91 protein-coding genes, 6 tRNA genes and 1 rRNA gene are annotated in these 95,691 nt (G+C 54.1%); 22 read left to right on the forward strand and 76 right to left on the reverse strand.

Annotated elements, in window-relative coordinates; all coding sequences use genetic code 11:
- Nucleotides 1-146 precede the first annotated feature (146 nt).
- From hemG to pepQ, 4 genes are read right to left on the reverse strand one after another with little or no spacing between them, the layout of a single operon-like run.
- Nucleotides 147-692 (reverse strand): menaquinone-dependent protoporphyrinogen IX dehydrogenase, encoded by a 546-nt coding sequence (gene hemG / locus QQZ17_RS10600; protein WP_152401018.1) that lies wholly within the window; start codon nucleotides 690-692, stop codon nucleotides 147-149.
- A gap of 11 nt (nucleotides 693-703) precedes the next feature.
- On the reverse strand, nucleotides 704-2,155 hold the full coding sequence (gene trkH / locus QQZ17_RS10605) for a Trk system potassium transporter TrkH (protein WP_152401016.1): 1,452 nt from the start codon (nucleotides 2,153-2,155) through the stop codon (nucleotides 704-706).
- Between the two features lie 38 nt (nucleotides 2,156-2,193).
- Nucleotides 2,194-2,808, reverse strand: a complete 615-nt coding sequence (locus tag QQZ17_RS10610; protein WP_152401004.1) for an IMPACT family protein — start codon at nucleotides 2,806-2,808, stop codon at nucleotides 2,194-2,196.
- Nucleotides 2,808-4,139 (reverse strand): Xaa-Pro dipeptidase, encoded by a 1,332-nt coding sequence (gene pepQ / locus QQZ17_RS10615; RefSeq protein WP_152401002.1) that lies wholly within the window; start codon nucleotides 4,137-4,139, stop codon nucleotides 2,808-2,810. Before pepQ ends, QQZ17_RS10610 begins: the two co-directional genes overlap by 1 nt.
- Before the next feature lie 188 nt (nucleotides 4,140-4,327).
- On the opposite strand from pepQ, the gene fadB reads away from it, so the two are divergent.
- Together fadB and fadA are read left to right on the forward strand one after the other, a co-directional pair.
- Complete coding sequence (gene fadB, locus QQZ17_RS10620) at nucleotides 4,328-6,517, forward strand: fatty acid oxidation complex subunit alpha FadB (protein WP_152401000.1); 2,190 nt, start codon at nucleotides 4,328-4,330, stop codon at nucleotides 6,515-6,517.
- Between the two features lie 9 nt (nucleotides 6,518-6,526).
- A complete protein-coding gene (gene fadA / locus QQZ17_RS10625; protein ID WP_152400998.1) occupies nucleotides 6,527-7,690 on the forward strand; it encodes an acetyl-CoA C-acyltransferase FadA in 1,164 nt (387 codons plus the stop codon).
- A gap of 169 nt (nucleotides 7,691-7,859) precedes the next feature.
- Here the strand turns inward: fadA and fre are convergent, their stop codons facing one another.
- Together fre and ubiD are read right to left on the reverse strand one after the other, a co-directional pair.
- Nucleotides 7,860-8,561 (reverse strand): NAD(P)H-flavin reductase, encoded by a 702-nt coding sequence (gene fre, locus QQZ17_RS10630; protein ID WP_152400996.1) that lies wholly within the window; start codon nucleotides 8,559-8,561, stop codon nucleotides 7,860-7,862.
- Between the two features lie 38 nt (nucleotides 8,562-8,599).
- Nucleotides 8,600-10,093 (reverse strand): 4-hydroxy-3-polyprenylbenzoate decarboxylase, encoded by a 1,494-nt coding sequence (gene ubiD / locus QQZ17_RS10635; RefSeq protein ID WP_152400994.1) that lies wholly within the window; start codon nucleotides 10,091-10,093, stop codon nucleotides 8,600-8,602.
- 168 nt (nucleotides 10,094-10,261) lie between these two features.
- Here ubiD and rfaH point away from each other — a divergent pair, with 168 nt between their 5' ends.
- Nucleotides 10,262-10,750 (forward strand): transcription/translation regulatory transformer protein RfaH, encoded by a 489-nt coding sequence (gene rfaH / locus QQZ17_RS10640; RefSeq protein WP_152400991.1) that lies wholly within the window; start codon nucleotides 10,262-10,264, stop codon nucleotides 10,748-10,750.
- 7 nt (nucleotides 10,751-10,757) lie between these two features.
- Here rfaH and tatD read toward each other — a convergent pair whose 3' ends face one another.
- The 9 genes from tatD to udp all read right to left on the reverse strand — a co-directional run bounded on the left by tatD (nucleotide 10,758) and on the right by udp (nucleotide 18,704).
- The gene (gene tatD / locus QQZ17_RS10645; protein WP_152400989.1) at nucleotides 10,758-11,540 is read right to left on the reverse strand and encodes a 3'-5' ssDNA/RNA exonuclease TatD; all 783 of its coding nucleotides are present in this window, start codon (nucleotides 11,538-11,540) and stop codon (nucleotides 10,758-10,760) included.
- 41 nt (nucleotides 11,541-11,581) lie between these two features.
- The gene (gene tatC / locus QQZ17_RS10650; protein ID WP_152400987.1) at nucleotides 11,582-12,373 is read right to left on the reverse strand and encodes a Sec-independent protein translocase subunit TatC; all 792 of its coding nucleotides are present in this window, start codon (nucleotides 12,371-12,373) and stop codon (nucleotides 11,582-11,584) included.
- 2 nt (nucleotides 12,374-12,375) lie between these two features.
- Nucleotides 12,376-12,906, reverse strand: a complete 531-nt coding sequence (tatB, locus tag QQZ17_RS10655; RefSeq protein ID WP_152400986.1) for a Sec-independent protein translocase protein TatB — start codon at nucleotides 12,904-12,906, stop codon at nucleotides 12,376-12,378.
- Nucleotides 12,907-12,909: 3 nt separating this feature from the next.
- Nucleotides 12,910-13,179, reverse strand: coding sequence for a Sec-independent protein translocase subunit TatA (gene tatA, locus QQZ17_RS10660; RefSeq protein WP_061075744.1), 270 nt, complete (start codon nucleotides 13,177-13,179; stop codon nucleotides 12,910-12,912).
- A gap of 78 nt (nucleotides 13,180-13,257) precedes the next feature.
- Nucleotides 13,258-14,898 carry a ubiquinone biosynthesis regulatory protein kinase UbiB gene (gene ubiB, locus QQZ17_RS10665; RefSeq protein WP_152400984.1) on the reverse strand — a complete coding sequence of 547 codons (1,641 nt, stop codon included), beginning with the start codon at nucleotides 14,896-14,898 and terminating at the stop codon, nucleotides 13,258-13,260.
- Complete coding sequence (gene ubiJ, locus QQZ17_RS10670; protein WP_152400981.1) at nucleotides 14,895-15,500, reverse strand: ubiquinone biosynthesis protein UbiJ; 606 nt, start codon at nucleotides 15,498-15,500, stop codon at nucleotides 14,895-14,897. The genes ubiB and ubiJ overlap by 4 nt, the downstream gene beginning before the upstream one ends.
- 13 nt (nucleotides 15,501-15,513) lie before the next feature.
- Entirely contained in the window at nucleotides 15,514-16,269 is a 756-nt protein-coding gene (gene ubiE / locus QQZ17_RS10675; RefSeq protein WP_046493037.1) for a bifunctional demethylmenaquinone methyltransferase/2-methoxy-6-polyprenyl-1,4-benzoquinol methylase UbiE, read from the reverse strand.
- A gap of 94 nt (nucleotides 16,270-16,363) precedes the next feature.
- Entirely contained in the window at nucleotides 16,364-17,791 is a 1,428-nt protein-coding gene (gene rmuC, locus QQZ17_RS10680; protein ID WP_152400979.1) for a DNA recombination protein RmuC, read from the reverse strand.
- Between the two features lie 151 nt (nucleotides 17,792-17,942).
- Nucleotides 17,943-18,704, reverse strand: a complete 762-nt coding sequence (udp, locus tag QQZ17_RS10685; protein ID WP_042998824.1) for a uridine phosphorylase — start codon at nucleotides 18,702-18,704, stop codon at nucleotides 17,943-17,945.
- Nucleotides 18,705-18,964: 260 nt separating this feature from the next.
- On the opposite strand from udp, the gene QQZ17_RS10690 reads away from it, so the two are divergent.
- Nucleotides 18,965-19,774 carry a dienelactone hydrolase family protein gene (locus QQZ17_RS10690; RefSeq protein WP_152400977.1) on the forward strand — a complete coding sequence of 270 codons (810 nt, stop codon included), beginning with the start codon at nucleotides 18,965-18,967 and terminating at the stop codon, nucleotides 19,772-19,774.
- A 38-nt stretch (nucleotides 19,775-19,812) separates the two neighbouring features.
- On the opposite strand, the gene metE is transcribed toward QQZ17_RS10690, so the two are convergent.
- Nucleotides 19,813-22,074 (reverse strand): 5-methyltetrahydropteroyltriglutamate--homocysteine S-methyltransferase, encoded by a 2,262-nt coding sequence (metE, locus tag QQZ17_RS10695; RefSeq protein WP_152400975.1) that lies wholly within the window; start codon nucleotides 22,072-22,074, stop codon nucleotides 19,813-19,815.
- Between the two features lie 235 nt (nucleotides 22,075-22,309).
- On the opposite strand from metE, the gene metR reads away from it, so the two are divergent.
- On the forward strand, nucleotides 22,310-23,263 hold the full coding sequence (gene metR, locus QQZ17_RS10700; RefSeq protein WP_152400973.1) for an HTH-type transcriptional regulator MetR: 954 nt from the start codon (nucleotides 22,310-22,312) through the stop codon (nucleotides 23,261-23,263).
- On the opposite strand, the gene bioP is transcribed toward metR, so the two are convergent.
- From bioP to pldB, 3 genes are all read right to left on the reverse strand, one after another.
- Nucleotides 23,151-24,050 carry a biotin transporter gene (bioP, locus tag QQZ17_RS10705; protein WP_152400971.1) on the reverse strand — a complete coding sequence of 300 codons (900 nt, stop codon included), beginning with the start codon at nucleotides 24,048-24,050 and terminating at the stop codon, nucleotides 23,151-23,153. The genes metR and bioP overlap by 113 nt on opposite strands.
- Before the next feature lie 80 nt (nucleotides 24,051-24,130).
- Entirely contained in the window at nucleotides 24,131-24,931 is an 801-nt protein-coding gene (yigL, locus tag QQZ17_RS10710; protein ID WP_152400969.1) for a sugar/pyridoxal phosphate phosphatase YigL, read from the reverse strand.
- 8 nt (nucleotides 24,932-24,939) lie between these two features.
- A complete protein-coding gene (gene pldB, locus QQZ17_RS10715) occupies nucleotides 24,940-25,962 on the reverse strand; it encodes a lysophospholipase L2 (RefSeq protein WP_152400967.1) in 1,023 nt (340 codons plus the stop codon).
- Nucleotides 25,963-26,073: 111 nt separating this feature from the next.
- Here pldB and rhtB point away from each other — a divergent pair, with 111 nt between their 5' ends.
- Nucleotides 26,074-26,694, forward strand: a complete 621-nt coding sequence (rhtB, locus tag QQZ17_RS10720; RefSeq protein WP_061075760.1) for a homoserine/homoserine lactone efflux protein — start codon at nucleotides 26,074-26,076, stop codon at nucleotides 26,692-26,694.
- Nucleotides 26,695-26,736: 42 nt separating this feature from the next.
- Here the strand turns inward: rhtB and rhtC are convergent, their stop codons facing one another.
- From rhtC to pldA, 3 genes are all read right to left on the reverse strand, one after another.
- Complete coding sequence (gene rhtC / locus QQZ17_RS10725; protein ID WP_042998816.1) at nucleotides 26,737-27,357, reverse strand: threonine export protein RhtC; 621 nt, start codon at nucleotides 27,355-27,357, stop codon at nucleotides 26,737-26,739.
- A 67-nt stretch (nucleotides 27,358-27,424) separates the two neighbouring features.
- Entirely contained in the window at nucleotides 27,425-29,254 is a 1,830-nt protein-coding gene (recQ, locus tag QQZ17_RS10730) for an ATP-dependent DNA helicase RecQ (RefSeq protein WP_152400965.1), read from the reverse strand.
- A gap of 84 nt (nucleotides 29,255-29,338) precedes the next feature.
- Nucleotides 29,339-30,208: a phospholipase A gene (gene pldA / locus QQZ17_RS10735; RefSeq protein WP_046493012.1), complete on the reverse strand. Its 870-nt coding sequence runs from the start codon at nucleotides 30,206-30,208 to the stop codon at nucleotides 29,339-29,341.
- 164 nt (nucleotides 30,209-30,372) lie between these two features.
- On the opposite strand from pldA, the gene yigI reads away from it, so the two are divergent.
- The 3 genes from yigI (at nucleotide 30,373) to QQZ17_RS10750 (ending at nucleotide 32,366) form a co-directional block, all read left to right on the forward strand.
- Complete coding sequence (gene yigI / locus QQZ17_RS10740) at nucleotides 30,373-30,840, forward strand: acyl-CoA thioesterase YigI (RefSeq protein WP_152400963.1); 468 nt, start codon at nucleotides 30,373-30,375, stop codon at nucleotides 30,838-30,840.
- A 43-nt stretch (nucleotides 30,841-30,883) separates the two neighbouring features.
- Nucleotides 30,884-31,780: an EamA family transporter RarD gene (gene rarD / locus QQZ17_RS10745; RefSeq protein WP_152400961.1), complete on the forward strand. Its 897-nt coding sequence runs from the start codon at nucleotides 30,884-30,886 to the stop codon at nucleotides 31,778-31,780.
- 205 nt (nucleotides 31,781-31,985) lie between these two features.
- Nucleotides 31,986-32,366: a DUF2628 domain-containing protein gene (locus tag QQZ17_RS10750; RefSeq protein WP_152400959.1), complete on the forward strand. Its 381-nt coding sequence runs from the start codon at nucleotides 31,986-31,988 to the stop codon at nucleotides 32,364-32,366.
- A gap of 32 nt (nucleotides 32,367-32,398) precedes the next feature.
- On the opposite strand, the gene corA is transcribed toward QQZ17_RS10750, so the two are convergent.
- The 8 genes from corA to lptM all read right to left on the reverse strand — a co-directional run bounded on the left by corA (nucleotide 32,399) and on the right by lptM (nucleotide 39,394).
- Nucleotides 32,399-33,349 (reverse strand): magnesium/cobalt transporter CorA, encoded by a 951-nt coding sequence (gene corA / locus QQZ17_RS10755; protein WP_046492960.1) that lies wholly within the window; start codon nucleotides 33,347-33,349, stop codon nucleotides 32,399-32,401.
- Nucleotides 33,350-33,502: 153 nt separating this feature from the next.
- Entirely contained in the window at nucleotides 33,503-33,559 is a 57-nt protein-coding gene (ysgD, locus tag QQZ17_RS10760; protein WP_212723238.1) for a YsgD/CorL family protein, read from the reverse strand.
- A gap of 148 nt (nucleotides 33,560-33,707) precedes the next feature.
- Nucleotides 33,708-35,870, reverse strand: a complete 2,163-nt coding sequence (gene uvrD / locus QQZ17_RS10765) for a DNA helicase II (protein WP_152400958.1) — start codon at nucleotides 35,868-35,870, stop codon at nucleotides 33,708-33,710.
- 146 nt (nucleotides 35,871-36,016) lie between these two features.
- Nucleotides 36,017-36,733, reverse strand: coding sequence for a 5-amino-6-(5-phospho-D-ribitylamino)uracil phosphatase YigB (yigB, locus tag QQZ17_RS10770; protein WP_152400956.1), 717 nt, complete (start codon nucleotides 36,731-36,733; stop codon nucleotides 36,017-36,019).
- Nucleotides 36,733-37,629, reverse strand: coding sequence for a tyrosine recombinase XerC (gene xerC / locus QQZ17_RS10775; RefSeq protein ID WP_152400954.1), 897 nt, complete (start codon nucleotides 37,627-37,629; stop codon nucleotides 36,733-36,735). Before xerC ends, yigB begins: the two co-directional genes overlap by 1 nt.
- Nucleotides 37,626-38,333, reverse strand: coding sequence for a DUF484 domain-containing protein (locus QQZ17_RS10780; protein WP_061075765.1), 708 nt, complete (start codon nucleotides 38,331-38,333; stop codon nucleotides 37,626-37,628). The genes xerC and QQZ17_RS10780 overlap by 4 nt, the downstream gene beginning before the upstream one ends.
- Nucleotides 38,330-39,154 (reverse strand): diaminopimelate epimerase, encoded by an 825-nt coding sequence (gene dapF / locus QQZ17_RS10785; RefSeq protein ID WP_042326115.1) that lies wholly within the window; start codon nucleotides 39,152-39,154, stop codon nucleotides 38,330-38,332. Before dapF ends, QQZ17_RS10780 begins: the two co-directional genes overlap by 4 nt.
- 36 nt (nucleotides 39,155-39,190) lie before the next feature.
- Nucleotides 39,191-39,394 (reverse strand): LPS translocon maturation chaperone LptM, encoded by a 204-nt coding sequence (gene lptM, locus QQZ17_RS10790; RefSeq protein WP_152400952.1) that lies wholly within the window; start codon nucleotides 39,392-39,394, stop codon nucleotides 39,191-39,193.
- A gap of 138 nt (nucleotides 39,395-39,532) precedes the next feature.
- Between lptM and cyaY the strand changes: the two genes are divergently transcribed.
- Nucleotides 39,533-39,853 (forward strand): iron donor protein CyaY, encoded by a 321-nt coding sequence (cyaY, locus tag QQZ17_RS10795; protein WP_152400950.1) that lies wholly within the window; start codon nucleotides 39,533-39,535, stop codon nucleotides 39,851-39,853.
- A gap of 33 nt (nucleotides 39,854-39,886) precedes the next feature.
- Here the strand turns inward: cyaY and cyaA are convergent, their stop codons facing one another.
- Nucleotides 39,887-42,433 (reverse strand): class I adenylate cyclase, encoded by a 2,547-nt coding sequence (gene cyaA, locus QQZ17_RS10800; protein WP_152400948.1) that lies wholly within the window; start codon nucleotides 42,431-42,433, stop codon nucleotides 39,887-39,889.
- A gap of 390 nt (nucleotides 42,434-42,823) precedes the next feature.
- Here cyaA and hemC point away from each other — a divergent pair, with 390 nt between their 5' ends.
- From hemC to hemY, 4 genes are read left to right on the forward strand one after another with little or no spacing between them, the layout of a single operon-like run.
- Nucleotides 42,824-43,765, forward strand: a complete 942-nt coding sequence (gene hemC, locus QQZ17_RS10805) for a hydroxymethylbilane synthase (RefSeq protein WP_152400946.1) — start codon at nucleotides 42,824-42,826, stop codon at nucleotides 43,763-43,765.
- Nucleotides 43,762-44,502 (forward strand): uroporphyrinogen-III synthase, encoded by a 741-nt coding sequence (gene hemD, locus QQZ17_RS10810; RefSeq protein ID WP_152400944.1) that lies wholly within the window; start codon nucleotides 43,762-43,764, stop codon nucleotides 44,500-44,502. The genes hemC and hemD overlap by 4 nt, the downstream gene beginning before the upstream one ends.
- Nucleotides 44,503-44,523: 21 nt before the next feature.
- Nucleotides 44,524-45,714 carry a uroporphyrinogen-III C-methyltransferase gene (hemX, locus tag QQZ17_RS10815; RefSeq protein WP_152400942.1) on the forward strand — a complete coding sequence of 397 codons (1,191 nt, stop codon included), beginning with the start codon at nucleotides 44,524-44,526 and terminating at the stop codon, nucleotides 45,712-45,714.
- A 2-nt stretch (nucleotides 45,715-45,716) separates the two neighbouring features.
- Nucleotides 45,717-46,913, forward strand: coding sequence for a protoheme IX biogenesis protein HemY (gene hemY / locus QQZ17_RS10820; protein ID WP_178827873.1), 1,197 nt, complete (start codon nucleotides 45,717-45,719; stop codon nucleotides 46,911-46,913).
- A gap of 575 nt (nucleotides 46,914-47,488) precedes the next feature.
- On the opposite strand, the gene QQZ17_RS10825 is transcribed toward hemY, so the two are convergent.
- The 20 genes from QQZ17_RS10825 to trxA form a co-directional block, all read right to left on the reverse strand.
- Nucleotides 47,489-47,565 (reverse strand) — tRNA-Pro (locus QQZ17_RS10825).
- 42 nt (nucleotides 47,566-47,607) lie between these two features.
- A tRNA-Leu gene (locus tag QQZ17_RS10830) sits at nucleotides 47,608-47,694 on the reverse strand.
- Nucleotides 47,695-47,713: 19 nt separating this feature from the next.
- Nucleotides 47,714-47,789: transfer RNA gene (locus QQZ17_RS10835), tRNA-His, on the reverse strand.
- A 56-nt stretch (nucleotides 47,790-47,845) separates the two neighbouring features.
- A tRNA-Arg gene (locus QQZ17_RS10840) sits at nucleotides 47,846-47,922 on the reverse strand.
- A gap of 102 nt (nucleotides 47,923-48,024) precedes the next feature.
- Complete coding sequence (gene thrP, locus QQZ17_RS10845; RefSeq protein ID WP_152400939.1) at nucleotides 48,025-49,410, reverse strand: bifunctional threonine/serine APC transporter ThrP; 1,386 nt, start codon at nucleotides 49,408-49,410, stop codon at nucleotides 48,025-48,027.
- 203 nt (nucleotides 49,411-49,613) lie between these two features.
- Nucleotides 49,614-50,354, reverse strand: a complete 741-nt coding sequence (gene wecG, locus QQZ17_RS10850; RefSeq protein WP_152400935.1) for a lipopolysaccharide N-acetylmannosaminouronosyltransferase — start codon at nucleotides 50,352-50,354, stop codon at nucleotides 49,614-49,616.
- 2 nt (nucleotides 50,355-50,356) lie between these two features.
- On the reverse strand, nucleotides 50,357-51,709 hold the full coding sequence (gene wzyE / locus QQZ17_RS10855; protein WP_152400933.1) for an ECA oligosaccharide polymerase: 1,353 nt from the start codon (nucleotides 51,707-51,709) through the stop codon (nucleotides 50,357-50,359).
- On the reverse strand, nucleotides 51,706-52,785 hold the full coding sequence (locus tag QQZ17_RS10860) for a TDP-N-acetylfucosamine:lipid II N-acetylfucosaminyltransferase (protein WP_152400931.1): 1,080 nt from the start codon (nucleotides 52,783-52,785) through the stop codon (nucleotides 51,706-51,708). The genes wzyE and QQZ17_RS10860 overlap by 4 nt, the downstream gene beginning before the upstream one ends.
- Nucleotides 52,782-54,032, reverse strand: a complete 1,251-nt coding sequence (gene wzxE / locus QQZ17_RS10865) for a lipid III flippase WzxE (protein ID WP_152400929.1) — start codon at nucleotides 54,030-54,032, stop codon at nucleotides 52,782-52,784. Before wzxE ends, QQZ17_RS10860 begins: the two co-directional genes overlap by 4 nt.
- 1 nt (nucleotide 54,033) lies before the next feature.
- Nucleotides 54,034-55,164 (reverse strand): dTDP-4-amino-4,6-dideoxygalactose transaminase, encoded by a 1,131-nt coding sequence (gene rffA / locus QQZ17_RS10870; RefSeq protein ID WP_152400927.1) that lies wholly within the window; start codon nucleotides 55,162-55,164, stop codon nucleotides 54,034-54,036.
- 4 nt (nucleotides 55,165-55,168) lie between these two features.
- Complete coding sequence (rffC, locus tag QQZ17_RS10875; protein ID WP_152400925.1) at nucleotides 55,169-55,846, reverse strand: dTDP-4-amino-4,6-dideoxy-D-galactose acyltransferase; 678 nt, start codon at nucleotides 55,844-55,846, stop codon at nucleotides 55,169-55,171.
- Nucleotides 55,824-56,705 carry a glucose-1-phosphate thymidylyltransferase RfbA gene (gene rfbA / locus QQZ17_RS10880; protein WP_152400923.1) on the reverse strand — a complete coding sequence of 294 codons (882 nt, stop codon included), beginning with the start codon at nucleotides 56,703-56,705 and terminating at the stop codon, nucleotides 55,824-55,826. Before rfbA ends, rffC begins: the two co-directional genes overlap by 23 nt.
- 19 nt (nucleotides 56,706-56,724) lie before the next feature.
- Entirely contained in the window at nucleotides 56,725-57,792 is a 1,068-nt protein-coding gene (gene rffG, locus QQZ17_RS10885; RefSeq protein ID WP_152400921.1) for a dTDP-glucose 4,6-dehydratase, read from the reverse strand.
- Nucleotides 57,792-59,054, reverse strand: a complete 1,263-nt coding sequence (gene wecC / locus QQZ17_RS10890; protein WP_152400919.1) for a UDP-N-acetyl-D-mannosamine dehydrogenase — start codon at nucleotides 59,052-59,054, stop codon at nucleotides 57,792-57,794. Before wecC ends, rffG begins: the two co-directional genes overlap by 1 nt.
- On the reverse strand, nucleotides 59,051-60,181 hold the full coding sequence (gene wecB / locus QQZ17_RS10895; protein ID WP_152400917.1) for a non-hydrolyzing UDP-N-acetylglucosamine 2-epimerase: 1,131 nt from the start codon (nucleotides 60,179-60,181) through the stop codon (nucleotides 59,051-59,053). Before wecB ends, wecC begins: the two co-directional genes overlap by 4 nt.
- A gap of 55 nt (nucleotides 60,182-60,236) precedes the next feature.
- Nucleotides 60,237-61,283, reverse strand: coding sequence for an ECA polysaccharide chain length modulation protein (gene wzzE / locus QQZ17_RS10900; protein ID WP_152400915.1), 1,047 nt, complete (start codon nucleotides 61,281-61,283; stop codon nucleotides 60,237-60,239).
- An 11-nt stretch (nucleotides 61,284-61,294) separates the two neighbouring features.
- Nucleotides 61,295-62,398, reverse strand: a complete 1,104-nt coding sequence (gene wecA / locus QQZ17_RS10905) for a UDP-N-acetylglucosamine--undecaprenyl-phosphate N-acetylglucosaminephosphotransferase (protein ID WP_152400912.1) — start codon at nucleotides 62,396-62,398, stop codon at nucleotides 61,295-61,297.
- Nucleotides 62,399-62,636: 238 nt separating this feature from the next.
- On the reverse strand, nucleotides 62,637-63,896 hold the full coding sequence (rho, locus tag QQZ17_RS10910) for a transcription termination factor Rho (protein WP_002437993.1): 1,260 nt from the start codon (nucleotides 63,894-63,896) through the stop codon (nucleotides 62,637-62,639).
- Between the two features lie 87 nt (nucleotides 63,897-63,983).
- Complete coding sequence (locus tag QQZ17_RS10915; protein ID WP_071887707.1) at nucleotides 63,984-64,103, reverse strand: rho operon leader peptide; 120 nt, start codon at nucleotides 64,101-64,103, stop codon at nucleotides 63,984-63,986.
- Between the two features lie 134 nt (nucleotides 64,104-64,237).
- On the reverse strand, nucleotides 64,238-64,567 hold the full coding sequence (gene trxA, locus QQZ17_RS10920) for a thioredoxin TrxA (protein ID WP_001280776.1): 330 nt from the start codon (nucleotides 64,565-64,567) through the stop codon (nucleotides 64,238-64,240).
- A 240-nt stretch (nucleotides 64,568-64,807) separates the two neighbouring features.
- Between trxA and rhlB the strand changes: the two genes are divergently transcribed.
- The gene (gene rhlB, locus QQZ17_RS10925; RefSeq protein WP_046492918.1) at nucleotides 64,808-66,076 is read left to right on the forward strand and encodes an ATP-dependent RNA helicase RhlB; all 1,269 of its coding nucleotides are present in this window, start codon (nucleotides 64,808-64,810) and stop codon (nucleotides 66,074-66,076) included.
- Nucleotides 66,077-66,212: 136 nt separating this feature from the next.
- Nucleotides 66,213-67,694, forward strand: a complete 1,482-nt coding sequence (gppA, locus tag QQZ17_RS10930) for a guanosine-5'-triphosphate,3'-diphosphate diphosphatase (protein WP_152400910.1) — start codon at nucleotides 66,213-66,215, stop codon at nucleotides 67,692-67,694.
- A gap of 127 nt (nucleotides 67,695-67,821) precedes the next feature.
- Here gppA and rep read toward each other — a convergent pair whose 3' ends face one another.
- The 4 genes from rep to QQZ17_RS10950 form a co-directional block, all read right to left on the reverse strand.
- On the reverse strand, nucleotides 67,822-69,843 hold the full coding sequence (gene rep / locus QQZ17_RS10935) for a DNA helicase Rep (RefSeq protein WP_152400908.1): 2,022 nt from the start codon (nucleotides 69,841-69,843) through the stop codon (nucleotides 67,822-67,824).
- A gap of 261 nt (nucleotides 69,844-70,104) precedes the next feature.
- Nucleotides 70,105-70,833 (reverse strand): nicotinamide riboside transporter PnuC, encoded by a 729-nt coding sequence (gene pnuC / locus QQZ17_RS10940; RefSeq protein ID WP_152406227.1) that lies wholly within the window; start codon nucleotides 70,831-70,833, stop codon nucleotides 70,105-70,107.
- Nucleotides 70,833-71,576 (reverse strand): nucleoside phosphorylase, encoded by a 744-nt coding sequence (locus QQZ17_RS10945; RefSeq protein WP_152400906.1) that lies wholly within the window; start codon nucleotides 71,574-71,576, stop codon nucleotides 70,833-70,835. The genes pnuC and QQZ17_RS10945 overlap by 1 nt, the downstream gene beginning before the upstream one ends.
- Before the next feature lie 27 nt (nucleotides 71,577-71,603).
- Complete coding sequence (locus QQZ17_RS10950) at nucleotides 71,604-72,305, reverse strand: Crp/Fnr family transcriptional regulator (RefSeq protein WP_152400904.1); 702 nt, start codon at nucleotides 72,303-72,305, stop codon at nucleotides 71,604-71,606.
- A gap of 193 nt (nucleotides 72,306-72,498) precedes the next feature.
- Between QQZ17_RS10950 and ppiC the strand changes: the two genes are divergently transcribed.
- Nucleotides 72,499-72,780 (forward strand): peptidylprolyl isomerase PpiC, encoded by a 282-nt coding sequence (gene ppiC / locus QQZ17_RS10955; protein WP_006812396.1) that lies wholly within the window; start codon nucleotides 72,499-72,501, stop codon nucleotides 72,778-72,780.
- A 134-nt stretch (nucleotides 72,781-72,914) separates the two neighbouring features.
- Here ppiC and ilvC read toward each other — a convergent pair whose 3' ends face one another.
- Nucleotides 72,915-74,390: a ketol-acid reductoisomerase gene (gene ilvC, locus QQZ17_RS10960; RefSeq protein ID WP_152400902.1), complete on the reverse strand. Its 1,476-nt coding sequence runs from the start codon at nucleotides 74,388-74,390 to the stop codon at nucleotides 72,915-72,917.
- 127 nt (nucleotides 74,391-74,517) lie between these two features.
- On the opposite strand from ilvC, the gene ilvY reads away from it, so the two are divergent.
- Complete coding sequence (gene ilvY / locus QQZ17_RS10965; protein WP_152754580.1) at nucleotides 74,518-75,450, forward strand: HTH-type transcriptional activator IlvY; 933 nt, start codon at nucleotides 74,518-74,520, stop codon at nucleotides 75,448-75,450.
- 3 nt (nucleotides 75,451-75,453) lie between these two features.
- On the opposite strand, the gene QQZ17_RS10970 is transcribed toward ilvY, so the two are convergent.
- Nucleotides 75,454-76,155 carry a DUF2461 domain-containing protein gene (locus QQZ17_RS10970; protein ID WP_152400899.1) on the reverse strand — a complete coding sequence of 234 codons (702 nt, stop codon included), beginning with the start codon at nucleotides 76,153-76,155 and terminating at the stop codon, nucleotides 75,454-75,456.
- A 183-nt stretch (nucleotides 76,156-76,338) separates the two neighbouring features.
- Between QQZ17_RS10970 and QQZ17_RS10975 the strand changes: the two genes are divergently transcribed.
- Together QQZ17_RS10975 and dhaL are read left to right on the forward strand one after the other, a co-directional pair.
- Complete coding sequence (locus QQZ17_RS10975; protein ID WP_152400898.1) at nucleotides 76,339-77,343, forward strand: dihydroxyacetone kinase subunit DhaK; 1,005 nt, start codon at nucleotides 76,339-76,341, stop codon at nucleotides 77,341-77,343.
- 1 nt (nucleotide 77,344) lies between these two features.
- The gene (gene dhaL / locus QQZ17_RS10980; protein ID WP_152400895.1) at nucleotides 77,345-77,968 is read left to right on the forward strand and encodes a dihydroxyacetone kinase subunit DhaL; all 624 of its coding nucleotides are present in this window, start codon (nucleotides 77,345-77,347) and stop codon (nucleotides 77,966-77,968) included.
- Nucleotides 77,969-78,034: 66 nt separating this feature from the next.
- On the opposite strand, the gene QQZ17_RS10985 is transcribed toward dhaL, so the two are convergent.
- The 15 genes from QQZ17_RS10985 to ilvL all read right to left on the reverse strand — a co-directional run bounded on the left by QQZ17_RS10985 (nucleotide 78,035) and on the right by ilvL (nucleotide 92,062).
- Nucleotides 78,035-78,301, reverse strand: coding sequence for an HPr family phosphocarrier protein (locus QQZ17_RS10985; protein WP_152400893.1), 267 nt, complete (start codon nucleotides 78,299-78,301; stop codon nucleotides 78,035-78,037).
- 16 nt (nucleotides 78,302-78,317) lie between these two features.
- The gene (locus tag QQZ17_RS10990; RefSeq protein ID WP_152400892.1) at nucleotides 78,318-78,959 is read right to left on the reverse strand and encodes a dihydroxyacetone kinase family protein; all 642 of its coding nucleotides are present in this window, start codon (nucleotides 78,957-78,959) and stop codon (nucleotides 78,318-78,320) included.
- A gap of 9 nt (nucleotides 78,960-78,968) precedes the next feature.
- Nucleotides 78,969-79,982, reverse strand: coding sequence for a dihydroxyacetone kinase subunit DhaK (locus QQZ17_RS10995; RefSeq protein ID WP_152400890.1), 1,014 nt, complete (start codon nucleotides 79,980-79,982; stop codon nucleotides 78,969-78,971).
- Nucleotides 79,983-80,026: 44 nt separating this feature from the next.
- Nucleotides 80,027-80,689, reverse strand: a complete 663-nt coding sequence (locus tag QQZ17_RS11000) for a class II aldolase/adducin family protein (RefSeq protein ID WP_152400888.1) — start codon at nucleotides 80,687-80,689, stop codon at nucleotides 80,027-80,029.
- Between the two features lie 99 nt (nucleotides 80,690-80,788).
- The gene (locus QQZ17_RS11005) at nucleotides 80,789-82,726 is read right to left on the reverse strand and encodes a BglG family transcription antiterminator (RefSeq protein WP_284554134.1); all 1,938 of its coding nucleotides are present in this window, start codon (nucleotides 82,724-82,726) and stop codon (nucleotides 80,789-80,791) included.
- 195 nt (nucleotides 82,727-82,921) lie between these two features.
- A complete protein-coding gene (locus tag QQZ17_RS11010) occupies nucleotides 82,922-84,325 on the reverse strand; it encodes a PTS galactitol transporter subunit IIC (RefSeq protein WP_152400884.1) in 1,404 nt (467 codons plus the stop codon).
- Nucleotides 84,326-84,371: 46 nt separating this feature from the next.
- Nucleotides 84,372-84,650, reverse strand: a complete 279-nt coding sequence (locus QQZ17_RS11015; RefSeq protein WP_152400882.1) for a PTS sugar transporter subunit IIB — start codon at nucleotides 84,648-84,650, stop codon at nucleotides 84,372-84,374.
- 1 nt (nucleotide 84,651) lies between these two features.
- A complete protein-coding gene (locus tag QQZ17_RS11020) occupies nucleotides 84,652-85,158 on the reverse strand; it encodes a PTS sugar transporter subunit IIA (RefSeq protein ID WP_152400880.1) in 507 nt (168 codons plus the stop codon).
- A gap of 253 nt (nucleotides 85,159-85,411) precedes the next feature.
- The gene (gene ilvA, locus QQZ17_RS11025) at nucleotides 85,412-86,956 is read right to left on the reverse strand and encodes a threonine ammonia-lyase, biosynthetic (RefSeq protein WP_052747013.1); all 1,545 of its coding nucleotides are present in this window, start codon (nucleotides 86,954-86,956) and stop codon (nucleotides 85,412-85,414) included.
- Nucleotides 86,957-86,958: 2 nt separating this feature from the next.
- Nucleotides 86,959-88,809: a dihydroxy-acid dehydratase gene (gene ilvD / locus QQZ17_RS11030; protein WP_152400878.1), complete on the reverse strand. Its 1,851-nt coding sequence runs from the start codon at nucleotides 88,807-88,809 to the stop codon at nucleotides 86,959-86,961.
- A gap of 160 nt (nucleotides 88,810-88,969) precedes the next feature.
- Complete coding sequence (gene ilvE / locus QQZ17_RS11035; RefSeq protein ID WP_152400876.1) at nucleotides 88,970-89,899, reverse strand: branched-chain-amino-acid transaminase; 930 nt, start codon at nucleotides 89,897-89,899, stop codon at nucleotides 88,970-88,972.
- Between the two features lie 18 nt (nucleotides 89,900-89,917).
- Entirely contained in the window at nucleotides 89,918-90,181 is a 264-nt protein-coding gene (ilvM, locus tag QQZ17_RS11040; RefSeq protein WP_046492904.1) for an acetolactate synthase 2 small subunit, read from the reverse strand.
- Nucleotides 90,178-91,824: an acetolactate synthase 2 catalytic subunit gene (ilvG, locus tag QQZ17_RS11045; protein WP_152400874.1), complete on the reverse strand. Its 1,647-nt coding sequence runs from the start codon at nucleotides 91,822-91,824 to the stop codon at nucleotides 90,178-90,180. Before ilvG ends, ilvM begins: the two co-directional genes overlap by 4 nt.
- Before the next feature lie 2 nt (nucleotides 91,825-91,826).
- Nucleotides 91,827-91,877: a peptide IlvX gene (gene ilvX, locus QQZ17_RS11050; protein WP_193388322.1), complete on the reverse strand. Its 51-nt coding sequence runs from the start codon at nucleotides 91,875-91,877 to the stop codon at nucleotides 91,827-91,829.
- An 86-nt stretch (nucleotides 91,878-91,963) separates the two neighbouring features.
- Nucleotides 91,964-92,062 carry an ilv operon leader peptide gene (gene ilvL, locus QQZ17_RS11055; RefSeq protein WP_042326053.1) on the reverse strand — a complete coding sequence of 33 codons (99 nt, stop codon included), beginning with the start codon at nucleotides 92,060-92,062 and terminating at the stop codon, nucleotides 91,964-91,966.
- A 353-nt stretch (nucleotides 92,063-92,415) separates the two neighbouring features.
- On the opposite strand from ilvL, the gene QQZ17_RS11060 reads away from it, so the two are divergent.
- On the forward strand, nucleotides 92,416-93,936 hold the full coding sequence (locus QQZ17_RS11060) for a YifB family Mg chelatase-like AAA ATPase (RefSeq protein WP_152400872.1): 1,521 nt from the start codon (nucleotides 92,416-92,418) through the stop codon (nucleotides 93,934-93,936).
- 25 nt (nucleotides 93,937-93,961) lie between these two features.
- On the opposite strand, the gene maoP is transcribed toward QQZ17_RS11060, so the two are convergent.
- A complete protein-coding gene (gene maoP, locus QQZ17_RS11065; protein ID WP_012131115.1) occupies nucleotides 93,962-94,300 on the reverse strand; it encodes a macrodomain Ori organization protein MaoP in 339 nt (112 codons plus the stop codon).
- Between the two features lie 119 nt (nucleotides 94,301-94,419).
- Here maoP and hdfR point away from each other — a divergent pair, with 119 nt between their 5' ends.
- A complete protein-coding gene (hdfR, locus tag QQZ17_RS11070; protein WP_152400871.1) occupies nucleotides 94,420-95,253 on the forward strand; it encodes an HTH-type transcriptional regulator HdfR in 834 nt (277 codons plus the stop codon).
- 104 nt (nucleotides 95,254-95,357) lie between these two features.
- Here hdfR and QQZ17_RS11075 read toward each other — a convergent pair.
- From QQZ17_RS11075 to rrf, 3 genes are all read right to left on the reverse strand, one after another.
- Nucleotides 95,358-95,433: transfer RNA gene (locus tag QQZ17_RS11075), tRNA-Trp, on the reverse strand.
- 8 nt (nucleotides 95,434-95,441) lie between these two features.
- Nucleotides 95,442-95,518, reverse strand: a tRNA-Asp gene (locus tag QQZ17_RS11080).
- Between the two features lie 54 nt (nucleotides 95,519-95,572).
- A 5S ribosomal RNA gene (gene rrf, locus QQZ17_RS11085) occupies nucleotides 95,573-95,688 on the reverse strand.
- Nucleotides 95,689-95,691 lie beyond the last annotated feature (3 nt).

Consider the following 95,691-nt stretch of genomic DNA (forward strand, 5'->3'; position numbering starts at 1 on the left):
TGGGCGTTCATCTCTGAACCCCGCTGACCCGGCGGCTTGCGTGCCGTTGTTCCGTGTCAGTGGAGGCGCATTATAGGGAGTTATTTCAGGCTGACAAGGGGAAATTTAAAATAATTTTCCGAGTGCGCATTTTTTATTCTTTACGTTTATTTAACCAACGAATCGGGGGTTAACTGAGCGATTTCTCGGGCAAAACTCGCGACTTGTTCCCAGTCGGTATAAATAACTTCTTTACGCGTATCCGTTTCGCCGCCCGACATTTTCATAATGAGTTTAATCATCATTCGGTCATACCAGCGATAGCGCGGATAAAGTAGCGCCCCGGCGATAACTGCAGAACGGTCTGGCCGCCACTGCGAGTTCATTAAAAACTTGCGCGCGTAGCTGTTGGTTTGCGGCGTCCGCTTTTCCGGTTTCCGCGCCACCAGGTTGACGGAGTAAAACGCACTTGGCATGTGATTCAAGCGTGTTGCATGTTTCTTCACAAACGCGAGGAAGGCAGAATGATAGTGCCCATAACGAATCGATGCGCCAATGACTACCCGGTCATAGCGTTCCCAGTCAGGTTCATCGGTACGATGCAGATTGACCACATCCGTGCAGATACCAAGTTCTTTGAGTTCTGACGCCAGATAAGCGGCGATTTCCTGGGTCTGCCCGTCACGGGATGAGAAAAGAATCAGTGTTTTCACGTGTTACTCCATTATTCACGCCAGAAAGTCGGGGTAAAAAGTACCAGCAGAGTGAAGACTTCCAGACGACCGAACAGCATGTTGGCAATCAGGATCCATTTCGCCACCGGATTCATACTGGCAAAGTTGTCCGCCACGACGCCCAGCCCAGGCCCAAGGTTGTTCAGCGTCGCCACCACGGAGGCAAAGGCGGAGAAATCGTCCACACCGGTCGCGATAATCGCCAACATACTGATAATGAAGACCAGCGCATACGCCGAGAAAAATCCCCAGACGGCTTCAAGAATACGTTCCGGCAGCGCGCGGTTCCCCAGCTTGATGCTATAGACCGCATTGGGATGCACCAGACGCTTCAGTTCGCGGTTCCCCTGTTTGAACAGCAAGAGGATACGGATAACCTTCAATCCCCCGCCCGTTGAGCCCGCACAGCCACCTATAAACGCGGAACATAGCAGCAGTACCGGCAGGAAAAGCGGCCAGCGCGCAATACTGTCGGTCGTAAATCCGGCCGTGGTGGCCATCGACACTACCTGGAAAAAGGCCTGGTTGAGCGTCGTCAGCGCGGAGCTATAGATGTTATGGAACCAGAGCACTAATGTGCAGATGACCACCAGCGTCAGTTGGACACCAATGAACATACGAAATTCGGGGTCACGCCAGTAAACCTTCAGGCTGCGGCCACTCAGTAACGAGAAGTGCAGACCGTAGTTACAGCCGGAGATTAATAAGAAGATAGCAATAATGGTGTTAATCGTTGGGCTGTCAAAGTAGCCCACGCTGGCATCATGGGTGGAAAACCCGCCGATCGCGATAGTGGCAAAACTGTGTCCGATGGCATCAAACGCCGGCATGCCGGCAAACCATAGCGCCAGTGCACAGGCCACCGTCAGCAGGACATAGATCAACCACAGCGTTTTTGCCGTCTCGGCAATACGCGGGCGCATCTTGTTATCTTTCAGCGGTCCGGGCATTTCAGCGCGATAGAGCTGCATCCCACCGACACCGAGTATTGGCAGAATCGCGACGGCCAGCACAATGATCCCCATCCCGCCAAACCATTGCAGCATCTGGCGATAAAAGAGGATCGCATGTGGTAGCGAATCCAGCCCCACCAGCGTAGTGGCACCGGTCGTGGTCAGTCCGGAGAATGATTCGAAGAACGCATCGGTAATCGTGAGGTTCGGGCTTTCAGAAAAGATGAAGGGCAACGCACCCACGCTGCCCAGCACAGTCCAGAACAGCACGACGATCAAAAACCCTTCGCGAGATTTCAGTTCGCCTTTCTCACGACGGTTCGGCCACCACAACATGGAGCCAATCACCAGCGCGACAAAAAAGGTTTGCGTAAATGCGCGTCCCGCCCCATCACGATAGATAAGCGCTACCAGCCCCGGGAGGATCATCGTGCCCGAAAATAAGATGACCAGTAGTCCTACGATTCGGGTAATGGCGCGAAAATGCATCTCTGCCGCTTCCTTAGTTCTTCAAAATGAGGTGGGGATTATTCTTCAATCGCTAACAATTGCAATGAACCACGACTAAAATCCGCCAGCTTTGCTGAAAATTCATCCACTTTCGCATAAGGAAGCGCCACCCGTAACCGAATGAATGCCTGGTAATCACTGGTGACGATTTTGCCGTCATGTTGACCCAGAAGTGCTTCAACGCCAGCCAACTGCGCGTACTCACACTGCAAAGTATATTCGGTTAATGGCGTCTTGCGCTGCGTCGTTAACTGACGCAATGCCTGGTTTACGCCACCGCCGTAGGCTTTAACCAGTCCGCCGGTGCCGAGCAAGACTCCGCCGTAGTAGCGCACCACAACGGCGGTGATTTCCCCAACGCCGCTGCCCATCAACTGCGCGAGCATCGGCTTACCTGCCGTTCCCGCCGGTTCACCGTCATCAGAAAAGCCCAGCTGCTGTGAATCATCCGGCGCGCCCGCCACCCACGCCACGCAATGGTGGCGGGCGCTCGGGTGCTCCGCTTTCACTGACTCCACAAACGCTTTTGCCGCCTCTACGCCCTCGGTATGCGCCAGCAGCGTAATGAAGCGGCTTTTTTTGATCTCTTCAACAACGGTGACCGGCGCCGCAGGGATTAACCAACTGTCCATTACGCCAGTTTCAGATCCCGCGTCATGTTCTCAACGTTGTTTTCGTGGATCACCACGTTGTCTTCAATACGAATACCGCCAAACGGTTTCAGCGCTTCAATTTTTTGCCAGTTGAAGTGTTTGCTGAACGGCCCTTCACGCCACGGCGCGAGCAGCGATTCGATGAAGTAAAAGCCTGGTTCAATGGTCAGCACCATACCCGGCTGGAGCACACGGGTGCAGCGCAGATACGGATATTTAGACGGCGCGGCGAGATGCGTACCAGAGTCATCCTGCATAAAGCCAGCAACATCATGCACCTGCAAACCCAGAGGATGGCCGATACCGTGCGGCATAAACGGTCCGGTGAGATCGTTTTCGACCATCGCTTCTTCGCTCAGATCGGTGACGATCTGGTGCTTACGCAGCAGTTTCGCAATACGCTGATGGAACTGAACGTGATAGTCCACATAGCTGACGCCCGCTTTCATAGTGGCGATCAGCGCCAGCTGTTCGTCATTCACATCTTTCACTAACTGCGCATACTCATTGTCGCTTTTCGCCGACCAGGTACGGGTCAGGTCTGCGGCATAGCCGTTATACTCCGCACCGGCATCCAGCAGGAAGCTGCGGATTTCAGACGGTGCCTGATGATCCAGTTTCGTGTAATGCAGAACCGACGCATGCTCGTTCAGCGCCACGATATTGCTGTACGGCACATCGGTGTCGCGATGACCGGTTGCGGTCAGATAAGCCAGGTTGATGTCGAACTCGCTCATCCCTGAACGGAAGGCTTCTTCCGCCGCACGGTGCCCATTCACCGCCATTTTCTGCGCTTCACGCATGCAGGCCAGTTCGTAATCCGTTTTGTAGGCACGGTAATAATGCAGATAGTCGATCACCCCTTTCGGGTTGATGTTGCTGGCCGCAATCTCCAGTTGCAGCGCACGCTCCGGAACCGGGCCAATATAACCAATATTGCCAAGAGCGGCAGGCAGTTGACTGCCAATACCATCCGCTTTCGGCAGGGCAATCACCTCAACTTCTTCAGTCCAGAAGGAGGTTGGCAGCGGCTCAACGTTGTGCCAGTAGTCGACCGGCAAGTAGAACCACAGTTTGGGTTTGTTCACCCCATCAACCAGCAGCCAGCAATTTGGCACCTGAGTCACCGGTACCCAGGCTTTAAACTGCGGATTGACCTTAAACGGGTAAGGATGATCGTCGAGGAAAACATTAAACAGCTCGCCGGAGTGAATAAGAAGCGCATCAAGCTTAAAGCGTTCCAGCGCATCACGCGTCCGTTCTTGTAGGGTAACGATATGATTTTTATAGAGTGCGGCCAGTGATTCCATTTTCTATCCTTCTGTTTTTCGACCTCAAGTCTCCGCATCTTAGCACATCGATTCGAGAGAGCGTGATTTCTGCCAGGTGTGATCGGATCGGCATTTCTTTAATCAGTCATTTGCATTTTATTAACATAAAATACACACTTCGCTTCATCTGGTATGACCAGATCACCTTGCGGATTCAGGAGACTGACATGCTTTACAAAGGCGACAACCTGTACCTCGACTGGCTGGAAGATGGCATCGCCGAACTGGTGTTCGATGCCCCAGGCTCAGTGAACAAACTCGACACGGCAACCGTCGCCAGCCTCGGCCAGGCGCTGGACGTACTGGAAAAACAAACAGATTTAAAAGGGCTGCTGCTGCGTTCGAACAAAGCGGCCTTTATCGTCGGTGCGGATATCACCGAATTCCTGTCGCTGTTTCTCGTTCCCGAAGAACAGCTCAGCCAGTGGCTGCATTTCGCCAACAGCGTCTTTAACCGTCTGGAAGATCTACCGGTCCCGACCCTTTCGGCCGTTAACGGCTATGCGCTGGGCGGCGGCTGCGAATGCGTGCTGGCGACTGATTACCGTCTGGCGACACCGGATCTGCGTATCGGTCTGCCAGAAACAAAGCTGGGTATCATGCCAGGCTTTGGCGGCTCCGTACGTATGCCGCGCATGTTAGGCGCGGACAGCGCGCTGGAGATCATTGCAGCCGGTAAAGACGTTGGGGCCGAGCAGGCGCTGAAAATCGGCCTGGTCGATGGCGTTGTGAAAGCAGAAAAGCTGATTGAGGGCGCAAAAGCGGTATTACGTCAGGCCATCAACGGCGATCTGGACTGGAAAGCGAAGCGTCAGCCGAAGTTGGAACCGCTGAAGCTCAGCAAGATTGAAGCCACCATGAGCTTCACCATTGCTAAAGGCATGGTCGCGCAAACGGCAGGTAAACACTACCCGGCTCCGATGACAGCGGTGAAAACCATTGAAGCCGCCGCGCGCTTTGGTCGTGAAGAAGCACTGAATCTGGAAAACAAAAGTTTTGTCCCGCTGGCGCACACCAATGAAGCCCGCGCGCTGGTCGGTATTTTCCTAAACGATCAGTATGTGAAAGGCAAAGCGAAGACGCTGACCAAAAACGTTGAGACGCCGAAGCAGGCTGCAGTGCTGGGCGCGGGCATTATGGGCGGCGGCATCGCGTATCAGTCGGCATGGAAAGGCGTGCCGGTTATCATGAAAGATATCAATGACAAATCCCTGACCCTCGGGATGACCGAGGCCGCGAAACTGCTGAACAAACAGCTTGAGCGCAACAAAATTGACGGTCTGAAGATGGCTGGCGTGATTTCGACCATTCATCCTACGCTGGACTACGCCGGTTTTGAGCGCGTAGACGTCGTCGTCGAAGCGGTCGTTGAAAATCCAAAAGTGAAAAAAGCGGTACTGGCGGAGACGGAAGATAAAGTTCGCCCGGACACCGTGCTGGCATCGAACACTTCCACTATTCCCATCAGCGAGCTGGCAAGCGTGCTGAAGCGCCCGGAAAACTTCTGCGGGATGCACTTCTTTAACCCGGTTCACCGGATGCCGCTGGTTGAGATCATTCGTGGCGAAAAAAGCGCCGATGAAACCATCGCGAAAGTGGTCGCCTGGGCCAGCAAAATGGGTAAAACGCCGATCGTGGTCAACGACTGCCCTGGCTTCTTTGTTAACCGCGTGCTGTTCCCTTACTTCGCCGGATTCAGTCAGTTACTGCGCGACGGTGCGGACTTCCGCAAAGTCGACAAAGTGATGGAAAAACAGTTCGGTTGGCCGATGGGCCCGGCGTACCTGCTTGACGTCGTGGGCATTGATACCGCGCATCACGCACAGGCCGTGATGTCCGCAGGTTTCCCGCAGCGAATGCAAAAAGATTATCGCGACGCGATTGATGCGCTGTTTGACGCCAGTCGTTTTGGTCAGAAGAACGGTCTGGGCTTCTGGCGCTATAAAGAAGACAGCAAAGGTAAGCCGAAGAAAGAAGAGGATGCCACCGTTGACGGCCTGTTGGCTGACGTCAGTAAAGCGAAGCGGGATTTCAGCGACGAAGAGATTATCGCCCGCATGATGATCCCGATGGTCAACGAAGTGGTGCGCTGTCTCGAAGAAGGCATTATCGCCAGTCCGGCAGAGGCCGACATGGCGCTGGTTTACGGTCTGGGCTTCCCTCCGTTCCACGGCGGGGCGTTCCGCTGGCTGGATACGATCGGCAGCGCGAAATATCTCGATATGGCGCAACAGTATCAGCACCTCGGTCCGTTATACGACGTTCCGGAAGGTCTGCGTAATAAAGCGCGTCATAACGAACCGTATTATCCCCCGGTTGAGCCTGCCCGTCCGGTTGGCGACCTGAAAACGGCTTAAGGAGTCACAATGGAACAGGTTGTAATTGTTGATGCGATCCGTACCCCGATGGGCCGTTCGAAAGGGGGCGCATTTCGCCACGTGCGCGCGGAAGATCTCTCCGCGCATTTGATGCGTAGCCTGCTGGCGCGAAATCCGGCGCTGGAAGCGGCAGCGCTTGACGATATCTACTGGGGCTGCGTGCAGCAGACGCTGGAGCAGGGCTTTAACATCGCCCGTAACGCGGCGCTGCTGGCGGAAGTCCCGCATTCCGTTCCGGCGGTGACCGTCAACCGGCTGTGCGGTTCCTCCATGCAGGCATTGCATGACGCGGCGCGGATGATCATGACCGGCGATGCGCAGGCCTGTCTGGTGGGCGGTGTGGAGCATATGGGCCATGTGCCGATGAGCCACGGTGTTGATTTCCACCCGGGCCTGAGCCGCAACGTCGCCAAAGCGGCGGGCATGATGGGGCTGACAGCAGAGATGCTCTCCCGCATGCACGGTATCAGTCGAGAAATGCAGGATGCCTTTGCCGCACGTTCACACGCCCGTGCCTGGGCTGCAACGCAGTCTGGCGCGTTTAAGAATGAAATTATCCCAACCGGCGGGCATGACGCCGATGGCGTGCTGAAGCAGTTTACCTATGACGAAGTGATTCGTCCGGAAACCACGATTGAAACGCTGTCCACCTTGCGTCCGGCGTTTGATCCGGTCAGCGGTACGGTTACGGCAGGTACTTCTTCCGCACTCTCCGATGGCGCGGCCGCCATGCTGGTGATGAGCGAAAGTCGTGCGCGTGAGCTGGGTCTGAAACCGCGCGCCCGCGTGCGCTCAATGGCGGTGGTGGGCTGCGATCCTTCCATCATGGGATACGGTCCGGTTCCGGCATCAAAACTGGCGCTGAAAAAAGCGGGACTTTCCGCCAGCGATATCGGTTTGTTTGAGATGAACGAAGCGTTTGCCGCGCAGATCCTGCCGTGCATTAAAGATCTGGGCTTGATGGAGCAGATCGACGAGAAGATCAACCTTAACGGCGGTGCGATCGCGCTCGGTCACCCGCTGGGCTGCTCCGGTGCGCGTATCAGCACCACGCTGCTGAATCTGATGGAACGCAAAGATGTCCAGTTCGGTCTGGCGACGATGTGTATCGGATTGGGTCAGGGTATCGCGACGGTGTTTGAGCGGGTTTAAAGATATTCACTCATTGTAGGCCGGGTAAGCGAAGCGCCCCCGGCTCGATTGCCGGATGACGACGCTAAAGCATCTTATCCGGCCTACAACGAAAACGTCACTGTATAACAATTTAGTTGCCGTTCTTCCCGCCTGTCAGGGGCGGGTTTTTTCTGCTTCATTTTTCTTCTTAGATAAATGCAAACGCATCGCCAAACAGGCGATCTTCCCGCGCACTGCGCTCATTACAGAACAGGTCACGCGCGATTTTCGCCATCTCAAAGCGGCCCGCAATGTAGATGTCATGCTCAGCCAGCGTTCCGTGATCCTGCATCACCGCCGTTAAGACCGTTCCCGTACGCCCACGCCAGCCGGTTTCAGGCTGTTCCACCACCGCTTCAACGCGCAGGTTAGGATGGTTGACAGAGAGCGCTTCAAGTTCAGAGAGATCGTAGAGGTGCTTCTCTTCACGACCGCCCCAGTAAATCGTGACCTCACGATTGGGATTACGCGCCAGCGCCGTCAGCAGAATGGAACGGGCGTAGGAAAAGCCTGTGCCCCCGGCGATCAGGATCAGCGGACGCTCTTCATCGTCACGCAGCCACGCGTCGCCGTGTGGAATATCCACCGTAATTTCATGGTCCTTCAGGATGCGATCCATCACCGCTTTGGCATAGAGGTTAATTTCTGATGCACCAATGTGGAGCTCAATAAAACCCTGATCATTCGGCGTAGAGGCCATCGAGAACGGACGTTTATCCCGCTCATCCATCACGACCATCAAATATTGACCGGCGCGAAAGGAAAATGCCGCATCGGGTACTAAACGAACACGGTATACGGTATCAGTGATAGCTTCTACCGAGGTCACTTTACAGCTTAAGGTTGTCATGCGCTCCCTCTATGGGTCTGTAGGGCAAAACGAGCGCCTCAGGCGCCTTTACCGTCATTAAAGATGGCCAGTTCATCCCAAATCGCATCGATACGGGCGGTAACGTCAGGATCTTTTTTAATTGGACGTCCCCACTCGCGTTGGGTTTCACCTGGCCATTTGTTCGTGGCATCCAGCCCCATTTTTGAACCCAGGCCGGAAACCGGCGAGGCAAAATCCAGATAATCAATTGGCGTGTTTTCTACCAGCACCGTGTCCCTGGCCGGATCCATTCGGGTGGTAATCGCCCAAATCACATCATTCCAGTCGCGTGCATTGACGTCATCATCACAAACGATAACAAATTTGGTGTACATAAACTGGCGTAAAAATGACCAGACACCCATCATGACGCGTTTCGCATGACCGGCGTACTGTTTTTTGATCGTGACGACGGCCAGACGATAAGAGCATCCTTCCGGCGGCAGATAAAAATCGACGATTTCCGGGAACTGTTTTTGCAGAATCGGCACAAACACTTCGTTTAGCGCGACGCCGAGCACGGCGGGTTCGTCCGGTGGACGACCGGTGTAGGTCGAATGGTAAATCGCGTCCTCACGCTGGGTAATATGCGTGACGGTAAAAACCGGGAAGCTATCCACTTCATTGTAATACCCCGTATGGTCGCCATACGGGCCTTCCGGCGCCATTTCACCCGGGTCGATATACCCTTCCAGCACAATCTCCGCACTGGCGGGCACTTCAAGATCGTTAGACAGGCATTTGACCACTTCGGTTTTTGTGCCACGCAGCAGACCGGCAAACGCGTACTCTGAGAGCGTATCCGGTACCGGCGTCACCGCGCCAAGAATGGTGGCAGGGTCGGCACCCAGCGCAACGGAGACCGGGAAACGTTCACCCGGATGCGCCGCACACCACTCCTGATAATCAAGCGCGCCGCCACGATGGGACAGCCAGCGCATGATCAGTTTATTTTTGCCAATCAACTGCTGGCGATAAATACCCAGATTCTGCCGCTCTTTATGCGGGCCACGCGTCACGGTCAGCCCCCAGGTGATGAGCGGTGCGGCGTCTTCAGGCCAGCAGGTCATGACAGGAATTCGGTTTAAGTCGACGTCATCGCCAGAGATGATTTTTTGCTGACAAGGCGCACCACGCAGTCGTTTCGTCGGCATATTCAGCACCTGCTTGAACTGCGGCAGCTTATCAAACAGATCGCGAAAGCCTTTCGGCGGCTCCGGCTCTTTCAAAAATGCCAGTAATTTACCCACTTCCCGCAGCGCGGAGACATCATCCTGCCCCATGCCCATCGCGACACGTTTTGGCGTACCAAACAGGTTGCACAACACCGGCATCGAATAGCCTTTGGGGTTTTCAAACAGCAGTGCAGGGCCACCAGCACGTAGCGTGCGGTCAGCAATCTCGGTGATTTCCAGGTGCGGATCCACTTCAAGCGTGATGCGTTTGAGTTCACCCTGTTGTTCAAGCAGCGTCAGGAAGTCGCGTAAATCGTGATATTTCATGGCGTCCATTATGGCCTCTTCGTAAGCGCCTCATTATACGGCGTTCACCATCGTGATGCTGTATTTTTGTTAAATTAGCGTGAACTCTGGCAGCCCACCGGCTCCACCGGAATTATAATTAACTTCACGCTTTGCTTTTGCTATGCTTGCGCCCCGGACAAGCGGATAAGAGTTATTATGCAATCCTGGTATTTACTGTACTGCAAGCGCGGGCAACTTCAGCGTGCTCAGGAACACCTCGAAAGACAGGCAGTGAGCTGCCTGACGCCGATGATCACCCTGGAAAAAATGGTGCGAGGAAAACGTACTGCAGTCAGCGAACCGCTGTTCCCAAACTATCTGTTCGTGGAATTTGATCCGGAAGTGATTCATACCACGACGATCAATGCCACGCGCGGCGTCAGCCATTTTGTCCGCTTTGGCGCATCACCCGCGATAGTCCCTTCCACGGTGATTCACCAGCTCTCCGTTTATAAACCGGAAGGCATTGTCGATCCCGAAACGCCTTACCCCGGCGACCGCGTGGTCATCACGGAAGGGGCTTTTGAAGGCCTGCAGGCTATTTTCACTGAACCGGACGGCGAGGCGCGTTCCATGCTACTGCTCAACCTGCTAAATAAAGAGGTGAAGCAGAGCGTGATAAATACCGGTTTCCGTAAGCTTTAACGTCGACTCAGAACGAAATTCCAAACAGCTTCCTGACATTCGCATCCGTTGTGGCGGAAAGCCATTGCGGATCGTCTCCACGCCAGTGAGCAATACGCTCAAGAATATGTGGCAAATGTGCCGGTTCGTTACGCCGCGACGCGGGCTTCGGCGAAAGATCGCGCGGCAACAGATACGGCGCGTCGGTTTCAATCAGCAGTTGTTCGGCCGGAATAAACGGTAGCAATTCGCGCAGCTCAAGCCCACGACGTTCATCACATACCCAGCCCGTAATACCGATGTACATGCCCCTGTCGACACACTCCTGCATCTCCTCGCGCGTACCGGTAAAGCAGTGCAGCACCGCGCCCGGGAGTTTGTCCAGCCACGGTTCCAGCAGCGTCATGAATCGCACGTGCGCATCACGACAATGCATAAAGACCGGCATTTGTAACTCAGCGGCAATACGCAACTGCGCGTCAAACGCCCGCTCTTGTTCCTGCGGAGTGGAAAAATTGCGATTGAAATCGAGGCCACATTCGCCAATCGCCACGACCTCCGGCTGGTTCGCCAGTGCCACAATCGCATCCTTTGTTTCAGGTTGCCACTGGCTGCTGTCATGCGGGTGAACACCGGCCGTCGACCAACAGTGAGGATAAGTCTGCGCCAGCCGCTGCGCCTGCTGGCTTTCATGTAGATTGGTTCCGGTAAGAAGCAGCCCCTTCACGCCAGCAGCAGTCGCGCGTGCGACGGCCTCATCACGGTCTTTCAAAAACTGCGAACTGGTTAAATTAACGCCGATATCAAACATGCTTCGCTCCATATAACAACCGCCCTGACGGGCGGTTGAATTTACTCTTCTGTCTTCTCGGCTTTCTCAGCTTCGGCTTCTGATTCCGCCTCGTTATCTTCATCCCGCGTCTGTCGCTTGCCGACATAGAAACGTGAGAAGAAAACGCCTACCTCAAACAGGCAGTACATCGGAATCGCCAGTAACGTCTGCGAAAAAACATCCGGCGGCGTCAGCAGCATCCCTACCACAAACGCACCAACCAGCACGTAAGGCCGTTTTTTACGCAAGTCATCCGGTGTAGTCACACCCATCCAGCAAAGCAGCACGATGGCAACAGGCACCTCAAACGAGACGCCGAATGCCATGAACAGCGCCATGACAAAGCTTAGATAGCTGGCAATATCCGTCGAGACCTGCACACCTTCCGGCGCGGTATTGGCAAGGAAGCCAAACGCCAGCGGGAACACGACAAAATAGGCAAACGCCATACCGATATAGAACAGTAACGAACTGGAGACCAGCAGCGGTACCACCATGCGGCGTTCATGCTTATACAGCGCTGGCGCGATAAACGCCCAGACCTGATAAAGGATCACCGGCGCAGACAGGATCAGCGACACCATGAAGGTCAATTTGATCGGGGTGAAAAACGGTGATGCGACATCCGTCGCGATCATGGTCGCACCCTGCGGCAACTGTTTGATGAGTGGCGAGGAAACCAGGTGATAGATGTCATTGGCAAAATAGACCAATGCCAGAAAGATCACGATAACCGCAATAATGCAGTTAAGCAGACGTTTACGCAGCTCAATCAGGTGCGTGATAAGCGGTTGAGTATCTTCTACAGCCATGTTTACGGTTTATCACTCGACGTAGGGGAGGAGCCAGCAACAGGGGCAGCGGATTTCGGTTCAGCGTCCTTCACGTTGACAATTGGGGGTGTCTCCCCGGCAATCTCAGGAGCCTGTTCCGGTGCACTGGCCTGGACTTCAGCAGTGGCGGGGGTGACCCCTTCATGCTGTTCTTCGTTCCCTTTCACCACCGGGTTATGGATGGTATGCGCTTCGTCGCTCGCTTTTTCGGGCTCGTTTGCGCTATAGGAACGCTTCATTGACTCTGCCGCCTGACGCAGTTCATCCATCGAGGCTTTTAGCTCGGGAGTCAGATTTTCCAGGCTCGCTTTCTCAACCTTTTTCAGGCTGTCCTGAAACTCCTGGAGCTTAAGCTCCTGGGTCAGTTCATTCTGAACGGTTGTCGCAAGGGATCGCAGTGCGCGTACCCAGCCAGCTATCGTTTTGACGGCTACCGGCAATCGCTGCGGCCCCAGAACAACGAGGCCGATAATAAACACCAGTAACAGTTCGCTAAAACCGATATCAAACACGAATTACACCTGCTCTTTATCGTGGCTTTTCGCGTCTTCTTTTTTCGCAGTTTCTTTATCAGCGTCTGCCGGTTTGTCAGTAATAGATTTCGCGGTAAAGTCAGCGTCCTGACTGGCTTTATCCTGTTTAGCATCATCATCACTCATGGCTTTTTTGAAGCCTTTGATGGATGCGCCAAGATCGGAACCGATGGAGCCGAGCTTCTTGGTGCCAAACAACAGTACAACGATGACGGCAATGATCACCAACTGCCAAATACTGATACCACCCATACATGTTCCTCTGTGATAGATGATGAATTAATAAGGCCGTAGTATACGTTACCCGGCCTGCCTTGAGCGATGAAAAAATCAGCGAGTTTTGCACCAGCCGACAATCCAGGCAACCAGGCCGCCCGCCATTAACCAACCGGGCATATAGCCCCATTCAGGGCGATTAATCAGCAAGAACGTCCCACTTAACAGCAACGTTGCGCCAATTCCCAATAAGTAACGGGATTGCCCCTGACGGACATGATTCTCCTGAAGCTCGCGCGCAATCTTATCAACACTGTGCTGTAAATATTTGCCCTGGCGCAAACTGTCGTACACCAGTTCAGGGAGTTCTGGCATTTTTTCGACCCAGAACGGCGCTTTTTCCTTAAATGCTCTGATCAGCGCTGGAATACCGACCTGATCTTTGATCCATGACTCCAGAAAAGGCTTCGCTGTTTTCCAGAGATCCAACTGCGGATAGAGTTGGCGGCCTACACCCTCAACATACAATAATGTCTTCTGCAACAATACCAGTTGCGGCTGCACTTCCATGTTAAACCGACGCGCCGTATTGAAAAGGTTTAACAAAACGTGGCCAAACGAGATTTCCGCCAGCGGCTTCTCGAATATCGGCTCGCACACCGTACGAATCGCAAATTCAAACTCTTCAACGTTGGTATCCGGTGGTACCCAGCCAGAATCGACGTGCAGTTCCGCAACTTTGCGGTAATCACGATTAAAAAACGCGATGAAGTTCTCCGCAAGGTAACGCTTATCTTCCTTATTTAACGAGCCAACAATGCCGCAATCAATGCCAATATATTTCGGGTTTTCCGGGTGTTCATAGCTGACAAAGATGTTACCGGGGTGCATATCCGCGTGGAAGAAGCTGTCACGAAAGACCTGAGTGAAGAATACCTGTACGCCGCGCTCCGCCAGCAACTTCATGTTGGTGCCGTTTTTCTCCAGCGTCACCACATCGGAAACCGGGATACCGTAAATGCGTTCCATCACCATCATATTCTCACTACAGTAGTCAGAATACACTTCCGGGATGTAGAGCATTGGGCTGTCTTCAAAGTTTCGCCGCAGTTGGATAGCGTTGGCGGATTCACGCAGCAGATTCAGCTCATCAATCAATGTCTTTTCATATTCCCGCACGACTTCCGTCGGACGCAGGCGGCGGCCATCTGGCAGCAAGCGTGGCACCCAGCGAGCAAGACGATAGATCAGTCTCAGATCCGCTTTGATAACCGGCAGAATGTCCGGGCGGATGACTTTGATGACAACCTCTTTGCCGTTCGATTTCAGTCTCGCCGTATGCACCTGGGCAACCGACGCCGACGCCAGCGGTTGAATATCAAATTCATCAAACCAGGCTTCAACAGGCAGTCCGCCCATGGCTTCTTCGATTTGCGCTTTCGCAAGTTTTCCATCGAAGGGAGCGACTTTGTCCTGTAACAACGCCAGCTGATCGGCAATATGCGGGGGAAAGAGATCGCGTCGGGTCGAGAGCATTTGACCAAACTTGATCCACACCGGCCCTAACTCCTGCAGAGCCAGTCTCAGTCTCTCTCCCAGTAGTTTTTCTTTATGTCGGTTTGGCATCCAGAACAGGCAATAACGCCATAACCGCAGCGGCAGCGTGATCCGCATTTTTGGGATGAGCTCATCAAGTCCGTAACTTAAGAAAGTGCGAATGATGAAATATAGGCGCCGTACTTCACCTGGCGTCATTTAGCCTCCAGTTTTTCCAGCCGCCGGGTCAGTGCATCGACAGCACGCTCCACGGCTGCCGTTTCTTCCGCAAACCAGGCAACCTCAAGCGATCCGGGCGCCATTCGCCACTCTTCCGTAATGGCTTCGGCAACATAGCGTTGCTGACGTTGGATCCCGTGTCGGATAAATTTGACCCCGCCGCGTAGCGCTTTGCTGATCCCTTCTGCTGCGATGTCGCCGGTATAAGGAGCCAGCAGTTCAGCAGGATCGAATTCCGCCAGATCGGCAAGGGCAACGAAATTCTGTACAACCTGAATATCACCCTGCACTTCCAGTTCGCCACTGCGGATCAGTGCGGTCAGTTGCTGGCGGTCGCGTAATTTTGGCAACACGCTGGCATGCGTGATTACCGTGCAGTCGGCCTCGCCAGCCCACTCGCCCAGCACGTCAACCTGACGTTCGCTGAACAGCAGAATTAATGATGTCGAAAAGCCTTTTAGCTCCACACGCAGCACTTTTCCCAGCAGACGCGCTCGCGCCGTTTTCAACGCCGGCGAACGATACAGGAATGAATTAAGCAGACTTTCCATTCCTGCAGTCACTAAGGGTTTAAAAGGCATCCCCGTTCTCCTGTCAGAACTTATAGCCGCGATGCAGCGCAACCACACCCGCTGTCAGGTTGTAATAGTCGACGCTTTCGAACCCGGCGTCCTGCATCATCGCTTTCAATGTGTCCTGGTCGGGATGCATACGGATGGATTCCGCCAGATAGCGATAGCTGTCGGCATCATTGGCGACCATAGAACCAATACGCGGCAAGATATGGAAAGAGTAGGCATCGTACGCTTTACTCAGCGGTTCGATAATCGGTTTAGAAAATTCCAGCACCAGCAGACGGCCGCCCGGTTTCAGGACTCGGTACATGGAGCGCAAGGCTTTGTCTTTGTCCGTGACGTTACGCAAACCGAAGGAAATGGTAATGCAGTCAAAGGTATTGTCCGGGAACGGTAGCGCTTCCGCATTGGCCTGAACGTATTCCACGTTGCCAATCACGCCGATATTGCGCAGCTTCTCGCGACCCATTTTGAGCATTGAGTCATTGATGTCCGCCAGAATAACCTTGCCGGTCTCACCGACCAGGCGAGAGAATTTGGCCGTGAGATCGCCGGTCCCCCCGGCTAAGTCCAGCACTGTCTGACCACGGCGAACGCCGCTACAGTCGATGGTGAAGCGTTTCCACAAACGATGAATGCCAAAAGACATCAAATCATTCATGACATCATATTTTGATGCCACAGAATGAAAAACGTGGGCCACCATGTCCGCTTTATGCTCTTTAGCGACAGTCTGAAAACCAAAGTGCGTCGTTTCTTGTGAATTATCCACCATCTCAGTGCCTGCTCATCTAAAAATTGTTCGAGAAGTGTAACAGATTGGGGCGCATTGCCCTACCCTTCTGCCCGTCCCGGCTGCCCCGAACGGACTAATTCGATTGCTGCTTTATCCCGTCATCGTCGGAATAAGACGTGTTTTCCTGCTCTTCGGGTACCGATCGCAACCGATACTCTTCATCCTGCGTCGTGGCCTGTTCCGCCAGTTCAGGATTAATCTCGCGCTTAATTTCGACTCCTAAGCCGCGAAACGCTTCGGCCTGCGCCAGCACGTTACCACGTCCCGACGAGAGTTTTTTCATCGCCTGACGATAGTTATCTTGCGCTTTATCCAGGCTCTGCCCGATGGCGGACATATCATCGACAAAGAGGCGCATTTTGTCATAGAGCTTGCTCGCACGGTCTGCAATCTGTTGCGCATTACGACTTTGATGTTCGTAGCGCCACAGATTCGCAATGGTCCGCAACGCCACCAGTAATGTCGTTGGGCTGACCAGCATAATATTATTTTTAAGCGCCTCGGTAATCAGTTCAGGCTGTCGGTCAAGCGCCAACAGAAAAGCGGGCTCCACAGGGATAAACATCAGCACGTAATCCAGGGTGCGCAGCCCCGGAAGTTGCTGGTAATCCTTACGTCCCAGCAGACGAATATGGTTACGCACCGAGGCAATGTGCTCCTGGAGCGCGTTTTCGCGGGTGTCATCATCTTGCGCGTTAAAATAGCGCTCATAGGCCACCAGCGTCATTTTGGCGTCGATCACCACATCTTTGCCCTGTGGCAAGCGTACGATCACGTCAGGCTGCATACGGGAACGGACGTCATTTTCGATGCTGACCTGCGTTTCGTACTCGTACCCTTCACGCAGTCCGGACGCCTCCAGCACGCGGGTGAGCACCACCTCGCCCCAGTTCCCCTGCGTTTTGTTATCGCCTTTTAGCGCACGGGTCAGGTTGACCGCTTCCTGGGTCATTTGCGCATTAAGCTGTTGGAGATTGCGAATTTCATGCGCCAGGGTATGACGCTCGCGCGCTTCCTGACCAAAGCTCTCCTGGACCTGGCGACGAAAACCGTCCAGTTGTTCTCGCAGCGGCGTCAGCAGACCGTTCAGGCTCTGTCGGTTTTGCTCATCAACCCGGCGATTGCTCTGTTCAAAGATTCGGTTCGCCAGGTTTTCAAACTGTTCGCTCAGACGCTGCTCGCTGTTGATCATCTGGCGGATTTTATCTTCCGCATGCTGCTGCGTCGCTTCCATCCGCGTAGTCACTTCACGCAGATCCGCTTCCAGCGAGGTGTTAATACTGCGCAGGCTACGTAATTCGTTATTGAGCAACTCACACTCATCGCGCCAGTGTTCGCTTTGGGCTATCTGTTGTTTTGCTGCGCTTAATGCCGCAACCATCTCTTCACGTTCAGCGAATTGCTCGGCTTTCTGTTGTGCATGCTGATAGCTGGCCAGCAGCCAGCCAAGCGCAATACCCACCAGCGCAATAACCGCATAAATAATGATTGAGATATCCAAAATGCCTCCTGACGCCATACATCACCCGCACAAAATAGAATTGTGCTGTATAAACGTCCAGTTTTAAAGAACTTTCCTGCGAGGCGCTACGCAAATAATCGCGTAAAAGCAAAAGGCCGAACGCGTCGGCCTTTTATGGAAGGGAAGAGGATTAGATCAGACGACGCGCCGCTTCCACCACGATTTTCACCGCATGGCTTTCGGTCTGTTTCATCGTCTCAGCATTCGGGATCTCCTGCTGAGTACGGTTAACGATCACGCCCGCTACCATCCCGGCGCGCAGGCCCTGGCTTGCACACATGGTCAGCAGCGTGGCGGACTCCATTTCGTAGTTCATCACGCCCATTGACTGCCACTCTTCCATAGAGCCTTTGAAACGACGCACCACGCGACCGGAGAAGGTGTCGTAGCGTTCCTGACCTGGGTAGAAGGTGTCAGAAGAGGCGGTCACGCCCACGTGAGTGGTGGCACCGATGGATTTTGCCGCTTCAACCAGCGCGGTGGTGCATTCAAAGTCAGCGACTGCCGGGTACTCCATCGGCGCAAAATGCAGGCTCGCGCCATCCAGACGAACGGACGCCGTGGTGACCAGCACATCGCCGACATTAATATGCGGCTGAATAGCACCGGTGGTGCCGATACGCAGGAAGGTACGAATGCCCAACTGAGCCAGTTCTTCCACCGCAATAGAGGTAGACGGGCCGCCGATACCGGTCGAGCAGACAATGACGGCTTTACCGTCCAGTTCTGCACGCCAGGTGGTGAATTCACGGTGAGATGCCAGCTTAACCGGCTTCTCCATCAGCGCGGCGATCTTTTCCACACGTTCCGGATCGCCAGGGACGATAGCCAGCGTAGCCCCTTGTAAATCGTTCTTGGTGAGGCCGAGATGAAAAACGTCAGACCTGGACATATAAAACTCCTCTGTGATTCGGTTTTTGTCAGAAGAAGCAAAAAGACACTTTACCGAAGGACTTAAGATATTTTCGTGACTCTCATCACCATGACACAAATCAGTTGCATAAACTTACCGATAAATAGTGATTTAAGTCACATTAACAGCCCGATTTTTTCTTTCTCCGCACAAAAAGCGAGCCGTTTGAGGCAGTGTGAATGGTTAAAGGCTGTCTATAGTTAATAGTGCGCTATTTTTCTAAGGGTACGGAGAATACCATGACATCAACACAACAAACCGGTTTTGCACCTGCAGCATCCCCGATTGCCTCTACCTCAGTTCATACCCCGGACGACACTATTGTCGCGGGCATTACGTCGATCCCTTCCCAGGGTGACGACATGCCGGCGTATCACGCGCGCCCGAAAAAGAGCGATGGCCCTCTGCCTGTGGTCATTGTAGTGCAGGAAATCTTTGGCGTGCATGAACATATCCGCGACGTCTGCCGTCGCCTGGCGCTGGACGGGTATCTGGCTATCGCGCCAGAACTCTATTTCCGCGAGGGCGATCCGAATGATTTCGCCGATATTCCTACCCTGCTCAGCGGTCTGGTGGCGAAAGTGCCGGATTCTCAGGTACTGGCCGATCTGGATCACGTTGCCAGTTGGGCGTCCCGTAACGGTGGGGATGTTCATCGCCTGATGATCACCGGCTTTTGTTGGGGCGGACGTATTGCCTGGCTGTACGCGGCGCATAACCCGCAGTTGAAAGCCGCAGTGGCCTGGTATGGAAAGCTAGTGGGTGATAAGTCGTTGAATTCGCCGAAGCATCCTGTCGATGTGGCGACCGATCTGAACGCCCCGGTGCTGGGTCTGTACGGCGGTCAGGATAACAGTATTTCGCAGGAAAGCGTGGAGACCATGCGCCAGGCGCTACGCGCCGCTAACGCCAACACGGAGATTATCGTCTATCCCGATGCCGGTCATGCCTTCAATGCCGACTATCGCTCGAGCTATCACGAAGAATCCGCCAAAGACGGCTGGCAAAGAATGCTGGCATGGTTTGCGCAGTACGGAAGTAAGAAATAAGTTCTGGCCCGGAAACACCCGGGCCAGATTTTTCAGGATCACGCCTGACGCAGATTCTGTGCTGCCTGGACCATGTTTGCCAGCGCGGCTCGGGTTTCTGCCCAACCGCGGGTTTTCAGGCCGCAGTCCGGGTTCACCCACAGGCGTTCAGCCGGGATACGCTGCGCCGCTTTTTGCAACAGCGCCTCAATCCATTCTACGCTCGGGACGTTCGGCGAGTGAATGTCATACACGCCCGGTCCAATTTCGTTTGGATAGTCGAACTCTTCAAATGACTCCAGCAACTCCATGTCGGAACGTGAGGTCTCAATGGTTATCACGTCGGCATCCAGCGCGGCGATAGAATCCATGATGTCGTTAAACTCGCAGTAACACATGTGGGTGTGGATCTGGGTATCATCCTTCGCCACCGCTGCATTGATACGAAATGCCTCCACGCCCCACGCCAGATAGGCGGCCCAGTCGCTACGGCGCAGCGGAAGCCCTTCACGTAGTGCGGGTTCATCAATCTGGATGATGCCAATGCCTGCCGCTTCAAGATCTGCCACCTCGTCACGTAGCGCCAGCGCGATCTGTTTGGCAATCGTTTCACGGCTGACATCTTCACGTGGGAACGACCAGCAAAGAATCGTCACCGGGCCGGTCAGCATCCCTTTCACCGGTTTGTCGGTCAGAGACTGGGCGTATTTCGCCCACTCGACGGTAATCGCTTCCGGACGACTAACGTCACCGATCACCACCGGCGGTTTAACACAGCGGGAACCGTAGCTCTGCACCCAGCCGTTCTGGGTGAAGACGAAACCGTCCAGATGTTCACCAAAATATTCCACCATGTCATTACGCTCGGCTTCACCGTGAACCAGCACGTCCAGCCCCAGCCGCTCCTGCTCAACAATCGCCTGCTTGATATGCTCCGCAATGCCGGTGCGGTAGTGGTTGGCATCGAGATTGCCCTTTTTGAAGTCCAGACGCAGGCCGCGGATTTCAGTGGTCTGCGGGAAAGAACCGATAGTGGTCGTTGGCCAGGCCGGCAGGTTGAAGCGCGCACGCTGGGCTTCAGCACGCACCTCATACGGGTTCGCTCGCTGGCTGTCCTGTTCGGTGATGGCCGCCAGACGTTTTTCCACTGCCGCATTGTGTACACGGGTTGAATGGCGACGCGCCTGAATCGGTGCGCTCCATTCGGCGATGGCGGCGGTATCGCCGCTGTTCAGCGCATCGCGCAGCAGCGTCAGTTCGCCACATTTTTGCAGAGCAAAGGCAAACCAGCTCTTCACTTCCTCATCCAGACGCGTTTCGACGCTCAGGTCGATCGGGCTATGCAGCAGCGAGCAGGAAGAAGCCACCCACAGCGCACGAAGGCCTACGATATTGTTAATCTGGGCATATTTTTCTGTCAGATCGGCACGCCAGACGTTACGTCCATTGACCAGACCGGCAGACAGCAGCCAGTCAGACGGCAGGCGTTTGTGCAGCGCCGCCACGTCATCTTTACCGTGGACCAGGTCAACGTGCAGCCCCTGTACCGACAGCGCGGTAATGGTATCAAGGTTCGGCGTCACACCTTCAAAGTAAGTGGTCAACAGCAGTTTCACCTGCCCGGAAAGTGCATCGTAGGCCGGTTTGAAGGCGTTCAGCCACGCCTGCGGCAGCTCCAGCACTAACGCCGGTTCGTCAATCTGCACCCACTCGATACCGCGTTTTGCCAGCTCAGCCAGCACCTGTTTGTACACCGGCAGAATGTCATTCAACAGGCTCAGGCGGTCGAACGATTCGCCTTTCACTTTCCCCAGCCACAGATACGTCACCGGCCCCAGCAGCACGGGTTTCACCTTGTGACCCAGCGCCAGCGCCTCGTCCACTTCATCCAGCAGTTGTGTCCAGGTCAGTTTGAACTGCTGACCTTTAACGAACTCCGGCACCATGTAGTGATAGTTGGTGTTAAACCACTTGGTCATTTCCGCCGCTGCCGCAGGTTCACCGGTCGGCGCACGACCACGACCAATGCGGAACAGCGTGTCGATATCGACACAACCGTCTTTGTTCTGATGACGAGCCGGCACGTTGCCGAGCAGCAGGCTGGTGGTCAGAACATGGTCATACCAGGCGAAGTCACCCACCGGCAGAAGATCAATACCCGCTTGCTTTTGTTGATCCCAGTGGCGCGCTCGCAGCTCGCGGCCCACCGCCAGTAGCTCTTCACGGGTCGCATTACCCGCCCAGTAGCTTTCTTGCGCTTTTTTCAGCTCGCGACGCAGGCCAACGCGAGGGAAACCGAGGGTGTGATTCAATATTGTCATTTTACTGCCTCTAATTATATGTAAATCCTATGGATTTTGAATTTAGGGAAGGCGGCAAGTTTGCTCATCCCCGGGAGCTTACTGAAGTAAGTGACCGGGGTGAGTAAACGCAGCCAACGCACCATAAATTTAAAAGACGAAGGATTTTGGACGTCCAGATGTTTACACATCCATATTTGACAGTTACTGTATATTCCTCAAGCGCAATTTGTTCATGCCGAAGTGAAGGACTTTCATGATCGAGATTAAACACCTGAAAACGCTCCAGGCGTTGCGGAATACCGGGTCGCTGGCAGCCGCCGCGGCGACGCTGCATCAAACCCAATCCGCCTTGTCTCACCAGTTCAGCGATCTGGAGCAGCGCCTTGGCTTTCGGCTATTTATTCGTAAAAGCCAGCCGCTACGTTTCACCCCTCAGGGTGAGATCCTGCTACAGCTGGCCAGTCAGGTCCTGCCGCAAATTAACCGCGCGTTGCAGGCCTGCAACGAACCGCAGCAGACTCGTCTGCGCATCGCTATTGAGTGTCATAGCTGTATTCAGTGGCTGACCCCGGCGCTGGAAAACTTCCGCGCTAAATGGCCGCAGGTGGAGATGGATTTTAAATCCGGCGTGACGTTTGACCCCCAGCCCGCGCTCCAGCAGGACGAACTGGATCTGGTAATGACCTCTGACATTCTGCCGCGCAGCGGGCTGCACTATTCGCCAATGTTCGATTTTGAAGTTCGCCTGGTGCTGGCCCCCGATCATCCGCTGACCAGCAAGACACAGGTAACGCCGGAAGATTTAGCCAGCGAAACGCTGCTGATCTATCCGGTACAGCGCAGTCGACTGGACGTCTGGCGCCATTTTCTTCAGCCAGCGGGGGTCAGCCCGTCACTGAAAAGTGTGGATAACACCCTGCTGTTGATTCAGATGGTGGCAGCAAACATGGGCATTGCCGCCCTGCCGCACTGGGTCGTGGAAAGTTTTGAACGCCAGGGTCTGGTGGTGACCAGAACCCTGGGGGATGGCTTATGGAGCCGGCTGTACGCCGCCGTGCGTGACGGAGAGCAGCGTCAGCCGGTGACTGAGGCGTTTATTCGATCGGCGCGCAATCACGCCTGCGATCATCTGCCATTTGTACGGAGCGCGGAGCGACCCATTTTCGATGCACCCACAGTGACGCCAGTATCACAGCCGCACCCGTAATAAAGCTCGGCCAGTGAGGCTGTTGGTGCCAAATCGCCAGGTTGACCAGCAGTCCTGCGGGCACATGCATGTTGTTCATAATACCCAGCGTGCCCGCATCGACCTGTGTGGCACCGTAGTTCCACATAAAGTAGCCGATCCCTGAAGCCGCCACGCCGAGGAACACCAGAATGCCCCACTGGAGTGTCGTCTCCGGCATTTTCTGCGCATTGCCCAGCATGAACCAGGCGACCACGGCCACCAGAAACGCGCCGAGGTAAAACCACGCAAATGCATTATGCTGCGGCATCGGGCGCGTCTCCATCAGGCGCTTATAGCCCACCATCCCGATGGCAAAGCTAATGTTGGAAAGTTGGACCAGCAGCAGGCCCGTCCAGAAGTGATCGGTCACCTGGTCATAGCGAATAATCCCTGCGCCAATCACCGCCAGCAGCGCGCTGAAAGCATAGCCCCAGCGCAGGCGACGCTTGCTCATTAGATCGTAAATCAGCGTGATATAGAGCGGCGTCAACACGGTAAACAGCAGCAGTTCAGAAACGGTCAGGTAGAGATAAGCGTGGAAACTCAGCATATACATGATGCCAAGCTGCATGGCCCCCACCAGCATATACAGGCCGATAGTTTTCAGGCTGTGCCCGCGGGTACGCAGGAAAGGCAGGAATACCAGCGCCGCCAGACCGACCCGAACCAGCACCGCAAAGTAGCTATCGACGTGTCCGGCAAGGTACTCCCCAAACAAACTGAAGGAGAAGGCCCACAGGATCGTAGTAATGATCAGTAACGCCACAATGGATATCTCTGAGAATAAGGAGTATCCATTGTAGCGGAGAGTTAAGTTGACGACTGGTTAATTAATAAGCATTCATTTTAGCGCAAGAAAAGATCGCGCAGGTAGTGCGGTACCGCGTCATCGACGTTGATGCCAATCACTTCCAGTTCCGGATGCAAATCCTTCAGACGCTGGTGCGCATTGCCCATAATGCAGCCTTTACCCGCCATCGACAGCATTTCAGCGTCGTTCATGCCGTCGCCAAAGGCGATGCAGTCTTTAAGGCTGTAACCCATCGCTTTGGCAACCGCTTCCAGCGCATGACCTTTCGACACGCCGCCCGCCATCACTTCCAGGCAGGTGAGCGTGGAGAAACTCACGTTGACGCGATCGCCCCAGCGCGCATTAATAGCCTGTTCCAGCGGCAGCAGAATGTCATGAGAATGGCTGGTAAAGAACACTTTGCTGACGCCTTCCGGCTCCAGTAAACCGGGTTCAAACAGCGTGTAATGGAACACCGCCTCTTTGAAAAAGCGCATCTCATCCGGACGATGGCGGTTCATAAACCATTCGTCATCACGATAGACGTTGGTAATGATATCCGGGTTAGTGTTCACCACCCCAAACAGATCGCTGGCAATATCGCGATCCAGGTTATGGGTAAACACCAGATTTCCGTCCATGTCATGTACACGCGCACCGTTGGAGGTGATCATCCAGGACTTAATCCCCAGGTTATCGCGGATCTGTCCCACGTCGACATGGTGACGACCCGTCGCAAAGACAAAATTAACGCCGCGCGCGGTCAATAGCTTCAGCGTTTCTTTCGCGTAGGGAGATAGGGTATGGTCGGGAGAAAGCAGTGTGCCATCTAAATCAGACGCAACAACCTGATACATATAAAAATTCAACCTCTGAGCAAAGCGGTTTCCGCTGATGAGTTATGCTTGTTGAAAAAACCAACAATAGCCTGAAGCGCAACTGAGCGCATAGCGTCCTTTTCAAAAAGGATCTCATGGTAAGCGCCTTTAATGACCAGCGGATGACCCCCTTCGACAGGATGGCCCGCTGCGGCGCGGAGTTCACAAAAACGTTCGTGCATGCGGTTATCCACCACACGCTCTTCTTCGGCCTGAATCAGCAGAGTTGGCGTGGCGTCATCGCCCGCGCCTGCCAGCGCTTGTTCAGCTGCCAGGATGCCTTCCCGTACCCAGTGATAGGTCGGGCCGCCGACACGCAGCTGCGGCTCATCCGCATAAAAACGTAAATTACGCCGATAGCGCTGTCGACTGTGGGTTAATACATTCATGCTAAAAGGCAATGCCCGCCAGCGTCCGGTGCCTATCGCATACCCTTCCCGGATACGCTGATGCCCTTCAGCCCAGTCCAGAATATGGCGGACCATCCAGTCCGGCAGCCGCATTACAATACCAAACATCGGCGCACAGAGCGCGATAGCATCGCACTGATGCGGATGACGCTGCAAAAACAGCGTCGCAATCGCCCCGCCCATCGAATGCGCCAGAATATAACGTTTACGCCACGGCCCCGGCTGAACTTCTTGTTCCCAGAACGCCGATAAATCATCAACATAGTCGTTGAAATTGTCGACATGACCGCGATTGGGATCCGATAGCATACGCCCTGAACGTCCCTGGCCGCGATGGTCAATAATGAGGATATCAAAGCCCAGATGAAACAGGTCATACGCCAGTTCGGCGTACTTCACATAGCTTTCTATTCGCCCCGGGCAGATGACGATGACACGATCGTTATGCTCAGCGCGAAACCGGACAAAGCGCACCGGCACCCGGCCCACACCGGTCAATTCCGCTTCCTCGCGCTGACGCCAGAAGTCTGTTAACGGCCCCATGGAAAAAGCCGCAAACGCGTTTTCTCTCGTTTCCCAGTCTTTTTGCTGCTGAAACATCGGGTATCCAGCCTCGTTTACCAGGTAAAAATCGTTTTTTCAGTAGCGCGTAACACTTTACTGTGACAGTAGCGTATTGTGGCATAAAAACAGACAATCAGGGAGTTTCTCATGACCTTCGAATGGTGGTTCGCCTACCTACTGACATCCATAATTTTGAGCCTTTCACCCGGTTCCGGCGCCATCAACACCATGACGACTTCCATTAATCACGGCTATCGCGGCGCAGCGGCGTCGATTGCCGGGTTACAGGCCGGGCTGGGCATTCATATCGTGCTGGTCGGCGTGGGTCTGGGTACCCTGTTTTCGCGCTCCGTCATCGCCTTTGAGGTGCTGAAATGGGCGGGCGCCGCCTATCTGATTTGGTTAGGTATTCAGCAATGGCGCGCCGCCGGGGCCATTGACCTGAATACAATGGCCCAGACCCAGTCACGCGGTCGCCTGTTTAAACGCGCGGTATTCGTGAATCTGACGAACCCCAAAAGCATCGTCTTTCTGGCAGCCCTTTTCCCGCAGTTCGTGATGCCAAAGGAACCGCAGCTGATGCAGTACATCGTGCTTGGCGTGACCACCATTGTGGTCGATATCGTGGTGATGATCGGCTATGCCACGCTGGCGCAGCGTATCGCCTTGTGGATCAAAGGGCCGAAGCAGATGAAAGCGTTAAACAAAGTGTTCGGTTCACTGTTTATGCTGGTGGGCGCACTACTGGCGTCGGCTCGCCATGCCTGACAGGTTGCCGGATAGCGGCTGGCGCGTATCCGGCACGAAGCCTTATCGCGAAATGATCAGGTGGATACCAAATCCAGCGAACAACGCCCCGGCAAAACCGTCGATCCATTTCGCCATGCGCTGATAGCCGCGACGCATTTTCGGTAGCGCAAACAGGCTGGCGACCACGGTAAACCACGCGAAGGTCTCAACAATAATCAGCACGAAAATCCCCCAGCGCGCGGCGGTACCGACGCTGTCGCCGACGAACAGAGAAAAGACCGAACCGAAGTAGATGATGGCTTTCGGGTTAGCCAGATTCGTCAGTAACCCCTTCAGGAAACTGCGGCCGCTTTGCGCCAGCTCAACCTGCGGCGTGGGGGCGGCAACATCCTGCTTTTTCAACGCCCCACGCAGCATCTGGTAACCCATCCAGCACAGATACAGACCGCCGCCAACCATGATAATGGTGTGTAACCAGGCCATTTTTTCGATGATCAGATGCAGGCCGAGCAGCGCGATGCCCGCCCAGACCATAACGCCACAGGTAATGCCCAACACACCCATCATCGCTTCTTTGCGCGAGCGGCTGACCGCCGTCTGCGAGACAAAAAAGAAATCCGGCCCTGGGCTCATCAGTGCCACAATGTGCACCATCGCCACGGTGAGAAATAACATTAGCATGATCGAAAATACTCGCGGGGGAAACAGTTCAGTGAGTCACCATCCTGGCACTTTTTTGCCCGGCTGACTACTCTTCGTCATCACCATCGACGTGGGCGCGGATCAGCGCCATAAACTCTTTACCGAAGCGCTCCAGTTTACGCATTCCCACCCCGTTGACGCTGAGCATTTCGCTCGCGGAAACCGGCATCTGTTCCGCCATCTCAATCAGCGTGGCATCGTTAAAGACGACGTATGGCGGGATGTTCTCTTCATCGGCAATGGCTTTACGCAGCTTGCGCAGTTTGGCGAACAGTTTGCGATCGTAATTGCCGCCAAAGGATTTCTGCATCACGCGCGGTTTCAGGGCGACAATACGCGGCACGGCGAGTTGCAGCGCGACGTCGCCGCGCAGCACCGGACGCGCGGCTTCGGTGAGCTGGAGCGCCGAATGGTGAGCAATGTTCTGCGTCACCAGCCCCAGGTGAATCAACTGGCGGATCACGCTCACCCAGTGTTCGTGGCTCTGCTCACGACCAATGCCATACACCGGCAGTTTATCGTGTGCCAGTTCGCGGATACGCTGACTATTCGCGCCGCGCAGCACCTCCACGACGTAGCCCATCCCGAAGCGCTGGTTAACGCGATAAATCGTCGACAGCGCTTTGCGCGCATCCATCAGACCGTCGTACTGTTTTGGCGGATCGAGACAGATATCGCAGTTGCCGCACGGCTCCTGACGTCCTTCACCGAAGTAGTTAAGCAGCACCAGACGACGGCAGGTTTGCGCCTCGGCAAACGCGCCCATCGCGTTTAGCTTATGCCGTTCAATATCCTGTAGCTGCCCCTGCGGTTTTTCTTCCAGACAGCGGCGCAGCCACGCCATATCCGCCGGATCGTAAAACAGCATTGCCTCCGCAGGCAGGCCGTCACGCCCGGCGCGACCGGTTTCCTGGTAGTAAGATTCAATGTTGCGGGGAATATCGAAATGCACCACAAAACGCACGTTGGGTTTGTTGATGCCCATGCCAAAGGCGACGGTCGCCACCACGATTTGCAGATCGTCGCGCTGGAATTTCTCCTGCACGTCGGCACGGATGTGATTTTCCAGCCCCGCATGGTACGCGGCGGCGCTAATACCCCGGCTTTGCAGACGCGCGGCGGTGTCTTCCACCTTCGCACGGCTGTTGCAGTAAATAATCCCGGATTTACCGCGCTGTTCCTGCACATAGCGCATCAACTGATCGAGCGGTTTAAACTTCTCCATCAGCATGTAGCGAATGTTTGGCCGGTCAAAACTGCTGATCTGGATTAAGGGATCGTTCAGCCCCAGCAGGCGAACAATGTCCAGCCGCGTGGTTTCATCAGCTGTCGCGGTCAGCGCGACGAACGGCAGTGCAGGAAAACGCTGTCTGAGCTGCCCGAGTGCGGCATATTCCGGGCGGAAGTCATGCCCCCACTGCGAGATGCAGTGCGCTTCGTCCACGGCCAGTAACACCGGATTCCAGTGCGCCAGATGCTCAAGGAAGTTATCCAGCATCAGGCGTTCAGGGGCGATATAGAGCAGACGGATTTGCCCGGTGCGACACCCTGTCATCACCTCAAGCTGCTGCTCGCGGGTTTGCGTCGAGTTCAGACAGGCGGCCGCCACGCCGTTCGCCAACAGTTGGTCGACCTGATCTTTCATCAGGGAGATCAGCGGCGAAACGACTACGGTCAGACCGTTGAGCAATAAGGCAGGGATTTGATAGCAGAGGGATTTTCCGCCCCCGGTCGGCATCACGACCAGGCAGTCGCGCCCCGAAACGACGGTGTCGATGATCGCTTCCTGACCCGGGCGAAACTGTTGGTAGCCAAAGGTTTCTTGCAAAACCTGTTTAGCACCTGATTCCAGATTCAACACTTCCGCCTGCGCCACATTAACCCCGTTCGCTTAAATCAAAACAGGCGCTATTTTCAGCGCCTGAGGGAGAAACTGCAATGTTTAAAACACAATCATCGATCAGAAGATATCGTTGAGCATCACGCCCACACCGACACGCGTCTGATTAAAGTTATAGTCGATCAGCGATTCGCCGTACCCGCTATACACCTGAGTATAGAGACGAATATGCTTCGTCATCGGATAACTCAGCCCCAGCTCCGCACCGCCGTAACCGGTATTCCAGTTGTACTGGCCCTTCGCGCTCAGCACCGCATCACCCAGATGATAGCCGACCTTAAGCTGATAATAGCCCATGTATTTGGTGATATCCGGGTTATCGTCGGTACTGCCGATGACGTACCACGGTTTGACCTCCACCAGCCAGTTGCCGTTTTCCGCCATCAGGCGCGTGTAAAGTCGGTTCCAGCTACGTGATGTCGGATCGGAACGCCCGTTCGAATCATGGTTGTAACCCATTTCCACGTCGCGCAGTGTCCATCCGGCAACGCGATAATCCGTCGCAAAGCCCAGGAACAGCTGCGGTTCGTAGTTGGTTTCACGAAAGGGCGACGACTCTTCTGTGTTGGATAGCTGCCACCAGGACTTTTGCGTATACGAGGCGCCCAGAACCGAGTTTGGCCCTGCAATCCCACGCCAGATCGGAAACGCCAGACTCAGTTGGAACTTCACTTCATCTTTGCGGGCGTTTTCGGACCAGTTGTAGGAACTAATCGCTTCTTTGTTCATGTCGCTGGTATTGGTGTAGATCAGGTAGTTCGTATCGTAGGGGTAAAGCGTAAAAGGATTATCATGCTCCTGCAGCATATTGGCGATAATACTGCCCCGCACCGCCGGTGCATCATGAACCTCTTTCACCGTCGCCTCTTGCGCATACGCCGTCAGCGGCAGCATTGCTGCTGGTAGCAACCAAGCCAGAATCGCCCGCATTCTTGTTGTTCTCCTGAACGAAAGATTTTTGATTTGTTTATTATTCTGCCAACCATTTTACATATTTACACACCACCTCGTTAGTTATCCCGTCTTAAAGTGGAAAACAACATTTAAGAAGCATAACATCAACATTTCATTAACCATTGGAGTGTCGAAATCGTATGTCTGCCGTACTGACTGCTGAGCAAGCCCTGAAGCTCGTGGGCGAAATGTTTGTCTATCACATGCCGTTTAACCGGGCGCTGGGACTGGAACTGGAGCGCTACGAAAAAGAATTTGCCCAACTGGCCTTTAATAATCAGCCGATGATGGTCGGGAACTGGGCGCAGAGCATTCTGCATGGCGGAGTGATCGCCTCTGCTCTGGACGTGGCAGCCGGACTGGTGTGTGTCGGCAGTACCCTGACGCGCCATGAAACCATCAGTGAAGACGAACTGCGTCAGCGTCTGTCCCGCATGGGGACCATCGATCTGCGCGTGGACTACCTGCGTCCGGGTCGGGGCAATCGCTTTACCGCCACCAGCAGTCTGCTGCGCGCAGGGAACAAAGTCGCCGTGGCACGTGTGGAACTGCATAACGAAGACCGGCTTTATATTGCCAGCGCTACCGCCACTTATATGGTGGGGTAAAAACAGGTAAACTGCTGTTACATTTCAGACATGAGTTTTCCCGATGGATGCAAAACAAACGCGGCTGGGCGTGTTACTCGCTCTTGCCGCCTATTTTATTTGGGGGATCGCTCCGGCGTACTTCAAGCTAATTTATTACGTCCCCGCAGATGAAATCCTGACCCATCGCGTGATCTGGTCGTTTTTCTTTATGGTGGCGCTGATCAGCATCAGCCGTCAGTGGTCGAGCGTGAAGGCGCTGCTGCAAACGCCGAAAAAGATCTTCCTGCTGGCGCTCTCTGCGGTACTCGTGGGGGGTAACTGGCTGCTGTTTATCTGGGCGGTAAACAACCACCATATGCTGGAAGCCAGCCTGGGTTACTTTATCAACCCGCTGGTGAATATTGTGTTGGGGATGCTTTTTCTCGGTGAACGCTTTCGCCGGATGCAGTGGCTGGCGGTGATTCTGGCGACCTGTGGCGTTCTGGTGCAGCTCTGGACCTTCGGCTCATTGCCCATTATCGCGCTGGGACTGGCGTTCAGTTTTGCTTTTTACGGTCTGGTGCGCAAGAAAATCGCCGTTGAAGCGCAAACCGGGATGCTGGTGGAAACCCTGTGGCTGCTGCCCATTGCCGCAATCTACCTGTTCGGCATCGCCGACAGCTCAACCAGCCATATGGGACAGAACCCGATGTCGCTCAACCTGCTGCTGATTGCTGCCGGGGTGGTGACCACGGTGCCGCTGCTGTGCTTCACCGGTGCGGCGACCCGTCTGCGGCTTTCTACGCTGGGCTTTTTCCAGTACATCGGCCCGACGCTAATGTTCCTGCTGGCCGTGACGTTCTACGGGGAGGTTCCAGGATCGGATAAAATGGTGACGTTCGCCTTTATCTGGGTCGCACTGGCGATCTTCGTGACGGATGCGATTTATACCCAGCGCAGAACGCGCAAGGGAATGTAGTCGTGATAGGCCTGATGGCGCTTCGCTTATCAGGCCTACGTTACCTGTAGGCCTGATAAGGCGTAGCCGCCATCCGGCAGCGTTCTTCTGTCGGAAGAATCTTTATAAATTCTGAAATAACACCACTTCCCTATAATCTTGTTTCGTTCTTTTTTTCACTGACAGATGCTTAGCATGTTTATTATGTCGCGAAGAAGGGAATGTTATGGAAAAGAACGAGGATACGATCGGAGAACTTAGCGAAAAGTGGCGGGCCAGATTTGCATTCTATGACCAGTACGGTCTTCCTGGTTTCTGGAAGACACCTCCGCTTTACGCTTCAGGCTACAAAACCCTCTCTTTCAGCCAGAAAATGAGTATGGGGTTAAATATTTGGGCATTAGTGTTTTCTTTCATTTACCTTTTTTATTTAGGCCTGTGGAAGAAAGGCATTACCGTATTACTCCTCTTTCTGGCGGTAGGTGCTATCTCCATGGCCTATGACATAAGTATCATCGGATACGCAATTTCCGCATTAGTCGGTTTCAAAGCGAATATCTGGTTCTATCTGCTGAAGGTTAAGAATGAGCAAACCTGGGGTTTGTAAGCCCGGTAAGCGTAGCGCCACCGGGCGTGATACTACAGCCAGTTCTTGCGCTTAAAGTACAGATACGGCGCCAGACCTGCGAGCAGCATGAAGATAATCGCGCCCGGATAACCAAAGCTCCAGCGCAGCTCAGGCATAAACTCGAAGTTCATCCCATAGCTGGATGCCACCAGCGTCGGCGGCAGGAAAACCACGGAAACCACCGAGAAGATCTTGATGATCCGGTTCTGCTCGATGTTGATAAAGCCCATCGCCGCCTGCATCAGGAAGTTCACTTTCTGGAACAGGGATTCGTTGTGCGGCAGCAGGGATTCGATATCTCGCAGGATCTCGCGCGCCTGTTCCAGTTGTCCGCCCGGCAAACGCGCTTTGCGAACCAGGAAGTTCAGTGCGCGCTGGGTATCCATCAGACACAGGCGAACTTTCCAGCCGATATCTTCCAGTTCCGCCAGCGTCGAGAGCGCCTCATCGTACTCATCGCCCTGATGACCTTCCATAATCACCCGACTCAGCTCTTCCAGATCGCTGTAGATATTTTCAATTTCATCCGCCAATTGCTCAATTTTGGTTTCGAACAGATCCAGCAGCAGTTCATAGGCGTTACCGTCAACCATGGCCTGGCTACGGGCACGCATACGATACAGACGAAACGCGGGCAGCTCACGTTCACGCAGAGTAAACAGGCGGCCATCGCGAATGGTGAATGCCACGGTGGAGTTACCCGCGTGGTCTTCCGCATCTTCGAAGAAGAAAAAGGAGTGGATGTGCAGACCGTCTTCGTCTTCGAAGAAACGGGCGGATGCTTCGATGTCTTCCAGTTCAGGACGTGTCGCCAGGCTTTGGCCCAGCTCAGATTGTACGCGCAGTCGCTCGTCGTCGTCCGGCTCGACCAGGTCGACCCATACGGCATCAATCAGGGTTTGTGACTCTTCGACTTCCAGCCGGATGAGTCGGTTATTTTCCAGTTGAAATGCGCTCAACATGACCGGGACTCCCAATGCTTAAAAATATCGGACAGTTCGGTGGGCACACAGAAACAATTGGGTTTCAGACCATTAAACAGCCTGACTCAGCGCGACGGGAAAATAGAGAAGGTCGCTGACAACCGCTAAGGCTATCAGCAAAAAGGGATAGCCTTAGGAGTTGATCCTGGATGACAGGATAATGAGCCAGTATCTACTGGGTGTGTCCAAGGCGAATGTCCTCTTAGCGTAATCGTGCGCGCATGTTACGCCAGCAAAAATTTGCCGTCAACACGCAACGAAACGCGAAAAAGTAATAATTTCCCCTTATGCAGAAAGGTTAGCAGAGAGGGAAATTTAAGTGATATTTATCTATAAGTTAGACCGTTTCCAGCTTCGCATACGCGGCGACGAGCCATTTGATTCCCTGTCCCTGGAAGGCCACCTGCAACCGGCTGTGTTCGCCGCTGCCTTCCAGATTCACAATGGTGCCCTCGCCGAACTTAGCATGACGCACACGCTGGCCCAGCTTGTAGCCGGTGTCATTCTCCGCCATCGGCGTCCCCATCCGTTGATGGCTCACCGGACGGCTGATCGTTGCACGCAGGCGCACCTCTTCAACGCACTCTTCCGGCAACTCGCCGATGAAGCGTGATGGACGGTGATACACCTCTTTGCCATACAGCCGGCGCGTTTCGGCATAGGTTAACGTCAGTTTTTGCATCGCACGGGTCACGCCGACGTAGGCCAGACGACGCTCTTCTTCAAGTCGTCCGCCCTCGTCCAGCGACATCTGGCTGGGGAACATCCCCTCTTCCATCCCGACGATAAACACCTGCGGAAACTCCAGCCCCTTCGCCGAGTGCAGCGTCATGAGCTGTACCGCGTCCTGCCAGGTATCCGCCTGCCCTTCGCCCGCTTCCAGCGCCGCATGGGAGAGAAATGCCTGCAACGGCATCAGGTCTTCGTCTTCTTCGTTGTAGCTGAACTGACGCGTCGCCGTCACCAGTTCCTCTAAGTTCTCGATGCGCGTCTGGCCTTTCTCGCCTTTCTCCTGCTCATACATCATGCGCAGGCCTGAGTCTTTAATCACCCGGTCGGTCTGTACATGCAGCGGCATGTCGGCGGTTTCCTGCGCCAGCGCGTCGATCAGTTCCATAAAACGTTGCAGCGCACTGGCGGCACGACCGGCCAGCGCTTTTTCCTGCAACAGTTCACGACACGCCTGCCACAGCGTGAGCTGGCGATCGCGCGAAGCCTGGCGCACCACGTCCAGCGTCCGATCGCCAATCCCGCGCGTTGGGGTATTCACCACGCGTTCAAAGGCAGCGTCATCATTACGGTTGGCAATCAAACGCAGATAAGAGAGGGCGTCTTTGATTTCCTGACGTTCGAAGAAGCGCATGCCACCGTAGATACGGTACGGCATGCTGGCCTGTAACAATGCCTCTTCCAGCACACGCGACTGGGCGTTACTGCGATAGAGAATGGCGCACTGCTCAAGCGCACCGCCGTTGTCCTGCCAGGTTTTGATCCGGTTGACGACAAAACGCGCTTCATCCAGTTCGTTAAACGCGCAGTAGAGCGAAATCGGCTCGCCTTCGACGCCATCGGTCCACAGTTTTTTACCCAGACGCCCGTTGTTGTTCTCGATCAGGGCGTTAGCCGCGCTGAGGATATTGCTGGTGGAGCGGTAGTTCTGCTCAAGGCGGATCGTTTGTGCGCCGGGGAAGTCGTTCAGGAAGCGCTGGATGTTCTCTACCTGCGCGCCGCGCCAGCCATAGATAGACTGGTCGTCATCGCCGACAATCATCACTTTGCCGGTATCGCCAGCCAGCAGACGAATCCAGGCATACTGAATGTTGTTGGTATCCTGGAATTCGTCCACCAGGATATTGGTGAAACGCTCGCGGTAGTGCTGAAGAATATGCGGCTTATTGAGCCACAACTCATGCGCGCGCAGCAGCAGTTCGGCGAAATCCACCAGTCCCGCACGATCGCACGCTTCCTGATAGGCCTGATAAACCTTTTGCCAGGTTTGCTCAATCGGGTTACCAAAGCTCTGAATATGATGCGGGCGCAGACCTTCGTCTTTCTGCCCGTTGATGTACCACATCGCCTGACGCGCCGGCCACTGCTTCTCGTCGAGGTTCATCGCCTTGATCAGACGCTTAAGCAGGCGCAGCTGGTCTTCACTGTCGAGGATTTGGAAGTCCTGCGGCAAATTCGCATCCATGTGATGCGCGCGCAGCAGTCGGTGCGCCAGACCGTGGAAGGTGCCCACCCACATGCCGCCCTGGCTGGTGCCCATAATCTGGCCGATGCGGTGACGCATCTCCGCCGCCGCTTTGTTGGTAAAGGTGACCGCCATAATCGAGTACGGTGAGTTATTTTCTACCGTCAACAGCCAGGCGATACGGTGTACCAGCACGCGTGTTTTACCACTCCCCGCCCCCGCGAGAACCAGCATGTTGCTACGTGGCGCGGCCACCGCTTCGCGCTGTTTATCATTGAGGCTGTCGAGCAGGTAAGAAACGTCCATTGGCACCGCCGCGTTAGGAATAGATAAACTGCGAAATGCCCGATGGCGCTTCGCTTATCGGGCCTACGTGATCGCAGTCAGCGTAGGGCGGATAAGCGTAGCGCCATCCGCCAAAACCCTGGAATTTTATACAGAACTGCGGGTGATTATATCAGCGAGGTCAGAGATGCCAACTGTGAAATTTCGATATGCGGCAGTAAACGGCTGTCAACGGTGTGCATCAGGTCAGCATTTTCTGGCTTGATCCAGCAGGCCTGCAATCCGCTGCGGATCGCCCCGGCAACGTCGGTCGTCAGATCGTCGCCCACGTGCAGGATCTCGCCGATCGGTACATTCAGCTTTTCCGCCGCCAGGAAGTACATATCACTGAACGGTTTTGAGCGTCCGTCCGGACCGGCACGCAGTACAAATTCGAAGTAATCGCCGAGGCCAAACAGTTCCGGCTGCGCGTTACCGTTGGTGATCGCCACCAGCGGCCACTTTTTCGCTAAGGCTTTCAGCGTATCGTGTGTCTCTTGCGGGACATCGACCCGACTGCGCCACTTCGCAAAGTTCATCATCGCGGCGTTCGCGCCAGCCACCGCCTCTTCCGCGGAAAGCCCGGCGTTCAGCATCGCCCGCTCAACAGCGCGATGCCGCCAGCGGGTCACGTCGTGATAAATTTCCGGCTCGGCTTCACGCACCGCCTGACGCAAACGTTGCAGGTCGGCATTTTGTAGCGTACGGAGTGCCGGATGGTAGCTTTGCACAAAGGCGAGCGCTTCCTGCTCGGTGCGCTGGATAACCGGACGGTTATCGTAAAGGGTGTCATCAAGATCGAAAGTGATCGCTGAGATGGGTCCTGGAGACCGGTAAAAACGCATTATTTCCCCCGTTTGGCGCGTGGATGCGCCGCATCGTACACCGAGGCCAGGTGTTGAAAATCAAGATGAGTATAGATTTGCGTGGTCGAGAGGTTGGCGTGCCCCAACAGTTCCTGTACGCCTCGCAGGTCGCCGCTCGACTCCAGCATATGCGTGGCAAAGGAGTGACGCAGCTTATGTGGATGCACGTGGCTGTTTAACCCCTGCTTAATGCCCCATTCGGCAAAACGCTTTTGCACGTTGCGCGCGGATATACGGTTGCCCAGCTTTGACAAAAACAGCGCGTCTTCATCACTGCCAAACAGCCCGCGCAGATCCAGCCAGTGCTCAATCCACGCGACCGCATTGCGACCAATAGGCAGGCGACGCTCTTTGCTGCCTTTCCCCATCACCCACACTTCGCCGGTGTCGAGATCCAGATGTTTGATATCCAGTCCCACCAGTTCCGACAAACGCAGACCCGCGCCGTACATCACCTCGAGCATCGCGCGGTCGCGCACGGCGAGCGGATCGTTAAGGTCGATATCCAGCAGACGGTTAACGTCATCAACGTCGATATTTTTCGGCAAATGGCGCGGCGCTTTGGGTGCCTGTACCCCTTTCGCCGGATTGGCTTTCAGCTTGCCTTCGCTGACCATCCAGTCGAAGAAACTGCGCAGAGCAGAAAGACGTAGCGCGAGGCTCGCGGGCCCAAGGCCTTTGCGGCGACTGCGCACCGCAAAACTGCGCACCATTGCAGCGTCACATTGTTGCCAACTTTGCAGCCCAGCTTCTCCGGCTAAGGCGATGATGGCATCAAGCTGACGCTGATAGTTCTTCAGCGTGATGGGGCTAAGCTGGCGTTCTACGCCCAGATAGCGCAGAAAGCGGGTAACATCGGTGGTGAAGTCCGTCATACACGTTCAATCCAGCGCTCCAGCAGATCCGGCATCATCAGCGCAATTTCATGCAAGAGTTGCGTTCCCTGGCCCGCCTGATAGTGATGCATATCGCGACTGCTGAACAGAATGACGCCCAGATCGCCGTCACGTCCCAGCATCGACATCGCCACCGAACCAATCGCCTTCGCCTCGGGAAGCACCACCAGCAGTTCCGGACCATTCAGGGTGCCCAGATAGTGCTGTTCCTGCCCCAGCCGCTGTATCCGCAGCGGTTCGAAGGCCTGACGGCTTAACGCCAGATGGGTATAGCTCGACGGCGCGCCGAGACGCCAGCGATCGGGAAACAGACGCACCGTCGCACCGGCAAGGCCCAGTTCACGCGCCCAGCGATGAAAGCGCATCAGCATATCATCAAGGCTGGTGGCTGCGACCAGACGTCCCTGCAAATGCAGCAGGCGATAAAACAGGCTTTCGTTCGCATTCGCCTGCGCCATCAACAACGACATGTTTTCTTCAAGGACGTTGATGTGGTTGCGCGCGCGGGCCATATGCCACTCGACGAGCGAGACGGTGCCCCGCACCGGGTGCGGCACCCGCATGGCTTCCACAGCATGCGCGTTGCGGATAAAAAACTCAGGGTTTTTCTGCAGATAGTCGACGACCGCCCGGTCATCGAGTTCCGTAAGCGTTTCCTGTAGTTCTTCCCCTGGTTGCTTCATAGATGGATAAACCCGTCATAGACATGTGCCGCCGGGCCAGTCATGTATAACGGATGACCCGGGCCTTTCCAGGCGATATCAAGGCGACCGCCAGGTAATTCCACGCGGACTTCTTCCGCCAGCAAACCTTGTTGGATGCCGACGGCGACGGCCGCGCATGCGCCGCTCCCACAAGCCTGCGTCTCTCCCGCACCGCGCTCATAAACGCGTAAACGAATATGCTCGCGCTTCACGACCTGCATAAAACCAATATTTGCCCGTTCAGGAAAACGTTCGTGGCTTTCCAGAACCGGTCCCAGCGTTTCCACAGTCGCCGTGTCGACATCATCGACCTGAATCACGCAGTGCGGGTTGCCCATTGAAACCACACCGCACAATATTGTTTGTTCCGCTGCTCGCATAATATAGGTCTTTTCCGCTTTGTTAGCGCGAAAAGGCACCTGCGACGGTTCAAAGTTGGGTTCGCCCATGTTGACGCGCACCAGTTCATCGTCCGTCACGCTCAGCACCATCCGCCCATTCGCCGTGCTGACGCGAATGTCACGTTTGTTGGTTAACCCTTTGAGGCGCACAAAACGGGCAAAGCAGCGCGCGCCATTGCCGCATTGCGACACTTCGCTGCCGTCGGCATTAAAAATGCGGTAATGAAAATCCAGCTCAGGATCGTACGGAGGTTCAACCACCAGCAGTTGATCAAATCCCACCCCCAGATGTCTGTCTGATAAGCGACGGATCAATTCTGGCGAAAAAAAGACATTCTGCGTTACCGCGTCGACGACCATAAAATCGTTGCCAAGGCCATGCATTTTAGAGAATTGCATTGTTCACTCCGTTCACGCGGGTACAGAAACACACCGTCAGTAGTTCACCTGGGAAGGCCCATCTCCCGTAGCACGATCGTTTTGTTCGGGCTGAGTTGATTGCGTTTGTGTATCAACCGGTTTAGTCGGCGGCGGTGCGGTTTTATCAGCCGGTGGGAAGTAGAGTGGCCCTTTGAGGCCACACCCCGTCAGGCTGAACAGAGTGAGAAGAACAGCGAGTGCCTGAAACACGTTTTTCATTATGGATTGCCTGTAAGTTCATACTTTCTGTTTTCTATCATCGCAGGAGAAGGCGTAAAAGCAAGAGTTTGCCTGTAATCTGCAACGCGATTTGTTTCAGGTTATACTGCCGCCATCACGAAAAAACGGGAAACGACAATGAACGACAGTGAATTTCATCGCCTGGCCGATACCCTGTGGATGACCATCGAAGAGCGTCTTGACGACTGGGATGGCGACAGCGATATCGACTGTGAAATCAACGGCGGCGTGCTGACCATTAGCTTTGAAAACGGCAGCAAAATCATTATCAACCGTCAGGAGCCGCTGCACCAGGTGTGGCTGGCGACCAAACAGGGCGGCTACCATTTCGACCTGAAAGGCGACGAATGGGTTTGTGACCGAAGCGGGGAAACCTTCTGGGATCTGCTGGAACAGGCGGCTACGCACCAGGCGGGCGAAGACGTCAGCTTTCGTTAAGTCTTATTTGCCGGATGGCATCCGGCAAAACCATTACGAGAAATACTGCTGCAACTGCGGCGTGTCGTTATCCTGATTGGCTGGCGGAACGTTGCCAAGCGACTGCGCGCGGAACGGGATCACCTGTGCGCGCCCTTCCGTGTTCACAATCTGATAGAACTGCGGCAGGTTGAAGTTGATGAAGCTGGAGCCATAGGTAAAGCGGTCGTGCGATGAGGAGTAGAAACGGCTGACATCACGCACCAGCTCCTCTTTGCTGCCTTCGCAGTGGTGATACACTTCCGCACGATTACTCTCGTCCAGAATGTAGATGTTAAAGCCCTTCTCATCGCCAGTCTCTTCAAAGAAGAACTGAATGATTCCCTCGCTGGCGAAACCATCCACGACCGACGGCAGTTTCACCTGATTGGTCTCCACCTGAACGGACAGACCATGCAGTTTGTTATGCGATATCGCGCCGTAGAATTCGATGGCGTTTTCCAGCTTCTGTACCGACACGTTCAGGCGTTCAAAGAACAGACCCCAGGTTTGACCGGAAACGCGCAGCGCCTTAAAGCGTCCTGTTTCCTGACGGGTACTGGAGAGACGCAGCTCGATGCACTCTGAAACCAACTGCTGCACGCGGGTACGAATCAAACCGCGCAGATGCTGGCTGTAGCAGAACACTTCTACGCTATCGGGTGGCGCGGCGTCCTGGTGCATTTTGCCCAGAATCGTTTTCAGCGCTTCTATCATCGCCTGTTCGCCGTTGAAATGCAGCGTTCGCACTTCGTTCCACGAGTTGCGATACAGCAGATCTACGCTGCCCACCAGGCAATTCTGCTCTTCGCCAAAACTGAAGACATCCAGCTTACGGAAGTCAAAATGGACCACCTGATTGCGGAACGCCGCTGTCGGGTCATATTCGAGATTGACGATAATCGCCAGATGGCGAATTTCACACGGGCTGTAGAGCGCTTTCGGCGTCGGCGCAGGCAGGCGCAGCGGGAAGTGGTGCGACACATCGGCCACCATCTCCTGCAACTTCGGCAGATCGACAATGCCATTGCCCTTAATAAACAGATGCGTGCGCGACGTCAGCAGACCGTTAAACCACGCCCAGGCCACCAACTTATTCAAATAGCGGTTATATTCCAGCGGCTGATGGCTGATGATGGAATCCATGTTTGGCGCACGGTTGTAGAGATACCAACCTGAACGGTTGGCACGACCCGGCGGAACGTGGATAAACGTTAAATTCGGTTCGGAGAGGTCCGGTGAAATCTGCGGGTTTACCAGCGTGACTTTACCCGGCAACGCTTCAAACGCGGCATACAGCTTACGGGTCAGAACGCCAATATCCTGCGGGCTGGCGCTGACGCTGAGATTATTACGACGCGCAAAGCGGATCAGATTACGGTAGCTCTGCATCATGGCATCGAGCAGTTCGTTGTGCGCTTCACGCACCTGATCGATCTTCCAGTTCGCCCGGTTGTCGAGCATAGACAGACGGGCGTCGTCCCATCCCCACTCACTCACTAACTGACTGAGCACTTCACGACGCCAGCCCACGCAGGCACGTTCGCGGCTCAGTTTCTCACACACTTTTAAATAGAAACATCGGCGCACCAAATCCAGGCGCGTCGGGTCTTCAATCGCCGTGAGGTATTCGGTCACGCGTTCCAGCATCATGCAGTATGGGTCAAGACCAAACGAGACGATCTCACCATCATGCAGGCGCTGTTTAATGTCTTTCGCCAACAGGCGTGGATTGGGATATTCCCAGGAGTAGGCTTCCAGCAGCAGCGTTTTCAGCACCGCTTTGTACGGTGAATCGATACTTTTATACAGCTGCCAGAGGCTTGCGCCAAAGTACTCTTCAGCAGAGAGCGAGCTTAAGCCGCCCAGATCCAACCATTCGTTCGGCGTGAGCACGCCCTGGGCGTAGAGCGTCATGACGTAGTCGTCGTAATGCTCTTCTTCATCGCCCGGCACCATATTCCACAGAATACGCTTACCGGCAAGACGCACCGCGGTACGATAGAATTCATCCAGCAGCAGAATGTGCTGCGTCGAGCCACAGTCTTCACCCCCCAGACTGCCGCTTTCATTATGGCGGAAACGGTTTTCATCAATCAGGAAGAAGCTGACTTCCACTCCCAGCGAGGCAGCCCAGCTTTCCAGCAGGCTGCATTTACGCTGCAGCAGTTGCCGTTCGTCGCTGTCGAGCCAGGACTGGTGGCACACCCAGATATCAAGATCCGACGAACAGCTTTGTCCCACAGAGGAGGTGCTGCCCATGGAATAAACGCCGGTGATCGGCAGTTCACCTTTTGGCGGATCCTGCGGCGCCAGACCGCGATACAGTTCCAGTTCGTTCAGATAGTGGCGTTGGGTTTCATCAGGCGTGTAGAAGCAAATGCCTCTGGGAACGTTACCATCAAGGTACCCTGGCATCAGCGGATGGTGATAGTGCAATAATGTCGGCAGAAGACTGTATACCTGCTGGAAAGCAGGGCCCATGGCAGCAAGCGCGCGATCTACACGCAGTTGATTAATGGCATCCAGCCTCTGTTTCAGAGTCTCAATATAGAGGTACAAGACGTATCGCCTGATGTTGCTACCCGTCATGCTGTCGATTGCCGCAGCGCGATCCGCTTACCAACAACCACCACCATTCGGGATAAACCAAATGACAAAAATAACCGTTACCTTTTACGACCTTTTTTTTGTGCGTTCAGTCGAAAAAATGGTCTAAAACGTGATCAATTTAACACCTTGCTCATTGACCGTAAAGAAAGATGCGCTACATACAAGTGTAGCACTAATCGCTTCGCGTAAATTCTGAGGTACGATCGGACGGTTCCTCGTCATTAAATAGTGCCAGCCGCAACGCAGCGCCTTATCCTTGACTTACCTTTGACCGTAACACTGACATCCCACTTGTAAGGATGTTAGGATGAACCACGGACGATAATGACGGTAACAAGCATGTTAGACAATGTTTTAAGAATTGCCACACGCCAAAGCCCCCTTGCGCTCTGGCAGGCACATTATGTCAAAGACGCCCTGATGGCGAACCACCCCGGCCTGGTCGTGGAACTGGTGCCTATGGTGACGCGTGGCGACGTAATTCTTGATACCCCACTGGCGAAAGTAGGCGGTAAAGGCTTGTTCGTAAAAGAGCTGGAAGTTGCGCTGCTCGAAAAACGTGCCGACATCGCGGTGCACTCGATGAAAGATGTTCCGGTCGAATTCCCGGAAGGTCTGGGACTGGTCACCATCTGCGAACGCGAAGATCCGCGCGACGCCTTTGTCTCGAACACTTACAACACCCTTGATGAACTGCCTGCTGGCAGCATCGTGGGAACCTCCAGTTTACGCCGTCAGTGTCAACTGGCTGAACGCCGTCCGGATCTCGTCATCCGTTCTCTGCGCGGCAACGTTGGAACCCGCCTGAGCAAGCTGGATAACGGCGACTACGATGCCATTATCCTGGCCGTTGCCGGTTTAAAACGCTTAGGGCTGGAATCACGTATTCGCACTGCGCTACCGCCAGAAGTGTCGTTGCCGGCCGTGGGACAAGGCGCGGTGGGTATCGAATGCCGCCTCGACGACAGCCGGACTCAGGCGTTGCTGGCGCCGCTGAATGATGAAATCACTGCACTGCGCGTCAAAGCCGAGCGCGCGATGAATACCCGCCTGGAAGGAGGCTGTCAGGTGCCAATTGGCAGCTATGCTGAATTCAATAACGGTGAGATTTGGCTACGTGCGCTGGTCGGTTCGCCAGACGGTTCGCAAATGGTACGCGGAGAGCGCCGTGGCTCGCCCGAACAGGCGGAACAGATGGGCATTTCACTGGCCGAAGAGCTGCTGGATAACGGTGCCCGCGCCATTCTGACCGAGGTCTATAACGGAGAATCCCCCGCATGAGTATCCTGGTCACCCGCCCGTCTCCCGCAGGGGAAGCGTTAGTGAGCCGTCTGCGCACACTGGGGCAGGAGGCCTGGAGTTTTCCGCTCATCGAATTTACCCCGGGTCGGGATTTATCGCGGCTGGCCGGGGCGTTTTCGGCGATCACCGATAACGATCTGCTCTTTGTGTTATCACAGCACGCGGTCTCTTTTGCCCATGCGCAACTGGAACGTGAAGGGCTGAAGTGGCCCGCCGCCGCGCGCTATTTTGCCATTGGTCGCACGACCGCTCTGGCACTGCATACCGTCAGCGGATACGACATTCGCTATCCGCTGGATCGGGAAATCAGCGAAGTCTTGCTACAATTACCTGAATTACAAAATATTGCGGGCAAACGTGCGCTGATTTTACGCGGCAACGGCGGTCGCGAGCTGTTAGGTGAAACCCTAACGGCACGCGGCGCTGATGTCACGTTTTATGAATGTTATCAACGTAGTGCTAAACATTACGATGGAGCACAGGAAGCGATGCGCTGGCAGTCGCGCGGCGTGACAACGGTAGTGGTCACCAGCGGGGAAATGCTGCAACAGCTCAACGCGCTGATCCCGCAGTGGTATCGTGAAAACTGGTTACTACGCTGTCGGCTTATCGTCGTCAGCGAGCGTCTGGCGCACCTCGCCCGGGAACTGGGCTGGCAAGATATTAAGGTCGCTGATAACGCCGACAACGATGCGCTACTGCGCGCATTACAATAACTCTCATAATGGGAAGCCATAATGACGGAACAAGAAAAATCCTCCGCCGTGGTTGAAGAGACCAGGGAGGCCGTGGAGACTCAGCCACAGCCAGCTACTGCTGAAAAAAAGAGTAAAAACGGCACTGCGCTGATACTGAGTGCGGTGGCGATTGCCATTGCGCTGGCCGCAGGTGTTGGGCTCTATGGCTGGGGAAAACAACAGGCGACCACGCAGACCGCAACCAGCGATGCGCTGGCTAATCAACTGACCGCGCTGCAAAAAGCGCAGGAAAGCCAAAAAGCGGAACTGGAAGGCGTCATTAAACAGCAGGCAGCACAACTGGAGCAGGCCAACCGTCAGCAAACTGAGCTGGCGAAACAGTTGGATGAAGTCCAACAGAAAGTCGCCACCATCTCCGGCAGCGATGCCAAAACCTGGCTGCTCGCGCAGGCCGATTTCCTGGTCAAACTGGCCGGGCGTAAGCTGTGGAGCGATCAGGATGTCACGACGGCGGCCGCGCTGCTCAAGAGTGCTGATGCGAGCCTCGCGGACATGAACGATCCCAGCCTGATTACCGCGCGCCGGGCAATCACCGATGATATCGCCAGCCTTTCCTCTGTGGCTCAGGTCGATTACGACGGCATCATCCTGAAAATTAACCAGCTCTCTAACCAGATAGATAACCTGCGTCTGGCAGACAACGACAGCGACGGTTCGCCGATGGACTCCGACAGCCCTGAGCTTTCCAGTTCGATCAGCGAGTGGCGCGTCAATCTGCAAAAAAGCTGGCAGAACTTTATGGACAGCTTTATCACCATCCGTCGTCGCGATGATACCGCCGTCCCGCTGTTAGCGCCGAATCAGGATGTTTATCTGCGGGAAAATATCCGCTCTCGTCTGCTGGTTGCCGCACAGGCAGTGCCGCGCCATCAGGAAGAGACCTACCGTCAGGCGCTGGATAACGTCTCCACCTGGGTACGTGCTTACTACGATACCGACGACGCCACGACGAAAGCGTTCCTTGAGGAAGTGGACAAGCTAAGCCAGCAGAGCATCACGATGAACGTACCGGAAACGCTGCAAAGCCAGGCGATCCTCGAAAAACTGATGCAAACCCGCGTACGCAACCTGCTGGCACAACCGGCTGCCGCACCGTCTGAAGCGGCGCCCGTCCCTGCGCCTGAAGCACCGCAGGCAGAAGCCCCGGCAGCCGTGCCGCAAGGAGAATAATGATGCTAAAAGTATTATTGCTCTTTGTGCTGCTGATCGCGGGTATCGTGATCGGCCCGATGATTGCCGGTCATCAGGGTTACGTCCTGATCCAGACCGACACGTACAACATTGAAACCAGCGTAACAGGACTGGTCATCATCCTGATCCTGGCGATGGTCGTCCTGTTTGCCATTGAGTGGTTGTTACGCCGCATCTTCCGTACCGGCGCACATACGCGCGGTTGGTTTGTTGGCCGTAAACGTCGTCGCGCCCGCAAACAGACCGAACAGGCGCTGTTGAAACTGGCGGAAGGTGACTATCAGCAGGTTGAGAAGCTAATGGCAAAAAATGCCGATCATGCTGAGCAGCCGGTGGTGAACTACCTGCTCGCCGCAGAAGCGGCGCAACAGCGCGGCGATGAAGCCCGTGCGAACCAGCATCTGGAACGTGCGGCAGAACTCGCCGGTAACGACACGATCCCGGTTGAGATTTCACGTGTCCGCCTGCAACTGGCGCGCAACGAGAATCATGCCGCGCGCCACGGCGTGGACAAACTGCTGGAGGTGACTCCGCGTCATCCGGAAGTATTACGTCTGGCGGAACAGGCCTACATCCGTACCGGCGCCTGGAGTTCTCTGCTCGATATCATCCCGTCAATGGCGAAAGCTAACGTCGGTGATGAAGAACATCGTGCGATGCTGGAACAGCAGGCGTGGATTGGTTTGATGGATCAGGCGCGTGCCGATCAGGGCAGCGATGGTCTACGCGAATGGTGGAAAAACCAGAGCCGTAAAACCCGCCATCAGGTCGCCCTGCAGGTGGCAATGGCTGAGCATCTGATTGAATGCGACGATCACGATATGGCGCAGCAGATTATTATCGACGGTCTGAAGCGTCAATATGACGATCGCCTGGTGCTGCCAATTCCTCGTCTGAAAACCAATAACCCGGAACAGTTGGAAAAAGTGCTGCGTCAGCAGATCAAGACCGTCGGCGATCGTCCGCTGCTATGGAGCACGCTGGGCCAGTCGCTGATGAAGCATGGCGAATGGCAGGAAGCGACCGTTGCCTTCCGCGCGGCGCTCAAGCAACGCCCGGATGCGTACGATTACGCCTGGCTTGCTGACGCGCTCGACCGCCTGCATCAACCGGAAGAAGCGGCCACCATGCGCCGTGACGGCCTGATGCTGACGTTACAAAACACGCCCCCGCAGTAACGCCCTAACGCCCGGTGGCGCTTCACTTACCGGGCCTACAAATTTCCCCACCGCAGAAATAAAAAAACGCCTGCTCTTTTAGAGCAGGCGTTAAACAGGTCTGTATGACAACATAAATGGGTGCTTCACTCAACGTTATGTCCATGGTGTTTGATGAGGCCGAAGCGACATCTGTCTGTGGACGATAAGCACCGTAAACGGCTCTGCATCATTCCTGAGTTTATGAGGCACTATGGCGAGCATAAGAGATGGAATGAGCATCTACCCGTATATTATTGCACATTGCATGCCAGGATTGCACCGCTAAAAATAAGGATTAAGACAATTCACGATCCCTGTGCTGGCGCGGGTTGTCGGCAGCTTTCCCTATTTCTGCCTGCCGGACACGCGATGAATTGTCGCTCAGCAGAGACAGATCTCACCCGATACACGAAAGCGCTGAAATATCATAAAGTTAATCGTCACCAAATGGCGACAATGGCAAACAGGGTTGTCTCTGAGAAGCAACAGCAGAAAAGAAGAAGAAATTAAGTGATGCAGAAAAAGAAAAACCCCGCCGAAGCGGGGTTCAAAATTGGTCGGCGAGAGAGGATTCGAACCTCCGACCCACTGGTCCCAAACCAGTTGCGCTACCAAGCTGCGCTACTCGCCGATGTACTGCTTTTTTGAATTTTTAGTTCAATTCATTAAGTCGTGGTGCGAGGGGGGGGACTTGAACCCCCACGTCCGTAAGGACACTAACACCTGAAGCTAGCGCGTCTACCAATTCCGCCACCTTCGCATTTCACAACTTTTAATAATGGGGTGGCTAATGGGATTCGAACCCACGACAACTGGAATCACAATCCAGGGCTCTACCAACTGAGCTATAGCCACCACTACAAATCTTTTTACGCGGTATCGAAACCACCGCAGCTCCAGCACCGGGTGAATGGTGCGCCCGACAGGATTCGAACCTGAGACCTCTGCCTCCGGAGGGCAGCGCTCTATCCAGCTGAGCTACGGGCGCTTAGCGCCGTTGCGGGGGTGGATAATACGGACTTCACACCCCGCTGTCTAGTGCCTTTTTAAATAAAATGCGCGTTTGGTTACGCTTTGCGCGTTTTGCCGCTTATTCCCCCGTTTTCTGGGCGATACCTTGACGGTTGAGGCCAAAAACCTTGTAAACAAGCGTCACGGCGCACAGGAAGATGATACCGACAAACAGCGACATACGGGTATCTTCATTAAAGTACATACCGATCAGAACGCAAACCAGGAACGCCATCGTCAAATAGTTTGCCCACGGGAACAAAATCGAACGGAACGGATGGCTGGCCATCGCCGCTTTATGCGCCCGGCGAAAACGCAGCTGGCTAATCAGAATCACAAACCACGGCACCATCCCCGGCAGCACGCTTGCACTATAAACATAGACGAAGACGCGCTGCGGATTAGGAATGATGTAGTTCAGGCACGAACCGACCAGCAGAATCAGAATCGATAGCGCCACGCCCGCCACCGGAACGCCATGACGAGAGACTTTCGCCATCGCCGCCGGCAGTTGACGGTTCTTCGCCAGCGCGTAGAGCATACGCCCACAGCTGTACATTCCGCTGTTACAGCCAGACAGCGCAGCGGTCAGCACGACAAAGTTGATAATCGCCGCGGCGGTGGTGATACCAATTTTGGCAAAGGTCAGGACGAACGGACTGCCGTTGCTGCCAATTTCGTTCCACGGGAAGATGGTGACGATCACGAATATCGCACCCACGTAGAAGATCAGAATGCGCCATAACACCTTGCCAACCGCGCTACGCAACGTAACCTGCGGATTTTTGGCTTCACCCGCCGTAATCCCGATCAGCTCCACCCCCTGATAAGAGGCGACCACAATACACAGCGCGGTGAGGAAGCCTTTCCAGCCGCCAGCAAAGAAGCCGCCGTGCTCAGTCAGGTTGCCAAAGCCAATCGGCTGACCGCCGTTGCCCAGGCCGAAGAAAATCACGCCCAGCCCCACCACGATCATCACGATGATCGTGGTGACTTTAATCATCGCAAACCAGAACTCAATTTCGCCATACAGACGAACGGCCGCCAGGTTTGCCAGTGCCACCAGTCCGACGGCTATCAGCGCCGGTATCCATTGCGCCATCTCCGGGAACCAGAACTGGACATAAACGCCGATCGCGGTGATTTCCGAGATACCGACCGCCATCCACATAAACCAGTATGACCACGCGGTGAGATAACCGAAGAACGGGCTCATGTAGCGGTGAGCATAAACGGCGAAAGAGCCGGCAACCGGCTCCAGGAACAGCATCTCGCCCATTGAGCGCATAATGAAAAAGACGAACAGGCCGGCGACGATATACGCCAGCAACACCGATGGTCCTGCCCATTTCAGGGTGCTTGCCGCCCCCATAAACAGTCCGACGCCAATGGTGCCCCCCAGGGCAATCAATTCGATATGACGAGCCTCCAGCCCACGCTGTAGCTCAGGTTTTTTCTCTGCCATAAATCCTCTTGTCGTGTTTGCTTGCTTCCCGGCATTGCCGGTTATTGTTATGGGTACATCGCTGGGGGCGCATGTTTTCGCAAATTTGGCAAAATGGCAAACGAAGCATTAAAAAAATGCATATTTTGTGTAATAACGGAGCAAAAATGCGGCAGTGAGGTAGCGCATGGAGCAGAATGCGCTACCCGCACGAGGAAGGGGGGTCAGATATTTCCGCTGTAATGCCAGCGCAGGTAACGCAGTAAACGGAGTTGACGAGTAATGCGGCTTGGCTGCGACAGCAGGCGATACAGCCACTCCAGCCCCAGGTTCTGCCACACTTTCGGCGCGCGTTTTACGTGACCGGTGAAGACGTCATAGGTGCCGCCGACGCCCATATAGAGCGCATGCGGATGCACCTGTCGACAATCGCGCATAAAGATTTCCTGTTTTGGCGATCCCATCGCCACGGTAACGATCTTCGCCCCGCTGGCATGGATCTGCTCAAACAGCGCAGGACGCTGCTCTGACGTAAAATAGCCGTCCTGGCTACCCACAATGTTCACATTCCACTGGGCGCGCAGTTTCGCTTGCGTTTGCGCCAGCACGTCTGGTTTTCCGCCCACCAGGAATACCGGCGTACCTTCCTCGCCCGCGCGGGCCATCAGCGCTTCCCAGAGATCGGCACCCGCCACGCGAGAAACCTGGGCATCCGGAAATTTTTTGCGTACCGAGCGCACGACGCTAATCCCGTCGGCATATTTATACTCAGCCGCCTCAATCAGGGCGCGGACTTCCGGGTCATCTTCCGCCGTCAGAACCTTTTCTGCGTTAATCGCCACCAGCGTACCTTGCTTAAGCTGGCCGCCAGCGTAGAGATAGTCCAGCGCATGGTGCATATCTCGCCAGCCAATCAGCTGGAGCCCGCGCAGATCGTAAATCGGTGCCGTTGTATTATCAGTCATTGCTATCCTTCAACCTGTTTGTCTGGCAGGGCTCGCAAACGTTTATGGATCAGTCCGGCCTGGTCAAACAGCCAGAACAAAAGTTTTGCCACCAGCAAACAGGCACCAAAAACCACCAGGAAAAAAACAACACGCGAGACAAACGAGTCCAGTCCCTCTCGCGCCAGCACGATCATATTAAAAATCGCGCCAAAGCAGAAACTATGCAAAATCGCGGCCTTGTAGCGGTTTGTCTCACGATTACCCAGCGCATACAGCCAGTCGAACCATTTGATGATCAATCCCACCACAATCGCTCCCAGCGGGATAAACAACGCCCCGCCCATCACCACCAGCGACCCAATCAGCGTCGGCGAGATCGCCAGACCGGAATGGTTGTTCAGCACTTCCCACGTAAAATAGTTCGCGGTATTCAGCACCACGCTCGGTCGCCCCGGCCACAGCCAGGAGGGAATAAAGACATAGAAATCGCGGACAATCGGCGCCAGCCCCTGGAACTCAATCTTGTCGTAGTTTTGCAGCAGCAGCGCCAGGTTCTCCCACGGAGAAAACGTGTCGCGGGTGAGATAGAGAAACGTGTAGAACGCTTCGTCACCGCTGACGTTCAGTCCGTAGCGCTTCAGCGCCAGCCAGAACATGCCGACAATCCCCAGCACACCCGCCGCCGCCAGCATCCACAACGAGATCCAGCCGCGAATAATGCCGATGAACAGGAAAATGGCGAAGGCGATGATGATATTGGCGCGGGTACCGCCGACGATCATATACGTCAGTAAGCCAAATGCGACGGTGCTGACCAGGAAGAACAGCCACGCTTTGCTGTCCTGGCGCAGGAAATAGACCACCAGCATCGCCGGGATGAAAAAGTAAAAGAAGCGCTTTAGCGCCACACCGGAGACTTCACTGGAGAAAATCTGGCTGTACGACTGTAGGCGGAACAGCAAAAAGCCGTTGTGCATGAAGAAAATGCCCACGCTGATGAGCGCAATCCCCATCAGAATCACCCAGGTAAGATGGGTTTCCACCCGGTTCATAGTGAACAGCGGTTTGCGCGGCACATCTGCCACCCGTTTGCGTAAGCGGGTCTTATAGGTCACATAGTAGATCGCGTAGAAACAGGCGGCGGAAAGCAGCGCCTGTAGCAGGATTTCCGGCGGCGCGACGGCGACGTCAAAGCGGAACGCCAGCACGCTGGTCAGCGGAAAGCCAAAAAAGAAGGTCAGTAAAAACAGCAGCGAGAAAAACACGTTGAAGTTGAAGCGCACGCGGCGGAATTCAAACCAGGTCAGCGTAGCGATAAACAACGTGGAGAGGAGCCAGACGACAAACAGGCCGCTGAACTGCATCAGGCTCATAGTGCCTCCCCTGCGGCGACCTGCAATGCGTGATGCCAGGGCTGCAAATAGTTCGGGCTAAAGAAGGTAATGGCGTTTTTATCCACGGATGCCAGTTGGCGCTGCGCCTCGCGCACCACCTGTTCGTTCAGCTCGTCGCTCGTGAAAAGCACCGGAAGATGCTGTTCCACCATGTCCTGCCAGAACGGATTCTCGCGGTTCAGCACGCACGGTACACCCGCCTGAATTAGCAAGCATAAGGTGCCAATTCCCTGCTGACGGGCAAAAATAAAGTACCCGAGATCGCACTGACGCAGCAGCGCCAGATAGTCGTCGAACGCCAGCTTGTCGCTGAGGATCTGCAGGTTATCTGCGCTGAACAAGCTCAGTCCCGCCTGGCGGACCTGGGCAATATACGCTTCGTTGTTCGGCGGATAGCCCATCGGGACCACCACGTTTACCGTGTCGCCAAACTGCTGATGCACCGCCCGCAGCGCAGCAATATGTTCGTTACTGCGATCGCCAGAGTTACCCACCAGAATGGTCATTTTTCCGCTGCGTTGGCGAAAGTTCACCCTATTGTTGAGCGAGGGATCCATTCGCGTCGGGAAATAGAGCAGCTCACCCGGCACGCGCGGGTGCTGTTGAGCGAAATAGTTCAGATCGCCACGGGTGGCAAAAATGCCCCCGACACGGCTTTGCGCCAGGCGGCGAATCGGGTAAAACAGTTTGAATTTCAGTCCGCTGGAGACTTCATACAGATCTGCGCCCCAGACATGCCAGTAAAACTGGCTGGGCTTGATTCCCCCGCTCAGTAATGCCAGCCACAGCGTCGTATTAAACTGACCGTGGAAGAAGAAGCGCTGTTGTCTGTTCGCTTTGGCTTGCGCAATCACCGCCTCCGCCAGCGATTTTTTACCGCTGAAGAAACGAATGGACAGCGCCGGGCAGCTTTCCGTCAGCCCGGCATCCTGACCCGCAACCATGAAGACACGGGCATGCTCGCTGGTCGATGCCAGCGTATCGTTGAAAAACCGCAGCACGGTTTGATTATGGTGAGGGATATCCGATCCCAGTACGTGAATCAATACTGTCATGCCCGCCTACGCCAGAGTAAAAATACGCAACAACACAGAGAGAAATAGACGACGTACGTGGCCATGTAGGCCTGTGCCGCACCCAGCGCGCCGTGTGCCGGGATCAGCCAGTGCGCAAATGCCGTCAGTAAAATGAACTGGCTGATTTCAGCCAAAATATAAAATCGCAGTGATGCTTTGGCGATCACCAGATAACCGAAGACATACGCCCCGACCTTCAACACATCTCCGATTAACTGCCAGGCAAACAGATCGCGCATGGCGGTGAATTTCTCAGAGAACAGCAGCCAGATAGCAAAATCACGCAGCAGCCAGACGGTGAAACTCGCGGCGGCCACCGCGGGCAGAACAAACTTCAGCGACTTCACCACTTCTCGCGTGATATCCCGTTTTTCGGTGAGGCGCGACAGCGTCGGCAACAGGTAGACGCTGAACGAAGCGGTAATAAATTGTAGGTAAGCATCCGAAATACTGCTCACCCCTTGCCAGATCCCGACGTCGTCCCAGCTGTAGTGCGCAGCCAGCAGGTTTCGCATCATCACATACGCCACGGGCAGCGTGACGGAGGTGATCAGCGCCATCAGGGTAAACTTGCTGAGTTGCCCCGCCAGCCCCTTGTCCCAGGACGGCCGCAGATAGCGCAGCGGGATCGTCCCGCGTTTCATCAGCATGGCAGCCGCAGGGATCACCACCAGCGCGGGCACCAGCGCCAGACCGAGGAGCGCGCCTTCATAGCCGCCCAATCGGTAACAGCCATAGTAGGCAACGACGCCCACCAGGCTGCCGACCATCAGTGACAGCGCATTTCCGGCCGCATCACGAAATCCTTTCATCAACGCCAGCAGCAGGTTGGCCCAGGCAATCCCCATCTGCACCAGCGCCACTAAGCGCACCAGCCCCTGATACTGAGTATGGCCGAATAGCGCCTGGCTAATCGGTGCCGCCGCGAGCAGAAACACCAGCGCCAGCAGCGTCGAAAAACCCAGCACCATGGCCGAGGACGTACCGACAACCCGCCGCAGTTGTTCCGGATTATCATGGGACTGCGCGACGTATTTGGTGACGCCATTGAAAATCCCGGCCCCCGCCAGGACACCGAGTACGGTGACCATCTGACGGAAGTTTCCTGCCTGGCCGACGCCAGCCGGACCGAAAGACACCGCCAGCAACTTAACGACCAGTAACCCCGCGCCAATTTTGACCAGCGTGCTGGCCGCCGTCCACAAGGACGCTTTCGCAAGCGACATATCAGGCGAAATAGTTAAGCAATGTCGTCATCACCGTACGCTGATTCACTGCCGACAGGTTATAAAACAGCGGCAGGCGCAGCAGGCGCTCACTCTCTTTGGTGGTGTAGCGATCCTCGCCGGAAAATTCACCAAACTTGTCGCCCGCCGGGCTGTCATGCAGCGGAATGTAATGGAACACCGCCATAATTTCAGCTTCTTTCAGGAAGTTAATCAGCGCATTACGATCGTCAATGTCGCGCAGCTTGATATAAAACATATGGGCGTTCTGTTTACAGTCATCCGGAATGGACGGCAGTTCAATTCTGCCGGCACGCGCCAGCGGTGCGAGGGCATCGTAGTAGGTCTGCCACAGCGCCAGACGCTGCTGATTAATACGGTCCGCCGCTTCCAGTTGTGCCCAGAGATAGGCGGCCTGTAGATCGGACATCAAATAGCTGGAACCAATATCGCGCCAGGTATATTTGTCGACCTGACCGCGGAAGAACTGGCTGCGGTTAGTGCCTTTTTCGCGAATGATTTCCGCACGCTCGATAAGGCTGCGATCGTTAATCAGCGTTGCGCCGCCTTCGCCACCCGCCGTGTAGTTTTTCGTTTCGTGGAAGCTGAAGCAGCCGATGTGGCCTATCGTTCCCAGCGCACGGCCTTTGTAAGTCGACATGACGCCCTGCGCGGCATCTTCCACGACAAACAGGTTGTACTTATCCGCCAGCGCCATGATGGTGTCCATCTCACAGGCCACGCCCGCGTAATGAACAGGCACAATCGCCCGCGTTTTTTCGCCGATCGCCGCTTCAATACGTGTTTCGTCGATGTTCATGGTATCCGGACGGATATCCACAAAGATGATTTTGGCACCGCGCAGCACAAACGCATTCGCGGTCGACACGAAGGTGTAACTCGGCATGATCACTTCATCACCCGGCTGAATATCCAGCAGCAGTGCCGCCATCTCCAGGGAGGCGGTACAGGAAGGCGTCAGCAACACCTTCGCACTGCCAAAACGCTGCTCCAGCCACTGCTGACAACGACGAGTAAAGCCGCCATCGCCGCACAGTTTGCCGCTGCCCATCGCAGACTGCATATAGTCGAGTTCGGTTCCCACCACCGGCGGTGCGTTAAACGGAATCATGTTGTCACCTGTATAACCAGTACGCGGTGCTTTCTACATTCGCACCGCTTTGTATATAACGTTTAAGCGCGGCGGTGTTGCCCATCTGGGTCGCCACCCGCAATGTTGTTTTGCCGCGCGCCTGCGCCCAGCCCAGCGCCGCCTGCATCAGCTCGGCTCCTGCGCCATGCCCGGCGAGTAAGCCGATGCGCGCCTCACGGTCACCAAGTTCGCGCAGTGAAACATAGCCGCGAATATCGCCGTTTGAGGTACGAAGCACCAGACACTGATGATCAAACGTGCCGTGTACCGCGTTTTCAATCCACTGTGCATAAAAGCGGGCGCTGGCGTCAGGCGCGTACCACGGCGCACGAAAGCGACTTTGCGCAAAGGCCGCCGCAGCGAGTTGACGCAATGCCGGAATGTCCGTCAGTTGTGCAATTTCTGCGCCGGTTTGCCCGCAGGTTTTCCCGACGCTGACGGCAAGATCCACTTCCCCTTCCACCAGCGCAAAGCCAAGCTGTTGCAAGGCATCCAGCGCGGCGGTATTGGCCGCCGGAATTTTAGCCTGCACCCGTGACCAGGGCTGTAAGACTTCAGCGGTTAAAAACGGCGCCACGGGATCCAGCCGGACAATCGCACTGTCCACGCCAAAGAAGCGGTTTTCCCAACCCAGCGGTTCAATACTGGCGCGGACGTGCACGAAGCAGCTCCAGCAAATATTGGCCGTAGCCCGTTTTCGCTAAGGCGCTGGCGGCACGTCTCACGCCGTCATCATCCAGCCAGCCATTGCGCCAGGCAATCTCTTCCAGACAGGCAATTTTGAATCCCTGACGCTTTTCAACCGTCTGCACAAAGGTACTCGCCTCAATCAGGCTGTCATGCGTCCCGGTATCGAGCCAGGCAAAACCGCGCCCCAGCAACTCAACCGTCAGATCGCCCGCTTCAAGATACATCTGGTTGATAGAGGTGATCTCCAGTTCGCCGCGTTCAGACGGTTTCACACGCTTTGCGTACTCCACCACGTTGCGGTCGTAGAAATAAAGTCCGGTCACCGCCCAGTTAGATTTAGGCTGCTTCGGTTTCTCTTCTAACGAGACGGCGCGGAAATTGTCATCAAACTCCACCACGCCAAACCGTTCCGGATCCATCACCTGATAGCCAAACACGGTTGCCCCTTCGGTACGCGCAGCCACATGACGCAATTTGGGGCTAAACCCCTGACCGAAGAAGATATTATCGCCTAACACCAGGCAGGAAGGTTCACCGTTAAGGAACGTCTCACCGATGATAAACGCTTGCGCCAGACCATCCGGACTCGGTTGTTCGGCATACTGCAGATGAATGCCGAATTCAGAACCGTCACCCAACAGGCGCTGAAAGTACCCTTTATCTTCCGGCGTGGTAATAATCAGGATCTCGCGAATGCCTGCCAGCATGAGCACCGATAACGGATAATAAATCATCGGTTTATCGTAAATGGGCAGCAGCTGTTTAGACACGCCGCGCGTGATAGGATGCAGACGGGTGCCGGACCCTCCCGCCAGAATGATACCTTTCATGCCTTCTTCCTCCGGGTAATCACCCCTTCAGACCCAAACGTTGGCCCTGATAGCTGCCATCCTGCACGGGCTTCCACCAGGCCTCATTCGCCAGATACCACTGCACGGTTTTACGCATACCGCTTTCAAAGGTTTCCTGCGGCGTCCAGCCAAGCTCACGGGCGATTTTCGACGCGTCAATGGCGTAACGTAAGTCGTGACCAGGACGATCGTCCACAAAGGTAATCAGGTCGCGGTAGTGCGCGATACCCTGCGGTTTGTTCGGTGCCAGTTCTTCCAGCAGGTCGCAAATCGTCTCAACCACATCCAGATTCTTACGCTCGTTATGACCGCCGATGTTATACGTTTCACCGATTTCCCCGGTGGTCGCCACGCAGTACAGCGCTCTGGCGTGATCGTCCACATAGAGCCAGTCGCGGATCTGCTGTCCGTTGCCATACACGGGCAGCGGTTTACCCGCCAGCGCATTGAGCGTCATCAACGGGATCAGTTTTTCCGGGAAGTGGTATGGGCCATAGTTGTTAGAGCAGTTGGTGATAAGCGTCGGGAAGCCGTAGGTACGCAGCCAGGCGCGCACCAGGTGATCGCTACTGGCTTTTGACGCGGAATAGGGGCTGCTTGGGGCGTACGGCGTCGTCTCAGTAAAGAAATCATCCGTCGAGTGCAAATCGCCATACACTTCATCCGTCGAGATATGATGGAAGCGAAACGCCGATTTTTTCTCATCAGCCCGTTCACCCCAGTACGCCCGCGCCGCTTCCAGCAGCGTGTAGGTACCAACAATGTTGGTTTCGATAAACGCCGCCGGGCCGTCGATAGAGCGATCGACATGGCTTTCGGCAGCCAGATGCATCACGCAGTCTGGCTGATACTGTTGAAAAACCCGATCCAGCGAGGCGCGATCGCAAATATCCACTTTCTCGAAGGCAAAGCGCTCGCTCTGCGCTACCGGCGCCAGCGACATCAGATTGCCGGCGTAGGTGAGTTTATCCACCACCACCACCGCATCCGCCGTCTCATTAATGATATGCCGTACCACCGCTGAACCGATGAAACCTGCGCCACCAGTCACCAGAATCCGTTTCATTAACGCCACACTCCTTTGGTATCCACGATGTACTGCTGATGCACGGCATCACCCGGGATGGCTTTAAACGGGCTGTGATCGACCAACATCACCAGCACGTCGGCAGTGGCCAGCGCATCGTTAAGTTCTGCCAGTGTGCAAAGACCATCCAGCTTTTTCGGCAGTTGGTGGATATTCGGTTCCACCACCAGCGTTTCACCGCTGTGCCACTGGGCGATACTTTTCGCGATCCCCATCGCCGGGCTTTCACGCAGATCGTCGATATTGGGTTTGAATGCAAGGCCGAAGCAGGCGATTTTCACTTCGCTGGCGCGCTTGTCCGTCGCCGCCAGGCAGTCCGCAACGGCGGCTTTGACCTGACCGACAACCCAGTGCGGTTTGCTGTCGTTCACTTCACGCGCGGTACGAATCAGACGCGACTGCTGCGGATTCTGCGCCACAATAAACCACGGATCGACAGCAATACAGTGCCCGCCGACGCCCGGTCCCGGCTGGAGAATGTTGACACGCGGATGGCGGTTCGCCAGGCGAATCAGCTCCCAGACGTTAATCCCCTGCTCGGCGCAAATCAGCGACAGTTCGTTGGCAAAGGCGATATTGACGTCGCGGAAGCTGTTTTCCGTCAGCTTACACATTTCTGCCGTACGGGAATTCGTCACCACGCACTCGCCTTCAAGGAATATCTTGTACAGTTCACTGGCGCGCGCCGAGCACACCGGCGTCATGCCGCCGATCACCCGGTCATTCTTGATCAGTTCCACCATCACCTGCCCCGGCAGCACACGCTCAGGACAATAGGCGATATTCACATCCGCCTGCTCTCCAGCCTGTTGCGGGAAAGTGAGATCCGGGCGCATTTCTGCCAGCCACGCCGCCATCTGTTCGGTCGCACCGACCGGAGAGGTCGACTCGAGGATCACCAGCGCGCCCTTTTTCAGCACCGGCGCAACGGATTTCGCCGCCGCTTCGACATAGGTCATGTCCGGCTCATGTTCGCCTTTAAACGGCGTCGGCACTGCAATCAGATACGCATCAGCGTCAACGGGCGTGGTGGTGGCGCGCAGGAAGCCGCCTTCCACCGCTGTTTTCACCACGTTATCCAGATCCGGCTCAACAATATGGATTTCACCGCGATTGATGGTCTCCACCGCATGCGGGTTAACGTCCACCCCAATCACCTGCTTTTGGCGCGAAGCAAAGGCAGCCGCCGTCGGCAAACCGATATATCCCAGCCCAATAACAGAAATGGTAGAAAAACTCATAGCGATACCCGATTGTTTTTTAACGCGTGTAAAATACGGCCACAGGCCTGCCCGTCACCGTAAGGGTTATGGGCGCGGCTCATGGTCTGATATTCATTTTCGTCATGCAGCAAACGCGTGACTTCTTCAACAATGCGCTGTGGGTCTGTCCCCACCAGACGCACAGTACCCGCGGTAATGGCCTCGGGGCGTTCGGTCGTTTCGCGCATCACCAGCACCGGTTTACCCAGTGACGGGGCCTCTTCCTGAATCCCGCCGGAGTCCGTCAGAATCAGCCAGGCGTGATTCATCAGCCAGACAAAGGGCAGATAGTCCTGCGGTTCAATCAGCGTCACGTTTTTAACATGGCCGAGAATACGGTTGACCGGCTCGCTGACGTTCGGGTTCAGGTGCACTGGGTAGACAATCTGCACATCCTGATTGACGGCCGCAATCTCCGCCAGGGCATGGCAAATCTGCTCAAACCCGCGACCAAAGCTTTCACGACGATGACCGGTCACCAGGATCAGCTTCTTATCAGAGCTGAGGAACGGATACTGTTCGGCCAGTTCTGAACGCAGCGTATTGCTCGCCAGAACGCGGTCGCGCACCCAGATCAGCGCATCAATCACCGTATTGCCGGTGACAAAGATACGACTGTCGGCGATGTTCTCGCGCAGCAGGTTTTGCCGTGAGTTCTCCGTCGGTGCAAAGTGATACATCGCCAGATGCCCGGTTAGCGTACGGTTTGCTTCTTCCGGCCACGGGGAATAGAGATCGCCAGTGCGTAGCCCGGCTTCGACATGACCTACCGGTATGCGCTGGTAAAACGCGGCCAGACTGGTCGCAATGGTGGTAGTGGTATCTCCGTGAACCAACACCACATCCGGCTTGAAGTCAGCGAGGATAGGCTTCAGCCCTTCCAGTATCCGACAGGTAATTTCTGTCAACCCCTGACCTGGCTGCATGATGTTGAGATCGTAGTCAGGGACAATAGAAAAGAGGTTCAATACCTGATCGAGCATCTCCCGGTGCTGCGCGGTGACGCAGACTTTTGCGTCGAAATCAGGATCCTTTGCCAGCGCATGCACCAGAGGTGCCATTTTTATGGCTTCCGGTCGCGTGCCAAATACAGTCAGTACTTTCACATCGATTCTCTTCGAATAGTCAGTGAGGGCCCAGCCCCTCACTGCGGCAGTCGTGCTAAATCGTGCGGCGGCGGGTTAACGCAACACCTGCGCCGATAAGCCCCCCCACGATGCCCCACATCACCATCAGGAAGGCACGGCGCGGGCTATCGCGTTTTACCGGTTCTTCCGGCGTACGCAAATAGCGATAGGTCTGAAAACGCGGGTCCAGAGTTGGCCCCACATTCAATGTATTTAGCATGGCTCGATTCTGGAAGTAGTCCAGGTCGAATGAGGGACCAACCGCCCGTAAATTTTCAAGGCGTGCCTGGAGCATCGGACGTCCGAGCAGAAACAGCTCAGAATCCGGTAATTCATCTGCCGGCACATCGGTCGCACTGCGGGAGATATTGTGCTGTTCAGCGATCTTAAGCGCCTGCTCAATACTGCTCACGCGGCGAGAGAAAATAGCTTTCGCCACCTCTTCCTGACGTTTGACCTGCGCCTTCATTTGCACGGTCCGCGCGGCCCACGCGCCTTTTAGTTCTTCGTTGAGATGGCTTGCCGCGCGCTGACTGGAGAACGCCACATACTGACGCAGCAAATTGTTCGCATCAGGCGCGGTTTCGGCAATGAGTTTGACGCTGTCGTTAATCGCGCGGGCGAAATCACCGGGGGTGAACTGAATGTTATTGATCATCTCATCAAGCATGGCGGCATCGGCTTTGCTGTTGCCGACCATTCGCTGCTTGTAGTAGTCGGTTTGCAGCCAGAAGTCGCGGCGCGTATCCCAGGAGGCCAGTTGCATCACGAACTCTTTATAAGCTTCATCCATGACCGAAGGTTGATCGCCTGACGCGTTATCGGCTTTTATGTCCAGATTCCGCAAAAACTGCTGCTGGGAATAGTAACCGCCCAGCATATTCACCGTGGGGCGATCGGAGATTGCGGTCGCACTCCACTCCTGACGAGCAAAAAAAGTATACGCCAGCGCGATCAGCGCGAATAACAGCGCGATACCGACAATCCACACCTTCCCGGCCCACAAGGTACGAAACAACCCACGTATATCCAGTTCATTCTCAGCGCTCACAGCGTGTGCCCCCGGCAATGGTTGAGTCATCGCACCCTCATTTACTTGGTTAATTTCGGATTGTTATCACGGTTTCTTCGTAATCTGCGCTTCATGCGTTTGATGAACCTCGCCACCTTCCAGGCACGTTTAATGCAGTAACCGTAGAGGAAGAATGCTAGCAAAAAGAGCACCAACATGGCCCATTCCGGGACAAAATGAGAATATTCCGCAAGCACGCCAATCGAGGCCAGTATCGCGGCGGCAAGCGTGATCAGGACAAACGCCTGACGTGAAGTAAAGCCTGCGCGCATGATCAAATGATGAATATGCTGACGGTCTGGCGAGAACGGGCTCATCCCTTTACGCAGACGACGGTACATGATGGCCACCATATCCATCAGCGGAATGGCGATGATCCACAGTGCGGTCACCGGGCTTATCGGGTGCGTTTTCCCCTGGGTAGTTTCTAGCAGGATCCAGATAACGGTAAAACCAATCAGCGTGCTGCCAGCGTCGCCCATAAACACTTTATAGCGACGGCCGAGTGCACCGAGGTTCAGCAGAATATATGGCAGGATGGCGGCGATCATGGCAAAGCACCAGATAGCCAGACTTGTCTGTCCATCAAACCACAGGATAAGTCCCATCGCGGCAAATGAGACGCTTGAGAGTCCGCCTAATAAGCCGTCGATACCATCCACCATGTTGAATGCGTTGATCGCAGCCCATACGGCGAAGAGTGTGAGGAAATAACCAAATGGCCCGAGCACCATCTCCCACGGACCAAAGATATAGCCGAGGCTACTGAGGTAAAGCTTGCCCACCACCATCATGATCACGCCGATAGCGGCCTGAATGGTGGCACGAATTTTTACGCTAATATCAAAGCGATCGTCCAGTGCGCCGATAAAGACCAGTACACCGGCACAAGCCAGATAGAGAGCCGCATGGGGAATATAAACATTCACAATGCTGAATGTGAAACAAATCCCCGCATAAACTGAGATGCCCCCAACCAACGGTATCAATCCCTGGTGGCGTTTACGGAAGTTGGGTTTATCCACTAAACCGACCTTTTTTGCGACCTTGCGTGCAAAAAACAGGAACAGTGTCGTGAATAAAAAAATACTGATGAGATCAGTACTGACTGTCAGTAAATTCACAATGCGTGCTCTCAGAGAAAATTATTAGCAGAAGTATAACCACGACGGTCTGTATTCAGAAGGGAAACTCCATCCCGAACCGTCTGTTTTGTATAATTATTAACCATGCGTCGCACTTGATGACTGACGTGCACGCGACGGGGGGTGATAACCCATTATTTGTTTGCTTGTCGTTAAGATTACAGACATAAAAGCAAAACGCCACGTAAAAACGTGGCGTTTTCGGCTGAGAGCGAGTTTACGAGCGCTTCATCATGTCGAAGAAGTCGTCGTTAGTCTTGGTCATCGCCAGTTTATTAATGAGGAATTCCATTGCGTCGATTTCGCCCATCGGGTGAATAATCTTACGCAGGATCCACATTTTCTGCAGCTCTTCCTGAGTGGTGAGCAGCTCTTCTTTACGGGTACCGGAACGGTTGTAGTCGATAGCCGGGAAGACGCGTTTTTCAGCAATCTTACGAGAGAGGTGCAGCTCCATGTTACCGGTGCCTTTAAACTCTTCGTAGATAACTTCATCCATCTTAGAACCGGTATCGATCAGCGCCGTGGCGATGATGGTCAGGCTGCCGCCCTCTTCCACGTTACGTGCCGCACCGAAGAAACGCTTCGGACGATGCAGGGCGTTAGCGTCCACACCACCGGTCAGCACTTTACCGGAAGCCGGAACCACGGTGTTGTAAGCGCGCGCCAGACGGGTGATGGAGTCGAGCAGAATGATAACGTCTTTTTTATGTTCAACCAGACGTTTCGCTTTCTCGATAACCATTTCCGCAACCTGAACGTGACGGGATGCCGGTTCGTCAAAGGTAGAAGCAACAACTTCACCTTTCACCAGACGCTGCATCTCGGTCACTTCTTCCGGACGTTCGTCGATAAGCAGCACCATCAGCACACAGTCTGGGTGGTTGTAAGCGATGCTCTGCGCAATGTTTTGCAGCAGCATGGTTTTACCGGCTTTCGGCGGTGCGACGATCAGACCACGCTGACCACGACCGATTGGCGAAGCCAGATCCAGAACGCGCGCCGTTAAGTCTTCAGTAGAACCGTTACCACGTTCCATACGCAGACGAGAGTTTGCGTGCAGCGGGGTTAAGTTTTCGAAGAGAATTTTGTTACGGGCGTTTTCCGGTTTGTCATAGTTAACTTCGTTAACTTTCAGCAGCGCAAAGTAGCGTTCGCCTTCTTTTGGCGGGCGAATCTTACCAGAAATGGTATCACCAGTGCGGAGGTTGAAACGGCGGATTTGGCTGGGGGAAACGTAGATGTCATCAGGACCGGCGAGATAGGAGCTGTCTGCAGAACGGAGGAAACCAAATCCATCCTGCAATATCTCCAGCACACCGTCACCAAAGATATCTTCGCCACTCTTTGCGTGCTGCTTCAGGATGGCAAAAATAATGTCCTGCTTACGCATACGAGCCAGGTTTTCCAGCCCCATATTTTCGCCGAGAGTGATCAGCTCAGAAACCGGCGTATTCTTTAATTCGGTAAGATTCATAGTGGTGTGAGTTCTTAAACTTGGGGTAAATCTCGAACTTAATGTTGTGAATGGTATGGCAGGGTCATCCATGCCTGTTTGCGGCCATCAACTCATGTCTGTTCGCTGTCTGGTCACAGGAAAGTACGCAGAACTGAAACGACAAGACGGATTGAATGATAAGCCAGGAATCTGTCCACTTCTCGTGCGAGAAAAAACGGGAAGTATTGGAGTTATCAAGATTCAAACTTAAATAAGGTATGTTTAATTCGAAGTCAACACTAACTTAGCACGACTCACGTCGGGCGTCCAGTCATCCGAATCATTTAGGATCCTGGTCGCCCGAACATGAGACGTCCGGCTTACGCCAGGTTAGCGTCGAGGAACTCTTTCAACTGACCTTTGGACAGTGCGCCCACTTTGGTTGCTGCAACTTCACCGTTTTTAAACAGCAGCAGGGTCGGGATGCCACGGATACCATACTTCGGCGCGGTGCCTGGGTTTTGGTCAATGTTCAGTTTAGCAACCGTCAATTTACCCTGATATTCGTCAGCGATTTCATCCAGAATCGGGGCGATCATTTTGCACGGTCCGCACCACTCTGCCCAGAAATCAACGAGGATCGCCCCGTCCGCTTTGAGTACATCCGTGTCAAAACTGTCGTCAGTCAGGTGAATAATTTTATCGCTCATATAAACTCCACAGGAAAAAGCCTGGTGTGTTGGTATATACAACATCATCCTTCAAGCGGCCTCTTTGTTGGCTTCGCTCATCGCCCCAGTCACGTACTCTGTACGCTCCTGTGGACGCATTTGCTTGCCGCCTCGACGCATCATGAATGATTTGTGTATAGCATTAACCAACTAAAGGTTGACTTTATTTCACCGGATACGCTTTCGTAAAGCAATAGTAAGCTGATATTCTACCACACTATGAGCAAAACACATTTAACAGAACAGAAGTTTTCCGACTTCGCCCTGCACCCAAAGGTTATTGAAGCCCTTGAAAATAAAGGCTTTCATAACTGCACGCCCATTCAGGCCCTCGCACTGCCGCTTACGCTGGCTGGTCGCGATGTTGCAGGGCAGGCGCAAACCGGTACCGGAAAAACGATGGCGTTCCTGACGTCAACGTTTCATTATCTTCTCTCTCATCCCGCGATTGACGATCGCAAGGTGAACCAGCCACGTGCCTTAATTATGGCGCCGACGCGTGAGTTAGCCGTGCAGATCCACGCCGATGCCGAGCCGCTGGCACAGACGACCGGTCTGAAGCTGGGCCTCGCTTACGGCGGTGACGGTTACGACAAACAGCTGAAAGTGCTGGAAAGCGGCGTCGATATTTTAATCGGCACCACGGGTCGTCTGATCGACTACGCGAAACAGAATCACATCAATCTGGGCGCCATCCAGGTGGTGGTCCTCGATGAAGCCGATCGCATGTACGATCTGGGCTTTATTAAAGATATCCGCTGGCTGTTCCGCCGCATGCCGCCGGCCAACCAGCGCCTGAACATGTTGTTCTCTGCCACCCTTTCTTACCGCGTGCGTGAACTGGCGTTCGAACAAATGAACAACGCCGAATACGTTGAAGTCGAGCCGGAACAAAAAACGGGTCACCGTATTAAAGAAGAGCTTTTCTATCCGTCTAACGAAGAGAAAATGCGCTTACTGCAAACGCTGATCGAAGAAGAGTGGCCGGATCGCGCCATCGTCTTCGCGAACACCAAACACCGTTGCGAAGATATCTGGGGTAGCCTTGCCGCTGACGGTCATCGCGTCGGCTTGCTGACTGGCGACGTAGCGCAGAAAAAACGTCTGCGTATCCTCGACGAATTCACCCGTGGCGATCTGGATATTCTGGTAGCGACCGACGTCGCCGCGCGCGGCCTGCACATTCCTGCCGTCACGCACGTCTTTAACTACGATCTGCCGGACGATTGCGAAGACTACGTACACCGTATTGGTCGTACGGGCCGTGCTGGCGCAAGCGGTCACTCCATCAGCCTGGCCTGTGAAGAGTACGCCCTGAACCTGCCCGCAATTGAAACCTACATTGGTCACTCAATTCCGGTGAGTAAATATAATCCGGATGCGTTGATGAACAACCTGCCGAAGCCGCTGCGCCTGACGCGCACGCGTCCTGGCAATGGCCCGCGTCGCTCTGGCGGAGCCCCGCGTAATCGTCGTCGCTCAGGTTAAGAAAAGTTATGCCATACACAAAATTATTCAGCCTGTATCAAGGCGGCAAGAAAACGCATCACGATGAGCTTACTTTAGTCAGTGATTCGGGTGAGAGAATGCAGCCAACACAGATACAGGTTGAAGGATGAAGTGTATGAACTCTACCTCGTTGTACGCAGCCATTGATCTCGGTTCCAATAGTTTTCATATGCTGGTAGTACGCGAGGTAGCGGGCAGTATCCAGACGCTCACGCGCATTAAACGCAAAGTGCGTCTGGCCGCCGGTCTGAACAGTAACAATGTCCTTTCTGCTGATGCAATGGAGCGCGGTTGGCAATGCCTGCGTCTGTTCGCTGAGCGCCTTCAGGATATTCCACAGCCTCAAATCCGCGTGGTCGCCACGGCAACCTTGCGTATCGCAGTGAATGCCAGCGAGTTTATCGCTAAAGCGCAGGAAATCCTCGGTTGTTCGGTTCAGGTCATCAGCGGTGAAGAAGAAGCGCGCCTGATTTATCAGGGCGTGGCGCACACCACTGGCGGAGCGGATCAGCGTCTGGTCGTCGATATTGGCGGTGCCAGCACCGAACTGGTCACCGGAACAGGCGCACAAACCACCTCGTTGTTCAGCCTGTCGATGGGCTGTGTCACCTGGCTTGAACGCTACTTTACCGATCGCAATCTGGCGCAAGAAAATTTCGACGAAGCGGAAAAAGCCGCGCGAGATGTGCTGCGTCCGGTTGCCGATGAACTTCGCTATCATGGCTGGAAAGTCTGCGTCGGAGCCTCCGGTACCGTTCAGGCGTTGCAGGAAATCATGATGGCGCAGGGGATGGATGAGCGCATCACGCTGGCAAAATTGCAGCAGTTGAAACAGCGAGCCATTCACTGTGGCCGTCTGGAAGAGCTGGAAATTGAAGGGTTAACTCTGGAACGCGCGCTGGTGTTCCCCAGCGGGTTGGCCATTCTGATCGCGATCTTCACCGAACTTAATATTCAATGCATGACCCTGGCCGGTGGGGCGTTGCGCGAAGGACTGGTCTACGGAATGCTGCATCTCGCAGTGGATCAGGATATTCGCAGCCGCACGCTGCGTAACATTCAACGCCGGTTTATGGTAGATACCGAACAGGCGCATCGCGTCGCGAATCTGGCGGTGAGTTTTCTCGATCAGGTAGAAAATGAGTGGCATCTTGAGCCGATCAGTCGCGAACTGCTGATCAGCGCCTGCCAACTGCATGAGATAGGCCTGAGCGTTGATTTCAAGCAAGCGCCTTCGCATGCCGCCTATCTGGTTCGCAATCTGGATTTGCCGGGCTTCACACCTGCACAGAAAAAACTGCTCGCCACGCTGCTGTTAAATCAGACCAACCCGGTCGATCTCTCGTCGTTACATCAGCAAAACGCCGTACCGCCGCGCGTGGCGGAGCATCTCTGCCGTCTGCTCAGACTGGCGATTATCTTTGCCAGCCGCCGTCGTGACGATCTGGTGCCGGCCATTACGCTGCAGGCGTCGAATGAAATTCTCGCCTTAACGCTGCCGCCGGACTGGCTGGAACAGCATCCGCTTGGGAAAGAGTTGATTGAACAAGAAAGCCAGTGGCAGAGCTATGTCCACTGGCCTTTAGAAGTACAGTAAGAAAGCGGCGGGTAAACCTGATGTCGGATGGCGCTACGCTTATCCGACCTACAGAGAGATTTTTCAATTCTTTGATATATAAATAAATTGTAGGCCGGGTAAGGCGAAGCCGCCACCCGGCATTATTTTATTGGCCGCGCTTTGCCGCCATCATGGCTTTCAGATTCGCCAAATGGCTTTGCCCTTTCTGCATTCGCTCTTCGGCGCTCACCACTTTACGCTCCTGCTCCCAGATCAGATCGTCCTGCGGTAACTCCAGCAGGAAGCGGCTCGGCTCCGGGCGCACCAGTTCACCATACTGACGCCGCTCTTTACACAGCGTAAAAATCAGCTCTTTCTGCGCACGGGTGATCCCAACATAGGCCAGGCGTCGCTCTTCGTCGATGTTGTCTTCATCGATACTGCTCTGGTGTGGCAGGAATCCTTCTTCCATTCCCACCATAAACACATACGGGAACTCCAGCCCTTTCGAGGCGTGCAGCGTCATCAGTTGCACCTGGTCCAGCTCTTCCTCACTCTCGCCGCGCTCCATCATGTCGCGCAGCGTGAAACGCGTGACAACCTGAGTGAGCGTCATGGGCTCATCCAGTTCGCTTCCTTCCAGCATTTCGGTCATCCAGCTAAACAGCTGGTTGACGTTTTTCATACGCATTTCAGCCGCTTTTGGGCTGGGGGAGGTTTCATAAAGCCAGGATTCGTAATCTATTCCGTGGATGAGATCGCGGACGGCGGCGATCGGCTCACGTTCAGCCAGCCTTTGAACATCGCCCAGCCAGTGGGTAAAACGGGTGAGCGAGTCATAGCCGCGCCCGGTGAGCGTCTGGCTCAATCCCAAATCAAAACTGGCGGTAAACAGGCTTTTGTTACGTGTCATCGCCCATTCGCCCAGCTTTTGCAGCGTGGCGGGGCCGATTTCACGTTTTGGCGTATTCACAATCCGCAGGAACGCGCTGTCATCATCCGGGTTGGTCAATACCCGTAGATAAGCCAGCAAATCTTTAATCTCCGGGCGTGAGAAGAACGACGTCCCGCCGGAGATTTTGTATGGAATACGGTTCTGCATGAGGAATTTTTCAAACACCCGCGCCTGGTGATTGCCACGATACAGAATGGCGTAATCTTTATATTCCGTTTTATTCACAAAGTGATGGGCGATCAGCTCCCCGGTCACCCGCTCGGCTTCGTGTTCCTCATTATTCGCACTCAGGACTTTGAGCTCTGCGCCGTATCCCAGTTCGGAAAAGAGACGCTTTTCAAAAACGTGAGGGTTGTTGGCAATGAGGATGTTCGCCGCCTTCAGGATCCGCCCGGAAGAGCGGTAGTTTTGCTCCAGTTTGATCACCTGTAACGCCGGGAAATCCTGACTTAACAGCACCAGATTTTGCGGACGCGCACCGCGCCAGGAGTAGATCGACTGATCGTCATCACCCACGACGGTGAATCGCGCCCGGTTTCCCACCAGCAGTTTCACCAGCTCGTACTGACTGGTGTTGGTATCCTGATATTCATCCACCAGCAGGTAGCGAATCTTGTTCTGCCAGCGCTCGCGCACTTCTTCATTGCGCTGTAGCAGCAACGTCGGCAGCAAAATCAGATCGTCAAAGTCGAGGACGTTACAGGCTTTCATATGCGCATCGTACAGACCGTAGCAGTGCGCGAAGATACGATCGCGTTCGCCTTTCGCACTGGCTGCCGCCTGCGCCGGCGTTTTGAGATCGTTCTTCCAGTTTGAGATTGTCGATATCAGCTGTTGCAGCACAACTTTGTCGTCTTCAATCAGCCCTTCCGTCAGGTCTTTTAGCAGCGCAACCTGGTCCGTATCGTCAAACAGCGAGAAATTCGATTTCATCCCCAGCGCGGCGTATTCGCGTTTAATCACCTCCAGCCCCAGCGTATGGAAAGTGGAGATCATTAACCCGCGCGCTTCTTTGCGCCCCAACGTCTGTCCGACACGCTCTTTCATCTCACGCGCCGCTTTGTTGGTAAAAGTCACAGCCGCAATGTGCCGCGCCTGATAGCCGCAGCCACGGATCAGGTGAGCAATCTTATTGGTGATAACGCGAGTCTTACCGGAACCCGCACCCGCCAGCACCAGGCAAGGTCCGGTGACGAATTCGACAGCTTGTTGTTGGCCGGGATTTAAACGCATAGGAAAAAGTGCTCAATCTTCGAACGGGGGACGAATTGTAGCAGAAAGCGAGGCCAAGGGAGTAACAGGCTGCCTGTCAGGCAGCCTGAGAGTGATGACAAACCTCATCCCGATACCGGGTAAGCAGAGATAACCTAATTATAAACCAGGAAAATCAATGTATTGATTTTCGGCTGATAACCACAAAGAAGGAAAAACCACGTTTTATCCTTCTTTGTCAGCGGTCTGAGGCTGCCTGTCAGGCAGCCTGAAAAATATCAATCAGGATGCGCTGGCAGCGAGTGGCGTATAGCCGTTACGTTTCGCGCTCAGAATCCAGCTGTAAGAACCCATCACCGCAATGGCTGTCAGCAGAACATACTCAAGCGACATGGCATAAACGCCCTGAACCGCATAAATCACCACGCTAATGACATCAATGAGCACCCACAGCAACCAGTTTTCCACATACTTGCGGGTCATTAACACCATTGCGGCAATCGACAGCACCAGCATAGTAGAATCCCAGAACGGGAAAGCATCCGGCTGTAGTTCAGGCATTGCCACTGACATCCCCACGGTGTGCAACAGCGCAATCATGATCCGGGTGAGCGTCGCAAATACCGGATCAATAAACAACGTCATCAACAGGATAGCGACAATGCAGACACTGCCCAGCACCAGCGTTTGCTGCCGGGAAAGCCAGCGAACCTTCAACGCCGCCTCTTGTTCCTCATTCTGGCGACTCCACGCATACCAGCCGTAGATATTCGCCGCAAAGAAGAACACCTGAAGCAGCAAACTGGCATACAGTTGGATCTGGAAAAAGATTGCGGCAAACAGGGTGACGTTAATCAGGCCGAACAGGTAATTAATAATTTTTTCCCTGCTGGCGCACCAGATACACAGTAAACCAAAAACGGTACCGATCGCCTCAATCCATGAGAGTGCGTACCCGCCCTCTCCGAGAGGAATGTTGACCATTACGTTGTTAATACTGAAAAAGTCCATCATTGCTCTCCTTGCTGACTGTCGAAGTAAATGGCCTGTAACGCCAGGGAAATCTGATGAACTTCCCCCTGCTGACACAGCGTTTCTTGTTGCACATAATTGTTGATACTGCTGTCCAGACAGCCGTTATGGGCGACAACCACATTGAGCAACGACGCCGTACGTAACCCGCGTAATGCACCGACCACCATCAGTGCGGCCGTCTCCATATCGGCGCCAAGGATACCGCGGGCGGACCATTCGGCATCCAGTTCAGCCTCGCGGTCGGTGTAAAAACTGTCGTGGCTGCGCACCAGTCCACAACTCGCGGGAATGTTCATTTGCAACGCCAGCTGCATCAGCGTTGCCGTAAGTTGCGGATCCGCACATGCCGGATAGCTGGCTGGCGCATAGGTTTTACTGGTGCCATCATCCGCGACCGCGCCGTGGGCGATAATCACCTCGCCCAGCGCCAGCGTATCCTGCAATGCTCCGCAACTTCCGATCCGGATCAGCGTGTCGATGCCAATCTGGCGTAACTCCTCAACCGCGATAGCGGTCGAGGGTCCGCCTATTCCCGTCGATAGCACCAGAATTTCAACGCCCTTATATTCACCACGCGCCGCGCGAAACTCCCGGTTTTGTCCCAGCATTTCGGGGTTATCAAGGAAACGGACTATCCGATCCACCCGTTCAGGATCGCCAGGCAATAGCGCATACTTTGCCCTCGTCATGCTTTTGCTTAATCGAATATGGGGTTGCATCTCTCGTCTCCTTACGCCCCAGGGCGTTTAACTCTCCGCCTCCTGCTTCAGTTTTTCAGGAGCCAGCAGAACAATACGATCCCCATCGCTATCAATAATTTTCAATGATTTAAGATCGTGCAAAATACGGTTAATACTGCGTGTAGTTGCTGCAAATTCCTGACTCAGATTTTGTTTATCCAACAAAATAGACGTCGATTTATTGTGTTGATATCGCAGCCATAATGCCTGGCATACCCGCTGGTGCAGTGAATATAAATTGTCGCTACTGGCCTTTTTCGACAGCTGATAATATTGCTGACTAAAGAAGCGCAACATTCGCTGGTTGAAATGATTATCCAGAGCCAGCCAGTGACTAAAATGTTCCTGCGACAGACTTAGCAGCTGGACATGACCCACAGCCACCACCGAGCAGATGTAATGCCGCGACTCAAATATCTCCAGCTCTCCCAGCATGTCACCTTTGCAGTAATGCGCCTGTCGATAACGACGACCATCTTCAGCCTCGTAAAAGACATCCACTTCACCTGATACAATCAGTGAAAACTGTCGACAGACCTCGCCCTGACGACAAATCAGCGCGCCGCACGGGATATCGTCAAAACGCCAGCGCTGCATGACCTCCAGCGGGCAGTATTTGAGGAGTTCATACAACAGAGGGTCATGTACAACCTGAGTTAACCCGATAAGCCAGTCGCCTGAAAAATCTGCTTTTTTCATTGTGTCCATGTTATCTCTCTCCACTGACGGAAAGACAGGACCGCTGTCCCGCCTCTCAGGAATACACCCGACGAAAGTGCTGTCTATCTCCCGATTCAATACACCCGATGAGACATCTGTCCTGCGCTGGCGAAGAGTATATGTCTGACGCCCAGAGGAATGATAAAGTGGCGGGCAACCTTTGAGACATGAGAACGTAATAATGGCAAAAACCGCAGCAGCACTGCATATCCTGGTTAAAGAAGAGAAACTGGCACAGGATCTTCTGGAACAGATTAAAAACGGCGCCGACTTCGGCAAACTGGCGAAGAAACACTCTATCTGCCCGTCAGGCAAAAGAGGCGGTGACTTAGGCGAATTCCGTCAGGGCCAGATGGTTCCGGCGTTCGATAAAGTGGTCTTTTCCTGCCCGGTGCTGGAGCCTACCGGCCCGCTGCACACCCAGTTCGGTTACCACATCATTAAAGTGCTGTACCGTAACTAAGCAAAAGCCCAGAGCGTTCAGACTCTGGGCTTTTTTTGCCGGATGACGGCGTAAACGCCTTATCCGGCCTACAAAAAAATGACCGTTTCGTAGGCCGGATAAGCGTAGCGCCATCCGGCAATTCTTGTCAGGCCTTAACCCGCAACAGCAATGCGCTTCATATCCGTCATATACCCACGCAGTTTCTTACCTACCTGCTCGATAGCATGGCTGCGGATGGCTTCGTTCACATCACGCAACTGCGCGTTATCCACCGCGCCTTCGGCGATCGCTTTACCCAAATCGCCTGCCTGCAGCGTGGTCATGAACTCTTTGAGCAGCGGTACGCAAGCGTAAGAGAACAGGTAGTTACCGTATTCTGCGGTATCAGAAATGACCACGTTCATTTCGTACAGACGCTTACGCGCGATGGTGTTCGCAATCAGCGGCAGCTCGTGCAGTGATTCGTAGTACGCAGATTCTTCAATGATGCCGGAATCCACCATCGTTTCAAACGCCAGCTCAACGCCCGCTTTCACCATGGCGATCATCAGTACGCCTTTATCGAAGTACTCCTGCTCGCCGATTTTTCCGTCAAACTGCGGGGCGGTTTCAAACGCGGTTTTACCGGTCTCTTCACGCCAGGTCAGCAGTTTCTTATCGTCGTTGGCCCAGTCCGCCATCATGCCGGAAGAGAACTCACCGGAGATGATGTCGTCCATATGTTTCTGGAACAGCGGTGCCATAATCGCTTTCAGCTGTTCGGAGAGTGCGTAAGCGCGCAGTTTCGCCGGGTTGGACAGGCGGTCCATCATCAGCGTGATACCGCCCTGCTTCAGCGCTTCGGTGATGGTTTCCCAGCCGAACTGAATCAGTTTTTCGGCATAGGCCGGATCGGTGCCTTCTTCCACCAGCTTATCGAAGCACAACAGAGAACCGGCCTGCAGCATACCGCACAGAATGGTCTGCTCGCCCATCAGGTCCGATTTCACTTCCGCAACGAAAGAGGATTCCAGTACACCCGCACGATGACCACCGGTCGCCGCAGCCCAGGCTTTCGCAATCGCCATGCCTTCGCCTTTCGGATCGTTTTCCGGGTGAACCGCGATAAGCGTCGGCACGCCGAAACCACGTTTGTACTCTTCACGCACTTCGGTACCCGGACACTTCGGCGCTACCATCACCACGGTGATGTCTTTACGGATCTGCTCGCCCACTTCAACAATGTTGAAGCCGTGAGAGTAACCCAGCGCTGCGCCGTCTTTCATCAGCGGTTGTACAGAGCGCACCACGTCGGAGTGCTGTTTGTCTGGCGTCAGGTTAACCACCAGATCCGCCTGCGGGATCAGCTCCTCGTAAGTGCCCACTTTGAAGCCGTTTTCCGTCGCTTTACGCCAGGACGCGCGCTTCTCAGCAATCGCCTCTTTACGCAGCGCATAGGAGATATCCAGCCCGGAATCACGCATGTTCAGACCCTGGTTCAGGCCCTGCGCGCCACAGCCGACGATGACCACTTTTTTACCCTGAAGGTAGCTTGCACCATCGGCAAATTCGTCGCGGCCCATAAAGCGACATTTACCCAGTTGCGCCAGCTGCTGACGCAAATTCAGTGTGTTGAAGTAGTTAGCCATGGTGATTCCTCGTGATGTTGTACTGTCTTATTGTTCGGTTCGCGTTTTGCGAGATTGAAACCACCTTACAACAGGAAATTTATTGCGGAAATTGATATATTCACAACGTCACGTTGCAATATTTGCAATGTCAAAAGGTGGAGTGAAGTCCGTGGATTTACGCGATCTGAAAATGTTCCTGCATCTGGCGGAAAGCCGCCACTTTGGCCGCAGCGCGCGGGCCATGCACGTCAGCCCTTCGACGTTATCACGGCAGATCCAACGCCTTGAGGAAGACCTCGGCCAGCCGCTGTTTGTCCGCGATAACCGCACGGTCACGCTGACCGAAGCGGGTGAAGAGCTGCGAACGTTTGCCCAACAGACGCTATTGCAGTATCAGCAGCTGCGCCACACCCTCGATCAGCAAGGCCCGTCGTTGTCGGGTGAATTGCATATCTTCTGTTCGGTTACCGCAGCCTATAGCCATCTGCCACCGATCCTCGACAGATTTCGCGCTGAACATCCCTCGGTAGAAATAAAGCTCACCACCGGCGACGCCGCCGATGCAATGGAAAAGGTAGTGACCGGCGAAGCGGATCTGGCGATTGCCGGAAAGCCGGAGACACTGCCCGGCGCGGTGGCGTTTTCGATGCTGGAAAATCTGGCGGTGGTGCTCATTGCCCCGGCGCTACCCTGCCCGGTACGCAATCAGGTGTCAGTGGAGAAACCCGACTGGTCTACAGTGCCCTTCATCATGGCCGATCAGGGACCGGTGCGCCGCCGCATTGAACTGTGGTTCCGTCGTCATAAAATCAGCAATCCGCAAATTTACGCCACCGTGGGCGGTCATGAAGCGATGGTGTCGATGGTCGCGCTTGGCTGCGGTGTGGCGTTGTTGCCCGAAGTGGTACTGGAAAACAGCCCCGAACCGGTGCGCAATCGCGTGATGATTCTGGAACGTAGCGATGAGAAAACGCCGTTTGAGCTGGGCGTCTGCGCACCGAAAAAGCGGCTGCATGAGCCGCTCATCGACGCGTTCTGGAAAATTGTCCTTGAGAGGAAAATCGACGAAGGTCGGTAACGGTTACAGATCCGCCGGGTCTATTTGCTTCAGGGTTTCTACCTGCATTAACCATTGGTACAGCGGTTCCAGTTGGCGGAAACCGTCAGCCAGCAGCGTCACCAGATCGGCGCGGAAGAGTTTTTCCACATCAGTATCCGTTGCCATTGCCGCAAAGGATTTACGGTGATACCAGTCGGAAATCGTCGGATCAAGATCCTTTACCAGCAGTCGCTTATAGCGCTCCCCCACCAGCTCAAACGGCGCCCGACAACAGTCAGCCACTTCCAGAAACTGCGTGGGCCGCTGTTTTAGCGTATGACGAAACAGATCCATCGTCGGCTTACTGGCGCTGTAATAACCCAGTCCGTAACGCAATGTATCCGGGCTGATTTCAAAAAAATACGCGGGGGCATCGGTCCAGTTCTTGGCTGAACGTTTGAAGGTCAGCCACATCCGGCTGCGGTAAAGCGATTTGTCATGGGAAAAACGGGTATCACGGTGAATACGCGATAGCGTTTTGCCGATAGCGGAACGGGTTTCCAGCAGCGGATCAATCTCTGACATCACCGGCGCTAAGTCATCCACCAGTGCCCGAAACGGCGTGAGTATGCTGCGATCGTAAATAAAACGGTGCTCCTCGAACCACGTTTTATCGTTTTCAATTTTTACCTGCTGAAGAAACGTCAGCCCTTCCTGTGCAAATCCCTGAAAGCGTCCAGCCATCTGCTTGCCTCGCTTAACGATGTCTATTACCTCCCTCATAACTATCCAGAAAATCCTCAAATAGCAACCTGAAATCATGCCCCTCAGGCAGGAGATTAATTGGTATCAAAGGAACCAGGGCTGAGCGAGCGTCACAGGTAAAATCGTCACTAAAGAAACAGTACCTTACGAGAGGGTGAGACGATGCAAAAACCGAAAAAGCTGTTCAATAATACCGATAATATCCGCAGTGAAATCCTGCAGGGGCTGGAGTACGTCGGGATGGGAAAAATTCACACCTTGCCGGAGTACTGCGCAGTTTATCGCACCATGCCGCAGGATGAGCAGGTAGTGATTGTCAGCGGCGGTGGCAGCGGCCACGAGCCGACATTTGCTGGATTTGTTGGCGAAGGTGGTATCGATGCCTGCGCGCTGGGCGAGGTCTTTACCTCGCCCTCTCCCGACCAGATTATCGAAGCCAGCCGCGCAGTCCATCAGGGCAACGGCGTGCTTTTCCTCTACGGCAACTATTCAGGTGATGGCATGAACTTTGACATCGCCGCTGAAATTCTGGCGGAAGAGGGCATTGAGTGCCGTACTGTTCGCGCCACTGATGATATCGCCTCTGCACCGCCAGAAAGAATATCCGACCGTAGAGGTGTCGGTGGGCTGGCGTTTTTGTACAAACTGGCAGGGGCGGCGGCGCAGTTTGAGCACTACTCGTTGCCTGCGCTGGAAGCGCTGGCGCAGAAAGCCAACCACAATACACGTACTCTCGGTGTGGCGCTCAGCGGCTGTGCGCTACCTCAGTCCGACACTTTTAACTTTACGCTGGCGGATAACGAGATCGAGCTGGGTATCGGCATTCATGGTGAACCGGGATTGTGCCGTATTCCCATGCCACATACTGATGAACTGGTCGAGATGATGATCGCACGGTTGTGCGCCGATCTGCCCTTCACCCGCGGCGATAAGATTTGTATCAGCGTCAATAATCTGGGCTCCTTAAGCAACACCGAACTGATGGTGATAACCCGTAAGGTTGGTATGGCGCTGAATGAGCGTGGTATCACGACCTATGACGTACAGGTTGGCCACTTCTGTACTTCACTGGAGATGTCCGGTTTTTCGCTCAGTATGCTGCGTCTGGATGACGAAATGCAGCGACTGTACGACTATCCCATCAACACCCCAGGCTGGAGAAAATAAGATGAATACCACACAATTTATCGCCTGCCTGCTACACGTATCAGAAGGCATGATCGCCAGCGAGCCTCGCTTGACCACGCTCGATCAGATGATTGGCGACGGCGATCACGGCATTGGTATCAAGCGCGGCTTCACAGCCCTGCATGCGCAACTCGCATCTCCAGATTTTTCTCCAACGGATATCGGGGAATGCCTGCTGAAAAGTGGTACACGACTGATGACCAGCATGGGCGGCGCTTCCGGTGCCATCTTCGGCACCTTGTTCCGCGCGGGAGGGAAAGAATTGACGGGTTGTGTTGAGTTTGACGCCACCACGTTGGCAAAGTGGCTGAACGCTGGTAGTAACGCTATCCATCAGCGTGGTGGTGCGAAGCCAGGGGATAAAACCATGGTCGATGCTCTGGCTGCTGCATCAGAACAGGCCGAAATCGACATTGCCCTGCCGCTACCGCAAGCGTTATCACACTGCGCCCAGGCAGCGATGGCAGGTGCAGAGAGCACTTCCGCAATGGTCGCACGTTTTGGCCGCGCAAAAAATCTCGGCGAACGGTCCATTGGTCATTGCGATCCTGGCGCTGTGTCGATGGCGTTGATTCTGCAGTTTATGGCCGAATTCGCCAATTAGTCTGGTTAACAGAAAACAAAAAACCGGCGCTGTATGCCGGTTTTTAAGGTTGTTTCTGGAGACGCATTAGTCAAAACCAAAACCTTCAGCAAACAATATCTTCAGCTCCTCCATCGCTTCTTCTTCATCGCTACCGCTGCAAATGATCTCCAGCGAACCTTTTCCTTTGATCCCCGCACCCAGGATGCTCATGATACTTTTCCCCTTAATGGTTTTGCCGTCGTAGATCATCTCAATCCGTGATTGATACTGAGCACAGGCTTTAGCCAGAACGCCTGCCGGGCGCGCGTGAATACCGTGCTGATTACTGATCCTCACAACCTCTTTCAACATAGTAGCAATTCCTTTTTCACCGCCCGTCAGCCGGGCAAATAGCCTGAACAAAGTTAAAATAACCCTGTATCAAAAGCTGGGCGACCATCGCGCCCGGGTCGACAAACGATCGGGAACGCTCACCGTGGATAGCCGCACGACCATGTTTAGCCACCATAGTGGTGGTCTGCTGCACGCCCTGCTGCGCCAGCCACAACGCTTCTCGTGCCTGTTTCAGTGGCGCAGCAGGTGAACGCAGCGCTGCCAGCGCCGGAACCATACCGTCAAGAAAAGTCTTTTCGCCCGGCTGCGCCTTACCACGCTGCTGTACGCCGTCAAACCAGGCCTGAAACAACACGCCAGCATCTGACAGAGTCAGGGTCTCTCGCCCCTTTAGCACTTTGCCCACCTGCATCAGGCCAGAGGCCATCAGCGTGCCCATCGTAGAGGGCACCGCTGATGCCATTACCTTGCCCACCTTATAAAAAAAGCGCCCCAAATCGCACTCGTCACTCTGCTGCGCACAGGCATACGCCGCCGCAAAACCATCGCTCATGGTCAGCCCCAGATCTCCGTCGCCGACCACGCTATCCAGTTCTGTCAGCACCTGTTTGTTACTCTGCATCACGTGGGCCCACTCGGCAAAAAGCGGGCGCAGGCTTTCAACATCTAACACCATCTCGCCCCCTTAAGCCGATAACTGCCGGAACATCGGCGTATCGGCTTCGGCATTCAGTAGCGACTTCAGCTCGTCATCCAACGGCATTAGACTAATGGACATCCCGGCCATCTCCATTGCCGTAGCAAACTCACCAACCCAGACTCGGAAGACACGAATATTGCTCTGTGCCAGAATCTGATGCACATGGCGGTACATCAGATACAGCTCTTCCAGCGGCGTCGCGCCAAGACCGTTAATCAGGACCGCCACTTCATCACCCTGCTGGCAAGGCGAGTCGGCCAGCAACCAGGACATCATCTCTTCGGCAATCTTCCCGGCGCTCAGCAGCGGTCCACGACGGATCCCACTTTCACCGTGAATACCCATACCGATTTCCATCTCATTGTCGCCAATGTGAAAACCCGGTTTACCCATTCGCGGGACGATACATGGCGACAGCGCCACACCTAGCGTACGCACGCGATCCCCGGCTTTTTGGGCGATACGCTGTACCGTATCGAGGTCATCCATTCTGGCCGCCGCCGCCCCTGCGCATTTGTAGACAAAGAAAATCCCTGCCACGCCGCGTCGCGTTATCACCCCTTCGCTGCCCGAGGCCGCACCAGCCGAATCGTCAGCAGCGACCACGGTACGGGTACGAATATCGCTCTCCATGTCGGCCATTTCCGCCGCGATGTCAAAATTAAAAATATCGCCATTGTAGTTGCCGTAAAGGTAAAGCACGCCCGCGCCGCTATCCACCGCCTGAGTGACAGCCAGAATCTGCTCCGGTGAGGGTGACTGGAACACATCGCCAATCGCGCAACCGTCCAGCATCCCCCGACCGACATACCCCAGAAACAACGGCAAGTGTCCGGAACCTCCACCGGTGATGATGCCGACCTTTCCCGGTACCGGGCGCGCGGTCACCAGACAATGCCGATCGTCATTAACGAAACCGAAGCGGTCAGGGTGCGCCAGATAAATACCTTCCAGCATCTCCGGAATAAAATCCTCTGCCTGATTGATAAATTTTTTCATGCGTTCTCTCCATGAATTTCCCGCCCGGTGGGCGGGGACGTCGATTAGCAGACAAATTTAATCTGTGACGGGTACGCCCAGCGCTGCAACTCTTCCGCAGCGAAGGACTCTGGCTCTTTACCCCCGTTAATAACCAGCGCGTGGTAATAAATCTGCGCCATCTCTTCGAGGTAGGCAGATTTCAGCACGGCCTCATACGGATCTTTGTCCACGCCAATAGCGCCATGTTTTTCCATCAGAATAGCGTCGGCACGTTTAATCGGTTCAATCACACTGGTCGACAATGCGAGCGTGCCCGGGCGACCATATGGCGCCACTGGGATCATCCCATCTTTCAGATTGAGGATTGCACATTCATACACCACTGCCGGGATAGGCTTATTCAGCACGGCAAATGAGGTAGCATAGAGGGAGTGAGTATGGGAAATGGCGAAAATGTCTGGTCGCGCCTTATAGATCTCAATATGCATCAGACATTCACTGGTTGGGCGTAAACCGGCTTCACTTTCAATCACGTTCGCCTCAACGTCCATCACGACAATATCTCTGGGGGTTAGCTGCATTTTATCGAGGGTGGTCGGGGTCACCAGAATAAGCCCTGAGTCTTTATCTCTTACGCTGGAATTACCCGCTTTATGTTTACATAATCCCCACTGTTGAGCGGTTCTGGCCATTTCAACGACGTGTTTTTTCTGAATCTCTAACATAATATTTATCCTGTGTCAGATGGTAAGGGCGAGCGCTATCGCGACAACCATTGCCGTGATATATCGCTGCAGCGAGAAACTGCAGCAGAGTTTTAATATTTAATGATGGTGGACTAATTCATTAATTAGCGCATATTCATCCAACGCACGGCGAATAACATTTCCGCCATCATAGAACTCAAGAAATTCATTTAATTGCGCAAGCGCCTTAAGGTGCTTCTGCGGATTATGGGTGGCGAGGACGATGATAATATCGGCCTGCATATAATCGGCAATAGCAATCTTATAGGGCAGGCGTAATAGCGCCATGCCGGTATCCAGCGCGCCATCATCAACGCCTGCATGGGCAATAATTACCCCGTCGGCCAGCATGATCCAGGGTTGCTCCTCGGTAATTTTGTGCAGCATGATCTGCACGTAGCGTGACTCAATCACTCCAGAGCGCAACAAAGATTCCGAAGCAAGAGTTATTGCCATCTGCCAGGAGTCGGGTAGTTCAGCGACAAACTGGACGTGTTCTTTCGTGAGCAAATCGGTCAGCGACGGCGTTGGTGGCTCCATGCTGCCTACCGCGTTTGCGGTGTTATTCTCATCGTAGATATAGCTGGCAAGCGCCCTCTGCAGTCCTTTGTGATCGATGATGTTGCCAAAGCGCTCGAAAATCAGCAGTAGCTGTTCAATCTGGATAATGTTTGGGTCTACGCCCTGTAGCGCACTGATCACGTGGTTGCGAAAGGCGCTTTTATGGATGTTGCTGATGGATGGATTTACCACAAAAACGATTTTGCTGGTATTCAGATGAGTGGTGGAGAAGACCACATCATAATGCCCGGTGTAGCGCTCAAACTCGCGTCGGGACAACACATGGGTAAAGTGCAGTTCCGGGAACAATACCTGCAACGTCAAAAACAGATAAGTTGAGATGGTTGCACTATTTTCACACACCACCACCGCTGTTTTCTGTAGATTAATTTGGTGGATAACACCTTCACGCGTCAGCCAACCACCAAACAGCACCGTCAGAAAAGCCATCTCCTCATCGGGAATGACGCAGTGTAATAGCTTCTCAAACGGAACTGCCGCACGGCGCACCATCTCGTGCAGATGGCTAAATTCTTTTACGACCAGATCATAAACACTGCTGGTATTAGGCAAATGATAACGGATGCGATAATAGGCTGGCTTCCAGTGCTGATAGATTTTTTCAATGAGTTCGTTTTTCTCTTTAATCGTGACACAGCTTATTTTTTCAAAACTATCAACCACTGAAACTACACTTTCCAGCAAGATAGTATCAAGATGAAAGTATTTATCGGCGATACTCTGAATATTAGAGCTTTGTATCAATGCTGTAAGAAAAATAAGTTCATTATCACTATTAATATTTATTTTACTAACAACACTTTGCATCAGGGTAAATTCTCTGCTGCGAATGATATCAGCATAACTGCCTGGAATTGTGACCAGGTGCTTACCGGATTTAATTCGGTGTAGGACAAAACTGATAAAATAGATCAATTCCTGAAGTTGACGGTCGGTAAATTGAATTTTAAAACGCTTCTCAATTTCACTAAAAATTTGCCCCACCTTTTCCAGATGCTCACTCATCACATTGTTGTATTGCGCAATGATATTTTTCGCGACAGGAATTTCCAGCACTCGACGCAGGCAGTTCAGCAGAAGATAGCGTTTCTCCAGTTCCTCACCAAGAATATGGTAACCATTACCCCGGTCATAGCTAATCTCCAGACTGTGCGTAATCACCTCCAGGCGCACCTTTTTCAGGTCAGTAATGATGGTGTTCTGACTCACCCCCAGCGATGAAGAGAGATGCAGTAGCGACAGTCTTTCGCTACGCGTCAGCAGCATGAAAATGATCATTTGCCCACGTTCCTCTTCTGAAAAGAGATAACGATGATCGGTTTGCGCAGTCTGATTCTGTCGAAAATGCTCAATCACATGGCGCGGGATATGCAACTTCCCGGTTTTCAGACGATTGATACGATCAAAATGGTTTGATTCCAGATAGTCATTCACCTTCTTCAACGTATAGCTTAATTGCTTTCGCGTCAGGCGAAACTGCTCTTCAAGTTTCGTCCCTGTAATGCCGGGCTCGTTCACGATGGCGTCCAGAACCGCTACGACTCGTTTATCCATAGCCATGTCGACTCTCCTGAGATGAGAAAGTCCGGCAACGGATTCTGCCGCCGGACAGGGAGATAAAATCCCGTGTTACGCTTGTTGAATCTTCTCCTGCTGCTCGGCTTCCTGCTGCGCCAGGCTGCTTTCACGGCGTAATTCGCGGGAGTAGAAGAAGTAGCCGCATCCCCACCAGATGGCGAAAATCAGCGGAACAAGGTTGCCTTCAAGGAATTTAAACAAGAAAGAAAAGGCGTAGGTAAAGACCGGTGCATCAATTGAGCTGTTTGAAATAAGTTGACCCGCCGGAATAGTAATCGCCTTTGTTGCTTGTCCCAGTTCGGTGATCATTGGGGCGAACTGCGTCCCGACAAACAAGAAGAACGGTACGCCAATAATACTCAGGATCACCATGCGCAAGGTATTACCCCTCGTCACCAGATAGGCCGGGACGATCAGGGAAATGTTGATAATACCGGCGAAAGGTAAAATCTTATTGCCGGGCAGAATCAACGCCCAGATGAGTGTGAAAGGAATGGCAACAATAATGGCGAACCAGATTTCACTGGCCCCCCCCATAAACGGCCAGTCAATTCCGACAAACAACTTACGCCCAGAGAATTTCTTGTTCATGTAATCACTGATCGCTTCTGAGATCGGTGACAGCGCTTGCATAAAGAGCTTAGAAATCATCGGGAACAGCACAAGTGCAGTGGCAGCCTGGACGCCCAGCGTCAGCGTTTTCGCTACACTGTAGCCCGCAATAATCCCGAACAAGATCCCCAGAATAAAACCAATAATGTGGTTTTCCGCGAACACCCCTACTTTGGTGCGCAGTGCCGTGGCGTCCATAGGTTTATTACATACGGGGATTTTACGCAGCAACAGATCGAACGGATAGTAAATCGCGCCAAAGAACACCATACGGTGAGTACAGGTCACCCCGGGTATACCCGTTAGTTTTTCTATACGGTGTTGGTGAATGTCCCCAGCGTTAAGTTCAACGATAATCTGGAAGGCGGCAATGAGGAATGCTAATGCCAGGCTCCAGGCAGCACCGAACAGCGGGGTGGTGACGCTGACGACGATAAAGGCGGTGAAAATTTTTCCCCAGACGTTCCAGAGATCCGCGTTAAACGTATTGGTCTTGTTCAGCATCAGCATCACAATGTTCACGCCAACCTGAAGCGGGAACATAGCGAAAGCGTAAGGCCAGGCCCAGGAAATATTCGCCATCGTCGTCCAGCCGCCATCAACGATACTCAGTTCCAGACCAGTACGATTCATCATTGTTTGTGCGGCAACGCCGATAGCATCAACCATAAAACCGATCAGCATACTCATTCCCACAAACGCCACGCCCAGCGTAATCGCTGCCGAAGCAGCATCACGGAATTTCATCCGTACCACCAACCCGGCTAACAGCATAATAAAGGGCACAAAAACCGGCGCACCTAAATTCAGAATGTAATTTATGACTACACCAAGAAAGTCCATAGCACTTCCCCACTAAAAATAATTATACGGATTAAAGAGCTACGCCTTATTTACAGGCATCAATGATCTTTTGTAATTCTTGCTCCATACCCATACCGGTCAAAAATGCAATACCGTTAATCACGGGGATAGGATATTGTTTATCGACTTTAGTAATTGCGATATAAGCAGCACTATCTTTGATATGGCTCTCGAGAGATTTAAGATCAACAACTTCAACTTTAATGTGCGTCTGATTGCGTTCATTCAATAAGCGCATCACTTTACTGGCAACTGTCTGTGAGGTCGCAACGCCGCTTCCACATGCAACAATGACTTTTTTCATCTCATAAATCCTTATTTAATTGCAGTCTTGATGTGAGAGCACAGAGAAAGGTCTCTACATCGTCTATTTCACATAGCGCCTGGACGACCTCTTCATCAGCAAGGCAATCCATCAATTTTTGCAGCGCAGTCAAGTGACTGCTGTGGTCAATAAAACCCAGAAGGACAATAAATTGAATATAGAGCGTGTTATCGTTATTCCCCATTTCCTGCCAGGCGATGGGATGCGATAAACGTGTCACAGAGATAAAGGGATGGAGAATATGTTGCGGGTCAGTATGAGGGAGTGCAATGGCCACTGGCGACGTAGGTAGACCTGTAGGATACAATTGCTCTCGAGTAAGAATGGCGTCAAGGAAAGAGTCGCGGACGTAACCTTTCTCTTTCAACAATAAAAATATAGAAGAAAAAAAATCAGTAGCATTACTGTAATGCTTATTGAGAAACGTGAGTTGAGGCATAAAATATTCACATCCCTGCTCATTCTCATTCACTATATCCGTTTTCATCCGAATATCCTCTCTAACTGCTAAAAATTAACTGAGGACAATATTAATTCAGGAACGATGGTTAAGCGATGAGTATTGCCCCCAAAAGATGAGCTAAGTCTAGCGCAACATGGTGAGCTTTTTATTATGAATTACATCACATTTTTATGGTAGAGATTCATTAACAACAAAAATATTCAACGCAGAAGGTTAAGAGAGGGGAAAAATAAATGGCGAGGGATAACCACTCAGGTTATCCCTCGTTCTGCAGCACTTAACCCGCGAGGAAAAAGCGGAATGCCGGGTTGTTTGTTTCGTCGTGACACTCATAACCCAGTTCTTGCAGTCGCGTTTCGAAATCCGGTTCGTGCTCGCCCAGTTCAAACGCAGCCAGTACACGGCCATAATCCGTGCCGTGACTACGGTAATGGAATAATGAGATATTCCAGTGGGTGCCCAGCGTATGCAAAAACTTGAGCAGCGCGCCTGGAGATTCCGGAAACTCGAAGCTGAATAAGCGCTCCTGTAGCGGCTTAGAGGGACGCCCACCAACCATGTAGCGCACGTGCAGTTTCGCCATTTCGTCATCGGAGAGATCGACCACGCTATAGCCGCCGTCGCGCAGCAGATTCAGGATCTCGGTGCGTTCTTCCATGCCCCTGCTCAGCCGAACGCCGACAAAAATGCAGGCGTTCTTATCATCGGCAAAGCGATAGTTAAACTCGGTGACCGAGCGACCGCCCAGCAACTGGCAAAACTTCAGGAAGCTACCTTTTTCTTCCGGAATGGTTACCGCCAGTAGCGCTTCGCGCTGTTCGCCCAGTTCGCAACGCTCAGAAACATAGCGCAGGCCGTGGAAATTGACGTTAGCGCCGGAAAGGATATGCGCCAGACGTTCGCCGCGAATGTTGTGCTGGGCAACGTACTTTTTCATTCCCGCCAGCGCCAGCGCGCCGGAAGGCTCTGCCACTGCGCGCACATCTTCAAACAGGTCTTTCATCGCCGCGCAAATCGCATCGCTATCCACGGTGATGATGTCGTCGAGATATTCCTGACACAGACGAAAGGTTTCATCCCCAATGCGCTTCACCGCCACGCCTTCTGCAAACAGGCCGACGCGGGGAAGATCGACCGGATGACCCGCCTCCAGCGCCGCTTTCAGACAGGCGGAGTCTTCCGCCTCCACCGCAATGACTTTGATTTGCGGCATCAGCTGTTTGATCAGTACCGCGACGCCCGCCGCCAGACCGCCGCCGCCAACCGGCACAAACACGCGATCGAGATGAGCATCCTGTTGGAGCAATTCCAGCGCCAGCGTCCCCTGACCGGCGATCACCATTGGATGATCGAACGGTGGAACCCAGGTAAAACCCTGCTGCTGCGACAGTTCAATCGCTTTCGCTTTTGCTTCATCAAAGTTTGCACCATGCAGCAGCACTTCGCCGCCGAAACCACGAACGGCATCGACTTTGATATCCGCCGTCGCAACAGGCATCACGATCAGTGCCTTTACGCCCAGACGAGCGGAAGAGAACGCCACGCCCTGGGCATGGTTGCCCGCAGACGCGGTGATCACCCCGTGAGCTTTTTGCGCCTCGGTCAGCCCCGCCATCATCGCGTAAGCACCGCGAAGCTTGAAGCTGTGAACCGGCTGTCGGTCTTCACGCTTCACAAGAATCACGTTATCAAGGCGCGACGAAAGCTTTTCCATTTTTTGCAGCGGTGTCACCTGCGCGGCTTCGTATACCGGCGCGCGGAGCACCGCGCGCAGATATTCTGCCCCTTCCGGGGCAGCTGACAGAGGTTGTGATTCGGCCATCATCAGCCTCCCAGTTTCGATTTATCGCGTACCGCGCCTTTATCGGCGCTGGTCGCCAGGCTGGCATAGGCGCGCAGCGCAAACGACACCTGGCGCTGACGATCTTTCGGTGTCCAGGCTTTGTCGCCGCGAGCTTCCTGCGCTTCACGACGCGCAGCAATTTCCGCATCGCTCAACTGCAGCTGAATGCCACGGTTTGGAATATCAATAGCAATCATGTCGCCATCTTCAATGATCGCGATATTACCGCCGCTGGCCGCTTCCGGTGAAACGTGACCAATGGAGAGGCCGGAGGTGCCGCCAGAGAAACGACCGTCGGTGACCAGCGCACACGCTTTGCCGAGGCCCATCGATTTAAGGAAAGTCGTTGGGTAGAGCATTTCCTGCATCCCTGGCCCGCCTTTTGGCCCTTCGTAGCGGATTACGACCACGTCGCCTGCCACCACTTTGCCGCCGAGGATCGCGTCAACCGCCTCATCCTGGCTTTCATACACTTTGGCCGGGCCAGTGAATTTCAGAATGCTGTCATCCACGCCGGCAGTTTTGACAATGCAGCCATTTTCCGCGAAGTTACCGTAAAGTACCGCCAGGCCACCGTCTTTGCTGTAAGCATGTTCCAGCGAGCGGATACAGCCTTCGGCGCGATCGTCATCCAGCGAGTCCCAGCGGCAATCCTGTGAGAACGCTTCTGTGGTGCGAATACCCGCCGGACCCGCGCGGAACATCTGCTTCACGGCATCATCTTGCGTCACCGTGATGTCGTACTGCTCAAGGGTTTGCGGCAGCGTCAGCCCCAACACGTTTTTCACGTCCCGGTTCAACAGGCTCGCACGATCCAGTTCGCCCAGAATCCCCAACACGCCGCCCGCACGGTGAACATCTTCCATGTGGTATTTCTGCGTACTCGGCGCCACTTTGCACAGCTGCGGCACTTTACGGGAAAGCTTGTCGATATCACTCATCGTGAAGTCGATCTCCGCCTCCTGCGCCGCTGCCAGCAGGTGCAGAACAGTATTGGTGGAGCCGCCCATCGCGATATCCAGCGTCATCGCATTTTCAAACGCCGCCTTGCAGGCAATATTGCGCGGTAGCGCAGAGGTGTCATCCTGCTCGTAATAACGTTTGGTCAGTTCAACAATGCGTTTACCGGCATTGAGGAACAACTGCTTACGGTCGGCATGGGTCGCCAGCAGCGAGCCGTTACCCGGCTGCGACAGGCCCAGCGCTTCGGTCAGGCAGTTCATCGAGTTCGCGGTAAACATCCCGGAACAGGAGCCGCAGGTCGGGCAGGCAGAGCGTTCAACCTGATTGCTCTGATCGTCAGAGACTTTCGGGTCCGCTCCCTGAATCATGGCATCAACCAGATCGAGCTTGATGATTTTGTCAGAAAGCTTGGTTTTCCCGGCCTCCATCGGACCACCGGAAACAAAGATCACCGGAATGTTCAGGCGCAGAGAGGCCATCAGCATCCCCGGGGTGATTTTGTCGCAGTTGGAAATACAGACCATTGCATCGGCGCAATGGGCATTCACCATGTACTCCACCGAATCAGCGATCAGTTCGCGCGACGGCAGTGAATAAAGCATGCCCCCGTGGCCCATGGCGATACCATCATCCACGGCAATGGTGTTGAACTCTTTAGCCACGCCGCCCGATGCTTCAATCTGTTCAGCGACCAGCTTACCGAGATCGCGCAAATGCACGTGCCCTGGCACAAACTGGGTGAATGAGTTCACGACGGCAATGATCGGTTTGCCGAAATCGGCATCGGTCATTCCGGTTGCGCGCCACAGCGCGCGGGCTCCTGCCATATTGCGGCCATGAGTAGTGGTGGCGGAACGGTACTTAGGCATGCTTGATTAACTCCCGTCTGTCTTTCCCCCTATATACTTCACGCCGCAGGTGCGTTGGCTGCCTCGCTCATCCCAGTCACTTACTAAAGTAAGCTCCTGGGAACTCGCTGCGTTGCCGCCTTCCTGCAACGTGAATTATTTGGGGGAAATATTAATTTTGTTATTGGTTTACTGAATCCAACCAGCCCCATTTGTCCTCGGTTTCGCCAGTAAACAGACCGAAGAAAGCTTGCTGGACGCGTTTGGTGACAGGTCCACAGCGGCCTTCGCCTACCTGGATACCGTCAACGCTGCGAACCGGCGTGATTTCCGCCGCTGTACCGGACATGAACACTTCATCCGCCAGATACAGGGATTCGCGGGACAGAACCTGCTCGCGGACTTCAATACCCAGTTCTTTCGCCAGTTTGATGATAGCGTCACGGGTGATCCCCGGCAGCGCGGAAGAGGTAAATGGCGGGGTAAACAGCACACCGTCTTTCACCTCAAACAAGTTTTCACCGGCACCTTCAGAAATGTAGCCATTCACATCCAGCGCGATGCCTTCCTGATAGCCATGACGACGTGCTTCGCTACCTACCAGCAGTGACGAGAGGTAGTTCCCCCCCGCTTTTGCCGCAGTCGGGATTGTGTTTGGCGCGGCACGGTTCCACGAGGAAACCATCGCATCGATCCCTTGTTCCAGCGCTTCGGCACCCAGGTACGCACCCCACGGGAACGCGGCGATAATGACGTCAGTGGTGTATCCCGGAGGTGGATTCACGCCCATCCCCACATCGCCAACAAACACCAGTGGACGAATATAGGCGCTGGTCAGGTTGTTTTTACGGATCACCTCACGGCAGGCTTCCATCAGCTCATCCACACTCTGGGAGACCGGGAAACGATAAATTTTGGCTGAATCATGCAGGCGCTGCATATGTTCGCGATGACGGAACACCACCGGGCCTTTGTGCGAGTCATAGCAACGGATGCCTTCAAATACAGACGTACCGTAGTGCAGCGCGTGGGACATCACGTGAACTTTCGCCTCTTCCCAACGAACCATCTCGCCATTGAACCAAATGTAATCAGCTTTTTTCGTCGTCATTTCTTCTTCCTGTTGCGCTTACGCGCGGATTTGTTGTGATGTGGTTGTGCTCTGGCAGATGGCAACATGTGCCACATCGACCAGCTTACTTAACTGACTAAACAGTAAGTCGACCGACAGCGGACTGGCAACGGTCAATTCAATATTTATATTCTGCGCGTCCCGAGCGGAGCCCATATTCATGGCGCACACCTGAAAACCACGATGGCGTACCACACGTAATACGCGTTCCAGTGTTTCCGGATTAAAGCGAGCTTCTACGGCGACCTGATGTTGCATCATGATAATTTCTCCAGCATTTCAGAATTGCTGGCGCCGGGCGGCACCAGTGGCCAGACATTCTCAAGTTCGTCGATTGAGACATGAAGCAGGTATGGCCCGTCGCTGTTCAGCAGGGTATCGAGTGCCGCTTCAACCTGGTCTTTTCGGGTGATGTGTTGGCCAGGGATGCCGAAGGCGCTGGCTAACGTGAGGAAATCGGGGTTATCGGTCAGGGTGGTTTCGCTATATCGTTCCTGGAAAAACAGCTGCTGCCATTGTCGAACCATACCTAACCGTTGGTTATCCAGTAAGACAATCTTCAACGGTAACTGCTTACGTTTTACGGTGCCCAGCTCCTGAACATTCATCATGAAGGAGCCGTCACCGGAGATACAGATAACGGTGTCGTCCGGTCGCGCAACCTGCGCCCCAACGGCAGCCGGTAAACCAAAGCCCATCGTACCTAAACCGCTGGAGGTGATGAAATTCTCCGGGCGAGTGTACGTCATATGTTGCGCGGACCACATCTGATGCTGACCGACATCTGTCGTCACCACACAGTTGGCTGGTTTACGATCCGACAGTTGTTTCAACAGCAGTGGCGCATAGATAGCTTCCCCTGGATGATCGTAGCGCCAGGTGTGGTCAGTACGCAGTTCCGCATTACGCTGACGCCATTCATTGATGTTGAGCGTCTGTTGCAGAGCTGGCAGCAACGCATTCAAATCGCCCTGCAAGGTGACATGCGCCCGGCGCAGTTTGTTCAGTTCAGCCGGGTCGATATCCATATGAATCACACTGGCGTGCGGCGCGAAGGTATCCAGTTTGCCGGTCACCCGGTCATCAAAACGAGCGCCTACCGCAATCAGCAAATCACACTCCTGCACGGCGAAGTTCGCGGCTTTGGTGCCATGCATGCCCAGCATCCCCTGATAGTAAGGATAGTCCGCCTCGACAGCACCCAATCCTTTCAGCGTACAGGCAACCGGCATTTGCGTTACCGCAATAAACTCACGCAGCGCTGGAACCGCCTGCGCCATCCCGACACCGCCCCCCACGTACAGCATCGGTTTTTGCGCCTGGGCCAGCATTTTTCGCGCCCGCTCAACGTCGGCGTGAGGGAAAACGGCCGCATTTTCGACAGTCGTGAAGTACGGCTCCAACTCCCCTCGGGCTAGTTGGATATCTTTTGGGATATCCACCAGAACCGGGCCGGGACGACCAGAGTTAGCGACTTCAAACGCCTCAGCCATGATGCGCGGCAACTCTTCCAGCGACTGCACCAGAAAACTGTGCTTGGTACAGGCCAGGGACAGCCCCAATACGTCCACTTCCTGAAACGCATCGGTACCGATAAGCGGCGCAGCAACCTGCCCGGTGATCGCCACAACAGGGACCGAATCTAACAGTGCATCTGCAAGTCCGGTGATCAGGTTGGTTGCCCCGGGACCAGAGGTGGCAATGCAGACTCCGGTTTTACCGGTGGAACGGGCATAACCGATGGCAGCGATCGCCGCTCCCTGTTCGTGTCGGCACAGCAGGTGTTCCACGCCACCGTCGTACAACGCATCGTAGACCGGCATAATTGCGCCACCGGGATAGCCGAATACTGTCTCGACACCCTGTGCACGCAACGCATGTACCACCCACTGTGCTCCATTCATAGTTAGTTCCCCGTCGTAAATCTTAAGAAACAGAATTTTATGCTGTTATTCATTTTCTGTTCCTCTGTTGTGTTTTTAAGGTCAAAAAAAACCCCCGGACCTTTCGGTGCGGGGGTCTTAGTTCGTTAAGGCTTGATTTTTAAGCCTTTCCTCGTCCAAGTGCAGCCCCGCACGATGGGATAATAATCACCACCACGCTAATCACGACCAGGCTAATCACTCGTAGAAGGGCTGTCATTTTTGTCTATTCTTGCATCTTGTTCGAAGGAATACCTAAAGAGTTACCATAGATTTCGCCAATAGCACAAGATTTTTTTCTTTTCATTTTTCTGACTCAGCTAACAGATTAGCGAAAACCCATTGTTTTTTATGCAAAAACCAGGAATTGAAAAAATTTCACTTCCGGGGCGGAAGTAAACCCCTTTTTCAAAGCGCCAGGGAAGGGGGAAAACTGACTGTGAGCCCCCTTCCAGTAAAACAGAAAGCTCAGACAAATTGCATTAAAAGTGCGGAAACCACAGCGAATAAACGCCATTCTGCAATGATATTGCAGAGAAGAGTTCAGACATAATAGTGACACCTGGAGGGATTATGTCACTGTCAATTGTTCATACACGCGCTGCGCTGGGGGTGAATGCACCGGCGATTACCATCGAAGTACATATCAGTAACGGTCTGCCCGGTTTAACACTGGTGGGGTTACCAGAAACAACCGTCAAAGAGGCGCGCGACCGAGTACGCAGCGCGATCATTAATAGCGGATATGACTTTCCCGCAAAGAAAATCACCATCAATCTCGCCCCTGCCGATCTTCCTAAAGAGGGCGGGCGATATGATTTACCTATTGCTGTGGCGCTTCTGGTTGCATCTGAGCAGCTTACAACACATAAACTCGACCAATATGAGTTAGTGGGTGAATTAGCGCTTACAGGCGCATTACGCGGCGTTCCCGGCGCCATATCCAGTGCAACCGAAGCGATACGAGCGGGAAGAGGCATTATTGTGGCAAAAGAGAATGAAGAAGAGGTTGGACTGATTGATGGCGAGGGATGTCTGATTGCCGATCATTTACAAGACGTCTGTGCATTCCTGGAAGGAAAGCATGATCTTAGCCATCCTGGAGTTAGCGACGGGACGACCTGCGCGTCATCTGACGATCTCAGCGATGTTATTGGTCAGGAGCAAGGAAAGCGCAGCCTTGAGATCACCGCCGCAGGCGGGCATAACCTGCTGTTAGTTGGCCCACCGGGTACAGGGAAAACGATGCTTGCCAGCCGCCTTAATGGTCTGTTACCGGCGTTGAGTAATGAGGAGGCCCTGGAAAGCGCCGCCATCCTCAGCCTGGTCAACTCAACCAGCGTGCAAAAACTGTGGAAGCAGCGACCTTTTCGCGCGCCGCACCACAGCGCATCCCTGACAGCGATGGTAGGTGGCGGTTCCATCCCCGTACCCGGCGAAATTTCGTTGGCACACAACGGCATACTGTTTCTTGATGAATTGCCTGAGTTTGAACGACGAACATTAGATGCCCTACGTGAACCCATAGAGTCTGGCCAGATCCACCTTTCACGTACGCGCGCTAAGATCACCTATCCTGCGCGCTTTCAACTGGTGGCTGCAATGAATCCCAGTCCCACAGGACACTATCAGGGTAACCATAACCGGAGTACACCAGAACAGACATTACGTTATCTCAGTCGGCTCTCAGGTCCCTTTCTGGACCGCTTTGATCTTTCTCTCGAAATCCCTTTACCACCGCCAGGGATACTCAGCCAGCCCGGTGTAAAAGGAGAAAACAGCTTTACGGTTAAACAGCGGGTCATTGCCGCGCAGGAACGTCAGCATAAACGCCAGGGCAAACTGAATGCGCTCCTGCAAAACAGGGAGATACGTGAACACTGTCCGTTATCGGATGAAGATGCTCTGTGGCTTGAGGAGACACTCATCCATCTTGGGTTGTCCATACGGGCCTGGCAGCGTTTATTAAAGGTCTCAAGGACCATTGCCGACCTTGCGCAAGCCGAACATATTTCGCGGCGACACTTGCAGGAAGCGGTCAGCTACCGGGCGATAGATCGACTGCTTGCTCACTTGCAGAAACAACTGATATAAAAAAAGGGCCTGGGCCCTTTTTTTACTAGTCATCAGACTCTGTGTAGTCCTCAGCACCTTCCATCTGCGGTTTACCGCCGGACAAGGTGTGGAAACGTTTTGGACGCTTGATACGCGTCATGTATTTAGACCAGACACGTTCCGCTTCGGTCACTGGCTCACGTTCACCACGACATACCGCAACAAAGAGCCTCTCTTCTTCGGTAACCGGCTCACGTTTGCCCAGATCCAGCTCATTGAAGGCATAACCATGACGTTCAAGCAGTTGCGCCTCTTTGATGGTGAAATCACCATGACGAGAGAAACCGCGTGGATAATATTTATTGTCGAAATATCGATTAGTCGTCGTAAAGCTTTCCGCCATCCTGCACGCTCCTAATTCTTTTGGCCGAGCTATTTATGGCGCGGAGTATTAGTTACGCTTGACAGAGTGTAAAACAAAACATTTAAATCATAACGACAAATAATTTTGCGGAGAGCACTGTGGATACGGAATTGTTAAAAACTTTCCTGGAAGTTAGCCGAACGCGCCACTTTGGCCGGGCTGCGGAAGCGCTCTACCTGACTCAGTCGGCGGTTAGCTTTCGCATCAGACAGTTGGAAAACCAACTCGGTGTGAATCTTTTTACCCGTCACAGAAATAATATCCGCTTAACGGCGGCCGGCGAGAAGCTTCTGCCTTATGCAGAAACGCTGATGAATACATGGCAGGCGGCACGTAAAGAGGTCGCCCATACATCAAGGCATAATGAGTTTTCAATCGGTGCCAGTGCGTCGCTGTGGGAGTGTATGCTTAACGGCTGGTTAGGGCGCTTGTACCAGTCACAAGAGCCCCAGAACGGTCTGCAATTCGAGGCCCGCATCGCACAGCGTCAGTCACTGGTAAAACAGTTACATGAACGCCAGCTTGATCTACTTATCACCACAGAAGCCCCAAAAATGGATGAATTTAGCAGCCAGTTACTGGGGTATTTCACCCTGGCGTTATATTGCACCAGCCCTTCGACGATGAAAGAGGCGCTTAATTATCTGCGTCTGGAGTGGGGGCCGGATTTTCAACAGAATGAAGTGGGATTAATAGCCGCCGATGAAATTCCGGTACTTACCACCAGTTCTGCTGAACTGGCCAGACAGCAACTCCACGCTCTGAATGGTTGCACCTGGTTACCCACGCGTTGGGCCAAAGAAAAGGGCGAGTTGCATACCGTAGCAGACAGCGCAACACTTTCGCGTCCGTTGTACGCTATTTGGCTGCAAAATAGCGATAAACATGCGCTGATCAAAGATCTTCTAAAGGTAGAGGTACTGGAAGAGTAAGTGTAAATGACGTTGGCAAGGATGCCATTAAAGGAAGAGATCGGTATCTGGAGAGGCGTTCTATAGATAAAAAAAATCCTTAGCAAATGCTAAGGATTATTTTCTGGCAGGGGCGGAGAGACTCGAACTCCCAACACCCGGTTTTGGAGACCGGTGCTCTACCAATTGAACTACGCCCCTAATTAGGGTGGCGGAACGGACGGGACTCGAACCCGCGACCCCCTGCGTGACAGGCAGGTATTCTAACCAACTGAACTACCGCTCCACCGAATTTTTCTACAACCACTGATTTTTACACCAGTTTACTGCTTAATTTGATGCCTGGCAGTTCCCTACTCTCACATGGGGAGACCCCACACTACCATCGGCGCTACGGCGTTTCACTTCTGAGTTCGGCATGGGGTCAGGTGGGACCACCGCGCTACAGCCGCCAGGCAA

Source organism: Citrobacter sp. T1.2D-1, from assembly GCF_950098555.1.
GTDB lineage: Bacteria > Pseudomonadota > Gammaproteobacteria > Enterobacterales > Enterobacteriaceae > Citrobacter_A > Citrobacter_A telavivensis.

Coding starts and splice junctions, on each gene's coding strand:
- trkH (WP_152401016.1), bottom strand. CDS start 2,155: ATGCATTTTCGCGCCATTACCCGAATCGTAGGACTACTGGTCATCTTA.
- QQZ17_RS10610 (WP_152401004.1), bottom strand. CDS start 2,808: ATGGACAGTTGGTTAATCCCTGCGGCGCCGGTCACCGTTGTTGAAGAG.
- pepQ (WP_152401002.1), bottom strand. CDS start 4,139: ATGGAATCACTGGCCGCACTCTATAAAAATCATATCGTTACCCTACAA.
- fadB (WP_152401000.1), top strand. CDS start 4,328: ATGCTTTACAAAGGCGACAACCTGTACCTCGACTGGCTGGAAGATGGC.
- fadA (WP_152400998.1), top strand. CDS start 6,527: ATGGAACAGGTTGTAATTGTTGATGCGATCCGTACCCCGATGGGCCGT.
- fre (WP_152400996.1), bottom strand. CDS start 8,561: ATGACAACCTTAAGCTGTAAAGTGACCTCGGTAGAAGCTATCACTGAT.
- ubiD (WP_152400994.1), bottom strand. CDS start 10,093: ATGGACGCCATGAAATATCACGATTTACGCGACTTCCTGACGCTGCTT.
- rfaH (WP_152400991.1), top strand. CDS start 10,262: ATGCAATCCTGGTATTTACTGTACTGCAAGCGCGGGCAACTTCAGCGT.
- tatD (WP_152400989.1), bottom strand. CDS start 11,540: ATGTTTGATATCGGCGTTAATTTAACCAGTTCGCAGTTTTTGAAAGAC.
- tatC (WP_152400987.1), bottom strand. CDS start 12,373: ATGGCTGTAGAAGATACTCAACCGCTTATCACGCACCTGATTGAGCTG.
- tatA (WP_061075744.1), bottom strand. CDS start 13,179: ATGGGTGGTATCAGTATTTGGCAGTTGGTGATCATTGCCGTCATCGTT.
- ubiB (WP_152400984.1), bottom strand. CDS start 14,898: ATGACGCCAGGTGAAGTACGGCGCCTATATTTCATCATTCGCACTTTC.
- ubiJ (WP_152400981.1), bottom strand. CDS start 15,500: ATGCCTTTTAAACCCTTAGTGACTGCAGGAATGGAAAGTCTGCTTAAT.
- ubiE (WP_046493037.1), bottom strand. CDS start 16,269: ATGGTGGATAATTCACAAGAAACGACGCACTTTGGTTTTCAGACTGTC.
- udp (WP_042998824.1), bottom strand. CDS start 18,704: ATGTCCAGGTCTGACGTTTTTCATCTCGGCCTCACCAAGAACGATTTA.
- QQZ17_RS10690 (WP_152400977.1), top strand. CDS start 18,965: ATGACATCAACACAACAAACCGGTTTTGCACCTGCAGCATCCCCGATT.
- metE (WP_152400975.1), bottom strand. CDS start 22,074: ATGACAATATTGAATCACACCCTCGGTTTCCCTCGCGTTGGCCTGCGT.
- metR (WP_152400973.1), top strand. CDS start 22,310: ATGATCGAGATTAAACACCTGAAAACGCTCCAGGCGTTGCGGAATACC.
- yigL (WP_152400969.1), bottom strand. CDS start 24,931: ATGTATCAGGTTGTTGCGTCTGATTTAGATGGCACACTGCTTTCTCCC.
- pldB (WP_152400967.1), bottom strand. CDS start 25,962: ATGTTTCAGCAGCAAAAAGACTGGGAAACGAGAGAAAACGCGTTTGCG.
- rhtB (WP_061075760.1), top strand. CDS start 26,074: ATGACCTTCGAATGGTGGTTCGCCTACCTACTGACATCCATAATTTTG.
- rhtC (WP_042998816.1), bottom strand. CDS start 27,357: ATGCTAATGTTATTTCTCACCGTGGCGATGGTGCACATTGTGGCACTG.
- pldA (WP_046493012.1), bottom strand. CDS start 30,208: ATGCGGGCGATTCTGGCTTGGTTGCTACCAGCAGCAATGCTGCCGCTG.
- yigI (WP_152400963.1), top strand. CDS start 30,373: ATGTCTGCCGTACTGACTGCTGAGCAAGCCCTGAAGCTCGTGGGCGAA.
- rarD (WP_152400961.1), top strand. CDS start 30,884: ATGGATGCAAAACAAACGCGGCTGGGCGTGTTACTCGCTCTTGCCGCC.
- QQZ17_RS10750 (WP_152400959.1), top strand. CDS start 31,986: ATGGAAAAGAACGAGGATACGATCGGAGAACTTAGCGAAAAGTGGCGG.
- corA (WP_046492960.1), bottom strand. CDS start 33,349: ATGTTGAGCGCATTTCAACTGGAAAATAACCGACTCATCCGGCTGGAA.
- uvrD (WP_152400958.1), bottom strand. CDS start 35,870: ATGGACGTTTCTTACCTGCTCGACAGCCTCAATGATAAACAGCGCGAA.
- yigB (WP_152400956.1), bottom strand. CDS start 36,733: ATGCGTTTTTACCGGTCTCCAGGACCCATCTCAGCGATCACTTTCGAT.
- xerC (WP_152400954.1), bottom strand. CDS start 37,629: ATGACGGACTTCACCACCGATGTTACCCGCTTTCTGCGCTATCTGGGC.
- QQZ17_RS10780 (WP_061075765.1), bottom strand. CDS start 38,333: ATGAAGCAACCAGGGGAAGAACTACAGGAAACGCTTACGGAACTCGAT.
- dapF (WP_042326115.1), bottom strand. CDS start 39,154: ATGCAATTCTCTAAAATGCATGGCCTTGGCAACGATTTTATGGTCGTC.
- lptM (WP_152400952.1), bottom strand. CDS start 39,394: ATGAAAAACGTGTTTCAGGCACTCGCTGTTCTTCTCACTCTGTTCAGC.
- cyaY (WP_152400950.1), top strand. CDS start 39,533: ATGAACGACAGTGAATTTCATCGCCTGGCCGATACCCTGTGGATGACC.
- hemC (WP_152400946.1), top strand. CDS start 42,824: ATGTTAGACAATGTTTTAAGAATTGCCACACGCCAAAGCCCCCTTGCG.
- hemD (WP_152400944.1), top strand. CDS start 43,762: ATGAGTATCCTGGTCACCCGCCCGTCTCCCGCAGGGGAAGCGTTAGTG.
- hemX (WP_152400942.1), top strand. CDS start 44,524: ATGACGGAACAAGAAAAATCCTCCGCCGTGGTTGAAGAGACCAGGGAG.
- hemY (WP_178827873.1), top strand. CDS start 45,717: ATGCTAAAAGTATTATTGCTCTTTGTGCTGCTGATCGCGGGTATCGTG.
- thrP (WP_152400939.1), bottom strand. CDS start 49,410: ATGGCAGAGAAAAAACCTGAGCTACAGCGTGGGCTGGAGGCTCGTCAT.
- wecG (WP_152400935.1), bottom strand. CDS start 50,354: ATGACTGATAATACAACGGCACCGATTTACGATCTGCGCGGGCTCCAG.
- wzyE (WP_152400933.1), bottom strand. CDS start 51,709: ATGAGCCTGATGCAGTTCAGCGGCCTGTTTGTCGTCTGGCTCCTCTCC.
- QQZ17_RS10860 (WP_152400931.1), bottom strand. CDS start 52,785: ATGACAGTATTGATTCACGTACTGGGATCGGATATCCCTCACCATAAT.
- wzxE (WP_152400929.1), bottom strand. CDS start 54,032: ATGTCGCTTGCGAAAGCGTCCTTGTGGACGGCGGCCAGCACGCTGGTC.
- rffA (WP_152400927.1), bottom strand. CDS start 55,164: ATGATTCCGTTTAACGCACCGCCGGTGGTGGGAACCGAACTCGACTAT.
- rfbA (WP_152400923.1), bottom strand. CDS start 56,705: ATGAAAGGTATCATTCTGGCGGGAGGGTCCGGCACCCGTCTGCATCCT.
- rffG (WP_152400921.1), bottom strand. CDS start 57,792: ATGAAACGGATTCTGGTGACTGGTGGCGCAGGTTTCATCGGTTCAGCG.
- wecC (WP_152400919.1), bottom strand. CDS start 59,054: ATGAGTTTTTCTACCATTTCTGTTATTGGGCTGGGATATATCGGTTTG.
- wzzE (WP_152400915.1), bottom strand. CDS start 61,283: ATGACTCAACCATTGCCGGGGGCACACGCTGTGAGCGCTGAGAATGAA.
- rho (WP_002437993.1), bottom strand. CDS start 63,896: ATGAATCTTACCGAATTAAAGAATACGCCGGTTTCTGAGCTGATCACT.
- trxA (WP_001280776.1), bottom strand. CDS start 64,567: ATGAGCGATAAAATTATTCACCTGACTGACGACAGTTTTGACACGGAT.
- rhlB (WP_046492918.1), top strand. CDS start 64,808: ATGAGCAAAACACATTTAACAGAACAGAAGTTTTCCGACTTCGCCCTG.
- gppA (WP_152400910.1), top strand. CDS start 66,213: ATGAACTCTACCTCGTTGTACGCAGCCATTGATCTCGGTTCCAATAGT.
- rep (WP_152400908.1), bottom strand. CDS start 69,843: ATGCGTTTAAATCCCGGCCAACAACAAGCTGTCGAATTCGTCACCGGA.
- pnuC (WP_152406227.1), bottom strand. CDS start 70,833: ATGGACTTTTTCAGTATTAACAACGTAATGGTCAACATTCCTCTCGGA.
- QQZ17_RS10945 (WP_152400906.1), bottom strand. CDS start 71,576: ATGCAACCCCATATTCGATTAAGCAAAAGCATGACGAGGGCAAAGTAT.
- QQZ17_RS10950 (WP_152400904.1), bottom strand. CDS start 72,305: ATGGACACAATGAAAAAAGCAGATTTTTCAGGCGACTGGCTTATCGGG.
- ppiC (WP_006812396.1), top strand. CDS start 72,499: ATGGCAAAAACCGCAGCAGCACTGCATATCCTGGTTAAAGAAGAGAAA.
- ilvC (WP_152400902.1), bottom strand. CDS start 74,390: ATGGCTAACTACTTCAACACACTGAATTTGCGTCAGCAGCTGGCGCAA.
- ilvY (WP_152754580.1), top strand. CDS start 74,518: ATGTCAAAAGGTGGAGTGAAGTCCGTGGATTTACGCGATCTGAAAATG.
- QQZ17_RS10970 (WP_152400899.1), bottom strand. CDS start 76,155: ATGGCTGGACGCTTTCAGGGATTTGCACAGGAAGGGCTGACGTTTCTT.
- QQZ17_RS10975 (WP_152400898.1), top strand. CDS start 76,339: ATGCAAAAACCGAAAAAGCTGTTCAATAATACCGATAATATCCGCAGT.
- dhaL (WP_152400895.1), top strand. CDS start 77,345: ATGAATACCACACAATTTATCGCCTGCCTGCTACACGTATCAGAAGGC.
- QQZ17_RS10985 (WP_152400893.1), bottom strand. CDS start 78,301: ATGTTGAAAGAGGTTGTGAGGATCAGTAATCAGCACGGTATTCACGCG.
- QQZ17_RS10990 (WP_152400892.1), bottom strand. CDS start 78,959: ATGGTGTTAGATGTTGAAAGCCTGCGCCCGCTTTTTGCCGAGTGGGCC.
- QQZ17_RS10995 (WP_152400890.1), bottom strand. CDS start 79,982: ATGAAAAAATTTATCAATCAGGCAGAGGATTTTATTCCGGAGATGCTG.
- QQZ17_RS11000 (WP_152400888.1), bottom strand. CDS start 80,689: ATGTTAGAGATTCAGAAAAAACACGTCGTTGAAATGGCCAGAACCGCT.
- QQZ17_RS11010 (WP_152400884.1), bottom strand. CDS start 84,325: ATGGACTTTCTTGGTGTAGTCATAAATTACATTCTGAATTTAGGTGCG.
- QQZ17_RS11015 (WP_152400882.1), bottom strand. CDS start 84,650: ATGAAAAAAGTCATTGTTGCATGTGGAAGCGGCGTTGCGACCTCACAG.
- QQZ17_RS11020 (WP_152400880.1), bottom strand. CDS start 85,158: ATGAAAACGGATATAGTGAATGAGAATGAGCAGGGATGTGAATATTTT.
- ilvA (WP_052747013.1), bottom strand. CDS start 86,956: ATGGCCGAATCACAACCTCTGTCAGCTGCCCCGGAAGGGGCAGAATAT.
- ilvD (WP_152400878.1), bottom strand. CDS start 88,809: ATGCCTAAGTACCGTTCCGCCACCACTACTCATGGCCGCAATATGGCA.
- ilvE (WP_152400876.1), bottom strand. CDS start 89,899: ATGACGACGAAAAAAGCTGATTACATTTGGTTCAATGGCGAGATGGTT.
- ilvM (WP_046492904.1), bottom strand. CDS start 90,181: ATGATGCAACATCAGGTCGCCGTAGAAGCTCGCTTTAATCCGGAAACA.
- ilvG (WP_152400874.1), bottom strand. CDS start 91,824: ATGAATGGAGCACAGTGGGTGGTACATGCGTTGCGTGCACAGGGTGTC.
- ilvL (WP_042326053.1), bottom strand. CDS start 92,062: ATGACAGCCCTTCTACGAGTGATTAGCCTGGTCGTGATTAGCGTGGTG.
- QQZ17_RS11060 (WP_152400872.1), top strand. CDS start 92,416: ATGTCACTGTCAATTGTTCATACACGCGCTGCGCTGGGGGTGAATGCA.
- maoP (WP_012131115.1), bottom strand. CDS start 94,300: ATGGCGGAAAGCTTTACGACGACTAATCGATATTTCGACAATAAATAT.